The sequence below is a fragment of the Acidimicrobiales bacterium genome, assembly GCA_025455885.1.
GTDB lineage: Bacteria > Actinomycetota > Acidimicrobiia > Acidimicrobiales > Acidimicrobilacustridaceae > Rhabdothermincola_A.
Map to the genome: position 1 here is coordinate 1 of JALOLR010000005.1, position 113,393 is coordinate 113,393.

Below are 113,393 nucleotides of genomic sequence, written 5' to 3' on the forward strand. Positions count from 1 at the left end.
GTCCCAAGGGTTGGGCTGTTCGCCCATTAAAGCGGTACGCGAGCTGGGTTTAGAACGTCGTGAGACAGTTCGGTCCCTATCCTCTGCAGCCGTAGGAAATCTGAGGAAGGCTATCCCTAGTACGAGAGGACCGGGATGGACGTAGCTCTCGTGTGCCAGTTGTCCTGCCAAGGGCATGGCTGGTTAGCGACCTACGGAAGAGATAAGCGCTGAAGGCATCTAAGTGCGAAGCTTGTTCCAAGATGAGATTTCCCACAGGGTCAACCTGGTAAGGCCCGTGGTAGACCACCACGTTGATAGGCCGGAGGTGTACGCGTGGCAACACGTTCAGCCGACCGGTACTAATCGGCCGAGGGCTTGGATCGACAACGATGTTCGTGCTCGCTATGGAGTTCTCGAGAGGGCTCAGGCCGCCACCCGTCGGGGTGGCGCCGCCCCCTTGACAAAGGTTTCGGTGGCCACAGCGGTGGGGTCACACCCGTTCCCATTCCGAACACGGAAGTTAAGCCCACCAGCGCCGATGGTACTTGGGAGTCATCTCCCTGGGAGAGTAGGACGCCGCCGGATTTCTCAGTGCGAGAGGGCCCCTTCGGGGGCCCTCTCGTCGTTTTCGACCAGCTCAGGCTCCACCGTGCTGCTCCGGCCCTCGGCCGGTCCCGATAGGTTGACCCGATGCCTTCTTCGTCGCCGCGCCCGCCGGCCTCCCGGGACCCGCGAGGCCGCAGCGGAGGCTCGAGCCGGCCGACGCGGAAGGGCGCGCCGCCCGCGAAGGGGTCGGGCGCCTCCAGCGGCCGGGCCGGCGGTGCCGCGTCCCGGGGTACGGGTCCCAAGGCGTCGACTCCGAAGGGATCGGGATCGAAGGCGTCGGGATCGAAGGGCGGTGGGCCGAGGGGATCGGCGGCCAAGGGTGCCGGGTCGAGGAACGGTGGCGCCCGGGGCGAGGGGACGACGAGCGCCACCCGCTCGGGGGGTAGCCGGTCGACCGCCGCAGGGCCGCGTCGACCCGGGCGGCCGGGTCCGGCGGCGAGCGGCTCCGGCGGCGCGAGCCCCGGCCGATCCGGCGGGTCGAAGCCCGGGCGTGGCGGCGCCTCGCGCGCCGACGGGAGCGCCGCGGCCCGGGCGCCCGGCGGCGAGCGTTCGCGTTCCCGCGGCGGCGCCGCGTCGGATCAGAGGGGTACCGGGCCTCGGCGGGCGAGTGCCGGCGGGAAGGCCCGGGTCCGTGACGACGAGCGCGCGTCGCGTCGAAGCGCCGCCCGACCGGACGACGCAGCGATCGAGGCACCGTCGTCGTGGGGGAGCGTGGCCCGCCGCGGCCTGGGGGCGGCCACCGGCAAGCGGGTCTCGAACGCCAGTCGGGTGTGGCGTGACGCCGTCGAGGGCGCCGAACGCAGCCGTCCCGGCGGGACCGGGCGACCTGGCGAGGAGGCCCGATCGGCACCGGCCGTACCGGTCGACGACGAACGCCGACGCGACGACGAGGCCCGCGCCGCCCGCGCCGCCCGTGCCGAGGAGCAGTGGGTGCGCGTCGAGGAGGTCCGTGACGAAGCCGAAGCAGCGGTCGTCCGAGGTTCGTCCGGGCGTCCCGGTCGGGGTGGCTCCACCGCGACCACCGACCTGGCCGAGGAGGTTCGCGCCGAGCTGGCCAGGGCGGTCGGCACGGCGCGCAGCGAGCGTGTCGAGCGGCGTCTGCGCGAGGCGGCCGACGACTTCGAGAACGAGCGGTTCGGCGACGCGGCGCGGGTGCTGAGGAAGCTCTCCGACGAGGCCCCGACCGTCGGCGCGGTCCGCGAGCTCTACGGGCTCACCCTCTACCGGCAGGGCAAGTGGCGGGCGGCGGCCAAGGAGCTCGAGGCCTATCGTCTGCTGACCGACAGCGTCGACCAGCACCCCGTGCTCGCCGACTGCTACCGGGCGCTGCGTCAGTGGGGCGTCGTCGAGGAGCTGTGGGCCGAGCTGGGGAGCGCGTCGCCGAGTGCCGAGATCGTGACGGAGGGGCGGATCGTCGCCGCCGGGGCGCTGGCGGATCGCGCCGAGCTGGTGCCCGCCATCCGACTCCTCGAGTCGGGGTGGCGCTTCCCGAAGGCCCCGAAGACCTTCCACCTCAGGAGGGCCTACGCCCTCGCCGACCTCTACGAGCGCGCCGGGGAGGTGCCCCGGGCCCGAGACCTCTTCGGTCAGATCCGGGCCGCCGACCCCTCGTTCGCCGACGTCGAGAGCCGCCTCCGCGCGCTGCGCTGAGCGCCGACGTCCCGTTCCCGGTCGGCGCGCCGAGGCCGCGGGCTGTCCCACCCCCCGGGTAGCGTGAGGTCCCTCATCCCCCTCGCGTCCCGGCCGCACCTGCGGCCGTCATCCGTGCGAGGTGCGAGATGTCCGTTCCCGATCCGATCGTCAACGTCGCAGTGCTCTGCGGCACCGTCGTCCGCGAGCCCGAGGTGCGGGTCCTGGCCTCGGGGGCGGTGCTGCTCGGCTACGAGGTCCGCGTCGGGGGGCGTCCGCCCGACGCGACCACCGTGCCCGTCGTCTGGCCCGACCCTCCGGCCCGCCGGCCGACGATCGCCGCCGGCGACGTCGTGGTGGTGGTGGGCCACGTGCGCCGACGGTTCTTCCGGGTCGGTGGCGCCACGCAGAGCCGCACCGAGGTCGTCGCGGAGCGGATCCGGGTTCCCCGGTCGGGCCGCCACGCCCGCGACCTCGTCGAGCAGGCGCTCGTCGGGGCCGGCGAGCAGGCCACCGCCGGCGGCTGAGTCACCGGTGCCCCGGGTTCGCACCGGTTGATCCGGCGCGGCGCAGCACCGGGCGCGGGCGGCCGCGTCGAACGACGCCGGTGGTCGGGATCGGCGGTGTCGCCGCGCTAGCGTCGACCCCGAGGGCGCCGCCCCGACCCCGGTCGGGCGGTCGCCGGGGGCTCGGTTGTTCGGTCGGTCCGCCGGTGGGGTGCTCGCGATGACCATCCGGACGAGACAACCGGATCAGAACGAGAGCGGCCGCCCGAGTCGACGCGGCGACCGCACCAGGAACCACGCATCAGGAAGCACGCATCAGGAACCACAGGGGGTTCGCATGTCCACGACGGCCGATCCGACCGAGGTCGCGGAGCACCTCGACCGGGTCATCATCCGCTTCGCCGGCGACTCCGGGGACGGGATGCAGCTCACCGGCGACCGGTTCACGAGCGCCAGCGCCATGCTCGGCAACGACCTCGTCACCCTCCCCGAGTACCCGGCCGAGATCCGGGCCCCGGCCGGCACCGTCGCCGGCGTCTCCGCCTTCCAGGTCCACATCTCCGACCACGACATCACCACCCACGGCGACACGCCCGACGTGCTGGTGGCCATGAACCCGGCGGCGCTGCTCTCCGAGGTGGGCAAGCTCGAGCCGGGTGCCACCGTGATCGTCAACATCGACGCCTTCGACGAGCGGGCCCTCACCAAGGCGGGCTACGACCACGACCCGCTCACCACCGGCGACCTCAAGGCCTTCACCGTGCTCGAGGTCCCCATGACCTCGCTCACCCGTCAGGCCTGCGAGCCCCTCGGCGTGAAGCCGCGTGACGCCGAACGGAGCAAGAACTTCTTCGCCCTCGGGCTCATCTCGTGGATGTACACCCGACCCGAGCAACCCACCCTCGACTGGATCGCGGCCAAGTTCGCCAGCAAGCCCATGGTGCGCGACGCCAACGTCGCCGCCTTCAACGCCGGCCACGCCTTCGGCGAGACCGCCGAACTCATCGGGCAGCGCTACACCGTCAACCCGGCCGTGCAGCCTCCCGGCGTCTACACCTCCGTCAACGGCAACACCGCCACCGCCTGGGGCCTCGTGGCCGCGTCCCAGCTCACGAAGCTGCCGCTGTTCCTCGGCTCCTACCCGATCACCCCCGCCTCCGACATCCTCCACGAGCTCGCCAAGCACAAGAACTTCGGCGTGCGCACCCTCCAGGCCGAGGACGAGATCGCCGGCGTCGGCGCCGCCCTCGGTGCGGCCTACGGCGGCCAGCTCGGCGTCACCACCACCAGCGGGCCGGGGGTGGCGTTGAAGAGCGAGACCATCGGCCTGGCCGTGAGCCTCGAGCTGCCCCTCCTCATCATCGACGTCCAGCGCGGCGGGCCCTCGACCGGCCTGCCCACCAAGACCGAGCAGTCCGACCTCCTCCTGGCCATGTACGGCCGCCACGGCGAGTCGCCGGTGCCCATCGTGGCCGCCTACAGCCCCGCCCAGTGCTTCCACGCCGTCATCGAGGCCGTCCGCATCGCGGTGAAGTACCGCACGCCGGTCTTCCTGCTCACCGACGGCTACCTGGCCAACGGGGCCGAGCCCTGGCTGCTCCCCGACGTGTCGACCCTGCCGGACATCTCGGTGCCCTTCCTGACCGAACCGAACAGCACCGACCTCGACGGTCGACCCGTCCTGCGTCCCTACCAGCGCGACGACGTCACCCTCGCCCGCCCGTGGATCGTTCCCGGAACGCCGGGCCTCGAGCACCGCATCGGCGGCATCGAGAAGGAGGACGGCACCGGCAACATCTCCTACACGCCCGAGAACCACGATCGCATGACCGCGCTGCGGGCGGCCAAGGTCGCCGGCATCGCCGACGACATCCCCCCGGTCGAGGTCACCGGTGACGTGGACGACGCCGAGCTCCTCGTCGTGGGTTGGGGCTCCACCTGGGGCGCGATCAGCGGCGGCGTCGACCGCCTCCGGGCCAAGGGCCGCCGGGTGGCCCAGGCCCACCTCACCCACCTCAACCCCTTCCCCGCCGACCTCGGCGAGGTCGTTCGCCGCTACCCGAAGGTGGTCGTCCCGGAGATGAACCTCGGTCAGCTCAGCCACCTGCTGCGCGCCGAGTACCTGGTCGACGCCCGATCCGTCAGCAAGGTCAAAGGCCTCCCGTTCACCGCCGGTGAGCTCGAGGCCGCGTTCACGGAGGTCCTCGATGACTGACACCGCCGTCCCCGTCACCACTCGCAAGGACTGGTCGAGCGACCAGGAGCCCCGCTGGTGCCCCGGTTGCGGGGACTACACCATCCTGGCGGCCGTCCAGTCGCTCATGCCCGAGCTCGGTGTGCGGCGTGAGGAGACCGTCTTCGTGTCCGGTATCGGGTGCGCGGCCCGCTTCCCGTACTACATGGACACCTACGGCATCCACACCATCCATGGCCGGGCACCGGCCATCGCCACCGGCCTGGCCATCTCGCGGCCCGACCTCGACGTCTGGGTGGTGGGCGGCGACGGCGACATGCTGTCGATCGGCGGCAACCACCTGATCCACGCCCTGCGCCGCAACGTCGACCTGACCATCCTCATGTTCAACAACCAGATCTACGGCCTCACCAAGGGCCAGTACTCCCCGACGAGCGAGGTCGGCAAGGTCACCAAGTCGACGCCCTTCGGGTCGCTCGACCACCCCTTCAACCCGGTGAGCGTGGCGATCGGGGCCGAGGCCACCTTCGTGGCCCGCACCCACGACATGGACCGGGCCCACATGCAGGAGATGCTGCGCCGGGCCCACGACCACCGCGGCGCGGCCTTCGTCGAGATCTACCAGAACTGCAACGTCTTCAACGACGGGGCCTTCGGGGCGATCACGGCCAAGCAGAACCGGGCGGCCATGCTCATCCCCCTGGTGCACGGCCAGCCGATCCGCTTCGGCGAGGACGACGAGCGCGGAGTGGTCATGGGCGCCGACGGCTCCCCCCAGATCGTCGAGGTCGCCGACGTCGGTGCCGACGCGCTGTTGGTGCACGACGAGACCGACGCCGGTCTGGCGTTCCAGCTCTCGAGGCTGGCCGAGGGCCCGACGCAGCCGACGCCCATCGGCGTCTTCCGGGCCGTCGAGCGACCCGACTACGGCCGTGGCGTCACCGAGCAGCTGGCCGCCGCCGGGGAGCAGAAGGGTCCGGGCGATCTCACCGCGCTCCTCCACTCGGGGGCCACCTGGACCGTCGACTGACTCCCGTCGACCACCGTCGGGCGGGCGCACGCCGGGCGGGCCCCGGTGCTCCGGTCACGTCCGTCCAGGCCCGCTCCGGCCCGTTCAGGTCAGGTCGCGGAAGACGAGCCCGGTGCGCGGCTTGGGCGCGAAGAACGTCGTCTTCGGCGGCATGCGGTCGGCGCCGTGGGCGATCTCGACGATCTGGCCCACCGTCGCCGGGCGCAGCAGCACCCCCGCCTGGGCGGTCCCGTCGGCGACGGCACCGCGGACCCTGTCGACCCCGTGCTGGAAGGTGACCGTCACCGAGGGAAGGGCCGCCAGCGCGACGTCGAGCCGGCTGGAGTCGAGGTCCCGGACGCCGGAGAGGCGCTCGGCGCGGGGCCGTGCAAGCCAGCAGCCTTCGGGCCGCACGACCGCCAGGGCACCCTGGTGGCGCAGGAACGCGACGGCGCCCGTCTCGGGGAGGCTGACCGGTTCCAGGGCGAAGAACGGTTGGAGCGCCGAGAGGAGGTCGACGTCGGGCGGGAGGTCGGTGAGGAGCCGGTGGATCGGGTCGACGGTCAGCTCCGCCTCGACGAGCTCCACGACGAAGCACAGCACGGCGGCCGCCCCGCCGACGGCTGGTTCGGCCCGGCGACGCTCGTCGAGGTAGGCCAGTGACGTCTCGTAGCGGTGGTGGCCGTCGGCGATGACCACGGGATGGGCGCTCACCGCGGCGCTGATGGCGGCCCGGCGCTCCGGGTCGGACACCACCCAGAGGTCGTGGGACACGCCGTCGGCCGCGGTGAAGTGCACGTCGGGGGCGCCGCCCACGTCGAGCAGGCCGGACAGGCCAGGGGCCGGAGAGAGGCCCCACACCGGGGACAGGTTGGCGGAGGTGGCGCGGAGGAGGTCGAGGCGATCGCTCTTCGCCTTCGGGGTCGTGAACTCGTGGGGGAGGATCCCGCCCTCCCCGGGTGGGGACAGCTCGAGCGCCCCGATCACCCCGGTGGTGCGCCGGCGCTCCCCGTCGACCTCGACCTCCATGCGGTAGACGCTGAAGGTCGGCTCGGGGTCGGTGACGAGGGTCCCGTCACGGCGCCACGCCCGCCAGGTGGCACCGGCGGCGGCATAGGGGTCCTCGCCGGAGCCGTCGGGCACGGGGAGGTCGATCCGCACCACGTTGTGGGGGTCGGCGTCGACCAGGGACCGGCGCTCGGCCGGGCTGATCACGTCGTACGGCGGCGCGGTGAGCGTCGCGGCCCCGGCGGGCGCGGCGGCGTAGCGGATGCCGGGGAAGGGCTCGAAGCGAGGCACTGCCCCTTCCTACCAGACCCGTCAGACCCGACTTCCGGGTGAGCTCCCGGGCCGGGCCTCCCGTCCGGAGCTCGCACCGGATCTCCCGACCGGACCTCGCGGGACCCGGCGGACCGTCGGGCCGGGCCGGTCGGCGGTCACGCCAGCGGCGATACTTCCGTCGTGGCCTGGGTGTTCGATCTCGACGGGGTGATCTGGGTGGGGGACGACGCCGTCCCCGGGGCGGCCGAGGCCGTGGCCGCGGTCCGGGCCGCCGGCGAGACGGTCGCCTTCGTCACGAACAACTCCTTCGGACGGCGCGCCGACGTCGCCGAGCGGCTCCGGCGCCACGGGGTCGACCCGGGCGACGACGTGGTCACCTCGGCCATGGCCGTCGCCGGGCTGGTGACGGCCGAGGAGCGGGTGCTCGTCTGCGGGGGCCCGGGACTGAGCGAGGAGCTCGAGGCTCGCGGCGCCGAGGTGGTGGCGTGTCGCGACGTCGTGGCCGCCGCCCCGACGGCCACCCCGGCCGGCGTGCTCCACGCCCTGGCCGACGTCGGGCCCTTCGACGCGGTGGTGGTCGGCTACCACCGTGACTTCGACTACCTGCGCATGACCGTCGCGACACGGGCGGTCGCCGAGGGCGCCCGCCTGCTGGCCAGCAACGACGACGCCACCTATCCCACGGGCGCCGGGCCGATCCCCGGGGGCGGCTCGATCGTGGCGGCGGTGGCCACCGCCTCGGGTCGCATGCCGACCGTGGCCGGCAAGCCCCACGAGCCGATCGCCGCCCTCGTGCGTCGCCGGCTCGGCCCGGAGGGCATCGTGGTCGGCGACCGGCCCGACACGGACGGCCGCTTCGCCGAGACCCTGGGCTATCGCTTCGGGCTCGTCCTCTCCGGGGTGACGTCGGCCGCCGACCTGCCTGTGCACCCGACGCCGGCGGTGGTCGCCGCCGACCTCGCCGCCCTCGTCCAGGAGGCCCTGGCGACGCCGGAGGGATAGCCTGACCGGGCGCGTCACCCGGACCAGACCGGCGGCAGCGGGCCGCGGCGCTGCAGCAGGAGGAGCCACCATGGCGAAGAAGGATCCCATCGGTCAGGCCATCAAGGCCGGCAAGGACGTCACCCAGAGCGGTCAGAAGCGCGTCGAGACGATGCTGCGCGACGTCTCCAAGGCCACCGACCGCCAGTCCAAGCAGCTCTCGAAGGCCCTCGACGAGTTCCTCGAGCGCAGCCGCCAGGAGACCGAGCGCATCGCCGAGGTCGTCGACTCCCGCATCAGGCACCAGTTCGACACCTTCGGGGTGGCCACCAAGGGCGACCTGGCCCGTCTCGAGGCCAAGGTCGACGCCCTGGCGGCCACCGGGAAGGCCGCCCGCAAGGCCCCCGCCAAGCGGGCGCCGGCCAAGCGGGCCCCGGCCAAGCGGGCGCCGGCGAAGAAGGCCGCGACCACGGCCGCGGCGTCCACCCCGCCGGCGCCGAACGGCGAGTCGACCAGCTGACGGCTCGATCGTGAGCCCCCGGCGGCGCCTCGACGCCGAGATGGTCCGCCGGGGCCTCGTCGCGAGCCGTGAGCGCGCCCGCGACGACATCGAGCGGGGCCGCGTCACGGTCGGCGGCGCGCCCGCCCACAAGGCGGCCCGGCTCGTCGACCCCGCCGAGGCGATCGTCCTGCACGGTCCCCGAGCGCGGTTCGTGAGCCGGGCCGGTGAGAAGCTCGCCGCCGCGGTGGACCGGTTCTCGCTGGCGTCGCACCTCGACGGCGCCCGTGTGCTCGACGTCGGTGCCTCGACGGGTGGGTTCACCGAGTGCGCGCTGGCCCACGGGGCAGCCGAGGTGGTGGCGCTCGACGTGGGCCGCAACCAACTGCACGAACGGCTCCGGGCCGATCCCCGGGTGCGCAACCTCGAGCGGACGAACCTCCGCACGCTCGACCCGGCGCTCGTGGCGCCTCCCGCCGACGTCGTCGTGGGCGACCTCTCCTTCATCTCCCTGCGCCTGGTGCTCGATCCGCTCTTCGCCGCCGTGCGCCCCGGGGCGCTCTACGTGCTCCTGGTCAAGCCCCAGTTCGAGGCGGGGCGGGCCGAAGCGGACCGGGCTCGGGGTGTGATCGTCGACCCGTCGGTCTGGCGGCGCGTCCTGGGGGAGGTCGGTGCCGCGCTCGACGAGCGGGGTGCCACCATCATGGGCGCCATGGTCTCCCCGCTCACCGGCGCCGACGGCAACGTCGAGTTCCTCGTCACCGGTCGGGGACCCGGCGAGGGCCGCCACGAGGCGGTCGGCGGACGCCCGCCGCTCACCCCCGCCGCGACGGTCGCGGCGTTCGACGAGGTCGTGCGGGCGGCCGGTGGAGACGAGGCCTGACCGTGGCCGTCGTCGTCCTCGTCGTCCACCACGACCGTCCCGAGGCGGCCGCCGTCGCCGCCGACACGGTGGGCTGGCTGCTCGGGCTCGGGCACGAGTGCCGCCTCCCCGTCGAGGACGCCGCCCGGGCGGGCCGCCCCGACCTCGGCGGTCCCGACGACACGCTCGCCATCGGGGCCGACGTCGCGGTGAGCCTCGGCGGTGACGGCACGATGCTGCGCACCGTGGCGTTGGTGGCCGACGCCGACGTCCCGGTCGTCGGCGTGAACTTCGGCCAGCTCGGCTACCTGACCGACGTGGAGCCCGAGGCCGTCCGCTCCGCGCTCGAACGGTTCCTCGCCGGTGACTTCTCCCTCGAGCACCGGATGCTCCTCGACGTGGAGGTCACCTCGGCGCTCGGGGGCGCCCGACGGGTGGTCGCCCTCAACGAGGCGGTGCTCGAGAAGACCGCCAGCGGCCACACCGTCCGGCTCGAGGTGGAGCTCGACGGCTCCCGGTTCACGCCCTACGCCGCCGACGGCCTCATCGTCGCCACCCCCACCGGGTCGACCGCCTACGCCTTCTCCGCCCGCGGCCCGATCGTGGAGCCCACCCACCGGGCGCTCCTGCTCACACCCGTGTCGCCGCACATGCTCTTCGACCGCACCCTGGTCCTCGGTGAGGACGCGGTCGTGGGGCTCACCGTCACGGGGCACCGGCCGGCGGCCCTGGTGGTCGACGGCCGCAACCTCGGCGAGCTCGATGACGGCGACCGGGTCGTGTGCCGGGCGGCGACGCACTCCGCGCACCTCGTCGTGTTCGGGGCCCGCGACTTCCACGCCATCCTGCGGGCCAAGTTCGGCCTCTCGGACCGGTGATGCTGGCCGAGCTGCGGGTCACCGACCTCGGGGTCATCGACGAGCTCACGTTGGTCCTCGACGGGGGCCTCACCGCCCTGACCGGGGAGACGGGGGCCGGCAAGACGCTCGTGGTGACGGCCGTCGAGCTGTTGGTGGGGGCCCGTGCCGAGGGGACGATGGTGCGCCCGGGCGCCACCGAGGCGGTGGTGGAAGGGCGCTTCGTCCACGGTGACGACGAGGTCGTCCTCCGTCGAGTGGTGCCCGCCAAGGGTCGGGGCCGGGCGTACGTCGACGGTCACCTGGCCACGCTCGCCGAGCTCGCCGAACGGGGGTCGGGGCTGGTCGACCTCCACGGCCAGCACGCTCACCAGTCCCTGCTCACGCCGGCCGTGCAACGGGCCGCGCTCGACCGGTTCGGGGGCATCGATCTGGCCCCGTTGCGCGCCGCCCGCGAGGCCCTCCGGGCGATCGAGACCCGACTGGCCGGGCTGGGCGGCGACGAGCGGGAGCGGGCCCGAGAGCTCGACCTCGTCCGCTTCCAGGTCGCCGAGCTCGACGCCGCCCAGGTCTCCGATCCCGACGAGGACACGGCGCTGGCCGAAGAGGAGGACCTCCTCGGCGACGCCGTCGCCCACCGCGAGGCCGCGATCGCCGCAGTGGCCGCGCTCACCGACGACGGGGGCGCGGGTGACGCCCTGGGTGTCGCCGTGGCCGCCCTCGACGGTCGTGCTCCCTTCGCAGCCGCGGCGCGACGGCTCCGGGCGGTGGCCGCCGAGGTCACCGACGTGGCCGCCGAGGTGCGCACCGTCGGCGACGGCATCGAGGACGACCCGGATCGCCAGGACCAGGTGCGGGCCCGTCGGCAGCTCCTGCACGAACTGGCTCGCAAGTACGGCCCGACCCCGGCCGACGTGATCGCCTTCCATGCCGAGGCGAAGGCCCGCCTGGTCGAGCTGGAGGACCACGACCGTCTCGCTGCCGCGCTCGACGCCGAGCTCGCCGTGGCGCGCGAGGCCGTCGCCCGCGAGGAGGCGCTCGTCGCCCGCGCCCGGCAGGACGCCGCACCGGCCCTCGCCGCCGCCGTCGAGGCGAAGCTGCCGGCGCTGGCCCTGGCCAAGGCCCGCCTCGAGGTCGACGTGTCCGGCCCGGCCGGCCACGACGTGGTGTTCCGCTTCGCCGCCAACCCGGGGATGCCGCTGCACCCGTTGTCGAAGGTGGCTTCGGGCGGCGAGCTCGCCCGCGCCATGCTGGCGCTGCGGCTCGTGCTCACCGAGGGGCCCCCGGTGCTCGTCTTCGACGAGGTCGACGCCGGCGTCGGCGGGGCGGCGGCGCTGGCGGTGGGTCGGGCGTTGGCGGAGGTGGGCGGTGACCACCAGGTGCTCGTCGTCACCCACCTGCCGCAGGTGGCGGCGTGCGCCGACGCCCAGGTGCTCGTCGACAAGCTGGTCGTCGACGGCGTCACCCGCACGACGGTGCACCCGGTGGCCGGCGAGGACCGCGTCACCGAGCTGGCCCGCATGCTGTCGGGCAGCCCCGATCGGACGACCGCTCGCGACCACGCCCGTGAGCTGCTCGCCGACGCCTCGGGCTGACCGGCGCTCCGTGTCGACGGTCCGCGTCGGTCGATGCCGCGCGGGGCTAGCCTGCGATCCCGTCGTGCACACGCCGCCGGGAGGCCCTCGATGACCAAGCACATCTTCGTCACCGGAGGTGTGGCCTCCTCCCTCGGGAAGGGGCTCACGGCCTCGTCGCTGGGCCGGCTCCTCAAGAGCCGCGGGCTCCGGGTGACGATGCAGAAGCTCGACCCCTACCTCAACGTCGATCCGGGGACCATGAACCCGTTCGAGCACGGCGAGGTGTTCGTCACCGACGACGGGGGAGAGACCGACCTCGACCTCGGGCACTACGAACGCTTCATCGACGAACCGCTCAGCCGCGACTCCAACGCCACCACGGGCTCGATCTACTCGGCGGTCATCGCCGCGGAGCGCAGGGGCGACTACCTGGGCAAGACCGTCCAGGTCATCCCCCACATCACCGACGAGATCAAGCGGCGGATCACCAGGCTGGCCTCCGACGACGTCGACGTGGTGATCACCGAGATCGGCGGGACGGTGGGCGACATCGAGATCCTGCCGTTCCTCGAGGCGATCCGGCAGTTCCGCCTCGACGTCGGGCGCGAGAACGTGTGCTACGTCCACGTCACCCTGGTCCCGTTCATCGGACCGGCAGGGGAGCAGAAGACCAAGCCCACCCAGCATTCCGTCACCGAGCTGCGCAGCCGTGGCATCCAGCCCGACGTGATCGTCTGTCGCAGCGAGCAGCCGGTGTCGGCGGACCTCAAGCGCAAGATCTCCAACCTCTGCGACGTCCCCGTCGACGCGGTGGTCAACGCGGCAGACGCCCGCAACCTCTACGAGATCCCGTTGGTGATGCACGACGAGGGCCTCGACGCGGTGGTGTGCAAGCTGTTCGGCTATGCCGACCTCGACGTCGACCTCTCCGAGTGGGAGATCCTCGTCGACCGGGTCGAGACCTCGGTCACGCCGGTGCGCATCGGTATCATCGGCAAGTACGTGAGCCTGCCCGACGCGTACCTGTCGGTCGTCGAGTCCCTGAAGCACGGAGGGTTCTTCCACGCCGCCAAGGTGGAGATCGAGTGGGTCCAGGCCGAGGAGGTCGAGGGCCTGCTCGCCGACGGACGCCTGCGCGACCTCGACGGGATCGTCATCCCCGGGGGCTTCGGCGAGCGGGGCATCGAGGGCAAGGTGGCCGCCGCCGGCTACGCCCGTGAGCACGAGATCCCCTGTCTGGGCCTGTGCCTCGGCATGCAGGTCATGACCATCGAGTACGCCCGCAACGTGCTGGGTCTCGCCCGGGCCAACTCGAGCGAGTTCGACCCTTCCACGCCGCACCCGGTGATCGACCTCATGGACGCCCAGCGCGACGTGACCGACAAGGGCGGGACCATGCGCCTCGGCGCCTACGTCGCCGAGCTCCTCCCCGGCTCCCAGGTCGGGCGGGCCTACGGCCGCGACGTCGTCTCCGAGCGCCACCGGCACCGCTACGAGTTCAACCCCAAGTACCGCAGCCGGTTCGACGGGACCGGCTTCGTGTGCTCGGGCACCTCACCCGACGGCCGCCTCGTCGAGTTCATCGAGCTCGAGGGGCACCCGTACTGGATCGGCACGCAGGCCCACCCCGAGTTCAAGAGCCGCCCCGAACGACCGGCCCCCCTGTTCCGGGACTTCGTCGCCGCGGCGCTGGCCCGCTCCGACGGCCGCAACCCGCATCTCCCCGACATCGTCGAACCGACCGCACCGTCACCGACGCCGTCGCCGGCGCCGTGAGGTGAGCGCCGGCGCGGGCCCGACCGGCGAGCCGGCGGGGTTCGTCCATCTCGGCGACGAGGTGCTCCACGCCGGTGCCGTGATCTCCCTGGTCAGGGCGTCGTTCGCCGCCCCCGACGGGTCGCACTTCACCCGGGAGGTCGTGCGCCACCCCGGGGCGGTGTCGGTCGTGCCCCTCCACGCCGACGGGACCGTCACCCTCGTGCGCCAGTACCGCGCCGCCCTCGACCGGGAGCTGCTCGAGATCCCGGCCGGCAAGCGCGACGTGCCCGGCGAGCCCCCGGAGATCACCGCGGAGCGCGAGCTGGCCGAGGAGGTCGGGCTCCGGGCCGGACGGCTCGAGCCGCTGGCCCAGTTCGTCAACTCCGCCGGGTTCAGCGACGAGTACTCCCACGTCTTCCTGGCCACGGAGCTCACGGAGGTGGACGACGCCCGCCAGGGGCTCGAGGAGCAGCACATGTCCGTCGAGCGGGTCGCGCTGGGTGACGTCCCGGCGCTCGTCGCCCGCCACGAGATCGTCGACGCCAAGACGGTGATCGGCCTCACCCTCGCCCTGGTGCGCCTCGGCGGGGCGCCGGAGGGCCGCGGTGGGTGATCCCGGGGTCCCGGGTGTCGACGAGGTCCCCGCCCCGCTCCCGCTCGAGGTCGAGGACTGGTTGACCTGGCTGGCCGCCGAGAAGGGTCGCTCGTCGAACACCCTGCGCGCCTACCGGCGGGACCTCGGCCGGTACTGGGCGTGGACCTCCGGACGAGGCGCGACCCTCGACGACGCCCGGCCCGCCGACCTGGACGCCTACGTGGGCCATCTCCGCTCCCTCGGCCTCGCCCCGGCGTCGGTCGCCAGGGCCATGGTCGCCGTCCGCTCCTACCATCGCTTCCGGGCCGACGAGGGTCTGACCGAGGGCGATCCCTCGGCGTCGGTCGACACCCCCCGGGTCCCGTCCGGGCTGCCGAAGGCGCTGACCGAGGACGAGATCACCGCGCTGCTCGACGTCGTCGCGGGCGACGACGCCGTCGCCCGGCGCGACCGGGCCCTGCTCGAGCTGCTCTACGGCACCGGGGCCCGCATCTCCGAGGCGTGTGGGCTCCGCCTCGGCGACCTCGACCTCGACGGCGGGCTCGTGCGCCTCTTCGGGAAGGGCGCGAAGGAGCGGGTCGTCCCCCTGGGGCGACTGGCCCGCGCCGCGCTCGGGGAGTGGCTCGCCCCCGAGGGGCGGGGAGCGCTCGCGCCCGAGCAGTGGGCGCGGCGCGGCGACGCCGAGGCAGTCTTCCTGAACCAGCGCGGCGGGCGCCTCTCCCGTCAGGGCGCCTGGGCCGTCGTGCGCCGCCACGGCGACGCCGCCGGCCTCGGCGGCCGGCTCACCCCCCACGTGCTGCGCCACTCGTGCGCCACCCACATGCTCGACCACGGCGCCGACATCCGGGCCGTGCAGGAGCTGCTCGGGCACGCGTCGATCAGCACCACCCAGGTGTACACGCTGGTGTCGACCGAACGTCTCTTCTCGGCCTACGACGCGGCCCACCCCCGGGCCCGGACCCGCCCCGCCCGGTCGGGCCCGGTGCCGTGATGTCCGTCCTCGCGGCACCGGGCCGCTACCGCGATGCCCGTCCCCGCGGCACGGGGCCGGTACCTTGTGGTCATGTCTGAACACGGCGTGAACACCGGACGTCCTGACCGACCGGCCGGGGACTTGGCCGCCACCCGTGCCCTGCTCGACCAGACCCGTGAGCAGCTCGAGGCGCAGGTCCACGAGCTCGGCCTCGAAGGCGACGCGGCCGTCGTCGACGAGAACTTCGCCGACTCCGCGGCGGTCAGCGCCGAGCAGGGCGAGCTGCAGGCCCTCGCCGCCGGTCTGCGCGAGCAGCTCGACGACGTCGAAGTGGCGCTGACCCGCCTCGACGACGGCACGTACGGCACGTGCGTGGTGTGCGGCACCGACATCGGCGCGGCCCGGCTGGAGGCGATGCCGGCCACCCGCTACTGCATCGACCACGCAGGGTGAGCTCGCCGACGCCCCGCGTCGGACGCGGCGCCCGGCCGGGCTGAGGCGCCCCGTGGCGTCCGTCGTGCACCTCACCCGCCGCTTCGCCGGCAGCCTCCGCCCCGGCGGACCGTCGTCGGGGGAGCGAACCTGGGCCGAGGAGCAGCTCACCGACGCCGAAGCCCGGCTCTGGCGCTCCATGTCGGGCCCCGACCGACGCCATTCCGTCGTCGTCGCCCGGAGGGTCGAGCGGGCGCTCGGTGCCGAGGCCACCCGCCCCGTCCTCGCCGCCGCGCTCCTCCACGACGTCGGCAAGGTCGACGCCCACCTCCGCGTCTACGGACGGGTGGCGGCCACCCTGTCCGGCGCGATGGTCGGTCACGACCCCGACGTGATCCGGGCGTGGTGCCGGGCGGGGGGCTTCACGCGGCGTGTCGGGCTGTACCTGCGTCACCCCGACCTCGGGGGCGACCTGCTGGCCCTCGCCGGGAGCGACCCGCTGACCGTCACCTGGGCCCGCGAGCACCACCTCCCCGCCGAGGACTGGACGTTGCCGGCCCCGATCGCCACGGCCCTCTCCGCCGCCGACGACGACTGAGACGCCGCCGCCCGGTCAGGCGAGGTCGAGCAGCCCGAGGTTCCGCCGGGCCCGCTGGAGGGTGGGTCCGGCCGTGTCGCGGGCCTTCTCGGCGCCCTTGGCCAACAGGGCGGCGGTGCCGGCGGGGTCGGCGGCCAGCTCGGCGAACCGCTCCTGGATCGGGCCCAAGGTGGCCACCACGGCCTCGGCGCAGGCGGTCTTCAGGTCGCCGTAGCGGGTGAAGCCCTCGGCGACGGCGCGGGGGTCCTCGCCGGTGCAGGCCCCGAGGATCGAGAGGAGGTTGGACACGCCCGGCTTGGTGTCGGGATCGAAGCGCACCTCGGTCTCGGTGTCGGTGACCGCCCGCGTGATCTTCCTGGCGACGGCGTCGAGCGGTTCGAGGACGAGGATCGTGCCCTGTGGCGAGTCCTCGGACTTCGACATCTTCCTGGTGGGGTGCTGCAGGTCCATGACCCGCGCCCCGACGGGCGCGATGGTGGCTTCGGGCACGACGAAGGTGTCGCCGTAGCGGTGGTTGAAGCGGACGGCGAGGTCACGGGCCAACTCCAGGTGCTGGCGCTGGTCGTCGCCGACGGGCACCTGGTCGGTGTCGTACAGGAGGATGTCGGCCGCCATCAGGGCCGGGTAGGTGAACAGCCCGGCCGACACGAACTCGGCGTCGTCGCTCTTGTCCTTGAACTGGGTCATCCTGCGCAGCTCGCCGAAGGCGGCGGTGCACTCGAGGAGCCACGACAGCCCGGTGTGCTCGGGGACGTGGCTCTGCACGAACAGCGTCGAGCGGTCGGGATCGATGCCGAGCGCCACCAGCAGCTGGGCCAGTTCGAGGGTCCGTTCCCGCAGTTCGGTCGGGTCCTGGGGGACCGTGAGGGCGTGGAGGTCGACCACGCAGAAGATCGACTCGGCCCGATCCTGGTGGGTGACCCAGTGCTGCAGCGCGCCGAGCAGGTTGCCGAGGTGGACGGGACCGGTGGGCTTGATGCCCGAGAAGACGCGTGTCATCGGCGACGATGCTACCGATGGCCCGGCCCGTGCCCGGGAGGGGTCGCCGGCGCGGTCACGCGGGCGGGGTCAGCGGGCGCTCACGTCCGGATCAGGGGGTCGACACGCCGGAGGAGTCCCCGGCGACGGTGCCCTCCGGGCCGGGGGCGGGGTCCAGCGTGACGCCGCAGGTCGTGAGGATGCCGGAGGTGATCTCCCCGAGGTCGACGTCGAGCTGGCTCAGGTCGGCGTCGCCCGAGAGCACCAGGCCGACGAGCAGCGTCGTCCGGTCCTCGGCGGGGAGCTCGACGACCGTGGCCCTCACGCACGCCTCCTGTTCGGGGGTCGTGCCGCCCACGGCCCCGGCGACGGCGGCCGTCACGAGCGTCCCGAGCTCCTCGGGCGGGAGGCACGCACCGAGCACCTCGCCGAGCGCCGTCTGCTCCTCGGGCGACGCTCCGCCGCCGGTCCCCAGGGCCGAACGGGCGTCGGAGGACGCCGCGAAGCCGTCGGTGAGGCACTCCTCGACCCGGTCGTCGGCCCCGAGACCCTGGCGGACCACGGCGGCCGCTTCGGCGGCATCGGGTGACGACGGGCCCGAGGAGCACCCCCCGGCCACCATCGACACGAGCACCGCCACGGACACCACCAGGGCGGAACGCGGGGACATGCCCGGATCGTAGGGTCCCGGCACGGTGGCAGCCGGGCACCGTGCCGCACGGGGACGAGATGCACGGGGGCGAGGTGCACGGGGGCCGCCACGGCGGGCTCTATCGTGGGCCCGATGCCCTACGAGGTCCAGACCCCCGTGTTCGACGGGCCCTTCGACCTCCTGCTCCACCTCATCGTGAGGGAGCAGGTCGATCTGTACGAGATCTCGCTCACGACGATCGTCGACGCCTACCTCGCCGAGATCGAGCGGATGGAGCAGCTCGACCTCGACCTCACCACCGAGTTCCTGTTGATCGCCGCGACGCTCGTGGAGCTCAAGTGCAAGCGCCTCCTCCCCGAGGACGCCGAGGTCGACCTCGACGACGAGTTCGCGCTCTGGGAGGAGCGCGACCTGTTGATCGCCCGGCTCCTCGACTGCAAGACCTTCAAGGACGCCGCCGCGGTGCTGGCCCGCCTGGCCGACGACGCTTCGCGGTCCCGGCCGCGTCGGGCGGGCCCGGACGAGCGCTTCGTGGAGCTGACCCCCGACCTGCTCCTCGGCATCGACGCAGAGGACCTCCGCGTCGCCTACCTCCGGGCCATGGTCCCCAAGCCGCAGCCGGTGGTGAACACCGACCACATCCACTCGGTGCGAACGAGCGTCACCGATGCCGTCGCCGAGCTCGTCGACGAGTTGCCCCGGATGGGTCGGGTCACGTTCCGCCGGCTCACCGAGTCCTTCGTCGAGCGACTCGAGGTGGTCGTGCGCTTCCTCGCCGTCCTCGAGCTGTTCAAGCAGGGCCTCGTGGACCTCGACCAGCCGGCGGCCTTCGGTGACATCGAGATCGTCTGGACGGGCTCGCCGGCGATGGCCGTGGCCGATCTGGCCGGCATCGACAGCTACGAGGGCTGACGTGACCGACGACGCCACCAGGGCCCTCGAGGCCGTGATCATGGTCGCCGACAGCCCCGTCGAGCTCCGCCTGCTCGCCGACCTCGTCGGGCTGTCGGAGTCCGACACCGAGCGACGCCTCGACGCCCTCGCCGCCGAGCTGCGCGAGCAGGGCCGGGGGTTCGAGCTCGTCCGCGTCGCCGGGGGATGGCGCTTCCAGAGCCATCCCGACCAGTCCACCTACGTGGAGCGCTTCATCCTGGAGGGCCAGTCGGCGAGGTTGTCGGCCGCGGCCCTGGAGACGCTGGCCATCGTCGCCTACAAGCAGCCCATCAGCCGGGCCCAGGTGGCCGCCATCCGCGGGGTGAACGTCGAAGGGGTGGTCCGGACCCTCGAGCAGCGCGGCTACATCACCGAGGTGGCCCGTGACGCGGGACCCGGTCAGGCGGTCCTCTTCGGCACCACCCCGCTGTTCCTCGACAAGCTGGGCCTCGACTCCCTCGCCGATCTCCCCTCCGTGGTCGACTTCGTCCCCGGCGCCGACGTCGTCGAGGCCCTCGAGCACGGCCTGCGGATCGAGACCGGCCCCGTCGCCGAGCCGAACGGTGCGGGTGACGCCGGGCGACCCGATCGCGACGAGCTGCTCGACGGAGAGCGGTGACCCCGTCCGAGCCCGCGTCGTCGCTGCCCGACGGCGAGCGACTCCAGAAGGTCCTGGCCAGCGCGGGTCTCGGGAGCCGGCGCACCTGCGAGGACCTGATCGCTGCGGGGCGGGTGACCGTCAACGGGGAGATCGCCGTGCTCGGGCGCCGCATCGACCCCGAGCGAGACCTCGTGGAGGTGGACGGCGTGGCCGTGGGAGTGCGTCCCGGGTTGGTGCACTACCTGCTCAACAAGCCCGCCGGGGTCGTGACCACGGCCGACGACCCGCTGGGCCGCCCGACCGTGGTCGAGCTCGTGCCCGCCGAACCGCGGGTCTTCCCGGTGGGTCGCCTCGACCTCGACACCGAGGGCCTGCTGTTGCTCACCAACGACGGTGAGCTCACCCACCGCCTCACCCACCCCTCGTTCGGCGTCGACAAGGAGTACGTCGCCCACGTGGAGGGCCGGCCCTCGCGCGGCCAGGTGCGCCGGCTGCGCGAGGGGATCGAGCTCGACGACGGGCCCACCGCGCCGGCACAGGCCTCGCTCGTCTCGCCGTCGGTGCTGCGCCTCGTCATCCACGAGGGCCGGAACCGGCAGGTGCGCCGGATGTGCGAGGCCATCGGCCATCCCGTCCAGCGCCTGGTGCGCACCCGGATCGGCCCGCTCTCCGACCGGCGCCTGGCCCCCGGGGCGTGGCGTCCACTGACCAGCGACGAGGTCCGCGCGCTGGAAAGGGCCGCCGGTCCCGGCCCGGGCGACCGGTAGGGTCCATCGCCGTGACCGTTGCCGTCCGGGCCCTCCGGGGCGCCACCACCGTCGAGAGCGACACCGAGGAGCAGATCCGGCAGCGCACCGTCACGCTGCTGCGCGAGCTCATGGACCGCAACGACGTCCACCACGACGACATCATCAGCGTGCTCTTCACCGCCACCGACGACATCCACGCCCTCTTCCCGGCGGCGGCGGCCCGCGACGTCGGCTTCGGCGACATCCCCCTGATCTGCGCCCGCGAGCTCGACATCGTCGAGGCCACGCCGTTGTGCATACGGGTCCTGATGCACCTCACCACCACACGTGACCGCGCCGCGCTGCGCCACGTCTACCTCGAGGGCGCCGCCGGCCTCCGCGACGACCTGCCCGAGTGACGTGACCGACGGCGACGGCCCCGCGCCCCCCGTGGGCGGCGACCCCACCGGGCGCCCGCGAGCCCTCGTGGTCGGCACCGGGTTGGTGGGTGGATCCATCGGGCTGGCCCTGCGCCACCACGGGTGGTTCGTGCTCGGACGCGACGCCGACGGCCGCCACCTCGAGCGGGCGATCGAACGCGGTGCGATCGACGCGGTGGCGCCGCCGGGGCCGGTCGACGTGGACATCACCTTCGTCGCCACACCGGTCGGTGCGGTCACCGGTGCGGTGGCGCTCGCGCTGGAGGAGACCACGGGACTGGTCACCGACGCGGGGAGCGTCAAGACGCCGATGCTCGACCTCATGGCCGACCCCCGCTACGTGGGCGGCCACCCCATGGCGGGCAGCGAGCTCGAAGGGGTGGAGGGGGCCCGAGCCGACCTGTTCGAGGGCCGCACCTGGGTGCTCACCCCCGTCGAGGGCACCGACAACGACGCCTACACGCGGATCCGGGCGGTCATCTCCACGTTCGGAGCCGAGGTCGTGGCCATCCCCCCGGAGCGCCACGACACGATGGTGGCGGTCGTCTCCCACGTGCCGCACCTCACCGCCGCCTCCCTGATGGGGCTGGCCGACGAGCGGGCCGAGGAGCATCGGGGACTGCTGCGCCTGGCGGCCGGCGGGTTCCGCGACATGACGCGCATCGCCGCCGGTCACCCGGGCATCTGGCCCGACATCTGCGCCGAGAACCGGGCCGCCATCGTCGCCGAGCTCGGCGACCTGGTGGAGGCGCTGACCGAGGTCCGCCGCCTCGTCGAGGAGGGCGACCGCCCGGCGCTCGTCCAGGTCCTCGAGCGGGCCAGGGCGGCCCGCCTGGCCCTGCCGGCCCGTTTCAGCCGACCCGACGAGCTCGTCGAGATCCGGGTCCCGATCGTCGACCGCAAGGGAGCGCTCGCCGAGATCATGGTCCTCGCCACCGAGCTCGACGTGAGCATCGCCGACATCGAGATCGCGCACTCCGTCGAGGGCGACGAGGGGATCCTGATCATGCTCGTCGAGGACGGCGTCGCCGAGCGGTTCCACCGCGGGCTCGTCGAGCACGGGCACCGGGCCTCGCTCCAGGCGCTCACGTGAGCGACGCCGCTCACCCCGAGCGACCGCGCCGGATCGAGCCGTTCGAGGGTCCCGTGCACGCGGTCGTCCGACCGCCCGGATCGAAGAGCATCACCAACCGGGCGCTCCTGGCCGCCGCCCTGGCCGACGGCGAGAGCCGCCTCGACGGCATCCTGCTGGCCGACGACACCGAGGCCATGGCGGGGTGCGTCGCCGCGCTCGGAGCCGATCTCGACGTCGATCGGGTCGCCCGGCGGGCGATCGTCCGGGGACTGGGCGGGCGCCCCCGTCCCGGTCCGGCCGACCTCGACGCCGGGCTGTCGGGGACGACGTCGCGCTTCGTGCTGCCCGTGCTGGCGCTCGGGGTCGGCCCCTACCGACTGGACGGGGGCCCGCCCCTGCGCCGCCGACCGATGGGGCCGGTGCTCGACGCGGTCCGCGCGCTGGGCGCCGAGGTCGCCGAAGAGGACGTGCCGGGCCACCTCCCGGTCACCGTCCGCCGCTCCACACCCCCGTCGGCGGGACCGGTGCCCCACCTGCGCATCGGGGGTGACGTCTCGAGCCAGTTCACCTCCGGGCTCCTCCTCGCCGGTCCGTGCCTCCCGGGCGGCCTGGTGGTGGAGCTCGTGCCGCCCGTCGTGTCCCAGCCCTACCTCGACATGACCGTGTCGGTGATGGGCGACTTCGGGGCGGTCGTGCACCGACCCGAGGAGCACCGCTACGAGGTCGGCGCCAGCGGCTACCAGGCCGGTGACCACGCGATCGAGCCCGATGCGTCGGCGGCGTCGTACTTCTTCGCGGCAGCGGTCGTCACCGGCGGCACCGTCAGGGTGGAGGGCCTCTCCGCCACGAGTCGCCAGGGCGACGTGCGCTTCGTCGACGTGCTCGAGCGGATGGGCGCCCACGTCGTGCGAGAACCCGACGCCGTGACCGTGCGCGCCCCGAGCGGTCCCCTGCGGGGGGTGGAGGCCGACTTCTCGGGGATCTCCGACACGGCCCAGACCCTGGCCTGCGTCGCGGTGTTCGCAGAGGGCCCCACGAGGGTCACCGGCATCGGGTTCATCCGGGCCAAGGAGACCGACCGGATCGCGGCGGTCGTCACCGAGCTCCGCCGCTGCGGCATCGAGGCCCACGAGGAGCCCGACGGGTTCGTCGTCGTCCCCGGCGTGCCCCGCCCCGCCGAGGTGCAGACCTACGACGACCACCGGATGGCGATGAGCTTCGCGCTGTTGGCCCTGCGGGCCCCGGGAGTGACCATCGCCGACCCGGGATGCGTCGCGAAGACCTTCCCCGACTACTTCGACGTGCTGGAATCACTGCGACCGCCGGCAGGTCCGCCGGTCGACGGAGCGAGGAGCCGACCATGACCGAGACCGACCGACCCCGGGTGATCGCCATCGACGGTCCGGCCGGTTCGGGCAAGTCCACTGTGGCGCGGGCGGTGGCCGAACAAGTCGACCTCCCGTACCTCGACACCGGCGCCATGTACCGATCGGTGGCGTTCGCGGCGCTGCGGGAGTCCGTCGACCCCGACGACGAGGAGCTGGTCGCCAACCTGGCCGAGGGGCTCGACCTGCAGATCGGGGCCGACGGCACGGTGACGGTCGACGGGGTGGACGCCACGATCGAGATCCGGGGGCCGGAGGTGACCAGGGCGGTCAGCATCGTGGCCGCCAACGCCCGGGTGCGGACCGAGATGCGGCGGCGTCAGCGCGAGTGGGCCCGCCGGCACGGGGGAGGGGTGATGGAGGGTCGTGACATCGGCACCGTGGTCTTCCCGGACGCCGTGTTGAAGGTGTACCTCGACGCCGCTCCCGAAGTGCGCGCCGAGCGTCGCTCCCAGGAGGTGACCGGGCTCTCCTACGAGACCGTCGCCGCCGACCTGGCTCGTCGCGACGCGCTCGACCAGGGACGCGACCACGACCCGCTGCGCGAGGCGAGCGATGCCTTCGTGGTCGACACCAGCGACCTCAGCGTCGCCGAGATCGTCGACGTGATCCTCGCCCGGCTGCCGTGAGCGAGGCCCTCCACCGCCCCAAGGGCCACGAGTTCGGGGAGGACCTGAGCGCCACCCAACGCTTCTTCTATGCGGTGGTGCGGGGGGCGATCCACGCGGCCTGTCGCGTCTACTTCCGCCTCGAGATCCACGGCGCGGAGCACATTCCGAGCACCGGTCCGTTCATCCTCTCGCCGATCCACCGCTCGAACGCCGACACCCCGCTCGTCAGCGCCCTCACCCGTCGGCGGTTGCGCTACATGGGCAAGGAGTCGTTGTGGCGCTCGCGATTCGGCGCCTGGTTCCTCACCGCCCTCGGCGGCTTCCCCGTCGAGCGCGGCACCGCCGACCGCGAGGCCCTGCGGGCAGCGACGACCGTCCTCGGGCGGGGTGAACCGCTGGTGATGTTCCCGGAGGGGACCCGTCAGAGCGGTCCCGAGCTGGCCGAGATGCACGACGGCCCCGCCTACGTGGCCAGCCGCACCGGTGCCCCCATCGTGCCGGTCGGGCTGGGCGGCACCGAGCGGGCCATGCCGAAAGGGGCCCGGATCCCGCGTCCGGTGAAGGTGGTGATGGTGGTCGGGGCGCCGATCCCCGCCCCGGCGACGGAGGGGGGCAGGGTGCCGCGCCGAGTGGTGAGGGAGCTCTCCACGCAGCTCGGCGACGCCATCCAACCGCTCTTCGACGAGGCCCAGGCCCTGGCCGGGTGCCCGAACCGCCACGAGTGACGACGTCGGTCGATCCGGCCGGTCGCGGGGTCCGCCGTGCGACCTCGGTGTCGCCGGTGCCATGCGCTACAACATCACCCATGACGATGACGCTCGAGAACGACGGAACGGCCCTCGTGGCGGCGATGCAGGAGGTGGTGCTCGCCGAGGCGGGGGCCGCCGAGGACGCCCGGACCATGACCGCACCGATCGTCGACGCGCTCTGGGACAGCGGTCTCATGCGCTACATGAACCCTGCGCCCGCCGGCGGGTCCGAACCGACCTTCGCCGACATGCTGTCCACCTGGCAGCGCATGGCGTTCCTCGACGGGTCGTTCGGGTGGATCGGCATCGCCAACCTGCCGTCGGCGGCCGCGGTGGCCGCCTACCTCCCCGAGGAGGGCTTCGACGAGGTCTTCGGCGACCTCTCGACCCGGGTGACCCTCGGCGGCCAGTTCGCCCCCAACGGCCAGGGGCTGGTCGTCGAGGGCGGCTACCGGGTGACCGGCTCGTGGAACTTCGGCTCCGGCACGGGCCACTCGGAGTGGGTGTGCGCCGGTTTCCTCCCCATCGACGACGGCAACTTCGTCTTCGACCCCGACGGGGAGATCCAGCTGCTCGCCGGCGTCTTCCACCGTGACGAGATCACCTTCACCGACGGTTGGCACGTCCAGGGCCTCAAGGCGACCGGCTCCTACGACTACAACCTGACCGACACGTTCGTGCCCTCCCACCGGGTGTTCAACCTCTTCGCCCGGTCCCCGTACCGGGGCACGTCGCCGGCGTTCCGGATGGGGCTGATGGCGATCACCGCCGGTGGGCACGCGGCGTGGGCCCTCGGGGTCGCCGAGAGCATGCTCCACGACGTCGCCGAGGTGGCTCTCGCCAAGACCCGGATGGGCGACATGGAGACCCTGGCCCACAAGGCGTCGTTCCAACGGGGCTTCGCCCACCACACCGGCATGTGGCGCGCCGCCCGGCTGCTGGTGCACGACACGTTCGGGTCGGCGGAGGCCGCCGTGGCCGCCGGGGAGGAGCTCACCCCCACGATGCGCGCCGACATGCGCATCGCCGCCACCTACGCCACCGAGGCGTCACGGGAGGTGGCCCAGTGGGCCCACCTCGCCGCAGGGACGACCTCGATCCGTGAGGGGAGCCGTCTCGAGCGGGCCTTCCGGGACCTCTACACCGGCACCCAACACGCCTTCATCTCCGAGAAGACCTACCTCGACTCCGCGCAGGTGCTGCTCGGACTCGTCGAGGACCAGCGCGGGCTCTGAGCCCGCCGCCCCACGTCGTCGGCCCCGGACCGGGACCGACGACGCGGCGAGCGGCCCGTCAGATCATCCTGGTGAACCGGGCCACCAACCCGGAGCCGGTGACCCAGAGCCCGCCGGAGGCGTGCAGCCGATCCATCCACCCGGCGTCGCCGTTGAGCGTCTGGTTGCTCGACTCGAGCGCCGCGAGCGACTCGAAGACGGAGATGAAGGTCATCTCCGTCATGTTGCCGAAGGCGTTCGTCCAGACCGACACCGGGGTGCCGGCCACCTTCTCGGCGTACTGGGCGATGTCGACCGACCATGCGAGCACATCCCCCGTGCGCTCCAGCAGGGACACGCCGGTGGTCACCATGGCCACCGACCCGACCGAGTTCTCGGACGGTGATCCGTGCACCATGGATCGCAGCGCGTCCTCGCCGGGGGCCACGACCATGTCGGCCGCCTCCTCCAGGACGCCGTGGTAGGCGTCGTCGGCGACCAGCCCGGCGACGCCCTCCGCCAGCGCCTGTTGGGACTCGACCACGGCGTTCCAGACGAAGGTGCCGATCGGGTGGCCGAAGTCGGCGTTCCAGGCGGTGACGTCCAGGGAACTGTTGGCGTTCACGTGGGCGGTCACCTTCTGGACCCACGGGGCCACCTGACGGGGGCTACCCCGCAGGGTCACGGCACGGCTGAAGAGGTACATCGACGACTCCCTTCGCTGGGGCGTTCCTCGACGTAGGACCTCTCATCCGGGGCACGCCCGTGTCATGTGACGATCGTCACGGGCGGCACACTAGCCACCCGCGCCGCGGCGTGCGTCGGATCAGGTCTCGCCGTAGCGGTCACCCGCGGATCGGGTGGCCGGGACCATGTGGGCCTGGGCGGTGATGCGGCGGACCAGCGGCTCGAAGTGCGCGAGCGGCAGCGTGTCGTACGCCGGGTCGAAGGCCACCTGGTCCCACTCGTCGGCGAAGCGCTCCGAGAGCTCCCACTCCTCGTCGGTCAGCTCGTCGCGGTGGGTCTCCCGTGCGTCGGGGTCACCGCCGAAGTGGGCGTAGTAGTGGCGGCCCTGGAAGTCCTGGTGCACCCGGATCATCTCGTAGACGGCCGGGCGCACGTAGGGCCGGATCATCTCGGCGGCGATGGCCGGGTGGTTGGGGACGCTGATCGCCTTGCCGACGTCGTGCAGCAGCGCCGCGAACACCACCTCGTCGTCGGCTCCGGCCCGCTCGGCGAGCGTGGCCGTCTGCAGGCAGTGGGTGAGCTGGTCGGTGCCGAAGCCGTCGGTGATGGTCGAGAGCGACTCGAGCAGGTCGAGCATCCGGTCGGCCACCCGCCCCTGGTTGGCCGACGTCTGGGCGCCGATCTCCATCCAGTCCTCGAGGGTCGACTCGTCCATGCGGGTGAAGGTGGCAGACATGGACCCATTCTGCCATCGGTCGCCCCGGCGTGGGAGGCCGACGGCGGCGCGGGTCAGCCCAGGCTGCGCAGCACGGTGCTGGCCGCGATGACCCGGTCGTTGACCGCCGGACGGTCGTCGACGGGCCCGCCGAGCATGAACGTGGCGGCGGCGTCGATCGCCCCCAGGAGGTCACGCAGGTTGCGCGGCGGCGGGAAGTACTCGTCCTCGGTGGTGATGGTGATCTCCTCGACGCCGCCGGTGGGGGCCAGGCGCTCGATGACGGCCTCGACGAGGTCCTCGGGCGCCGACGCACCGGCGGTGACCCCCACGGTGCCCCCGAGGTCGTCGGGGACCTCGTCGGGGCTGTTGACGCGGTAGACCCGCGGGCAACCGGCGTCGCGGGCCAGTGCCTCCAGCGCCCGGGTGTTGGAGGAGTTCGCCGAACCGATCACGACCACGGCGTCGCAACGCGGGGCGATGGCCATCAGCGCCGACTGGCGGTTCGTGGTGGCGAAGCACAGGTCGGACCGGCCGGGCATCCAGAGGTCGGGGTAGCGCTCCCTCGTGGCATCGAGCACGTCGTCCCAGTCGCGGTGGCTGAGGGTCGTCTGGGCGAGGAGGGCGATGGGCTGGTCGAAGGCGGGCAGCGCGGCCACCTCGGCGGGGGACTCGACCCGGTGGATCGCGTCGGGGGCGACGGCCATCGTCCCCTCGGCCTCCTCGTGGCCCTCGTGGCCGACGTAGACGATCTGGAAGCCCTTGCCGGCGCGGACCTTCACCTCGTGGTGGACCTTGGTGACCAGCGGGCACACCGCGTCGACGACGTAGCCGCCGTTGGCCCGGGCGGCGGCCACCACCTCGGGGGCCGAGCCGTGGGCCGAGAGCATGATCGGCCGACCCGGGGGCACGGCGGCGATGTCGTCCACGAACACCACGCCGAGGTCCTCGAAGCGACGCACCACCTTCTGGTTGTGGACGATCTCGTGGTAGCAGTACACGGGCGGTTCGAAGGCCCGGACCATCCACGCCAAGGCCTTGATGGCCATCTCGACGCCGGCGCAGAAGCCCCGCGGTGCGGCCAGCAGCACGAGGTCGACCCGGGGCTCACCGGTGCCGGCATCGGCCGGTCCGTCGCTTCGGAGGTGGGCGTCGCTCATCTTGGTCGAGGCTACCGCCGGGGCCCGTCGGCTCCCGCGGCCCGCGGCGGTGGTGAGGGGACCCGACGGTCGGGGCCGGTAGCGTGGTGGGCCATGTCCGCGCCCCGAGTCGTCGCCGTCGCGCCCGGCTCACCGGCGGCCCGCGTGGGCCTGCAACCCGGCGACGAGATCCTCGCGCTCAACGGCGAGGTGCCCCGGGACGTGATCGCGTACCAGTTGCTCGCCGACGAGGCCGACCTCGTCCTCGACGTGGCCCGGGGCGGGCTCGGACTCCAGCTCGAGGTGGTGAAGGGCGACGGCGAGCCCCTGGGCGCCGAGGTGCACAGCGCCCTGTTCGACCAGGTCCGGACGTGCGACAACCACTGCGAGTTCTGCTTCATCTACCAGCTGCCGCCGGGGCTGCGCGAGAGCCTCTACCTGAAGGACGACGACTACCGGCTGTCGTTCCTCTACGGCAACTTCACCACCCTCACCCGCTTCACCGAGGCCGATCTCGAGCGGGTCGTGACCGAACGCCTCGGACCCCTGCACGTGTCGATCCACGCCACCGACCCCGAGGTGCGCACCGCCATGCTGCGCAACCGCCGGGGCGCCACGAGCCTGCGCTGGTTGCGGGCCCTGCTCGACCACGGCATCGAGGTGCACGGTCAGATCGTCGTCTGCCCCGACCGCAACGACGGGGAGGTCCTGGACGACACCCTCGCCGGCATCCTCGACCGCTTCCCCGAGCTCGCCACGGTGTGCGTGGTGCCGCTCGGGGTGAGCCGCCACAACCCGGAGGCGACGATGCGCGCCCACACCGTCGACGAGGCGCGAGCCGTGCTCGCCGCGGTGCACGACTGGCAGGACGTCTTCCGCCACACGCTCGGCCGGCGCCTGGTCTTCGCCGCCGACGAGTACTACCTGCTCGCCGGCGAGCCCTTCCCGCCGGCGGACGCCTACGAGGGCTTCCCGATGCACGAGGACGGCGTGGGCATGGCCCGCACCTTCGAGTTGGAGTTCCGGGGTCTCGTCGACGAGCCGACGGGGGTGGCCACCGGGTTCTTCAGCTGGGTCGACGGGGCGCCGCCCGAGGGCTATCGGGCCCCCCGCTCCGGGGGGTCCGCCCCGGCGGCCGCGGCAACGGTCGGCGGCGCCAGCGTGGTGCTCCGGCCGCCGCGGCGGGCGCCCGTCGGGGTGCTCACCGGCACCTACGGCGCCCAGGTGCTCGGTCCGCTGCTCGCCGACCTGGGCCGCGACGACGTCCGGGTGGTGACCGTCGAGAACCACTTCTTCGGGGGCAACACCGGTGTGGCGGGCCTCATGGTGGGCGCCGACCTGGCCCGCGTGCTCGCCCAGGAGCCTGTCGGGCACCGGTACCTCCTGCCCGACGTGTGCCTCTCCCAGGGCCGGTTCCTCGACGGGCTCACGCCGGACGACCTGCCCCGGGCGGTCGAGATCGTGGCCACCGACGGGATCGCCCTGCGGGTCGCGTTGGAGCCCCGATGACCGACATGCCCCTCGACGAGCAGTCCGCCCCCGAGCCGGCCGACGAGGTCGACACCTTCGCCGACCCCTACGACGACGTCGACGACGTCGTCGGGGAGGACGCCGAGGCGCCCGCTCCGGTGCCGGTCGTCGCCGAGCTCCCCTCGGTCGCGGTCGTCGGCCGCCCCAACGTCGGGAAGTCCACCCTGTTCAACCGCATCGTCGGCCGCCGCGAGGCGATCGTCGAGGAGAAGCCCGGCGTCACCCGTGACCGCAAGGAGGTCGTGGCCGAGTGGCAGGGCCGGGAGTTCCGCCTGATCGACACCGGCGGGTGGCTGCCCGGCGGCGACGACCTCGACGAGAAGGTCTCCCGCCAGTCCGAGCGGGCGATCGCCGACGCCGACGCCGTGCTCTTCGTCGTCGACGCCACGGTGGGCATCACCGAGGAGGACAGCCGGGTGGCCGCGTTGCTGCGCCGCGGTGGACGCCCCGTCCTGCTCGTCGCCAACAAGGTCGACGACACGAACCGGGAGGCGGCCATCTGGGAGCTGTTGCGCCTCGGGGTGGGCGACCCCCACGCGGTGAGCGCCCTGCACGGCCGGGGGACCGGTGACCTCCTCGACGCCCTGGTCGACACCTTCGGACCCGAACCGGAGGCGCCGGCCGACGTCGTGGACGAGGTCGGGCCCGAGGAGAAGATCTTCTCGGTCTCCATCGTCGGTCGTCCGAACGTCGGCAAGTCCACCCTCTTCAACCGCCTGATCGGCGACGACCGGTCGGTCGTGCACGACATGCCCGGTACGACACGAGACGCCGTCGACACCGTCGTGGAGACCCCGGACGGACCGGTCCGGTTCATCGACACCGCCGGCATGCGCCGCCGGAGCAAGATCGACGAGGGCACCGAGTACTACTCGCTGGTGCGGGCTCTCCAGGCCATCGACCGGGCCGACGTGGCCCTGCTCGTCATCGACGCCACGGTGGGCGTCACCGCCCAGGACCAGCGTCTCGCCGAGCGGATCGACGCCGCCGGATGCCCCGTCGTGGTCCTGTTGAACAAGTGGGAGCTCCTCGACGCCGACCAGCGCGAGAACGTGAGCTACCAGATCAGCCAGCGCCTCCACTTCATCGGCGAGTCGCCGGTGCTGCGCATCAGCGCCCTGAGCGGCAAGGGGGTGCACCGGCTGCTCCCCGCCCTCGCCGGCACGATCGACGACTACCACCGGCGGGTGCCCACCCGGAAGGTGAACCAGGTGATCCGGGCCGCCCAGGCCGCCCAGCCGGCCCCGCACGGGGCGCGGGTGCTGTACGCCACCCAGGGCGCCACCGATCCTCCCACCTTCACGCTCTTCTCGAACAAGGAGATGCCCCCGTCATACCTGCGGTACCTCGAACGCTCGCTCCGGGAGGCCTTCGACATGGGAGCCACCCCGATCAAGCTCCGGGTCCGAAAGCGCGACTGAGCCACCGATGGGGAACGCGTGCGCAGGGCGGGTCGCCCTCGTCACCGGGGCGAGCCGGGGCATCGGCAAGGCCATCGCCCTCCGCCTGGCCGCAGAGGGGGCTGCGGTGGCCATCTGCTCGCGGCCCCGCGCCGGCATGGCCGACCTGGGCACGCTCGACGGCGCCGCCGACGACCTCCGGTCGGTCGGCGCAGCGGTGCTGGCCGTTCCCTTCGACCTCGCTGACCCCGCGGTCGACAGGGGCACGCTCGTCGACCGGGTCGAGGCGGAGCTGGGACCGGTCGACATCCTGGTGAACAACGCCGCCGGCGGCGGGTTCAGGTCGCTCATGGACTGGAGCGACGCGGCGGTCGAGCACGTGCTCCAGCTCAACTTCTGGGCACCGTGGCACCTCGTACGCAGAGTGGTGCCGGGCATGCGCGAACGGGGGAGCGGGTGGGTGCTCAACCTGTCGTCGGCCACCGCCATCCCCCCGCAGGGGCCCCCGTTCCCCGACACCGCACCGGCCACGATGGGCACCATCTACGGCGGCACCAAGGCCTTCCTCGACCGGTGGACGGCCAGCCTCGCCGCGGAGGTCGCCCCCGACGGTGTCGTCGCCAACACCCTCGCCCCACAGGCCGCGGCGGCCACCGAGCTGCTGGTGGCCCACTCGGACCTCCCCGCGCACCTCTACGAGCCCCTGGAGACCATGGCGGAGGCCGCGCTGGCACTGTGCACCGCCGACCCCACCGTGCTCACCGGTCGCATCGCCTCCTCCCTCGAGCTGCTCGTCGAGCTCGATCGCGCCACCCTCGATCTGCGGGGCCGAGAGGAGCTCCCCGAGTGGGCCCCCGCCCTGCTCGGCGGGCGGATCGAGCGGATGGCCGCCCACGCCGCCGGACGGGCCGACGGTGCCGTCCCCAGCAACGTCGCCGCGCTGTTGGACCGCCGGCCCCGCTGAGTCCCGCTCGGGACGCCTCCCTCGCTCCGGCGGTCGTGCCCACGCACCGTGGTCGTCCCCGGAGGGGTGGGTCCCCGGCGGTACCATCGAGGCCCTATGGCGCAGCCTCTCCTGTCGGTCGTCGCCCTCGCCTGCGTGGTCGCGGCCGTGGTGTGGGCCCGTTCGGCGCGCTACCGCCTCCGCCAGCTGCGTCGCCTCGAGAACGCCCAGGGCGACCCGGAGCTGGTCACCCTGGTGCGCTCGGACTACCGCAAGGACGCGCTCTCGGCCGGCACCTACCTGGTGCTCGCCGCGGTGACCGGCCTGTTCGCCTGGCAGGCGACGCGCAACGAGGCCCTCGCCCTCTCGGTGGTCGCCGCCCCGGCGATCGTGTCGATCGTCCTCGGGCGGAACTTCGTGGCGGAGGCGCGCGTCGCCCAGGCCCGCGCCGAGCTCGACCGCCGGGCCCAGGAGGTGCTCTCCCAGGAGGAGCTGGCCCCCCGGCGCTGGGCCGAGCGCCTCGCCCCCGAGGAGCTGCCCGGCTTCGAGGGGTTCGAGGTCGGCCGGGTCTACCAACCCGGCTCGGGTCTGATGGCCGGCGACTTCTACGACCTGGTCCGACTCGGGCCCACCCGTGTCGCCGCGGTGATCGGCGACGTGTCGGGCCACGGCATCGAGCCGGCCATCACGGCCTTCCAGGCGAAGTACCTCCTGCGGGTCTTCCTGCGCCAGTACCGCGATCCGGCCCAGGCCCTCGAGGAGCTCAACGCGCAGATCACCGCCGTCGGCGGCCACGAGGAGTTCATCTCGCTGTGCGTCGTGGTGTTCGACACCTCGGCAGGCACCCTGCGCTACGCCTCGGCCGGGCATCCGGCGGTATGGCTCTGGCACGACCGCGACGTGCGTCCGCTGCGGGCCACCGGCCCGGTGGTGATGCTCGACCCCCACGCGGCCTACGCCAGCCGGGAGGTCCGCCTCGACGTCGACGACCTCTGCCTCCTCTACACCGACGGGCTGTCGGAGGTACGCGACGGTGGCCAGCTCTTCGGTGAGGACCGCATCGCCCAGATCATCCGGCGTGACCCCGGGATCCCGGCGGACGTACTGTGCAAGTCGCTCCTCGAGGCGGCCAGCGACTTCTCGAGCGGCCCGCTGCAAGATGACGTCGCCATCCTCGCCGTTCGTCGCACCTGACGGCTCCGATCTGTCGTACCGAGGCGCTCGTGCCGTTCTGTGAGGACTGCGACAAGTTCTGGAGCCCGAACTCCATGCCGCCCGACGGGACCTGTCCGAGTTGCGGACGGCCCATCGCCGAGCCCCCGTCGTCGTCGCGGGCCCCGTGGCACTTCTGGATCCTGGTGGTCGCCCTCGTGGTGTACCTGGGCTGGCGGGCGGTGGAGGGCGTCGAGTGGTTCCTGAACCGCTGACCCGGCCGGGGCGCACCCGGATCGTGGTCATCGGTGCCGGCTTCGCGGGCATCGGCGCCGCCATCGTGGCCCGCCGCGCCGGGTTCGACGACGTCACGATCCTCGAGCGGGCCGACGACGTGGGCGGGACCTGGCGTGACAACACCTATCCGGGCTGCGCATGCGACATCCCCAGCCACCTCTACTCGTTCTCGTTCGACCTCGAGCCGGGGTGGTCGCGGGCCTATCCCGGACAGCCCGAGATCGAGGAGTACCTCCGCGGGGTCGTCGAACGTCACGGTCTGAGCCCCTCGATCCGCTTCGGGGTCACGGTGCGTGAGCTGCGCTGGGACGACGCCTCGGCCACCTGGTCGGTCACCGCCGCGAACGGCACGGTCACGACCGCCGACGTGGTCGTCAACGCCACGGGGCCGCTCTCCACACCCCGGGTCCCGGACATCCCCGGGCTCGGCGAGTTCGAGGGTGCGGTCTTCCACTCGGCGCGGTGGGACCACACCCACGACCTGCGGGGGGAGCGGGTGGCCGTGATCGGCACCGGGGCCAGCGCCGTGCAGTTCGTCCCCGAGATCGCGTCGATCGCCGGGCACGTCGACGTGTTCCAGCGCAGCGCGCCATGGGTCCTGCCTCGGGACGACCGCCCGGTGCCGTCGTGGAAGCGACGGCTGTACACCCGGTTCCCGGTGCTGGCCCGGTTGCACCGGTGGCGCATCTACGCCCGCCAGGAGCTGTCCGCGCTGGCGTTCCTCGGTAACGACCGGGTGACGGCGCGGGTCGTGGAGATGGGTCGTGACCACATCGAGGCGTCGATCGCCGACCCCGGCCTGCGGGCCGCGGTGACGCCGACCTACACGCCGGGGTGCAAGCGACTGCTGCTGTCGAACGACTGGTATCCGACGCTGGCCCGCCCCGACGTCGACCTCGTGACCGTCGGCATCGAGCGGGTGGTGCCGGGCGGCGTGCGCACGGTCGACGGGGTCGTGCACCCGGCCGACACCATCGTGTTGGGGACGGGGTTCGCGGCGACGGACTTCCTGGCGCCGATGCAGGTCCGCGGCCGGGGCGGGTGCGAGCTCGGCGAGGCGTGGCGGGGCGGGGCGGCCACCCATCTCGGCATCTCGGTGGCGGGGTTCCCGAACCTGTTCCTCCTCGCCGGACCCAACACCGGGCTCGGGCACAACTCGATCGTGTTCATGATCGAGGCGCAGCTCCACTGGGTGCTCGGTGCTCTGCGTCATCGGCTTCGCGAAGGGGTCGCCGCGCTCGACCTCCGTCCGGAGGTGCAGGCCACCTCCTACGCCGCCGTGCAGCGCCGGATGCAGGACACGGTGTGGTTGTCCGGTTGTGAGAGCTGGTACCGCTCCGCCGACGGTCGGGTGGACACGCTGTGGCCCGGGTTCTCCCTGTCGTACTGGTGGCGCACACGTCGTTTCGACCCCTTCGCGTACCGCGTCGTGTCGCCGTCGCGAGCCCCCGACGGCGATTCGGAGATGGTCGCGGCGGGGGAGTAGGGTGCGCCCTTCACGGGCTGTGGCGCAGCTTGGTTAGCGCGTCGGTCTGGGGGACCGAAGGTCGTGGGTTCGAATCCCGCCAGCCCGACCAATTCTGCCCGGACGGGGCCGTCGCCGAGGTGGCCGGTCCCGGCCAGGGGCACAGCCACGACTGCGAGTCGAGCCAGGACCGCGAGCCGGCCCTGCGGAGGGGCTCAGCGGCGGAGGTCGACCTCGTGGGGTCGGTCGACGAGACGCTGGAGCTCCATCGCCTCGACGAAGGCCTCCCGTGCCGCTTCGGCATGGCGACGGCTGATGGCGAACAGCTCGTCGATCCGCCGCTCGATGGCGACGGCGTCACCTGCGGTGTGGTGGTCGGGGGCGAGGGAGCGGTCTGGGGAGCTCGTGGTGTCGGTCATGGATCGATGGTCGCCCCCGCCGGCCGTCGCGGTCCGTGCCCACCGACACGCACCGGACGTGTCCGGCGGCATGGTCGACCCGCTCGTCCCTTCGGCGATTCGGGTGTCGTGGACGACGAGGCCGGGCCCCTGCCGGAGCACCGCTACGCTCGCCACGGCGCCGGCGGCGCCACCCCGCGCCCCTACGCCGAGCTGGTGTCCATGACCGATCCCGACCCCGACGAGTTCCCACCCGAGCCGAGTGACGCCGAGGTCGAAGCGGAGCGGGCGTCGATCCGGGCCCAGCGCTACGCCAAGCTCGATCAGCTCCGCGCCGACGGCGTCGACCCCTACCCGCACCGCTTCGACCGTGATCGCACGCTCGGCGAGCTGCGCAGCGAGTTCGGGGGCCTCGAGGCCGGGGAGGAGACCGAGGTCGCCGTCGCCGTGGCCGGGCGGCTGATGCTCAAGCGCGACCAGGGGCGACTCACCTTCGGCCAGCTCCGCGACCGCAGCGGCGAGGTGCAGCTCTTCGTCTCCGCGGGGGTCGTCGGCAAGGAGGCCATGGTCGCCTTCAACGAGCTCGATCGGGGCGACTGGATCGGCGTCGAGGGCACGGTGATGGTCACGCGGAAGGGCGAGCTCTCCGTGAAGGTCACCTCGTTCACCCTCCTGGCCAAGGCGCTGCGCCCGCTGCCCGACAAGTGGAAGGGCCTCTCCGACGTCGACCTGCGCTTCCGGCAGCGCTACGTCGACCTGACCGTCAACGACGACGCCCGTCGGGTGTTCGAGGTCCGTGTGGCCGCCGTCGACGCCCTGCGCCAGGTGCTTCGGGCCCGCGGCTACCTCGAGGTCGAGACACCGATGCTGCACCTCCGCCAGGGCGGGGCCACCGCCCGCCCCTTCGTCACCCACTACAACGCCCTCGACCTCGACACCTACCTGCGGATCGCCCTCGAGCTGCCCCTCAAGCGGCTCCTCGTCGGCGGCCTCGAGCGGGTCTACGAGATCGGGCGGGTGTTCCGCAACGAGGGCATCGACACCCGCCACAACCCCGAGTTCACGATGCTCGAGGCCTACGAGGCCTTCGGCGACTACCAGGAGATGATCGACCTCACCGAGGCACTCGTCGCCTCGGCGGCGCTCGCCGCCAACGGCACCACCACCGTGGAGTGCCGAGGCCGTACGCTCGACCTCGCGGGGCCGTGGCGCCGCGTCACGATGGTCGACCTCATCGCCGAGGTGGTCGGCGTGCACATCCACCCCGCCATGCCGGTCGGCGAAGCCAGGGCGGTCCTCGACGGCCTCGGACTGGCGTGGCAGGACGGTTGGGGGGCCGGTCGCTGCACCCACGAGGTCTACGACGAGCTCGTGGAACCCAAGGTGGTCGAGCCGACGGTCGTGCTCGACCACCCCCGTGAGACCTCACCGCTGGCCAAGCCGCACCGCCACGACCCCACCCTCGTCGAGCGCTTCGAGGTCATCGTCGACGGCCGCGAGCTGGCCAACGCCTACAGCGAGCTGAACGACCCGGTCGAGCAGCTGGCCCGCTTCCGTGAGGGGGCGGCCGCCAAGGCGGCCGGCGACCCCGAGGCGGCCGACGTCGACCTCGACTACATCCGGGCCCTCGAGTACGGCATGCCCCCGGCCGGCGGGATGGGACTCGGCGTCGACCGGCTGGTCATGCTGCTCGCCGGGGTGGAGAGCATCCGGGAGGTCATCCTCTTCCCGACGCTGCGCCCGGAGGTCGGCCTCGACGAGACCGACGTCGACCGACCCTGAGACGCCCGCCGCTACCGTCTCGACCATGTGCGGTCGCTTCGTCTCCGCCACCCCGCCGGCCGACGTGGCCGCCTACTTCGACGCCGCGGCCCCGGAAGCGGCGCTCGAGCCCCGGTACAACGTCGCCCCCACCAACGACGTGTACGTCGTGCTCTCCGACGGCCGCACCCGGCGGGTGACCCCCATGCACTGGGGGCTCGTGCCCCGGTGGGCCAAGAGCCCGTCGGTCGGGAACCGGATGATCAACGCCCGGGCCGAGCGCCTCGCCACCAGCAGCGCGTACAAGGCGGCCTTCGCCCGCCGACGGTGCCTCGTCCCGGCCGACGGCTTCTACGAGTGGAAGGTGGTTCCCGGCCAGAAGCGCAAGCAGCCGATGTACATCCACGCGGCCTCGGGCGAGCCCCTGGCCTTCGCCGGCCTGTGGGAGACGTGGAAAGACCCGAACGCCACCGAGGCCGAGCGGGACGGGGGAGCGGACGTGCTCCGGTCGTGCACGATCATCACCGGCGAGCCCAACGAGAAGGTGCAGCCCGTCCACGACCGGATGCCGGTGATCCTTCCCCGTCGGGCCTGGGCGACGTGGCTCGATCCGCAGGTCGACGACCTCGAGGTGCTGGGGCGGTTGTTGGTGCCCGCACCGTCGTCGTTGCTCGAGCTCCGCCCCGTCAGCACCGAGGTCAACAACGTGCGCAACCAGGGAGCCCACCTGCTCGACCCCGTGGACGAGGCCGGCCCGCCGCCGGCACAGGCCACGCTGGTCTAGGGGTCGCGACGGCGGGTCAGGGCGTGATCGCCGCGGCGAGGCTCGCCGCCACGGCGTCGAGCTCGTCGGGAGGGGTGTCCGTGCGGGCCTTGGAGAAGTCGATGTCGCGCTCGGAGTGGATGGGCAGGACGTGCAGGTGGGTGTGGGGCACCTCGAGGCCGGCGATGATCAGCGCGACGCGGGTCGGCTCGAGCACCTCCTGTTGGGCCACGGCCACCTTCTTGGCCACGACCATCAGATGGCCGGCGATGTCGTCGTCGAGGTCGACCCAGTGGTCCACCTCGGCGACCGGCACGACCAGGGTGTGGCCCGGGGTGATCGGCGCGATGGTGAGGAAGGCCGCGCTGACGTCGTCGCGGTACACGAAGCGGCCGGGCAGCTCGCCGTTCAGGATGCGGGTGAAGATCGTGGTCATGGAAACCGGATCGTAGAGTGCCCGCCATGGCGCCGCCGCCGGAGCCCGAACCCCCGACACCGGGCGGTGGCGAGGACCGGGTGCTCACCGTCCCCAACCTCATCACCGCCCTCCGCCTGGCCTGCCTCCCGCTGTTCGTGTGGCTACTGCTGGTGCAGGAGGCCCTCCCCGCCGCCGGGATCCTGCTGGCGGTGCTCGGCGCCACCGACTGGGTGGACGGCTACCTCGCGCGTCGCTGGCACCAGGTGTCGACGGTCGGCAAGGTCCTCGACCCGGTCGCCGACCGTCTGCTGTTCTTCGTCGCCATCGTGAGCATCGTCGTCGCCGACGCCGCACCGCTGTGGTTCTGCATCGCCGTGCTCGTACGTGAGGCGGTGGTCGCCGGGGCGACGCTGGCCCTGGCCGCCCTGGGCGCGAGGCGCATCGACGTCACCTGGTACGGCAAGGCCGGCACGTTCGGGCTGATGTTCGCGTTCCCGCTGTTCATCGGCGGGGCCAGCGACCTCGCGAGCGCCGATCTGTTCCAGGCGGCGGCCTGGCTCACCGGGCTCCCCGGCCTCGCCCTCAGCTACTACGCGGCAGTCCGGTACGTCCCCATCGCCGTCATCGCCCTGCGGGACGGCCGCGCCGCGAGGGCGCAGTAGGTTCGGGGGTAGGAAGCCGTTCGCGCCGACGGGCGGCCCCACCCCCCGAGGAGGACCCCATGAAGGCCGTGATCATGGCCGGCGGCGAGGGCACCCGGCTCCGCCCGCTCACCTCCAACGCCCCGAAGCCGCTGTTGCCGCTGGTGAACCGGCCGATGATGGAACACGTCGTCGATCTGTTGAAGCGCCACGGCATCGACGACATCGTGGTCACCGTCGCCTTCATGGCGAACTCCATCCGCGAGTACTTCGGCGACGGGTCCGACTTCGGGGTCACGATGACCTACGCCACCGAGGAGACGCCGCTCGGCACGGCCGGGTCCGTGCGCAACGCCAAGGACCATCTCACCGAGCGCTTCGTCGTCATCTCCGGCGACGTGCTGACCGACGTCGACATCAGCGCCATCGTCGCCACCCACGACGAGAAGAGCGCGATGGCCACCATCGGCCTGGCCCACGTCGACAACCCGCTCGAGTTCGGGATCGTCATCACCCGCGACGACGGCTCGATCGAGCGCTTCCTCGAGAAGCCCACGTGGGGCCAGGTGTTCAGCGACACCATCAACACCGGCATCTTCGTGCTCGAGCCGGAGATCTTCGACTACATCGAGGAGGGGCGCCCCGTCGACTTCTCCGGCGAGGTGTTCCCGGCGCTGCTCGCCGACGGCCGGCCGCTCTACGGGGCCGTCACCGAGGGCTACTGGGAGGACGTCGGCACCATCGACTCCTACGTGCGGGCCCACAAGGACATCCTCGACGGCAGGGTCCGCGTCGAGATCCCGGGGTTCGAGGTGCGGCCCGGGGTCTGGCTGGGCGAGAACGCCGACGTCCACACCGAGGCGACGATCGTCGGCCCGGCGGTCATCGGGGAGAACTGCCGCGTGGAGGCCGACGCCGTGATCGGCGAGTACACCGTGCTCGGGGCCAACGTGCGCATCCGCCAGGACGCGTTCCTCGAGCGGACGGTCGTCAACGACCACGCCTACCTCGGTGAGGCCGTGCGCCTCCGGGGGACCGTGGTCGGCCGCTCCTGCGATCTGCGCAAGGGGGTGCGGACCGAGGAGGGCGTGGTGCTCGGCGACGAGTGCTTCGTCGGCGACGAGGCGTCGATCGGTGCCGAGGTCAAGATCTACCCCTTCAAGACCATCGAAGCCGGCGCGGTGGTCAACGAGTCGATCGTCTGGGAGTCCCGCGGGGCGCGCAGCCTCTTCGGGCGCAACGGGGTCAACGGGCTGGCCAACGTCGACATCACCCCCGAGTTCGCCGTCCGGGTGGCCATGGCCTACGGCGGCCTGCTCAAGCAGGGGAGCACGGTCATCACCTCGCGCGACTCGAGCCGATCGGCCCGGATGCTCAAGCGGGCGATGATGGCCGGGCTCAACGCCGTCGGCGTCAACGTCGAGGACCTCGAGGTCGCCTCGGTTCCCGTCACCCGCTTCGTCATGCGTCGCCCCACCGCCCGCGGCGGGCTCACCGTACGCCTCGACAGGAACGACCCGCAGTCGCTGCTCATCCGGTTCTTCGACGACGAGGGCCTCGACATCACCGAGGAGGTGCAGCGCAAGGTCGAGCGCCTCTACGACCGCCAGGACTTCCGTCGCGTCTTCCCGGGCGAGATCGGCGACATCGGCTACGCGCCCCGGGCCCTCGAGCACTACTCCACGGCCCTCGAGGCCACCGTCGACGTCGACCGGATACGGGCCGCCCGGTTCAAGGTGGTGATCGACTACGCGTACGGGTCGGCCTCGTTCGCGATGCCGAACGTGCTGGCCAAGCTCGGTCTCGAGGTCCTGGCGGTGAACCCGTTCATCTCCACGGCCGGCGTCCTCAGCGACCACCTCGACGACCACGCGCTGCGCGTCGGCGACCTGGTGCGCACGTCGGGTAGCCAGCTCGGCGGGGTCATCGACCCCGACGGCGAGCAGCTCCGCCTGATCGACGACGAGGGCCACGTCCTCACCCCGACCGAGACGTTGCTCGCCCTGCTCACGCTGCTCCCCGGTGCGTTGCACGGCGACCGGGTGGCCCTCCCCGTGAACACCACGTCGACGGCGAAGCGCATCCTCGACCAGCACGGCATCGGCGTCGTGTGGACCAAGATGTCGAGCGCCGCGCTCATGGACGCCGCCACCGAGCCCGGGGTGGGCTTCGCCGGCAACCAGTCCGGGAACTTCATCCTCCCCGGCTTCATGCCCGGCTTCGACGCCGCCGCCACGCTCGTCAAGGTCCTCGACCTCCTCTCGTTCCACGACCTCAAGCTGTCGGAGGTGGTCGAGAAGCTGCCCCGCGTCCACCTCGTGCACGAGAGCGTCGTCACCCCGTGGGACCAGAAGGGCCTCGTGATGCGCAGCCTCATGGAGCAGAGCAAGGACCGTGAGACGGTGCTCGTCGACGGGGTGAAGGTGGTGCACGACGGCGGTTGGGCCCTCGCCCTGCCCGATCCCGAGGAGCCGGTCACCCACGTGTGGGCCGAGGGCAGCTCACCGGACGCCGCCCGCCGCCTGGCCGAGGAGTACGCCCGCCGGATCCGCCAGATGGTGCGCTGAGGCGGACGTCCCCATCGCGGAGGGCCCCCACCCTCACGCTCGTGTCGAGGGTCAGGCGGATCCGCTAGCGTGCCGCGCGTGCTCCTCCCCGACGACCTGCGCTACTCGACCGACCACGAATGGGTGCGGCTCGAGGGCAACCGGGTCACGGTGGGGATCACCGACTACGCCCAGGACGCCCTCGGCGACGTCGTGTACGTGGAGGTGCCCGACACCGGAGCGGCCGTCGAGGCGGCCGCCAAGGTGAGCGAGGTCGAGTCCACCAAGTCGGTCTCCGACATCTACGCACCCGTCACCGGCACCGTGGTCGAGGTCAACGCCGAGCTCGCCGACGCCCCCGAGGTCCTCAACGACGATCCCTACGGCGCCGGCTGGATCTGCGTGATCGAGATCGACGACCCGGGCCAGCTGGATGGGCTGCTCGACGTGGAGGGCTACCGGCGGTTGATCGAGGGATGACGACGTGAGCGACGTCTTCTGCAACAACTGCGGGCATCGCAACCCGCTCGGCTCCAACTTCTGCTCCTCCTGCGGCGCGGTCCTCGAGACGGTCGCCGAGGAGAGCACCACGATCGTCTTCCACCCCACCCTCCCCGCCGACCCCGTCGAGGAGGAGATGCGCGTCGAGGTCGACGACATGCCCGCCGACACGGGGATGCTGGTCGTCAAGCGGGGACCGAAGGCGGGGAGCCGCTACGCGCTCGACGCCGAGGTGATCTCGGCGGGGCGCCACCCCGACAGCGACATCTTCCTCGACGACATCACCGTCTCGCGCCGCCACGCCGAGTTCCGGCGCACCGACGACGGCGGCTACTCGGTGTGCGACGCCGGGTCGCTCAACGGCACGTACCTCAATCGCGAACGCATCGAGGTCGCCCCGCTGGCCAACGGTGACGAAGTGCAGATCGGCAAGTTCAAGCTGGTGTTCTTCCACGGCGTCGGCGAGGACTGATGGCGTCGGACCGCACCCACCTCTCCATCGGGGAGGTCCTCACCCTGTTGCAGCCGGAGTTCCCCGACATCACGATCTCGAAGATCCGCTTCCTCGAGAGCCAGGGCCTGCTCGATCCCGAGCGCACCCCGTCGGGGTACCGCAAGTTCCACGACGACGACGTCGAGCGGCTGCGTTGGATCCTCACCCAACAGCGCGACCACTTCCTGCCGCTGAAGGTCATCAAGGAGCGCCTGGCCAGCGGGGACCTCGACGGCGCGGCGGCCGACGGTGTGCTCCCGCTGGCCGCCGAGGGCGCCGCGTCGGCGGCACTCGTCGGCTCGTCGGACGCCGGCGCCGCCGTCGAAGGTGAGGAGCCTCCGGTCGCCCGGGCGCCCCTGACGTTGCTGAAGCGGGCGGGGGTGGTGAGCGACGAGGACGCCCACCCGGCGGGCCCGGTGAGCCGCGCCGTCGCGTCGCCCGGCGAGGACCGCGAACGCGCCCGGGTCGTCGCCCAGCTCGTGGAGGGCCCTCCGCCCACCGAGCCCGAACCGGACCCCGAACCCGACCCTGGACCCTCCGGTCGTGGGCGGCACCCCACGGGGCACCCCGCCGGCGAGCCCGGGGCGCCGCCGGCGCCCGCGGCGAAGGACCCGGTGACCCTCTCGCTCGACGATCTCAGCGCGGCCACCGGCCTCACCGCCCGTGAGCTCGGCGAGCTCGAGCGCTACGGCCTCCTCTCGGCCCGGTCCATGGGGAGCGTCGACTACTACGACGAGGACGCCTTGATCGTGGCTCGACTCGCCGTCGGCTTCCGGCGCTACGGCATCGAACCGAGGCACCTGCGCATGTACAAGGTGGCCGCCGACCGGGAGGCCGGCCTCTTCGAGCAGCTCATCACGCCGTTGCTCAAGCAGCGCCGGCCCGACGCTCGCCAGGAGGCGGTCGAGATGCTCGAGGACCTCGCCGAGCTGGCCGACGACCTGCGGGCGGCCATGGTCCGCTCGGCGCTGCGCGGGTACCTCGGCCAGGTCTGATCTCGACGGCGGAGCGTTCCCCCGCCCGGCGTCGCAGCGCTCCCGGTAGGGTCCAGTCATGGTCGAGATGGAGCCGGTCGCCGTACGCGTCGAGCTGCCGGGCAACGTCCCGGTCGTCGTGCTGCGTGAGCTGGATGGGGAGCACCGCCTCCTCCCGATCTTCATCGGTCAGCCGGAGGCGACCGCCATCGCCTTCGCGCTCGACGGCGTCGTGACCCAGCGCCCGATGACGCACGACCTCATGCGGGACCTCGTGGAGCGCCTGGGCGGGACCGTCGAGCGGGTGCTCATCACCCACCTGGAGGAAGGCACCTTCTACGCGGAGCTCCACGTGACCTCCGGCGACACGTCGCTTCAGATCTCCAGCCGCCCGTCCGACGCCATGGCGCTGGCCCTGCGGATCGACTGTCCCATCTACGCCACCGAGGAGCTCCTCGACGAGGCCGGCATCGTCGAACCCGAGGTCGACGACGAGGAACCGCCGGGCGACGACGTGGTCGAACAGTTCCGCGAGTTCATCGACTCGGTGAACCCGGACGACTTCGCCTCGTGACCGACCGGGTCAGGGGTCCGGAGCGGCTGCACCCGACGGTGTCGATGCGCCGACGCCCGCGCCGCCGGTGTGCCGTCGCCCTGGCGACGCTGGCCGCCGCCGCCCTCCTCGCATCGGCCTGCAGCGACGACACCGCCGCACCCGGCGACACCACGACCGCAACCACCAACCCCGCCTTCAGCGAGCCCTCCGACGCCTTCTACATCCCACCGGAGCCGCTGCCCGAGGGCCGGCCCGGTGACGTGATCCGCAGCGAGGCGCTGCCCGGCGCCCCGGCCGGATCGCAGGCCTGGCGCATCCTGTACCTCTCCGAGGGGATCACCGGCGAACGGATCGCCGTCTCGGGCATCGTCGTCGCCCCTCTTCCTGACGACGCCACCTCCGACGCGACCGGTGGACAGACCGCCACCACGACGATTCCCGCCGACCGGCCGATCGTGAGCTGGGCCCACCCGACCACCGGCGTCGTCGACGACTGCGCCCCATCCACCATGTCGACGGTGTTCGAGCTGATCCCGGGCCTCGACGCCTTCCTCGCCGCCGGCTACGTCGTGGCCGCCACCGACTACGAGGGTCTGGGCACACCCGGTGTCCACCCCTATCTCGTCGGCGAGAGCGAGGGCCGCAGCGTCCTCGACGCCGCCCGCGCCGCCCGCGTCCTTCCCGACACCGGCGCAGGGGACCGACTGTTGCTCTGGGGTCACAGCCAGGGTGGGCAGGGATCGCTCTTCGCCGGCCAGCTGGCCAGGTCGTACGCGCCCGAGCTCGACCTCGTGGCCACCGCCGCGGCGGCGCCCGCCGGCGAGCTCGCCGACCTGCTCGATCTCGACGCCGACACCGCCGAGGGGATCGTGCTCGGTGCCTACGCCGTGAACGCCTACGCCGAGGTGTACGCCGACACCACCCCGACACCCCGGGCGGATCAGGTCGTCACCGCCGACGGGCTTCCCGCCATCGCCCCGCTGGTCCAGCTGTGCGACCTCACCCAGTCCGACCAGATGGCAGCCATCGCCGCGCCCCTCGCCGGGAGCTTCTTCGTCGGCGATCCCGGTTCGGTGGAGCCCTGGTCGACCCTCCTGGCGAAGAACTCCGCCGGCGGTGCACGCATCGAATCGCCCGTCTTCGTCACCCAGGGCGACGCCGACACCATCGTCGAGCCGTCGGCCACCACGAAGCTCGTGTCCTCGTACTGCGCCAACGGGACGGCCACCACCGAGCAGACCTACCCGGGGGTGAGCCACGACCTCATCGGGTACGCCTCGGCTGGCGATGTCGTCACGTGGTTCGCGTCCGTGCTGCGCGGGTCCGCCCCGGCACCGGGCTGCAACTGAGCCGGCACCGCCCGACGGGGGCGCCGGCTCAGCGCGGGCTGATGCCCATCTTCTCGCGGAGGCTCACGCGCAGGGAGTGGTCCTCGAGTGTGGCGTCGGAGATCCGCGAGAGGTCGAACGGCGCCTTCACCAACAGCTCGGTGTTGCGGTCGGTCGGGGTGCCGAGCAGCGCGGCGGCATCCCAGAACCACGGGTTGGCGGCGAGCTGACGGCTGGTCGACGCCAGGTTCGTCTGGGAGAGGTCCCCCGGGCGCACGTCGGGCGGTGCGGCGTGATCGACGGTCAACGTGAAGATCGACAGGGTGCCGTCGCGGTTGTCGACCAGCTCCACCATCCGGGACTGCTGGCCCCAGTCGATGCAACTCGGCGTGTTGATCTCCCAGAAGCCCCCGCCGAGGGTGGTGGACGTGGTCGGGTGGGGGACGATCGTGTTGGCGTGGGTGTGCCCGTTGCACCAGGCCACGACGTTCGGGAACCGCAGCAGCAGGGCGACGAGGTCGGCGCCGGTGTAGAGCTGGGTGGTGTCACCCGGCTCGGCGGCGACGTTCTCCATGGTCCAGCTCGTGTGGTGGCTGAGCACCACGACGATCTGATCGGTGGCGCTGTTGGTGACGACCTCCCCGTTCGCGTCGAGGTAGGTCGACGATGCGTTCTGCAGCTCCGCCTCCAGCCATTCCCACTGCGGCTGACGGATGCTGCCGTCGGCGCCGAACCACTGGTTGTTGGTGTCGAGAGCGATGAACTTCACCGCCGGACCGATCGAGCGTGACCACCAGGCGTCGCCGGTGGTGCGCGACGCCTCGGTGAAGCCGTGGCCCCTCGGCCCGACCGGATCGTCGATGGCGAAGTGGGCATCGATGATCTCCTGGCGGGTGAAGCCCCGGCGGTCGGCGGCGGGCGTGACCTGGCGGACGCCGGCCTGGGTGCCCAGGGTGGTGACGAGTTGGGCGAAGTCGGTCTGGTCGGCGGCGTTGGCGGGGTTCGAGACGTCGCTGTAGAGCTGGGCGGTGTCGGGCGGGGGGTTGGCGATCTTGGAGGTCCCCGTGGCGAGCTGGTCGAACGGCGCCGTGTAGGGGCCGAGGGTGCCCATCCACACGGTGTCGTGGTTCCCGAGGACGCTCAACCACGGGGTGCGCAGGCCCTCCGAGCGGACCTCGTTGCTGACCGCCGCCGAGAGCAGACCCGGGATGGCCGGGTAGCCGTTCTCGCCCCACAGGTCCTTGCTCGGGTCCTCGGGGTGGTAGGCCCAGGCGCTCTCGTCCCAGACCTGCACGCCCTCGTAGGTCCCCTTCGCCCCGGAGTTCGGGATGACGTTGCGTCCGGCCAGGGTGTCGAGGTACCAGTTCATCTCCACGGTGGCGTGGGAGTCGGCGAGGTCGCCGGTGATCACCGTCACCGCGGCGGGCGCCCCGGTGACGACGCTGCGCTGCAGGGCGTTGACAGCCGCCACCATCTCGGCGAGCACGTGGACGGTGAGCGTCTCCTGGGCCCGGAAGGCGTTCTGGTCCTGGTTCAGCGCGAAGGTCCAGTCGGCCCTCGACGGCGTCTGGGTGTCGACCACATGGGTGTCGCTCAGCTGGCCGAAGTAGAGGATCGAACGCCGCGCGGCCACCCGGTCCGGGCCCGGGGCCACCCCCAGGTCGTCGCGGGGGAGGAACGGCTCGCCCGGACCCCACTGGAGCGCCCGGTAGCCGGAGCCGGCCACCAGGGCGATGGTGGCGTCGAGCGTCGTGGCGCGCTCGCCGCGCACCACGCTGGTGCCGTCGGGTGAGGTGGTGTCGGGCCCCCCGGCGTCGTCGCCGGTGCACGCCGCCGCGAGCGCCCAGACCGGAAGGGTGGCGCCGGCGGCGGCGCTCACCCTCAGGATGAACTGACGACGAGAGAGTGACATGGCCGGCACCGTACCGTCCGAGGTGGGGCACCCCGGCGACAGGGCCCGGATCGTTGACCCGGTGATCCGGGGCACCTACGCTCGGCACCTCACACGGGCGTAGTTTCACCGTTGTCGTCCAGACCTCAGGTGGAGCCCGAGACCACGTCATCCTCCAGTCGAGGGTGACCTCGCCCTCAGGGGCGAGAGAGGGAGCCATCATGAGCGCCGTCCACGCCGAGGGCTACAGCGGGGCCAAGGCCGCCGAGATCGCCGGCATCAGCTACCGCCAGCTCGACTACTGGGCCCGAACCGACCTGGTCCGGCCGTCCCTCGTCGACGCCGCGGGGAGCGGGACGCGGCGCCGCTACAGCTACACGGACCTGCTGGAGCTCAAGGTCGTCAAGAGCCTCCTCGACGCGGGCATCAAGTTGGAGAGCGTCCGTGACGTGTTCGCCTACCTCCGCGACCACCTCGGTGGCGACGTCACGACCGCCAACCTCGTCATCCAGGGCAACGCCTCGGTGGTGATCCAGGACGACGGCGAGTTGATCGATCTCGTGAAGAAGGGCCAGGGGGTGCTGAACATCCTCCCGCTCGGCAACGTGCGTGACGAGGTCGACGCCCGCATCCTCGAGCTGCGGCCCGCGGCCGACCCCGGCGACGCCGCCGTCACCCGTCTCGCCGCCGGCTCGTGATCTCCTGACCGCCTGACCGCCGTCCGGCGGGGGCGCCGCCGCCGAGACGGATCCGCGGGCGGACCAGCTCGAGCGCGGGGGAGCGAGGTCGCTGGGGGACCGTGCCCGATCGAGGTCCGCGCCCGGACCGTGAACGTGGTTCATACTGTGAACATGGTTCATCTCAAGGTCGTCCCGGACGATCGGCGGGAGCGCACCCGCGAGGCCAAGCGCCAACGGATCCTCGCCGCCACCGGGGCCGTGATCGACCGTGACGGCCTCGCCGGCGTCACCATGCAGGCCGTCGCCGACGAGCTCGACTGCGCGGTGGGCACGCTCTACACGGCCTTCGACTCCAAGGCGGCACTGCTCTCCGCACTGGAGGCCGAGGCGGTGGACACCCTCGAACGCTCCTACCGGACGGCGCGGTCGGGATGGGACGACCACCTGGCCGAGGAGGACCTCGAGGACGACCTCGTCGTGCTGATCGGGCTGTTGGCCTACGGCGGCCACCTGGCTGCCGCCGCGGTCGTGTTCCCCGACGAGGTCGCCCTGGTCCGGGGGCTCCTCGGCGAGGCGCCCCCGAACGCCGCGCCGGTGGAACGTCGGGAGGGGAGCGACCTCCTCCCCGTGCTGCACCGGCTCCTCGATCCCGCCTCGGCCCGGCTGGATGCTGCGGCGGCCGCCGGGGTCCTCGAGGACGACGACACGACGGCTCGGGCCCTGCGGTGGGTGGCGGGCCTCCTCGGGGTGCTGCGCCTCGAACGCCTCGCCCCGATCGACCGTCACCTCGTGCGCGCCGGCGCCCTGGCGAGGGCCCTCAGCGAGGACCTCCTCGTCGGCTGGGGTGCGCCCCGCGAGAACGTGGAGGTGGCCTCCACATGGGTCGAGCGCCTCGCCGCCCGGGGCCCGTTGGCCCCGCCGCCGGCGTGAGCGCCGGGCACTAGGGTCGCCGCGTGAGCGACCGCACCTCGGCACTCGACGCCGTCCACCGTGAGCTCGGGGCGAAGATGGTGCCCTTCGGTGGATGGGAGATGCCGCTGTCCTACCCGGCGGGCACCCTGGCCGAGCACCGCTCGTGCCGTCACGCCGCCGTGGTCTTCGACGTCTCGCACCTCGGCACGGTCCGCGTCGAAGGGAGCGGTGCGGTCGACCTGCTCCAGCGGGCGCTGACCAACGACCTGCACCGCATCGGGCCAGGCCGGGCCCAGTACACCCACCTGCTCGATCCCGACGACGCCTCGGTGACCGACGACATCATCGTCTGGTGGACCGACGACCGGGCTTTCGACGTGATGCCGAACGCCTCGAACACCTCCGGAGTGATGCGGGCCCTCACCGAGGAGGCCCTCGTCGGCGGCATCGACGACGTGACGGCCCGCGACGTCACCGCCGGCCGTTCGGTGCTGGCCGTCCAGGGGCCCAAGAGCCGTGAGCGCCTCGCCGGCGTCGTGCCGGCGGCGGCCACCGTGCCCCGCTTCGCAGTGCGCCGAGTCCCATGGGAGGGCCTGGAGCTCGTGGTCGCCGGCACGGGCTACACCGGTGAGGACGGCGTCGAGATCGCCGTACCCGCCGACGGCGCCGAGCGGTTGTTCCGGGCGCTGCTCGCGACCGGTGTCCAGGCGGCGGGCCTCGGCGCCCGCGACACCCTGCGCCTCGAGGCCGGCCTGCCGCTGCACGGCCACGAGCTCGGGCCCGGCATCACCCCCCTTCAGGCCAACCTGGGCTGGGTGGTCGCCTGGGACAAGGGCGAGTTCCGGGGGCGGTCGCCCCTCGTGGCCGAGCGGGCGCAGGGGGTCACCCGGCGTCTCCGGGGGCTCGTCACGCCCGGACGCCGTCCGCCCCGCGAGGGCCAGGTGGTGCGACGCGGCACCGAGGTCGTCGGTGAGGTCACCAGCGGCAACTTCTCTCCGGAGCTGGGCCACGGCATCGCGCTGGCCTTCCTCCCGCCGGGAGCCGTCGAGGGCGACGAGCTGGTGGTCGACGCTCGCGGCGCCGAGCTCGGGGCGACCGTCGTCTCGCTGCCTTTCGTCTCCCGTGGCCGCTGACGGGACGAGGCGCGCGCGTCAGAGATCGTCGGCGGGGTCGAGGCGAACGGGCCCCACGGGCGTCTCGACGTCGTTCAGATGGTCGGGGCGTCGCGCCACCCCATCGGGGATGGCGAGGTCGAACGGGTGCGGCACCGCCCGTTCGGCGCCCCGGGTGTCGAGGACGCGGGCCGCGATCACGAGCAGTGCCATCAGGGCACCAGCGCCGCAGAACAACCAGGCCGGGCCCAGGGCCTCGTAGACGGGGGCGGCGACGGCCGCCGCGAAGCCGGCTCCGATCATGCTGACGGCGCCCGAGAGGCCCTGACCGGCGGTGAGGCGCTCCCGGGGACACGAGCGGGCCATCGCCGTCTGCGCTCCGGGGACGGCGATGGCGTTCCCGACCGCTTCCACGAGGGCCATCGCCGTGATGAGCAGCGGGACGGCCAGAAGGCCGTACGCGGCGGTGGCGGGGACCACGATCACCATGCCGATCGTGGCCGACCGGACCGGGCCCACCCGGTCGGCGAGACGGCCACCGGCGGGCGCGGCGATGACGAAGGGGAGCGCGTAGAGGCTGAGGCCCAGCCCGATCAGCAACGTCGACGCCCCCCGGTCGGTGAGGTAACGCGCCCAGAGCGACTCGTAGATCCCGACCGGGAGGTAGACGGAGAGCTGGAGCAGCACCGCCACCACCACGCCACGGTGGCGCAGCAACAGGAAGGGCGCGAGCACGTTGCGTTCGCCGTGCCCGGCACCGGGGGCGGGGCGGGCCACGCGGGTGCCGGGCAGCTTCGCCTGGGTGAGCACCACGAGGACGACGGCCAGGGTCGCGGCGACGATGAGGAAGGGGGCCCGCAGGCCGAGGAACTGGAAGAGGACGGTCCCGATCACCGGGCCGAACATGAAGCCGAAGGTCTCGGTGCCGGCGAATCGGCCGAGGAGGTGGCCGGTGCGGGCCGGGTCGGCGCGGACGAGGCTCGCCCGCGCCGCGGGCAGGAACATCCCCGTGGCGAGCCCCGCCATGCCCCGGGCGAGGCTGAACTGCCAGAGCTCGGTGCCGAAGGCGAACCAGAGCAACGACCCGATGTTGACGGCCACCCCGGTGACCAGCAGGAGCCGGGCGTGGCCCCGGTCGCCGAGCGGGGCGAAGCCCAGTTGGCCCACCACCGAACCGAGGAAGAACAGCCCGGCGATCAGGCCGAGCCCCCAGGTGGGCAGGTCGTGGGCGTCCTGCAGCTCGGCGAGCAGCGGGAAGACGAGCCCGCCTCCGGTGGCGAGGAAGAAGGTGCAGAGGAACAGCGGCCACAGCCCGCGCACCGGGGGAGGGAGGGTGGCGCCGCCGCTGCTCACCGGGGGCGCAGCGGGGGTGGACACCCGGGCGACCCTAGCTCCTCGGGTACCGTGATCGGCTCAATTTCGAAGGATCAACGAAATTCGATCAGGCGTCGGCGAAGGCCTCGACCGGGGGACACGAGCACATCACGTTGCGGTCGCCGTAGGCCCCGTCGATGCGGCTCACCGGCGGCCAGTACTTCCCGAGCCGATCGGCGCCCCCGCCCGGCCAACCGGCCACACGGCGTGGATAGGGGTGGGTCCACTCGTCGTCGCCCACGTCGGCGGCGGGGTGCGGGGCGTTGCACAGTGGGTTGTCGTCGACCGGCCAGGTGCCCGCGGCGACGGTGTCGATCTCGGCACGGATGGACAGCATCGCCTCGCAGAAGCGGTCCAGCTCGGTGAGGCTCTCGCTCTCGGTGGTCTCGACCATCAACGTGCCGGCCACCGGGAACGACATCGTCGGGGCGTGGAACCCGTGGTCGATGAGACGCTTGGCGACGTCGTCGACGGTGATCCCGGTGGCCCGGGTGAGGGGGCGGATGTCGAGGATGCACTCGTGGGCGACGAGCCCGTCACGTCCCGTGTAGAGGATCGGGAAGGCGTCCCGGAGCCGGCGGGCCACGTAGTTGGCGCTCAGGATGGCGACGGCAGTGGCCCGGCGCAGGCCGTCGGGGCCCATGAGGGCGATGTAGGCCCAGGGGATGGGCAGGATGCCGGCCGACCCCCACGGCGCGGACGAGACCGGCCCCACGACGGGGTTCGCGCCGACCGGTCCCGCCACGGGGACCACCGGGTGCGACGGCAGGAACGGGGCCAGGTGGCTGCGCACCGCCACCGGGCCCACCCCCGGTCCGCCGCCGCCGTGGGGGATGCAGAACGTCTTGTGCAGGTTCAGGTGGCTCACGTCGGCACCGAAGCGGCCCGGCCGGGCCACGCCCACGAGGGCGTTCAGGTTCGCACCGTCGAGGTAGACCTGCCCGCCGGCGTCGTGGACCGCCGCGCAGATCTCGCCGATGGCCTCCTCGAACACCCCGTGGGTGGAGGGGTAGGTCACCATCAACGCGGCGACGTTCGGCCCGAGCTCCTCGAGCTTGGCGTCGAGGTCGTCGAGGTCGACGTTGCCGTCGGCGTCGCAGGCCACCACGACCACCCGCATCCCCGCCATCGCCGCGCTGGCGGCGTTGGTCCCGTGCGCGGACGCGGGGATCAGGCACACGTCCCGGTTCCGGTCGCCCCTCGAGCGGTGCCACGCGCGGATGGCGAGGAGCCCGGCGAACTCGCCCTGGCTGCCCGCGTTGGGCTGCAGGGACACCGCGTCGTAGCCGGTGATCTCGCAGAGCCAGCGCTCGAGGTCGCCGATCAGGGTCCGGTAGCCGGCGGTGTCGGCCGCGGGGGCGAAGGGATGGATGTCGGCGAACCCCGGCCAGGACACCGGCTCCATCTCGGTGGTGGCGTTCAGCTTCATGGTGCAGGAGCCGAGCGGGATCATCGTGCGGTCGAGGGCCAGGTCGGCGTCGGCCAGACGCCGCAGGTAGCGCAGCATCTCGGTCTCGCTGTGGTGGCGGTGGAAGACGGGGTGCGTGCAGAAGGGGCTCGTGCGCCGCAGCGCACCGGGGAGCGCGTCACCGACGGTCGCGGGGGCGACGTCACCCGTCGCCGGGGCGAGGGTGGCGCCGAACGCGGCCAGCACCCGCTCGACGGTGGCTTCCGTCGACGTCTCGTCGAGGCTGAGGCCGAGGTGGTCGTCGTCGACCGGGCGGAGGTCGAGGCCCCGTTCGGCGGCCGCGGTGAGGACCTCGGCGGCCCGGCCGGGCACCCGCACCGTGAGCGTGTCGAAGAAGTGCTCGTGGACGACCGTCACCCCGGTCCGGGCGAGCTCGGCGGCGAGCTGCGCCGTGAGCCCGTGGACCCGGGTGGCGATGCGCGTCAGCCCCTCGGGCCCGTGCCAGACCCCGTACATCCCCGCCATGACCGCCAGCAGGACCTGGGCGGTGCAGATGTTGGAGGTGGCCTTCTCGCGACGGATGTGCTGCTCGCGGGTCTGCAGCGCGAGCCGGTACGCGGGACGCCCGGCGGCGTCGATCGAGACACCCACCAGCCTGCCCGGCAGCGTCCGCTTGTACGCCTCCCGGGTGGAGAGGAAGCCGGCGCTCGGTCCACCGAACCCCATCGGCACCCCGAAGCGCTGAGTGGAGCCGACCACGACGTCGGCGCCCAGCTCCCCGGGCGGGGTCATCAGGCAACACGCCAGCAGGTCCGTGGTCGCCACCACGAGGGCGCCGCCGTCGTGGGCCCGGTCGATGATCGGGGCGATGTCGCGGACGGCGCCGCTCGACCCCGGATGTGACACGAGCAGACCGAAGCAGCCGTCGGGCAGTGGCTCGGCGGGGTCGGCCACCACGAGCTCGAGCCCCAACGGCTCGGCGCGGGTGGCGAGCACGGCGAGGGTCTGGGGATGGGTGTCCGCGTCGGCCACGAAGACGGTGCCCGCCTTCGGGTTGACGCGGTGCACCAGGGCCATCGCCTCGGCCGCGGCGGTCGCCTCGTCGAGCATCGATGCGTTGGCGAGCTCCGTGCCGGTCAGCTCGGCCACCATGGTCTGGAAGTTCAGGACGGCCTCGAGGCGGCCCTGGGAGATCTCGGGCTGGTACGGGGTGTAGGCGGTGTACCAGGCCGGGTTCTCGAGCACGTTGCGTCGGATCACCGGCGGGGTGACCGTGGCGTACCAGCCGGTGCCGATGAGCGACGTGCGCACGGTGTTGTCTGCGGCCAGCGCCCGCAGCGCCGCCGTCACCTCGACCTCGCTGCGGGCCTCGGGGAGGTCGAGGCGCTGGTCGGAACGGATCGCCGGGGGGACGACGGCATCGAGGAGGGCGTCGAGCGAGTCGACGCCGACCGTGGCCAGCATCGTGGCCAGTTCGGCGTCGTCGGGCCCGATGTGGCGGGCCGCGAACGACTCGGGTCCCGTGAGCGGGGGAGCGGGAGCGGTCTCGGGAGCGATCGTCACGGCGTGGTCCTCTGGGTCGGTCCGGCGCGCGCCGGATCGGGTGGGGACCCCGCTCTGTCGTGGGACCTGAGAGTTTTCGTCCGGCGCCGAACGTGGCACCGGGACCTTCACCGTCGGTGAGCCACCGGAGGTGGCTGCTCTCCAGAGTTGCCTGCGCCTGCGGTACGGGGGCCTGAGAGTTTCCCGGGGTGGTTGCTCCTTCGGCGCCCCCGCCCGGCACCCGAGGGCGTCGGTCGGGGAGCTCTCCCGCAGGCGGTGATCGGCCTCGGTTGTCCGCCCGACCCTACCGGTTGGCGGGGGGATCGGGGGCGACGGCGGAGACCTCAGTCGAGGAAGTCGGGCTCCTCGCGGACGATCCAGTCGTAGAGCGCCTGGAACGACAGCCAGCCCGCGAAGTGGCCGCCGACCTGCGACGCGGTGAGGGCGGCGTGCTCGGGATCGATCAGCACCCGCTCGCCGGCGGCCATGGCGAGGAGCTGCGCCTGGCAGGTGCGCTCCATGGTGATGAACCACCAGGCGGCCTCGTCGACGCTGTGCCCGACCGTGAGCAGACCGTGGTTGCGCAGGATGGCGGCCTTCATGTCGCCGAGCGCAGCTGCGATGCGCTTCCCCTCGAGCGGGTCGAGGACGACGCCGGTGAAGTCGTCGAAGAGCGCATGGTCGCCGTAGAAGGCGCAGCTGTCCTGGGTGATCGGCTCGAGCAGCAAGCCGAGCGACGAGAATGCTTTGCCGTGCAACGAGTGGGTGTGAGCCGCGGCGATGACGTCGGGACGGGCGGCGTGCACCTCGGAGTGGATGGCGAAGGCGGCCTGGTTGATGGCGTAGTCGCCGTGGACGATGGTGCCGTCGTGGTCGACGCACACGAGGTCCGACACGCGGATGAGCCGGAAGTCGACGCCGAAGGGGTTGAGCCAGAAGCGCTGGGGGAACTCGGGGTCACGGACGGTGATGTGCCCGGCGACGCCCTCGCCGAAGCCGAAGCGGCCGAAGAGCCGGTACGCCGCCGCCAGGCGCTCCTGGCGGTGCCGGCGCTCGGCGGCGACGTCGTCGAAGGTCGGCGGCGTGTACCGCAGCGGCTTGCCCGCCGCGGCCACGTTGCGATCGGGGGCGGTGGTGTCCTCGGCCATGCGATCCTCCTGAGCGACCCGGTCCGGCGAGTGTAGGACCCGAGCCCGATCGGCGACGGGTGCGTCGATTGACGGCGTGGCCGGGGGGTGGTCAACTGCCCGCAGCGCAGTACGAGCCCGGTGAGGGGAAGTCGGTGCGACTCCGACGCTGTCCCGCAACCGTGTGCCGGTGGGCGACCACCGGCGAGTCGGATCACCGACCCGGGTTCGAGGCTCACCATGCACCGTCGCGGAATGCGGTGCCGAGCCCGAGTCACGTCGTGCCCGGTTCGATGATCGGCGTACGTCGGGGAGCGGGGGAGGCGGCACTCCCGGCCCGACCCGACGAGGTTCCATGACCACTGCCCCCTCCATCCGCAGGCGAGCCCTCGCAGTCGCGGCCGCCGCGCTCCTCGTGGCGCTGGTGACGGTGCACCCTTCCGCGGCCGGCGCGGCGTCGCCCGCGGCGGGCCCTGCCGCCGCCTGGCTGGCCGAGCTGGTGGGCCCCGGCGGATCGGTGGAGAACCCCTACGCCCCCGGTGCCCCGTCGGCGACGTGGACGGTCAACGTGGCCCTGTCCCTCGCCGCCACCGGCACCGAGCCGGCCGCCCTCGAGGCGACGCTCGGCTGGATCGCCGGCAACGTCGACGCCTACATCGTGCGGGGCGGGACCGACAACCCCGGCGCCCTCGGCTACCTGATCCTGCTCGTCACGGCCAGCGGCGGGGATCCGACCGCCTTCGGGACGCCCGTCTCCGACCTCGTGGCCCGACTGACGGCGACGCTCTCGACGAGCGAGCCCGGCCTGTTCGGCGAGCCGGACGCGTTCGCGGCGGCCACCAACCAGTCGCTGGCGCTGCTGGCCCTGGCCGCGGCGGGGGCCCCCGTCCCGGCGGTCGCGGTGCAGTGGCTCGTCGACCAGCAGTGCGACGCACCCGCCGCGGCCGCCGGGGGCTGGCAGGGCTACCGGGCCCCTGCCGGGGCGACGCTGGAGGCCTGCCTGGTGCCGGATCCGTCGGCGTTCTCCGGACCCGACACCAACACGACCGCCTTCGCGGTGCAGGCCCTCGTGGCGGTGGGCTCACCGGGCCCGGTGCCCGACGCGCTCGCCTTCCTGCGCACCGGACAGGCGACGACCGGTGCTCGCACCGGCGGCTTCGGTACGTACCCGCCGGGCGGGGCCGACCCCAACTCGACCGCCGTCGTGCTCCAGGCGCTCGTCGCCGCAGGGGAGCAGCTCGCCGACTGGGCTCCCGGTGGCGTCACCCCGCTGACCTCCCTGGAGAGCTGGGTGATCGGCGATGGTCCCGACGTCGGGGCACTCTCGTCCCCGTTCAGCGAGGGCTTCAGCGATCCCTTCGCCACCTACCAGGGTGTGTGGGGCCTCGCCCTCCGGCCGTTCCCGTTCGCCACCCCGGCGGCGCCCCCGGTCCCGGTCGTGCCGGTCGCCCCGGAGCCCGATGCCGCAGGGCCCTCGGCCGCCGTGACCGCGACACCGGTGACCGCGGCGCCGCGGTTCACCGGCTGACGCGGTCCACCGACGGCGGCCTCGACCCGGGTAGATTCATCACGTGACGAAATCAGTCGTCGACGAGGGGACCCGGCCGCGGGAGGCGGGGGCGCGATGTGGGTGGTGCGGTCGACCGCTCGCCGCCCGGACCGGCCCCGGTCGACCCCGCCGGTTCTGCCGGGCAGGGTGTCGTCAGCAGGCCTACATGGCTCGCCGGCTGGCCGCCGCCCACGAACTCGGTGACGACGACGTGATCGTCGACCGCATCGTGCTCGAGGAGCTCCAGGACCGTCTGTACTGCCTGCAGGCGGCCCTGGAGGACGTGACCCGCGACCTGGAGGTCTCGCGGGACCCCGCCGACGTCGAGGAGGCGTTGGCCTGGCTGCGCAGCAACGCCGAGCCAGTGGCCGAGCTCTGGCTCGTGCCTCGGACCACGGCCGGCTGAGGGCGCAACTTTACATAACGAGGATTATCGGCGGAGGCCGGCGGATCGGCGGTCCGCTCAGACCATCCCCGCCCGGTCGGATCACCTCCGGTCACGTGGGCGCCTCGGCCGAGCCGGAGAGCTCGCCGGCGAGGTGGCCGGTGTCGTTGAACCGGCGGAGCACCCAGCGGTCACCGAGGAGCACGACGTGGCTGATCGAGGCGTTGTCCGCCCCGGCGAAGGCGAGGCCCCGGGCACCGGTGGCCTCGGCCAGGGCGGCCCCGATGGCTCCGCCGTGGCTCACCACGACGACCCGTTCCCCCGGATGGCGTGCGTGCAGGCGCTCGAGAGCGGCCCGTACCCGGGCCCGCAGCGCCCCGGACGACTCGGCACCGGGGATGGCCCCCCACTCCTGGGTCCGGTCCATCTCGACGAAGACGGGGTGGCGCTCTGCGGCCATCTGGCGGAAGAGGCCGCCTTCCCACTCCCCCAGGTGCACCTCGCGCAGGTCCGGCTCGACCCGTGGGGTGAGCCGGGTCCGTCCCGCGAGGGGCGCCGCAGTCTCCACTGTCCGTCGCAGCGTGGTCACGTAGAGCGCGTGGAGCGTCTCGCCGGCGAGGCGGTCGGCCACCCGTTCGGCCTGCCACGCCCCCAGCTCCGAGAGCGGCGGGTCACCCTGCCCGTCGACCAGCGGGAAGGGCCGGCCCGGGCGGTAGGGCGCCGACTGGCCGTGGCGGACGAGGAACAGCTCGGTGGCGCCGGGTGGGGCGGTGAAGGGTCGCTGGCCGAACTCCTCGGTCGATTCCGACATGGGAGGCAGCGTAGGGTCCCCGACCCCGCCCGGAGGACGGGCCGCCGGTAGCGTTCGCCACCGTGCGACGACTGCTCCTGACCCTCCTCGCCGTCGTGGCGCTCGCTGCGGGGTGTGGGTCGACGGGGGGCGAGTCCGCCGGGACCGGCTCGGGGATCCCCGACGTGGAGGTCACCGACCTGGCCACCGGCGACCCGGTGGCGCTGGCGTCGGTCGCCGAGCCCGGCCTGCCCACGCTCGTCTGGTTCTGGGCTCCCCACTGACCGAGTTGTCGCCAGGCTGCGCCTGGCGTCGAGCAGTTCGCTCGACAGCACGCCGATGAGGTCACCGCGGTCGGGCTCGGCGCCCGCGACTCGCTCTCGATGGCCGAGGACTTCGTGACCACCTACGGCACCACGTTCCCCATGCTCTGGGACGAGTCCGGCATGAGCTGGCGACGCTTCGAGGTCCCGAGCCAACCGGCGGCCGTGCTGGTCGGCGCCGACGGCGAGTGGATCGGGCGCTGGGCCGGCGAGTTCCCCGAGGACGAGGTGCTGCGACTGGTGCGAGAGGCTTCGGAGGCTTCGGCGCCGTCGGCGGGCTGAACCCCCGACCGTGGTGCGACCCGCCCCGCTGAGGCCCCGTCGGGACTGCGGTAGCGTGATCGGGCCATGTCACGAAGGATCGAAGTCGAGCTCACCAGCACCAGGGACGACGGCACGTGGACCTGGCGGGCCGCCGGGGCCAAGAAGCCGAAGGGGGAGCTCGACGGCACCCTCCTGTACGAGGGCGCCAAGATCGGCGACGTCATCCGCGCCGATGCCGACTTCCTCATCGACGGGATCGTGATCACCTCGGTGCTGGCCCCGAAGGGCGCCCGCAAGGAGCCCGAGCGCATCGAGGTGCTCGGCACCCCCCGCAAGGACGATCAGCTCGTCACCACGACCTTGGCCCCGAAGGGCCGGAGCGACCGGGGTGAGCGCCGTGACCGTGGTGATCGTCCGCGCCGCGACCGGACCGATCGTGACGATCGACGGCCGCGTGGCGACGGCGGGCCGGCGGCCCGGGACGACCGCCGTCCGCGCCGTGACGGGGACGGACGGCGCCCGCGTCGCGAGGACGGCGAGCAACGGAACCGCTCCGACGACCGCCGGCCGCGGCCACCGCGTCCCGCTCCGGAAGCCAAGCCCAAGCCGAAACGGCTCCGCGCCGGGCGGGTCCACCGGGCCGAGGTGCTCGCCGGGCTGCCCGAGGAGCAGCGCCCGGTCGCCGAGCAGGTCCTGCGGGGCGGCATCCCCGCCGTCCGTCAGGCCGTGGAGAAGCAGAACGAGGCCAATCGGGCCGAGGGCCGCCCCGAGATCAGCCCGGCGCCCCTCCTCGCCCTCGCCGAGCAGCTCGTCCCCGCTCTGCGCACCGCCGAGTGGCACGACCGCGCCGACGCCGCCCTGGCCGACGTGGCCGAGCTGGACCTCCGTGACCTCCGGTCGGTGGTCGTCGCCGCCGACGCCGGGGCCCGCGACGAGACGACCCGGGAGCTCGCCGAGCAGCTCCGCACCGCCCTCGCCGAGCGGGTCGAGTCGGAGCAGACCGCGTGGCTGGCCGAGGTCGACCAGATGCTCGCCGAGGGTCGGGCCGTGCGGGCGCTGCGCCTCAGCTCCCGTCCCCCGAAGGCAGGCGCCCCCTTCCCCGCCGACCTGGCGGTCCGCCTGGCCGCAGCCGCGTCGGCCTCCCTCACCGCGGAGACCGGGACGGAGCGCTTCGCCACCGTCCTCGACGCCCTGGCCCACTCGCCGGTGCGGGCCCAGGTCACGGCGCAGGGCGTCCCCGAGCCCCCGGGCGACGACCTCGTGGCCGCGGTCCGCAAGCTGGCGTCACGGCTGCCCCAGATCGCCGCCCAGTTCGGCATCGAGGCCCCGCCGGCCCCGACCAGAGGTGCGAAGGGGCGACCCAAGGGCAAGGGGGGACGACCCGTGCCCCCGCCACCGCCCGTGCCCGACGCCGCCCCGGCGGCCGTCGATGCCGGTGAGCCGGCCCCGGTCGCCCTCGATGCCGGTGAGCCCGCCCCGGTCGCCCTCGACCCCGGTGAGCCCGCCCCGGTCGCCCTCGACCCCGGAGAACCCGCCCCGGTCGCCCTCGATGCCGGGGAACCCGCCCCGGTCGCCCTCGACCCCGGAGAACCCGCCCCGGTCGCCCTCGACCCCGGAGAACCGGCACCGGTCGCCCTCGAGGCCACCGAGCAGCCCTCCACCGAGACCCCGCCGAGCGCCCCGGCCGAGGACGCACCCCCGGCCGACGACCAGGACTGACCCTCAGCGACCGATCAGCTCCAGGAGGTCGAGGGGGTGGTCGAGCACCACGTCACCGGGAGCGGCCCGGGCGCGGGGGTTCCACCCGGCCAGCGCGAACGTCACGCCCGCCCGGAGAGCCGCCGACCGATCGTGGTCGCTGTCGCCGACGAAGACGGCGTGCTCCGGCCCCTCTCCCATCCCGGCGAGCACCGGGGTCGGGCTCTTGGGCCCGCCCCCGAAGCTGTCGGTGAACATCACCACCTCCGGATGCCAGCCCAGACGGGCCAGCTCGGCGTGACCGGAGACGGGGTGCTTGTTGGAGCACACCCCCCACCGATCGACGCGGTCGAGCAGGTCGACGACGCCCGGGAAAGGGGCCACCACCTCGGTGTCGTAGAGCCGCACGTACTCGTCGAGGTCGACGCCCAGGCGGGCGCACTCCTCCCCCACCACGCTCCCCATCCTCACCGCGGCGACGTCGACGCCGAGGGCCTCGAAGGGGGCCAGCAACGCCCGGTCGGAGTCGAGCAACGTGCCGTCGAGGTCGAAGACCACGACTCGGATGCGGGGATCCACCAGGTCAGGCCCGGGCGCGCCCGGCCCGGCCCCGGTAGGCCCCGGAGACCGGTTCCTGGTCCCATCGGGCACCGCACGACTCACACCGGCACGAGTCGAGGTGGAGCGAGCCGAGGTACAACCGGTCCACCTGGTAGGCGCCGCAGAAGGGGCACCGCAACGGACCCGAATCGGGATCGGTGGAGGTGCCCGGCCGCGTCATGGCGGAGGTCACCGTAGCCCTGTGCGGCCCACGGACCGTGGAACCCGTCGTCGGGCCGGCGTCGACGGGGTCGATAAGGTCCCCGTCATGGTCGATTACGAAGTCCGGGGCCACGTCGCCCTCCTCACCCTGAACCGTCCGGAAGCCCGCAACGCCGTCAACGGCGAGGTGGCCCAGGCCATGGAGGCGCACCTCGATCGCCTCGAGGACGATCCGGACGTGTGGGTGGCCGTCCTCGCCGCCAACGGCCCGGTCTTCTGCGCGGGTGCCGACCTCAAGGCCATCAACAGCGGCAAGGCCGGCGAGCTGGCCACCGCCAAGGGCGGCTTCGGCGGCATCACGACGCGGGAGCGGCGCAAGCCCGTCATCGCCGCGGTCGACGGTCTGGCCACCGCCGGCGGGTTCGAGATCGCCCTGGCCTGCGACATGATCGTGGCCTCCACCGACGCCGCCTTCGGCCTGGCCGAGGTGAAGCGGAACCTGGTCGCCGCAGGAGGGGGCCTCTACCGGCTGCCGAAGGTCGTCGGGAAGAGCATCGCCCTGGAGGTGGCGCTGACCGGCCAGCCGCTGAGCGTGGAGCGGGCGTACCAGCTGGGGCTGGTGAACCGGGTCACCGAGCCCGGCGGGGCCCTCGCCGGTGCCCTCGAGCTGGCCGAGACGATCGCCGCCAACGCTCCGCTGTCGGTGTGGGAGAGCCGGGAGCTCGTCCTCATGGCCGACTGGGAGGACGAGGCGACCATCAAGCGGGCCACCGGCGAGGCGTTCGGCCGGGTCCTCGCCTCGGAGGACACCAAGGAGGGGCTCGGGGCCTTCATCGAGAAGCGTGCTCCGGAGTGGAAGGGCCGCTGAAGGGCCCGCTCGCACCGCCGGTCAGGTGATGGCGTCGAGCACGCCCCACTCGTGGAGGAGCTCGGCCAACCCGTCGACGAGGGCCATCGAGGCCACCTCGTCGAGGGTCACCCACCGAGCCTCGGCGGCGTCGTCCCCGGCGACCGGCGTCCGGGCGTCGAGCACCGTCGTCGCGAAGTCGAGCACCACGAAGTGGGTCTCGTCCGGCTGATCGGGGAGGATCTCCGCCCAGCCGAGCAGCTCCCCGCAGACACCCTCCAGACCGGTCTCCTCGCCGAGCTCGCGGACCACCGCCTCGGCCAGCGTCTCGCCCCGCTCCACCCGGCCGCCGGGGACCGACCACGCCCCGGCGGCGGGGCCCCGCCCGCGTCGGACCAGCAGCAGCGCGTCGGCGTGCACCACCACCGCCCCGACGGCGAGACGGGGCGGAGTGCTCACGACAGCGGCCGGTGGACGACGATCGCCCGGGCCACGAGTCCGAAGCTCTCGAAGAAGTTCTTGGTGTCGCGCATGCCGGGAAGGGCGAGCGCGTCGACGCCGCAGGCGCCCCGCTCGGTCGCCCAGGCCACGATCCGATCCATCATCGCCTCCCCCACGCCGACGTGGCGGGCCTCGGGGGTGGTGTACAGGTCTTCGATCACCGCCAGCACCGAGCCGTCGGCCAGCTCGTCGAGGCGGGTCACCCCGTAGCCCACGACGGCGTCGTCGATCGTGCCGCACAGCACGAGGACGTCGGCGGCGGCGATGGCGGCGGCCAGGGAGGGGCCGTGGGGCGGTCGGCGCCCGAGGGTCCGCCACCACAGGTCGCCGCCGCGGGCCGGGCGTAGCTCGTCGATCGCCTCCCCGGCGAGCCGGTCGAGCTCGGCGAGGTCCTCGGGCTGTGCGGCACGTGCCCCGTGCACGACCTCAGCCCTCGGGGTTCTCGAGCTGCGCGACCTTGTTCAGGATGGTCTTGCGACCCCGGTGCCCACGCTCGTAGTCGCCGACGGCCCGCAGCTCGGACGGCGTGAGCCCGTCGAGACGAGGCACCACCTGCGACGCCGAGAGGTTGTCGTAGTCGGGGATGGCCAGCGTGGCGACGTCCACCTCCGGCCCGACCGGCTCGGCGGGCCGGGGGTCGGTGTCGGGCGCGGCCGCGGGCGTCGCCGGTGCCGTCCGTGGCTCGGGGCCACGGTCGCGCTCCTCGGCGGGAGCCAGACCCGTCCGACGCAGCACGCCCATCGCCTGCTCCTGGGCGTCGACGACCGACGACTCGAGCTTGACGCTCCCCCACTTCACGGCGAACTCGCCGACCATCCGGGCGACACCGACCTGGGCCCGCCCGCGGTCGATGAGCCCCGGCATCAGGGTCCGGGCCTCGAGGGCGAGACCCAGGGGCGCGAACACGCAGTAGTCGACGAGGTGGTCGACGGGGGAACGACGACGCTCGGCGTCGGATGGTGCCGTGGGGTCGGACGGGTCGGAGGGCGTCTCGGCCACCGGGTCATCCCCCCGCTTCGCGGGTCAGGCGCTCGATGGCCGGGCACACGGCCTCGCCGACCGGGCACGTCATCTGCCCGACCGGGCCGAACTGCCCGGCGTTGACGAGCAGGAAGCACCCGGTGCACATGAACTCGTGGGCCTTCCGGGGCACGACGCCCTCGGCGACCTCTCCGGTGGCCCGGGGCTCGGGGGCCACCTCCTCGTCCTCCTCGTCCTCGTCGTCGGCGGCGGCGATCCGGTCCTTCAAGATGGCGTCGAGATCGGCCTCGACGTCATCGGGATCGATGTCCTCGTCCTCGTCGTCGTCGTCCTCGCGCTTCGCCTTCGCCGGCGCGACCGTCTCGTCCTCGTCCTCTTCGTCGTCCTCGACGGCCACGGCGTCGACGTCGGGCTCCTCGAGGTCGTCGTCGAGGACGACGTCGACGTCGACGTCGAGATCGTCCTCGTCGAGCGCGTCCGCGTCGACGTCGGGCTCCTCGAGCTCCTCGTCGTCGATCAGGTCTTCGTCAGCCATTCGGTCCTCGGACAGTCGGCGCCGGTTGGTCCCGCGACCGGCAGATGAGAGCGGATCATACGCACGTGGGGGTGGACCCTCACCAACCCCGACCGCTCGTCGGCCAGAACAGGCGCCCCCCGACCGGCATTCCGATCGTGCGGGTGGCGCATGTCACCGTGCAGACGTCAACCGGGCGTCGCCGTCCGACCGTCGCCCTCTGCGGTCACCCGGCGCGCCTCGGCCCGGCGCTCGCTCTGGAGGCGCTCGAGCTCGGGCTCGGCGGAGTGGTCCACGAAGCGCAGCATCTCGGCGATCGCACGGTGTCCGGCCTGCTCGGCGATCAGCCGGTGCATCTCCTGGCCCACGATGCGGTAGGCGGGGTGGCCTTGCGGCGTCGTACGCAGCTCGATGAGGTGCATCGCCTCGCGGGCGTTCATCTGCATCACGAAGCGGACCTTGTAGGCGAGGGCGACGGCATAGGGGGCCTGCGGACGGAAGCCGTCGAGCAGCGCGTCGTGGAGCGCCGCCGAGCGGGCCATCGAGTCGTCGAAGCGATCGGCGACGCCGGCGGTCTCGACCGCCTGCGGGCGGGTGTACCCGTGGTGCGGGCTGAGCGCCTGCCATTCGATGGTGAGCATCCGATGGCGCTGCAGGTCACGGAAGGCGCCGTAGTCGGCGAGGACGTCGAAGCGGTAGGAGGGCCGCTCGAGCGCCCGACCCGGTTTGTGGCGCCTGTTGGCCCGATCGCCCTCGTAGGCCCGCAGCACGGCCAGTCGCTCGTCGGTGCTCATGGCCCGCACCCGGTCCTCGACCTGCGTCTCGGGCCAGCTCACGTACGGGTAGAGGGCGCTCGCGACCAGCTTGACCTCGGCGTCGGGGTCGTGGTCGACGAGGGTGACGACGGGGGCCGGCTCGGCGGCCTCGGGGCCACCGGGGAAGAGCCGCTCGGCGATGCGCTCCATCTCCTCGCGACCCGTCTCGAGGTAGCGGCTCCAGGCCACGCCCCGGTCGTCGAGGTCGACGCGCTTGAGGAACGACGGGATGACCTTGCGGAGCTCGCTCAGCATGAGGTCGGCGTAGGTGCGGGCCTCCGGCAGCGGGTGGGCCCGCATCCGCAGCAGGAGCTGCTCGTAGCCCTGCCCGGTGCCGTAGATCCCGACGTTCGAGAGCGCCGCGGCGGGGAGCAGCCCGCGCAGGGCGTCGAACGCCTTGGCCCGGATGGCCTGGCGGTAGACGAAGTCGCTGTCGGCGGCCTCCTTCGGCACCGTGTCGCGCAAGTGGTCCACGACGATCGGCAACAGCTCGGCGTAGGTGTCGAACATGCGGTCCATGTCACCCACGTAGCGGGTGCCGAGCGCCGACTGGAGCACCTCGGGGGGCCGGTGGAACCGGTAGCGCCCGCCGATCCGCGCGTCGTAGGCGATGTACCGGGTGGACTGCTCCAGGTAGGCCATCAGCCGGCCCCACTCGAGCACCTTCGTCAACAGGTTGGACGCCTGCTCGCAGGCCAGGTGGACGCCGCCGAGCTGGGCGACCGAGTCGTCGCCGTACTCGAAGAAGACGCGGTCGTAGAGGTCCTCGGCGCGGCGCAGGCCCACGGTGGCGTCGATCGAGGCGTCACCGGTGATGTCGAGCTCGCCGACGAACTCGTCGAGGAACAGGCGCCGCAGGCTCTTCGGCGAGCGCGAGTAGCGCGCGAACAGCGCTCCCTTGACGACCTCGGGCAGGTTCACCAGGGCGAAGACCGGGCCGTAGAGGTTGGTGAAGTACCGCCGGAGGATGTCGGCCTCTTCCGGGGTGTACTCCTCGGCGACGTAGACGCTCACGGCCCGGGAGCGTACGGCGTGGTCGACGACACCCCGCGGACCCTATCGACGGGGGGCGGCGGGCTCCGCAGCGTCCGCCGGGGTGCCTCCGGCCAGCAGATCGGGGGCGGCCCACAAGTCCGCGATGGTCATCGCCATCGCCTTGGCCCCGTCGATCACCGCCGTGTCGCCCGCCGGTGAACCGGCGGCCAGCGCGAACTCGGGCGTGTGGATGGACACGCCCTCGGGGGCGACCGCGATCATCGGGTGGATGCTCGGCACGAGGTACGAGACGTTGCCCATGTCCGTGCTGCCGCAGACCTGCACGTCGTCGGACGGGTCGAGGAGCGGTCGGCCGAGGGCGGCGGCGTTGGCGGCGTACAGGTCCTCCAGCACCGCGTCGGACCGCAGGTCGGCGTAGGCCGGCTCGAGCCAGGTGTGGCGCAGCTCGCAGCCCGTCGCCAGCGCGCCGGATCGCAGGGCGTCGAGCACCCGCGCCTTGAGCGGTTCGAGGCGTTCGAGGGTGCCGGCCCGGACGTACCACTGCATGGCGGCGTGGGCAGGGACGATGTTGGGCCGGTCGCCGCCGTCGGTGAACACCCCGTGGACCCGCTCGTCGGGCCGGATGTGCTGGCGCAGCGCCGCCACCGCCGAGTAGCCGAGCACCGCGGCGTCGAGGGCGTTGCGGCCCTTCCAGGGGAACGCCGCGGCGTGGGCGCTCTCCCCCGTGTACTCGACCTCGAGGCGTTGGACGGCGATCGTGGTCATCCGCCGCAGGTCGTGGTCAGCGGGGTGGACCATCAGCGCGGCGTCCACGCCGTCGAAGGCACCCTGGTCGGCCATCAGGACCTTCCCGCCGCCGCCCTCCTCGGCGGGTGTGCCGAGGACCAGCACCCTTCCGCCGAGCTCCTCGGCGAGCGCCGCGGCGGCCAGCCCCGCCCCGAGGCCGGCGGCGGCGATGACGTTGTGCCCGCAGGCGTGGCCGAGCCCCGGCAACGCGTCGTACTCCAACAGCACGGCCACGGTTGGCCCTCGGCTGCCCGCCCGGGCCGCGAAGCCCGTCGGCTGGCCGTAGGCCCCGCGCACCGGGGCGAGGCCTTCCTCCTCGAGCACGGCGGTGAGCGTGTCGTGGGCGTGGAACTCCGCGAAGTTCTCCTCGGGGTGGGCGTGGATGTCACGCGACACCCCCACCAGTCGGTCGGCGCGACGGTCGACCTCCTCGCACAACCGGCGCTTGGTCTCGGTGAGGTCCACGGCGCCGACGTTACCGGCCCCGGGAACCGGTGACCGGAGCGGGACGTCAGACGACGACGGTCAGAGCGTCGGGCTCGACCCGCACGTCGACGTGGTGGGCCCGCCCGACCAGGACCCCGTCGAGGCGGATGTCGAGCGCGGGCGAGAAGTCGAGGGACAGCGCCGCCGTGCGGGCGGTGCGCAGCCCGGGGTGGGGCAGGTGGCTGCCCGTCCGGGCCCGGCGCCGCGCCGTCCAGCGGTCGGTGGCCGAGAGCCGGCCATCGGTCACGTCGACCAGGCCGTCGTCGGGGTGCGACCGCGGCCCGAGGTCCCACTCCCCCAGCCACTGCGCGTTCATCACCACGACCGCTCGCCCGCGCCACCAGCGCCGGCGGGCCACGAGATGGGCGACCACGACGTCGGGCCGCCCGTCGACCTCGACGTGGACGAGATCGACCGGGAAGGTCATGGCCGCCTCGGAACGCAGGCGACCCAGGTCCCCCAGGCCTCCCAGCGTCCGGCACAGGTCGCCCCCCAGCAACCCCAGTGGCGGCACGGTGCGGCCCTCCCCGTGCGCGGCACGCACCACGGCCCTCGCCTCGGCGTCGCTGCGGACGACCACACCGTCGTCGGGCAGGGCCCCGTGGTGCCCCCACGGCTCCCCCTTGCGGATGGTCACCGGGGTCCGGCCTCGTCCACGCCGCCGGCGCCGCGGTCGGGAGCCCCGGCGGTCTCGTCGTCCCCCACTCCCGCGGAGGCGTCGGGATCGGAACCGGAGGCGATCGCCGAGGAGGCCGCCACCACCCCGCGGTGGACGGCGTTCGTCGCCGCCCGCGCCGACGCCACGAGGTCAGGATCGGCCGATGCGTCGGCGAGCTGGCGCAGGAGGTCGAGCAGCTGACGGGTGGTCCTCACGAAGTCCCCGCCGGGCAGGTCCTCGCCGAGGAGGTGGTCGAGCTCGTCGCCGGCCGCCCACCCGTGAGCCAGGCCGCTGAACCCCCAGTCCGGGACGCGGGTCTCGGGGAGCCCGAGGGAGCGCTCGTCCGAGGCGACGGCGGCGGCGAGCTCGGCGAGACGGCGGGCGGCGTCCGAGGCGGCCGCCGAGGGGAACCACGGCTCGAGGTCGGGCCCGGAGTTGCGGGGCTCGTAGACGAAGCCGGACACGACACCGGCCAGGGCCGCCGGCTCGAGCCCGGCGAGAAGGCCTTCGCCCAGTGCCTCGGCGATCAACAGATCGGACTCGTGGTAGATCCGGACCAGCTGCTCGCCCCGCTCGGTCAACGCCCACCCGTCGAGGTGGCCCCACGCCTCGAGCATCTGCAGCACCCGGTCGAAGACGGCGGCCAGTGACTGCGTGCGCTGCCCTACCTCCCGTTCGAGCTGGCCGAGCTCCCGGTCGAGGCGCCGGAGGCGGGCCGAGGCGCGGAGATGGGCGTCACGGTCCGGGCAGCCCGCGACCGGGTGGTCGTCGGCCTCGTCGGACCTGCGTCCGTCGGCGGCCGGCGCGCCCCGCTCGGAGGCACCGAGCGCGGCGAGGGCGTCCGCCACCTGGCGCTGGTAGGCGGGCTTCGACGGCGTGAACGGTTCCGGGAGCGTGAGGCGGCCCACCACGGTGGGGGTCTCGGCGAGGTCGTCGGCCCCGATGCGCAGCAGCCGACGCGCTGCGGTGAGGGCCTTGACCCGCACGGTGCCCGCGCGGCGCTGCGCGACGGAGAGGACGACCATCGGTGTCGGGTGGAGGTCGACGAGGACGACGTCACCGGGGCGGAGCCCGGCCAGGCCGTCCTCGATCGATCCGGTCCGCCGGCCGGGGCGACCGGAAGTGCGGGCCGCCAGCCGGGCCTCGTACTCGGCCACGTCGCCGAGGCTGCACGTCGCCGCGTCCACCAGTTCGGCGCGGCCCTCCCGGCGTCGGCGGAGCCGGTGCTCGAGGCGCACCACGTCGCGGTCGGTCTGGTACTGGGCGAAGCTGAGCCCCAGGAGCCGGTGGGCCTCCTCGGCGGAGTAGCGGCGCACCAGGTTGGCGGCCATGTTGTAGGTCGGCCGGAACGAGCTGGTGAGCCGGAAGCTGCGACTCGACGCCAGCGCCGCCACCTCGTCGAAGCCGACGAAGGGCGACCACAGCACCAGGGCGTGGCCGTTGGGGTCGATGCCCCGCCGACCCGCCCGCCCGGTGAGCTGCGTGTACTGCCCGGGCGTCAGTGACTCGTGGCGCTCTCCGGTGAACTTGGTGAGCTTCTCGATCACCACCGAGCGCGCCGGCATGTTGATGCCGAGGGCGAGCGTCTCGGTGGCGAACACGACCTTCACGAGTCCCTCGACGAAGCACGCCTCGACGGCCTCCTTGAAGGGCGGGACCATCCCGGCGTGGTGGGCGGCGATGCCCGCCTCCAGGGCGGCGAGCCACCGGTCGTAGCCGAGAGCGGCGAGGTCGCCGTCCGACAGGCGGTCCACGTGGTGCTCGACGATCCGTCGGATCCGCTCCCGCTCGTCGGGGTCGGTGAGGCGCATCCCGGCGTTCGTGCACGACGTGACGGCGTCGTCGCAGGCGGCCCTGCTGAAGATGAAGTAGATGGCGGGGAGCATGTCCCGGTCGGCGAGCAGGTCGACGACATCCACCCGTCGGGGGGTGGCGAAGCGCCGCCGGGGCCGATCCCCGCCGCGTCGTCGCCATCCGTCGGTCGGTTCGCCGTCGTAGCGGGTGCCGTCGGGGTTGGCCCGGCCGCCCACGAGTGTCGGCAGCATCACCAGCCCGTCGCCGTGGCGATCGTCCACCAGGTACCAGTTGTCGAGGGTGACCGGGCGGGTCTCCTCCACGACGACGGCGGTGGGCCCTCGGACCGTCTCGATCCACCCGGCCACCTCGTCGGCGTTGGAGACGGTGGCCGACAGGCACACCAGCCGCACGGCAGGGGGGAGGTGGACGATGACCTCCTCCCACACCGGGCCCCGGTAGGCGTCCTGCAGGTAGTGCACCTCGTCGAGCACCACCCACCGCAGGCCGTCGAGCGCCCGCGACCGGCTGTAGATCATGTTGCGCAGCACCTCGGTGGTCATCACCACGATCGGTGCGTCACCGTTCACCGACGTGTCGCCGGTGAGGAGACCGACCTCGGCGTCGCCGTGGCGTTCGACGAGGTCGTGGTACTTCTGGTTCGAGAGGGCCTTGATGGGGGTGGTGTAGAAGGCCCGTCCCCCGCCGGCGCGGGCCACCCCGATGGCGTGCTCGGCCACCACCGTCTTGCCGGCGCCGGTCGGGGCGCTCACCAGGACCGACCGGCCGGCGTCGATCGCCTCGACGGCCTCGACCTGGAAGCGGTCGAGGCGGAAGCCCCGTTCGGGCGGGGCCGTCACGGGGTGGCGGCGGCCCGCTTCGCCTTGCGCCGCCGCAGCTTGAGGGCGAGGGCACCGATCCCGATGCTGATGAAGTAGAGGAAGAACATCGGCACGGCCAGGGCCAGCATCGAGATCGGATCGCCGCTCGGGGTGATGACCGCCGCGGCGAGCACGATGATCACCGTCGCCATCCGCCACCAGCCGAGGAGCTGGCGGGGGGTCAGGACGTTGATGAGCTGCAGGGCGACCAGGACGACGGGGAACTCGAAGCCGACGCCGAACGCGACCATCATCCACACGATCAGCATGAGGTAGCTGTCCGGTGTGTAGAACGGCTCGATGTCCTGGCCGCCGATCTCGATGAGGAAGTTCAGCGCCGGGTTGAGCGTGTAGTAGGCGATCGTGGCGCCGGCCAGGAAGAGCACGAGCGCGCTGACGGTGAACGGGATGGCGTACTTCTTCTCGTGCGGGTAGAGCCCGGGTGTGATGAACCGCCAGAGCTGCCAGAGGATGACCGGCATGGCGAAGACGATCCCCAGGTACCCCGCGACACGGAGCCGTGTGGCGAAGGGCTGCAGCGGGCTGGTGGCCACGAGGGTGCCGTCGGGCACCAGTTCGAGGAAGGGCTGGAGCAGGAAGTCGAGCACGTACGGGAACAGCACCCAGCCGACGATCGCCCCGGCGACCACGGCCACGATCACCTTGATCAGCCGGGAGCGCAGCTCGGCGATGTGCTCCCAGATCGTCATGTGGCCGCCGCCGCTGCGCGGCTCGGCCTCGGGGACGGCGCTCACGGGCGGCTCCCCGGCTCAGGCGGCACTGGTGTCGCCGTGCCCGGCCTCGTCACGTCGGCCGTCGTCGGTCCCGGTCGCCTCGACGCCGTGCGCCTCGCTCGGGGCGGCGGGGGGTGGGGCCGTCGGCTCGGGGAGGTCGGGCGGTGGGCCGATGAGCTGCGGGCCGGGCTCGGCCCGGCGGACGGCGTCGTCGGTCCCCTTCAGGTCCATGGCGGTGCGGACCTCCTCCTGGAAACCGGAGGTCATGCGCCGGACCTCGCCCATCATGCGTCCGACCTTCTTGGCCGCGTCGGGGAGGCGGTCGGGGCCGAGAAACACGAGCGCCAGGAGGAGAACGACCAGGAGCTCTCCTCCGCCGACGTTGAACACCCCGAAATCCTAGCGTGAGGGGCTCGCGGGACCGCTTCGTGCGGCGGTCCCCGCCACCGGTCAGCCCCGGTCGTGCGGGGGTGACTCGGCGGCCTCGAACGCCGCCCAGACCTGGGCGTCGTCGCTGAGCAGCTCCGAGAAGCCGGCGACCTCCCGGCTGCTGATCGGCCCGACGGCGTCGGCGGGGCCCGCGGACACCTCGGGCACGGACAGCTCGTAGGCCACCCCCGAGGCGAGCAGCAGGTCGATGGTGCGGGGCTCGGCGGGCTTCACGACGAGGTCGACGCAGCCCGGGCAGGTGAACGAGTAGGTGCCCCGGTGGTCGATGGCGTTGACCCAGACGGACACGTCCGCCGTGGTCAGCTCCACATCGCCGCAGGTCGGGCACGTCGCTCGGATGGTCGCCATGGTCCGGGTAGCTCCTCAGGCCTTCGGTCACTGCTGCTCCCCATCATTCTCGGCCCCTCCGCCGCCGGTCTTGAGACATCCCGACACCGCGAAATGGCCTGCGGGAAGCGAGCCGGGCAAGCTCTGGCGATGCCCCGCCAGCGATCGGTCCTCGTGCCGCCGATCGGCTTCGCGCACCGGGGGGCCAGCGCCCACGCCCCGGAGAACACGATCGACGCGTTCCTCCTGGCCACACGCCTGGGAGCGACCGGTCTCGAGAGCGATGTCTGGCTGACCGCCGACGGTCAGGCGGTGCTCGACCACGACGGCGTGATCGGGGGGCGGTTGCGCAGGCGACCCATCGGGACGGCACGCCGCGACGAGCTCCCGCCCCACATCCCGACCCTCGCCGACCTGTACGAGGCGTGCGGCCCCGACCTCGAGCTCTCCCTCGACGTCAAGGACGAGCGGGCGGCCGCGGAGATCGTGGCCTGCGCCCGCGACGTGGGTGCCGAGGCCCGGCTGTGGCTGTGCCACCCGGATCGGGAGCTGGTGGCGTCGTGGCGCGAGCTGTCCCCCTCGGTGCGCCTCGTGCACTCCACACGGGCGTCGCGCCTCGAGGGGGGCCCGGAGCGCCATCTGGCCCGACTCTCGGCGACGGGGGTCGACGCCCTCAACCTGCACCACTCCGACTGGTCGGCGGGACTGGTGGCGATGGTCCACCGCTTCGAGCTCCTCGCCCTCGGCTGGGACGTGCAGTTCGACCGCACCATCGACAACCTGCTCGACACCGGGATCGACGGGGTCTTCAGCGACCACGTCGACCGGATGATGGCCCGCATCGACCGCCGCCACCCGACCTGACGCGCCCCGGTCGCGAGGACCGCTCGGGTCAGAGCAGCGAGAGCCGGTTGAGCGGCCAGACGAGCACGAAGGCCCGCCCGACGATGGAGGACTCCTCGATCGGTCCGAAGAAGCGGCTGTCCTTCGAGTCGGTCCGGTTGTCGCCCATCACCCAGACCCGGTCCTCGGGGACGGTGCAGGGCTCGGCACGAGAGCACTTCAGCGGGGCGGTGGCCGTGGTGGTCACCGTGCCGGCGGGGAGGTAGGACTCGTCGAGGGGCTGGCCGTCGACGAACACCGTGTCGTTCTCGATGACGATCGACTCGCCGGGGAGGCCCACGACCCGCTTGATGAGGTCGGGGATGTTGCTCGCCGACTCCGAGGGAGGCCGTTCGAACACGACGATGTCGCCGCGGGAGACGTCGCCGACGCGGTAGGCGAGCTTGTTCACCATGACCCGGTCCCCCACCTCGAGGGTCGGCGCCATCGACAGCGACGGGATGAAGAACGCCTGGAGGACGAAGGCCTTGATGAGCAGGGCCAGGGCGACGGCCCCGGCCACCACCACGATCCACTCGACGATGTTCGCCCCGACGGGCCCCAGGTAGCGGGCGAGGCCGCGGGGCCGGGGCTCGTCGCCCTCGGGGGCGGCGGCGTCGGGAGCGGGGGCGGGGATGGTCACGACGAGAGCGACGCAGGGGCGGGCGACGGGAGCACGAGTGGTCGATGCTACCCGTCGTAGCGCTGGAGGATCCGGCGGGCGGCGTCGCGGCGCACCCCGACGAGGGTGTCCGGGGCGTCCACCACCGTGGCGGCCGGACCGAGGCGCAGGAGCAGCCGTTCCAGCCAGGGGCGTGCCGTGACGGCCAGGGTGACCCGGATCGCGCCGCCGTCCAGTTCCTCCAGCTCCTCCACCGGGTACTGCTCGGCGACCCACCGCGCCTCGGCGGCGAGGTCGAGGCGCACGCGGGGATCGTCGGCTGCAGGCGTGAAGATCGAGCGCCCGACCGGTTCGTCGGGCGGCTCGAAGTGCTCTTCGAGCACCTCGAGGTCGGCGACGCGGTCGAGGCGGAAGACCCGCACGTCGCCGGTGGAGTGGCACCAGGCCTCGAGGTACCAGGCCCCTTGCTCGGCGTGGAGCCGCCATGGGTCGATCCGCCGGTGGGTGAGCTCGTCGCGCCCGTAGCTGTAGTAGTCGAGGGCGACGCGCCGGCGATCGGCCACCGCCCCCTGGATGACGGGCACGAGGGCGCCGGCGGCCTGACCGAGCTCGACGTCGACGGCCCGATCGGTGCCCACCGTCGCCGACAGCTTGCGCAGGCCCCTCACCAAGGGTCCGTCCACGTCGTCGCCCTCGAGGTTCGCCAGCGACCGCCCGGCCACGAGCAACGCCAGGGTCTCCTCGGCGGTGAGGCGTAGCGGCCGGGTGAAGAAGTCGGGCAGCCGGATCTGCACACGGTCCTCCTCGATCAGCACGTCGATGAGGGCGTCCGGGGTGTACGGGTGGAGACCGACCATGAAGGCCGTGTCGAGGCTCTCGAGGAGCTGGGCGCGGTCGAGGTCGAAGCGAGCGCAGATCTCGTCGATCGTGGCCCCGTCGGGCTGCGCCGCCACCCACGGGACGATGGCCAGCATGCGCCGCAACCGCTCGGTGGCGGTCAGCCGGGGCGTCTTCGCGCTCACTCGGCCGCCGCCAGCGCCGACACCCACGCGACGAGGTCCTCCCGCAGCTCCGGGGGGCCGACGAGCTCGGCCTTGTCGAGGAAGCTCACGACGAACCCCCGGAAGGCCGGCCACGACGTGACCGGCACGGTGAAGGTGGCCGAACCGTCGGGGTGGTCGACGGTCTCCACCTCGCCGAGCTGCAGGCGGGCGAGGTGCACCTGGTCCGCGTCGACGAGCAGCTCGGCCATCACCGGCTCCCCCTCGTCGAACTGCCAGGGCCGGCCGAAGCCGGGTCCGGGCACGAACGGCCGCTCGAAGTCCGCCGGCTCACCGAGCTCCACCTCGGTCGTCAGGCGGTCGAGGCGGAAGTTGCGCTCCTCGCCGCGGTCGTGGTCGTGCCCGGTGAGGTACCACCGCCCCCGCTGGTTGTCGAGGCGCCAGGGATCGACGGTGCGGCGCTGCTCGCCCCGGCCGGCGTCGTAGCCGAACGAGACGGTGCGGCGTTCCATCACCGCGGTGAAGAGGGGCACGAGCGCCGGATCGAGCGGGACCGAGGCGAGGGTCGTGGTGGCGGGACCCGCCGGGCCCACCGCGGCGGCGGCGTCGGGGTGGACCACGCCCCCGAGCTTCCAGAGCGCCTCCGTGCCGTCCGGGGCGTCGGGGCCGTCGCCGAGGCGCACCGCCCGCAGCGCCAGGTTCAACGCCGCGAGCTCGTCGGGTTCGAGGCCGGGATCCGGGAGCTCGTAGGCCCCCCGGTCGATGCGGTAGCCGTCCTCGGGCGGGTAGGTGTCGCCGAGGGGCTCCATGGAGATGGGGACGCCCAGCTCGCGCAGCTCGGCCTTGTCCCGCTCGAACGCCTTGCGGAACGCCACCTTGTCCGCGGGGTAGCCCGCCACCCGGACGGCGATCTGTGCCGCGGTGAGCGGCCGTTCGGCGCTCAACAGCGCCGCCGCCAGGTTCATCATCCGCTCGAGCTTGTCGCTGGTGGCCATCGAACGTCGTCAGAGCGAGGCGATGAGCTTCTCGACGCGCTCGTCGTGGCTCTTGAACGGGTCCTTGCACAGCACGGTGCGCTGCGCCTGGTCGTTCAGCTTCAGGTGGACCCAGTCGACCGTGTAGTCGCGCTTGCGCTCCTTGGCGGTGCGGATGAACTCGCCGCGCAGGCGGGCGCGGGTGGTCTGCGGCGGCGTCTCCACGGCCACGTCGATCTCCTCGTCGGTGCACACCCGCTCGACCAGACCCCGGTTCTGCAGCTTGTAGAACAGGCCGCGATCGCGGCTGATGTCGTGGTACTGCAGGTCGAGGAGCGCCACCCGGGGGTGGTTGAGGGGCAGGTCGTGCTTGGCCCGGTAGGCCTCGACCAGCTTGTACTTGATGACCCAGTCGGACTCGCGGTCGAGGCCGAGGGGGTCCTTCTCGATCTGGGTGAGCGCCTGCTCCCACATGCCGAGGGCCCGGGTCTCGAGCGGGGAGAGGTCGCGACGCTCCGAGTACTTGAGGGCCCGCTCGAGGTACTCGGACTGGATCTCGAGGGCGCTCGCCTCCCGACCGTTGGCGAGGCGGACCTTGCGGGTGCAGGTGATGTCGTTGCTGATCTCGCGGATGGCCCGGATCGGGTTCTCGAGGGTCATGTCGCGCAGCACCACGTTGGGCTCCTCGAGCATCCGCAACAGGATGCTCGTGGCGCCGACCTTCAAGAAGGTGGCGTGCTCGCTCATGTTCGAGTCACCGACGATCACGTGGAGGCGGCGGTAGCGCTCGGCGTCGGCATGGGGCTCGTCGCGGGTGTTGATGATCGGCCGGCTGCGGGTGGTGGCCGAGGAGACGCCCTCCCAGATGTGCTCGGCGCGCTGGGAGATGCAGAACGTGGCCCCCCGGGCGGTCTGGAGGACCTTGCCCGCGCCCGCGTAGATCTGTCGGGACACCAGGAACGGGATGAGGACGTCGGCGTAGTGGGTGAAGTCGTCACGCCGGCTCGTCAGGTAGTTCTCGTGGCACCCGTAGGAGTTGCCGGCCGAGTCGGTGTTGTTCTTGAAGAGGTAGATGACGCCCTTGATCCCCTCCTCGGCGAGGCGCTGCTCGGCGCTGGTGAGGAGCTGCTCGAGGATGCGCTCACCGGCCTTGTCGTGCACCACCAGGTCGTGCACGGAGTCGCACTCCGGGGTGGCGTACTCGGGGTGGGAGCCCACGTCGAGGTAGAGGCGGGCGCCGTTGCCGAGGAAGACGTTCGAGCTGCGACCCCACGACACGACGCGACGGAAGAGGTAGCGGGCCACCTCGTCGGGGCTCAGGCGGCGCTGCCCCCGGAGCGTGCACGTGACGCCGTACTCGTTCTCGAGTCCGAAGATCCGCCGCTCCATGACGGCACGCTATCGCCGGGCTCCTCGGGCCCGGCGCCAGGGCGCTGTGCCGGTCAGTCGGCGTCGGCGGGCTCGTCGTCGGCCGGCTCGTCGTCGACGGGACCGGACCCCAGGAGACCGGCGAGCTCGTCGCCCTCGAGGCGGCGGAAGGCCCGTCGGCGGTCGGTGCGCTCGAGCACGGCCGCCTCCAGCTCGGCGGGGTCGAGGACGCGGTCGGGCCCGGCGAGGGCAGCCACCGCGATGCGCAGCGCCGTGCCGAGGTCGGCGCCCGCGGTCCAGGTCTCGGCGAGGCGGGCGGCGATGGCCTCGGCCTCGCCCCCGAGGACGGTGAACTGCGATTCGTCCATCACGGTGCCGTCGTAGAGGATGTGGAAGAGCTGGTCCAGCCCGGGGGTGGCCCCCACCTCGGCGACGAGGATCTCCACCTCCATCGGCTTCATCTCGTGGGTGAAGACCTGACCGAGGATCGATGCGTAGTTGTTGGCCAGGCTGCGGGCGTCCACGTCCTCCCGGCTGTAGGAGTACCCCTTGAGGTCGGCGGCGCGGACGCCGGCGATGCGGAGCTGGTCGAACTCGTTGTACTTGCCGACCCCGGCGAAGGCGATGCGGTCGTAGATCTCGCTGACCTTGCGCAGCGTGGACGACGGGTTCTCGGCGGCGACCACGATGCCGTCGTCGGACACCACCGCCACCAGCGACCGACCACGGGCGATGCCCTTGCGGGCGTAGTCGGCACGGTCCTTCATCACCTGCTCGGGGGCGACGTAGAACGGCATGCTCATCGCTGCACCCCCGGGGTGTCGGTCGCGGTCTCGGGGAGCCGACCGGGTATGGCGGGCTCCCGGGCCGCCAGCACCTCGATCAGCTCGCCGAAGCGGTCGGCGATCTCGGGCTCGGGCACCTTCTCGAACCCCGACGCGGTGATCGTGGCGACGCTCGGGTAGATGCCGCGGACGAGGTCGGGCCCGCCGGTTGCGGAATCGTCGTCCGCGGCCTGGAACAGCGCCGTCACCGCCAGGTCGAGCGCCTGGCCCCGGTCGAGGCCCTCGCGGAACCCGATCTTCACGACCGTCCCGGCGTGCAGGCTCCCTGAGCCCGTGGCGGCGAAGTTCGACTCCTCGTAACGCCCGCCGGTGACGTCGTACTGGAAGAGCCGCCCCATCCCCCGACGCACGTCGTAGCCGGCGAAGAGCGGCACGACCGCCAGGCCCTGCATCGCCGCACCGAGGTTGCCCCGCACCATCTGGCCGAGCTGGTTGGCCTTGCCCTCGAGGCTGAGAGCGCTGCCCTCGACCTTCTCGTAGTGCTCGAGCTGGAGCTGGAAGAGCTTCACCATCTCCATCGCCGGTCCGGCGGCACCGGCGATCGCCACCCCGCTGTGGCGGTCGGCGGGGAAGACCTTCTCGATGGCCCGGTGCGAGATCAGGTTGCCGGAGGTGGCCCGGCGGTCACCGGCCATGACCACCCCGTCGCTGAAGCGGATGGCGACCACCGTGGTGGCGTGGGTCACGGCGTGACGCGAGGCGACGTCGACGGCCGGCGGTTCCGGCGTCAACCCGGCACGACGCAGCAGCGCCCCGAAGTCCGGACCCGGGTCGTCGGAGGGGGGGAAGAGGGACATGCTCACGGGGCGGACGATACCCCTGGGCCGGCTCGACCCGGTCCGGTCGCGTCGGGCGCGGGGCGCGCCACGGCGGACGGCGCCCGAGTGCCCATCGGCCTACTGGCCGCCCTTCTGGACGAAGTTGCGGACGAAGTCCTCGGCGTTGGTCTCGAGGACCTCGTCGATCTCGTCGAGGAGGTCGTCCAGCTCCGCCTTGAGCTGGTCGCCCTTCTCGGAGCCGACCGGGACCTCGTCGACCTCGTCGTCGGAGCGCTCGGTGCTCGGCTTGCGGATCTGCTCACGCTCGGCCATGGACCTGTGGTTCCTCCACTGCTCGTCGGGCACTGCTCGTCGGGTCAGGAGCCCAGCCGCTCGAGGAGCTCGGCGGACGTCTCGCTCTCCTGGATCAACCTACCCACGTGGGCCTCGGTTCCGCGGGAGGGTTCCATCATCGGGACACGGCGCAGGGGCTCGATGCCGGTGTCGAAGACCAGCGAGTCCCAGTTGGCGGCGACGATGTCGTCCGGGAACTTCTGGAGGCACCGCCCGCGGAAGTACGCCCGTGTGTCGTCGGGCGGGGTCGACATGGCCCGTTCCACCTCGTCATCGGCCGTGAGGCGCTCGAGCCCGACCCGCGACGCCAAGGACCGGGACGGGCGCAGGTCGTGGTACTGGAGGTCGAGCGCAGCCAGGCGGGCGTCGCCCCACGCCAGGTCGTGACGTTGCCGGTAGCCGTCGATCAGCCGGTACTTGGCAACCCAGTCGAGCTGGTCGGCGAGCGCCATCGGATCACGCTCCAGGCCGGTCAGCACCGCCTCCCAGCGGCGCAGGACCTCGGTCCCCACGGCCTCCCCGACCGGCTCGAGCCCGACCTCGTCGGCGTACTTGCGGGCCCGGGTGAGCAGCTCCCACTGGACGTCGAGGGCGGTCACGGTGGACCCGTCGGCCAGCGCCAGCGGCGCCCGTAGCGACAGGTCGTAGCTGACGGCACGCAGCGTGGGGACGGGTGCGGCGAAGGCGAACTGCCGCGGCAGGAAGTCGTCCTCGATCATGGCGAGCACCAGCGCGGTGGTCCCCACCTTCAGGAAGGTCGCCACCTCCGAGAGGTTGGCGTCGCCGATGATCACGTGCAGCCGGCGGTACTTGGTGGCGTCGGCGTGGGGCTCGTCGCGGGTGTTGATGATCGGGCGCTTCAGGGTGGTCTCCAGGCCGACCTCCTCCTCGAAGAAGTCGGCGCGTTGGCTGACCTGGAAGGGCACCTCCTCGGGAGCGACGTCGGCCTCGCACCCCACCTTCCCGGCCCCGGTGAAGATCTGACGGGTGATGAAGTGCGGGGTGGCGTGGGCGACGATGCGACCGAACGGCACGTCCCGGTCCATCAGGTAGTTCTCGTGGCAGCCGTAGGAGTTGCCCTTGCCGTCGGAGTTGTTCTTGTAGATCACGATCTCCTGGCCCGCCGGCAGCACCCGGTTGGCGGCCTCCATCGAGACCTGCAGGATCCTCTCGGCGGCCCGGTCGAACACCACGACCGAGCGGGCGTCGGCGCACTCGGGTGTGGAGCACTCCGGGTGGGCGTGGTCCACGTAGTAGCGGGCGCCGTTGGTCAGGACGGCGTTCACCAGATGGGTCTCGACCTCGGGGGCCGCGGCCCCGAGCGGGGACCACCCGCGCGCGTCGGTGCCGGGCTGTTCGTCCTCGAAGTCCCACCCCACCTTCGGCGCGGCTCCGGGACGACCGGCGGCGGCAGCGGTCTCCTGGAGGTAGGCGGTGATGAGCACCGAGGAGGCGGCGATGGGGTTCGGGTCCTCCACACCGCGCAGGACGATGCCGTACTCCGTTTCGATGCCGCAGATCTTGGCGATGGCCACGGTCGCCTCAGAGGTACTGGCCGGTGGCGATCCGCTCGATGCTCCGACCTCCGCGGGGGTCGGCGTCGGGCTGCTTGACGAGGGTGCGGATGTAGACGATCCGCTCCCCCTTCTTGCCCGAGATCTTCGCCCAGTCGTCGGGGTTCGTGGTGTTCGGGAGGTCCTCGTGCTCCTTGTACTCCTGGTGGATCGACTCGATCACGTCGTCGACCCGGATCCCGCGGGAGCCCTCGGCCAGGAATCGCTTGATGGCGAGCTTCTTGGCCCTCCGGACGATGTTCTCGATCATGGCTCCGGACGAGAAGTCCTTGAAGTACATGATCTCCTTGTCACCGTTCTGGTAGGTGACCTCCAGGAACTGGTTGGCCTCGTCCTCGCGGTACATCTCGACCACCGTCGTCTCGATCATCGCCCTGACGGCCTTCTCGGGGTCGCCGCCGCCGAGGCTCTCCACCTCGAGGGCGTCGAGGGGGAGATCGCTGGTCAGGTACCGGGCGAAGATCTGCGCCGCGGCCGTCTCGTCGGGTCGTTCGATCTTGATCTTCACGTCGAGGCGACCCGGTCGCAGGATGGCCGGGTCGATCAGGTCCTCACGGTTGGACGCCCCGATCACGATCACGTTCTTGAGCGTCTCGACGCCGTCGATCTCGGCGAGGAGCTGCGGGACGATCGTCGACTCCATGTCGGAGCTGATGCCGGTCCCCCGGGTGCGGAAGAGCGAGTCCATCTCGTCGAAGAAGACGATGACCGGCCAGCCCTCCTCGCTCTTCTCGCGCGCCCGCTCGAACACCAGGCGGATCTGGCGCTCGGTCTCGCCGACGTACTTGTTGAGCAGCTCCGGCCCCTTGATGTTGAGGAAGTAGCTCCTCGCGTCCTGGGTGCCGGCGAGCTCGGCCACCTTCTTGGCGAGGGAGTTGGCGACCGCCTTGGCGATGAGGGTCTTGCCGCAGCCCGGGGGGCCGTAGAGCAGGATGCCCTTCGGGGCGGGGAGCTTGTGCTCGGCGAAGAGGTCCTGGTGCAGGAAGGGGAGCTCGACGGCATCCATGATCTGGTCGATCTGGCCGTCGAGACCGCCGACGTCGGCGTAGGAGACGTCGGGCACCTCCTCGAGGACGAGCTCCTCGACCTCGGGGCGGGGCAGCTTCTCCAGGAGGAGCGCGGCCCGCGGATCGAGCAGCACCGAGTCGCCGGCCCGCAGCTTGACGTCGGCCAGGTCGGCGGAGAGCTCGACGACCTGCTCCTCGTCGGCACGGCCGAGGATCATCGCCCGTCGACCGTCGGCGAGGAGCTCCTTGAAGGTGACGACCTCCCCCGTGCGCTCCGGGGCCCGGGCGAGCACCACGTTCAGCGACTCGTTCAGCACGACCTCCGCGCCGCGGGCGAGCTCGTCGGCGTCGAGCACGGGGTGCAGCGCCACCCGCATCTTGCGGCCCCCCGAGAACACGTCGATCGTGCCGTCGTCGTTGCGGCCGAGGAAGGTGCCGTAGGCCGACGGCGGCTGCGTGAGCTTCTCGACCTCCTCGCGGAGGGCCGCGATGTGCTCGCGGGCCTCTCGAAGGGTGTAGGTGAGCTTCTCGTTCTGGCTCACCGCCTGGGACAGCTGGCCCTTGGTCTCGAGGAGGCGCTCCTCCAGCGTGCGGACCCGCTTGGGGGCGTCCTGGAGGCGGCGACGCAGCGACACCACCTCCTCCTCCAGCGCGGCGATCTGGTCGTGCACATCGGCCAGCTCGCGTGCGGCGCGGGTGTCGTCGTCAGGTGCGGGCACGGCCCACCTCCTCGGGTACGGCGTCGAGAAGCGACCCTATCCCGCGCCCTCGGCGGATCGGCGGAGCGGGGACGAAGGTTCACATGGCGGTGACATGGCCTGGCCGCGGGTCTCCTGCGGGCGATTCGTGGCCCTCCCGCGGGCGGGCGATGGGGTGGTCCGACGACCGGCGGGGCTCCCCCGTTCGGGAGTTTCTCCCGAATGTGCCGGGGAAACCCGGGGCGGGTGCGCTATGGTGGCGCCCAGGCGCCGGATCGACCACGATCAGCTCCCGTCCCACTCCCCGCACGAAGAGGTAACGGCGAATGAAGGTCTGGATCGACCAGGATCTCTGCACCGGAGACGGTCTCTGCGAAGAGATCGCCCCTGACGTGTTCACCCTGCTCGACGACGGGTTGGCCTACGTCCGCGAGGGCGACAAGGTCTTCTCCGACCCGGGTGGGGCCGCCGGCCTCGCCAACATCCCCGAGGGCCAGCTCGACGCCGTCATCGAATCCGCCGAGGAGTGCCCCGGCGAGTGCATCTTCATCGAGGTCGAGTGACCCACGGGGCCCCGGCCCCCGGGTCCCGACACCGTCACCCGTGAACGGGGGAGCCACCGGCTCCCCCGTTGCGCGTTCAGCCCAGGCACGCCCCGGCCGACACCTCGGTCCCGGCCGCCGCCGCCTCGAGCACCGCCGCCAGCTCCGTGGTGGCCAGCGCGTAGGCGACCTCCGACCGGTCGCGGGCGATCGCGAAGGCGACCCCCACCACCCGACCGCCCGGGTCGACCAGCGCCGACCCCGAGTCACCCGGTCGCAGCGCGGCCGCCAGCTCGAGCACGTCGCGCCGGGTGGTGACGTCGTCGTAGATGTCACGCCCGGTGGCCTGCAACGGGCGGGCGACCTCGAAGGGGGCGATCCGCAACGGCTCGCCCCCCGGGTGGCCGAACACCCCGCCGATGGTGCCCGCCGGTGCCACCTCGTTCGTCACCGGGAGCGCCGGCCGGTCGAGGTCATCGACGTCGAGCACGGCGAGATCGCGGTCGGGATCGAAGGCGACCAGCGTGGCGTCGAGGCGTCGCCCGTCGTCGCGGACGACCTCGGTCTCGGTCTCCCCGGCGACCACGTGGGCGTTCGTCACCACCCGACCCGGCGCGACCACCCAGCCGCTGCCGTCCTGGATCCGGTCACAGGCCGTCCCCTCGACCTTCACCACCGAACGCGCCACCTCGTCGCTCGTCGCCGCGGAGAGGCCCGATCCGGGCGGGGGCGGACCGAGATCGGGTGTGGCCCGCAGGGCGTCGAAGACGTCCGGGAACGGATCGTCGCCGACGAGGTCCCGCAGCGCCTCCATCGCATCGGGGGCCGGCGGGAGGTGCTCGTCGATCGTCCGGGCGGCCAGGGACGTGGTGACGGGGCGTGCGATCCACGTCGGGCCGACGGCCAGCACCGGGAGGAGGAGCCAGACGACGGCCACCAACCCGGCGAGGCCGGCCAGGGCACCGAACCCCCCGTCGACCCGGCCGCCGACGCCGTCGGTGCGCCGGGGCCGGAGGCGACCGCCGATCAGGAAGCCGAGCGCCTGTCCGAGGGAGGCCCCGACGACCAGCAGGCACACGACCACCGCCAGCGTGACCGCCGGCCGCGTGCCCGCCATGCGGTCGAGGAGAGGAGGAGCCAACCGCACGGCGATGACCAGCCCGAGGCCGAGACCGATCCACGAGAGGACGCGGGTCACGAACCCGAGGCGGTAGCCACCGACGGCGGCCGCCACCGCCAGGACCACGAGGATGACGTCGAGCCAGCTCAACGCGGGCCCGGGGCGCGGTGGTGCCTCACACCTGGAGCAGCCGGGCGTGGGTCAGGAACCCGGTGTGGGCCACCATGCGATGGTCGGGCCGGACGGCCTGCCCCTCGACGTGCCAGGTGCGGTTGAGCACCTCGACGGTCTCGGCGAGGTCGAAGGCGCTGTGCTCCAGGGCGTCCCGGAGCTGCATCACCTGCACGATGCTCGGGGTGTACGCGAGGAGGATCCCTCCGGGGTGCAGCGCCTTCTCGGCGTGGGGCACCACCTGCCAGGGCTCCGGGAGGTCGAGCACGACCCGGTCGAGGTCCGTCTCGTCGATCCCCTCGTAGCAGTCGCGCAGCTCGACCCGGTAGCGGCTCATGGCCTCGTCGCCGAGGAATGACGAGACGTTCGCCCGGGCCCGTTCGGCGAAGTCCTCACGGAGCTCGTAGCCGACGATGTCGGCGCCGGCGCGCAGCATCGCCATCGACAACGCACCCGAGCCGAGCCCCGACTCGAGCACCCTGGCCCCCGGGAAGAGGTCGGCGAGCATCAGGATCGGCCCCAGGTCCTTGGGGTAGATCACCTGGGCGCCACGGGGCATCTTCAACACGAAGTCCGACAGGGTGGGTCGGATCGCGAGGTACGACTGCGTGCGGGTGGAGCGCACCGTGGTGCCCTCGGGCTGCCCGATCAGCGAGTCGTGGCCGACGATGCCGGCGTGGGAGTGGAACTCCCCGGCCGGCTTGAGCACGATCAGGTAGCGCCGCTTCTTCTGGTCGATCAACAGGACGCGGTCGCCGACCTCGAAGGGCCGGGTCACCGGTCGGACCCCGAGGGCGCCCGGCCGAGCCGGACGGGCACCGGCCTGCCGGGTGCCGCGTCGGGGAGGTGCCCACCGGCCTTCTCGACGAGACGGCAGAACGCGCAGGTCTCGGTCGTGGTGGGCGCCCCGCACGACATGCAGGCCGCCAGGTCGAGGCGATCCTCCTCGGCCTCGGGGACGAAGCGCTCGGAGGCCCGGGCCAGGAAGCCGAAGTAGAAGGCGTGCTTGGCACCGGGTGACGCCCGCTCGATGTCGTTCAGGGCCTCCTTGTACACGAGGTGACGGTTGCCGACCGACATCGGGCACTCGTCGACGAGGTAGTCGATGCCCCGCACGATGCAGTAGGCCGCCGACTCGCGCTCGGTGAGCCGGACCAGCGGCTTGACCTTCTTCGGGAACCCGTCTCGGGCGGGCAGCACGGGGTGCTGGCGACCGAGGTACTCGGTCTGCCAGTGCAACGTGTTGCCGAACAGCACCGCCGCCTCGTCGTCGAGGTTGTGGCCCGTCACCAGCACGTCGTAGCCCCCGTCGAGGGCGGCTGCGTCGAAGACGTGGCGTTTGGAGAGACCGCAGGCGGAGCACGGAGCACGCCGCGCCGCACGGGAGCCCTCGGGGATGTCGTAGCCGTAGGTGTCGCGGAGGTCGACCTCGATGAGGCGGAGCCCCCGCTCGCAGGCGAAGCGGCGAGCGTGCTCACCGGACACGTCGCTGTACTCGCCGATCCCGAGGCCCACGTAGAGGCCGTCCGCCGAGTGGCCGAGCTCGTGGAGGAGGTCCCACACGGCGAGGGAGTCCTTGCCACCGGAGACGGCGACCAGCACACGGTCGCCGGGCTCGATCATCCCGAACTCCTCGATGGCCTTGGTGACCTGGCGCCGACACTGCTCGAGGAAGTGCTCGGCGCAGAAGTTGGCGTTGTGCCGACGGATGTCGATGATCGCCGGTTCCCGGCAGGTCACGCACTTCACGCCTGGCCCCCCGAGATGACCGGCCGGATCTCGACGGAGGCATCGTCGGCCAGGGTGGCGTCGCCGGCCACCAGCTCACCGTCCATCACGACCAGCACCGACTCGCGGTTCAGATCGAAGCGGGCGAGGAGGTTGACGACGGTGATCGGGCCGTCGACGTCGACCTCTCGTCGGGGGTTGCGCAGCAGCACCTTCACCCCGACATGATCGCAGGCCGGGGGCGGTCCGTGGACTCGACCTCCGGGTGGAGGGTGCGCCGACGACCGGGGCGGTCAGCCGACCGACCGGTCGAGGCGCCGTTGCGCCTTCGCGGCGCGGCGCCGCTCCCGCCGGCCGGGAAGAGAGCCTCCGTGCTCGATCACGATGGTCTGACCCGGCTCGAGGACCTCGCGCACGACGACCTGGGGCGGCGGCTTCAACGCCCACTGCACGGCCCGGATGCCCCAGGCGATGCCCCCGATGACCAACCAGGGTCTGCTGTCGCCGAAGACCCCTCGCGAGAGCCCGATGCGGCGAGCGCTGTCGAGCACGCCCATCAGATCCGCCTGATCTCGACGACGGTGCGCCGCTTGCGACCACGGCGGCTGCCGAGGGCGAACGCGACCACGACGATGGTGACCGCGACGGCGGCGAGCGCGATCCCCACGTAGTCGCGGACGTCGTCCTCGATCGAGTCGACCTCGCTCTGGATGTCGCGGAACTTGGCCTCGATGTCGTCGCGGGTGATGGGGGTCGAGGTGGTGGTCACGGGGTCTCCCGGGGGGCGTTGTCGACGGGGGTGCCGAGGCCCCCCTTGGCGATCCGGGAGACGACGAGGGCGCCGACCGCCACGAGCCCGAGCAGCACGACGAGGTACGGGACGAAGGACCAGAAGCCGTCGAACACGTCGCCGGTCAACGTCTGCAGCGCCCGCAGCACCGAGAGGGACAGGAACAGCGTCCCGAGGCCGAAGAGCACCGCGGCGCCGATCCCGTAGCCGAGGAACCGACCCAGGTTGCGCAGCGGATCGACCGTCTCCTGCTTGGCGTAGGCGACGAGCAGGTCCTTCAGGTCCTGGACGGTCTCGGGCACCGGTGTCATGTGCGCAGCTCTCCGGTCGGTCGACGAGGCGAACCCGGCCACCCTACCCACCGGGCCCCCGTCGCTCGACGACGACGCAGCCCCGCCACGCTCAGCCGTCGCCGGCGCCGCCGTCCTCGGGGTCGAACGTCTCGGCGGACATGGCCAGACGACGGGCGAGGAACTCGGCCTCCTCGTCGAGCATCGCCGCCAACCTCGCCAGTCGGGAGTCGGGGCCCGGCTCCACGAGGAGGGCGTGCACGTCCACGGGGCCGAAGGGCGCGACCGCCGTGGCCTGGTAGCTGGCCAGGACCGGGTCGTCGGAGAGCTCGACGGTCGCCGGGGCAACCGGCTCGCCCAGCTCGGCGGCCGCGGCGAGCACCTGCCGCAGGCTCGCCGTCACGGCCGCCAACCGCTCCCCCACGTCCGCCTCGGCGGCCTCGTCCTCCCAGTCGACCACCTCGGCGCGCGGATAGGGGTCGTCGGGCAGCCAGTGCTCCACCCTGATCCGGCGCACGCCCACGCACCCGAGCCCCCAGCGTCCGTCGTCGAAGTGCACCGCCTCGAGGATGCGGGCCACCGTCCCGACGTCACGGCGCAGCTCGCCGCCGCCGACCTCGCTGCCCCGCTCGATCAACACCACGCCGAACTCGGCGTCACCGGCGAGGCAGTCGGTGACGAGGGCGCGGTACCGAGCCTCGAAGACGTGGAGCGGCAGCACCATGCCCGGGACGAGCACGGACCCGAGGGGGACCATCGGCAGCAACGCCATCGGGCCACCGTAGGTGCGGACCGCCGGGCCGACCGGGTCGGAGCGACCGGTCGTCGCCTCAGCGGGGCCCCAGGACGTCGAGCGGAGGGCCCTGCGGGTAGGTGACGAGCGCCTCGGCGAAGGCATCGGCGGCGGCGGTGCCCCGGGAGTCGGTGCCGTTGCCGATGCCCACGAAGCCGATCGTCGCCCCGGGGATGGTGTCGGCCCATCCGGCGAGAGCGTTGACGGAGTTCAGGGTGCCGGTCTTGGCGACCACCCGGCCGGTGGCCGACGAGCCGCCCATCCGCTTGCGCAGCGTGCCGGTCTCGCCGCCGACGGCCAGCCCTGCGGCGAGGTCCCCCGCGCGTCCGGCCCGCGCCAGGGCGTCGCGGATCATCGAGCACGTGACCCTGGTCTCGGGGTCGAGGCCCGAACCGTCGCGGAGGGCCGCCCCTTCGGCCACCAGCCCGAGCCGCCCCAGGATCTCGCCGACGGCGGCCAGCCCGGCAGCCGTGGTCCCCTGCCCGGACGTCGAGAGCCCGAGCTCCTTGACGAGCATCTCGGCGGTGTTGTTGTCGGAGGCGAGCACCATCTCCCCGACCATCTCGCGCATCGGCGCGCTGTCGAGGCCGGCGACCTCGGTCGCCCCGGCCGGTGCGCTGCCCGCCGACCCGCTGCCTCCCACGGCGATGCCCCGCGCCTCCATCAGGGTGACGAGGGTCTGGGCCGCCAGCGCAGGGGGATCACCGGCCCGTCGCGACGCGTTCGAGCGGTCGGGCGTCGACGTGTAGCCCGTGAAGCCGTCGTTGACCGCCAGGGCGCTGATCGGTCCGATCGACGGTTCGCTCTGGTAGCGGGTGGGCCAGGTGGCGACCCAGCGCTCGGCGTCGTAGCGGGAGTCGTCGCCGACGACGTCGCCGCGCACCTCGGTGACGCCCGCGGCGACGAGGGCGTCGACGAGAGCGTTGGCGTCGGTGTACGGCTGGTTCGGGTCGTCGAAGCTCTGCGCGTAGCCCGGGGTGGTGAGCAGCGGGTCACCGCCGCCGACGAGGTGGAGGTCGCCGTCGACGACGCCGTCCACCGGTGGTCCGGCGGCGACCATCGTGGTCCGCAGGCGGTGGTCGGGACCGAAGTGCTCGAGCAGGGCGGTGCCGGTGAGCAGCTTGGTGAGCGACGCCGGGGCCAGCGCCGTGTCGGGATTGACGGAGAGCACGGGCCGACCGGCGTCCTCGACCAGGAGGCACCAGGTGTCGGGGTTGCGGTCGATCGTGCCGCGCACCGCCGCAGCGAGGGCCGGGTCGGCGATGCTGCCCTGCAACAGCCCGGGGGCACGGCGGGCGGAGAGGACCGGGGTGACGGGGCCGCCCGGCGGCGCAGCCTCGGACGGAGGGTCCCCCTCGTCGCTCTGGGCCGCGACCGGGCGGTCGACGAGCACCAGGACGGGGCCCACGGCGAGCGCCAGGAGCAGCGCGAGGACGAGGGTGGTGACGAGACGGGAGCGGGGGGCGGACACCGGCACGTCGGACGAGGCTAGGGCGGGCGAGCCCTTCAACGGCGGCGCGGCCCCGCAGCGGCGGGGCTCAGATCTCCAGGGCGGCCCGGAAGAAGGAGCGCAGGTGCTCGAGGCGGGCCTCGAGCGCATCGGCGGCCAGCGGGTCACGGCCGAGGAGCCCCTCGATGAACGGCAGGTCGGAGAAGTAGCTGAGGAGCGCGCCGTAGCCGGTGAGCAGCAGCTGCTCGGCGTCGAACGGACGGAAGCGACCGGCGGCCATCTCGGTCTCGAAATAGGCCACCGCCTGCTCGAACAGGGGTCGCAACGAGACCCCGAGGTCGATCCCGTGACGGTTGGCGCCGTCGAGCGCCTCGCGACGCACGATGCGGACGAACTCGGCGTTCTCCATGAAGAACTGGAAGCCGGCGGTGAGCACCTCGTCGACCTTCGGCCATCCCTCGACCGGGCTGGCCGTCGCCGTCGACACGCGGACGAGCCACTCGCCGAGCGCCTTCTCGAAGACCTCCCGGTAGATGGCGTCCTTCGACGCGAAGTGGTGCAGGACGCTCGACCGGCGGATGCCGACCGCCTCGGCGATGTCGTTCAGCGACGTGCCGTCGTAGCCGGCGGTGGCGAAGCAGCGCTGCGCCTCCTCGAGGATGGCGTCGCGGGTGGAGAGGGTTCCCTCGCTGACGGCCATCCGGGCACACTACCGGTCCGTTCGGCGCCGACCCGGGGACGATCGCCGTGCCGGGCGCGGGGACGTCGCCCCCCGCCGACCGGGCGACCCCGCGCCGCGCCCCTAGTGTCGGCGTCATGAACATCCTCGCCGCCCTGTTCATCGAGGGCATCGACCTGCGCCAGGTCGCCGGGCCCTCGACCCGCATCGACCTCACCGGCGTCCAGTTCTCCGCCGCGGCGCCGTCGGCCGTGCCCGTCACCGTGGAGCCCCACCTCTGCGTGATCGTGCACAACCCCGAGGACGGAAAGCCGAGCGCCGCCCTCGAGGTCACGTACCGGCGCGACGGCGAACAGGTGGCCCGCAACGTGCAGCCGCTGCAGGTCGAGCCCGGGAAGTTCAACTACCGCCTGGTCCGTGCCGAGCTGGCCTTCGCCGACTACGGCACCGTCGAGGCCCACTGCCGGGTCGACCTCGGTCCCGTGACGGTCGTGCCGTACACGTTGCTGGCCCCCGTCCCCGACTGAGCGCCGACGTGCCCTACGCCGCGGCGCTCTCGGAGCACCCTCTGGCCACCCACGCCACCGGCGAGGTCGTGGGCGAGGTCCTCGACCGGCTCGGGGGGAGGCCACCCGATCTCGCGGTGCTGTTCGTGACCCGTCCGCACCTGGGTGCCCTCGAGGACATCGCCGCCGCCGTGCGTGCCACCCTGGCGCCCGACGTGCTCCTCGCCGCGACCGCCGTGTCCGTGCTCGCCGGACGGGAGGAGGCCGAGGACGTCGCCGCCGTGTCGCTGTGGGCGGGCCACACGGGACCGGTGACGCCCGTCGCCCTCGACGCGAGGGCCGTCGACGGAGAGGTGCGGATCGACGGGGTGGCGGACGACGAACTCGCCGCCGCCGGCACCCTGCTGCTCCTGGCCGATCCGGCGTCGTTCCCCGTCGACGTCCTCCTGTCGCGGTTGGCGACCGACCACCCGGGGCTGGACGTCGTCGGGGGCATGGCCTCGGCGGGGGCGGGCCCGGGGGGGAATCGCCTCGTCCTCGACGGCCGGATCCGGGACCGGGGAGCGGTCGGAGTGCTGCTCCCGGCCCACCGGCCGGTGCGGACCGTGGTCAGCCAGGGCTGCGCGCCGGTCGGCGACCCGTACACCGTCACGCGTGCCGAAGGGTCGATGATCCACGAGATCGCCGGTCGCCCGGCGCTCGAGCGCATCAGGGAGGTCATCGACGGCCTCGACGACGACCAGCGCAGGATGGCGTCCGCCGGACTCCACCTGGGTCGGGTGGTCGACGAGCACAAGGTCGACCTCGACCGGGGCGACTTCCTCGTCCGCAACGTGCTCGGGGCGGACCCCTCGACCGGCGCCGTGGCCGTCGGCGACGAGGTGGCGGCCGGCGACACCGTGCAGCTCCAGGTTCGCGACGCCGCGTCGGCCGACGTGGACCTGCGGGTCCTACTCGACCCGCACGAGGCCGCCGGGGCGCTCGTGTTCACCTGCAACGGTCGCGGCGAGCGGTTCTTCGGGCGGGCCCACCACGACGCCGAGGTGGTCTCGGAGGCCCTCGGGACGACGGCCGTGGCCGGGATGTTCTGCGCCGGCGAGATCGGCCCGGTCGGGGCGCGGAGCCACCTCCACGGGTTCACGGCCTGCATCGCCCTCTTCGACTGAGCTGACCCGGTCGAACCCCGGCGAACCCGCGCCGGAGGGCTCGGCCACCCAGACCGGGCGGGCGGAGCCGACCACTAGTGTGCGGCCGTCCGCGAGGAGGATCCGTGACCGACCACGAGCTGCAGTCCCGCACCATCGACGTGATCCGTGGCCTGGCCATGGACGCCCCCCAGAAGGCGAACTCGGGACATCCGGGCACCGCCATGGCCCTCGCTCCCCTGGCGTACGCGCTGTGGACGCGGATCATGCGCTACGACGCCACCGCTCCCCACTGGCCCAACCGCGACCGCTTCGTCCTGTCGAACGGCCACGCGTCGATCCTGCAGTACTCGATGCTCTACCTGACCGGGTTCGGTCTCACCCTCTCCGACATCGAGGACTTCCGGCAGTGGCAGTCACCGACGCCCGGACACCCCGAGGTCCACCACACCACGGGCATCGAGGTGACCACCGGGCCCCTCGGCCAGGGTGTCGCCAACGCCGTCGGCATGGCACTCGCCGAGCACTGGCTGCGCGCCCGCTTCGGCCCTCAGCTCTTCGACCACCACACCTTCGCGTTCTGCGGGGACGGGGACCTCGAGGAGGGCATCAGCCACGAGGCGTGCTCCCTGGCCGGCCACCTCGGCCTCGGCAAGCTCGTGATGGTCTACGACGACAACCACATCTCCATCGACGGCCCGACGGAGCTGGCCCTCAGCGACGACGCCCCGGCCCGCTTCTCGGCCTACGGGTGGCACGTGGAGAACGTCGGGGAGATCGGCGAGGACGTCGACGCCCTCGAGGCGGCCGTCCGTCGCGCCATGGACGTCGACGACCGCCCGTCGCTCGTCGTGCTGCGGAGCCACATCGGCTACCCGTCGCCGAAGTTCACCGACACCGCCGCCGCGCACGGGAGCCCCCTCGGCACCGAGGAGATCCGCGCCACCAAGGCCCTCATGGGCGTGCCCGACGAGGACTTCTGGGTCCCCGAGGACGTGCTCGACCACATGCGCGCCGCGGGCACGCGGGGGCGCGAGGCCCGTGAGGCGTGGGAGCAGCTGCACCGCGAATGGACCCGCGACCGGGCCGAGCTCGACGCCGCCCTCGCCGCCACCGGGCTGCCCGGATGGGAGTCCGCCCTCCCCACCTGGGAGGTCGGCGAGAAGGTCGCCACCCGCAACGCCGGGAAGAAGGCCATGAACGCGCTCCTGCCGGTCGTTCCCGGCCTCCTCGGCGGAGGGGCGGACCTCACCGGCAACACCGGCGTGGAGATCGACGGCGCCGAGGCGTTCTCCGTGTCCGACCGCCGCGGCCGGCAGATCCACTTCGGGATCCGCGAGCACGCCATGGGAGGGATCATGAACGGGATGGCCGCCCACGGCGGCGTGATCCCGTTCGGCGGCACCTTCTTCGTCTTCTCCGACTACATGCGCCCGTCGGTCCGTCTCGCCGCGTTGAGCGAGCTGAAGGTCGTCTACTCGTGGACGCACGACTCGGTCGGCCTGGGCGAGGACGGCCCCACCCACCAGCCCGTCGAGCACCTCGCCTCGTTGCGGGCGATGCCCAACCTGCGGGTCATCCGCCCCGCCGACGCCAACGAGACCGCGGCCGCCTGGCGGGTGGCCATCGAGCGCGACGGGCCGACCGCCCTCGTGCTGAGCCGTCAGAACCTCCCCGTCCTCGAGGGCACCGGCGACCACGACGCCGTGGCGCGGGGCGCCTACGTCCTCGGCGCCGGCGCCGACCCCGACGTCGTCCTCATCGGGACGGGCTCGGAGGTCCAGCTCTGCGTCGCAGCCGCCGAGCAGCTCGCCGGCGACGGCGTCACCGCCCGGGTCGTGTCGATGCCCAGCTGGGAGCTCTTCGCCGAGCAGACCGACGAGTACCAGGTGTCGGTCATGGGCGTCGACGTCCCCCGGGTCTCCGTCGAAGCCGGGTCCACCTTCGGCTGGTCGGCATGGGCCGACGCATCGGTGGGCTTCGACCACTTCGGGGCCAGCGCGCCGGGCGCCGAGGTACTCGAGCGCTTCGGGATCACCGTCGACAACGTGGTGGCCCACGCCCGGATGGTGCTCGACTGATCGCCCACCGGGGTGCGGGTCGACCCGCCCGCCGACCCCGATCGCCGTACGCTCACCCCCTGACCCAGACCCCCCGCCCTCCCCGCCCGACCGCCCGGTCGAGCGCCCCAAGGAGTCCCGATGAGCCGGTTGTCCGATCTGTTCGCCCAGCACGGCCAGAGCCCCTGGCTCGACAACATGCGCCGGGACTGGATCCAGGACGGCGAGATGGAACGGTGGGTCGACGAGGGGGTACGCGGCATGACGTCGAACCCCACGATCTTCCAGAAGGCCATCGAGGGCGGTGAGGTCTACGACGAGCAGTTCTCCCGCCTCGTGGCAACCGGCACGAGCGTGCTCGACGCCTACTGGGAGATGGTCGTGGACGACATCCGCCACGCCCTCGCCATCCTGCGCCCCGTGCACGACCGCAGCGACGGACTGGACGGGTACGTGTCGGTCGAGGTGTCGCCCCTGTTGGCCCGTGACACCGACGGGACGCTCGCCGCGGCCCGTCACCTCAACACCCTGATCGACGAGCCCAACCTCTACGTCAAGATCCCGGGCACCGTCGAGGGACTCCCCGCGATCCGCCAGATGATCGCCGAGGGGCGCAGCGTCAACGTCACGCTGCTCTTCTCCGTCGCCCGGTACCGCGACGTCATGGAGGCCTACATCTCCGGGCTCGAGGGCAAGGAGGGGGACCTCTCCGGGGTGTCCTCGGTGGCCTCGTTCTTCGTCAGCCGCGTCGACGCCGAGACCGACGCCCGGCTCGAGGCCATCGGGACCGACCAGGCCCTCGGCCTGCGTGGCAAGACCGCGGTGGCGAACGCGCAGGTCGCCTACGAAGCCTTCGTCGAGACCTTCACCGGCCCTCGCTGGGAGGCCCTCGCGGCCCGGGGCGCCCGGGTGCAGCGCCCCCTCTGGGCCTCGACGTCCACGAAGAACCCCGACTACCCCGGCACCGTCTACGTCGACACCCTGATCGGCCCGGACACCGTGAACACGATGCCCGAGGGCACCCTCGCCGAGTTCGAGGACCACGGCACGCTGGCCCGCACCATCGACGCCGACCTCCCCGCCGCCCACGCGGTGCTCGACGAGCTGGCCACGGTCGGTGTGTCCCTCGACGACGTCACCACCACCCTCGAGGACAAGGGCGTGGCGTCGTTCTCCGCGTCGTTCGACGACCTGCTGGCCTCGCTCTCGACGAAGGCGGACACGCTGAGATGATCGGCGAGCTCGCGGTCGTCGACGACGTCCCGGGGGCGTTCACCCGCCGGGTCGTCGACTCGTTCGCCCGTCGGCCCGCGCCGGGGTTCTCGCTGGCGCTGTCGGGGGGTGCCACCGCACGAGCCTGCTACGAGCGACTGGCGATCGACGCGGCCGACGCCATCGACTGGTGGCAGGTCGACGTGTACTGGGGAGACGAGCGGTGCGTCGCGCTCGACGACCCCGACTCCAACTACCACCTCGCCCGAGAAGCCCTGCTCGACCGGGTGGGGGCCGCCAACGCCACCTGGCCCATGCGCTGCGACGAGGGCGCCGAGCCGTACCAGCTGCGGGTCGGTCAACTCGGCCGGTTCGACGTCGTCCACCTCGGCCTCGGCCCCGACGGGCACACCGCCTCGCTCTTCCCGGGATCAGCAGCCCTCGACGCCGATGCCGGGCGGCTGGTGACCCTGAACGACGACCCGCTGGGCCACAACCCGCATCCCCGCATGACGCTCACCTTCGAGGGGATCAGCCGGTCACGCCTGGTGCTGGTCACCGTCGCCGGGGCCGAGAAGGCCGAAGCGATGGCGCGGGTCGCGGCGGACGACCCCACTGCGCCGGCGACGCGGATCTCCGGCGACGAGGTGGTGTGGCTGGTCGACCCGGCCGCCGCCGCCCGACTCTGAGCCTCGGCCGCGTCCCCCACGGCGCCACTAGGCTGCCCGCCGTGCGTGCCCACCGGCTCCTCCTCCCCCTCGTCGTCCTCCTCGCCGTCGTGTCCATGGGCGCGGCGTGCTCGAGCGACGTGCAGAGCTTCGACGGGTCCGCCCCGTCGTCCACCCGGGAGGAGCCCGACGCCCCCTCGGAGGAGCTCGGCGCACCGGGCGAGGCGCTCGACGCCTCCCAGATCCGGTGCCTGGACGACGAGCTCGTGGAGGTCCCCTGCGACGACCTCCACGTCTACGAGGAGTTCGAGCTGCCGGGGACCGACCTCAACGACTGCGTCACCACGATCGAAGCCTCGAGCGACCTCACCATCGTTCCCGACCCGGACGAGCCCGGCGACCTCGAGATCGACGATCCCCGGGTGAACGGTCACGCCTACACGAGCATCGGGGAGGGCGTGTCGTGCCAGATCACGCTGGCCGAGCCCCGCACCGGTACGTTCCTCGCCTGATCCGGACCCGGTGACCGTTCCCCCGCGCCCGGAGCACCACGCCACCGAGTGGACGGCCGACGTCGGGGTGATCGGCGGGTCGGGCTTCACCCACCTGCTCGACGACACCGAGGAGATCCGGCTCAGGACCCACTGGGGCGACCCGTCCTCGCCCGTGACCGTCGGCACCCACGAGGGGCAGCGGGTGGCGTTCCTGTCACGCCATGGCGACGACCACCAGTGGCCGCCGCACCGCGTCAACTACCGGGCGAACATCGACGCCATGCGCCAGCTGGGCGTCCGGGCCCTGTTCGGCCCCTTCGCCTGCGGCTCGCTCCGACCCGACCTGGGGCCGGGCGACCTGGTGGTCGTCGACCAGTTCGTCGACCGTACCAACGGCCGTGCCGACACGTTCCACGACCACTTCCACGACGGGCCCCGTCACGTGTCGCTCGCCGATCCCTACGATCCGCGACTACGCGGCGCCCTCGTCGATGCCGCCCGGGACCGGGGGGTCCCCGTCCGCGACGGCGGGACCGTGGTGGTCGTCAACGGACCCCGCTTCTCGACACGGGCCGAGTCGGCGTGGATGGCCGCCCAGGGCTGGCACCTCGTGAACATGACCCAGCACCCCGAGGCCACGCTGGCCGTCGAGGCGGGCATCCCCTACGCCGGCCTGGGGCTGGTCACCGACCGCGACGTCGGCGTCCCCGACGATCCCGACCACCCCCCGGTCACCCAGGAGGCGGCGTTCGCGGCGTTCGCCGAGAACATCGACCGGGTGCGCGCCCTGCTCCTCGACGCGGCGACGCGCGTCTCCTGAGCTTCAACGCCAGGCGGTGGCGGTGATGGCGACCCCGTCGTCGGCGCCCATCGCGAGGCGCCCGTCGACCAGTCGAACCACGCCCGTGCGACAGGGGCGCGCCAGCTCCACGGACGCGACCGCGCCACCGTCGATGCGCACCTCCTCCACCTGCCTGTCGAGGTAACCGCAGACGGCGAAGCGGCCGTCGCGGACGACGAGCCCGGACGCCGCCCGCTCCCCCTCCCCGGGCCCGTCGAGGGCGGTGGCCTCCGTCGCAGGCCGATCGGCCCGCCCGAGGCGCTCCGGTCCGTCGCCCCCGGTGTTGTCCGCCACCCAGACGACCCCGTCGTCGGCGACGGCGATGGCGAACGGGTTGTTCCAGCCGGCGGAGAGGACGCGGGGACGCTGGTCGGGCGTCCCATCCGGGTCGAGGGCGAGGATCTTGCGGTTGGGGACCTCGGGGTCGTCCCCCAGGCCCCGGTCGGCGAGGAGGTCGCCGATGCCGACGACGAGCTCACCGCCGACGGCGAGGAGACGGCCGCCGTTGGCGGCGTCGGCGGAGACCGGGCCCTCCCACACGAGTCGCCGCTCCGGTTCCCCGTCGAGCTCCCCGACGACCAGACGACGGTCACCGGGCCTCGTCCAGGAGGCGAAGAGACGCCCATCGGCCAGGCGGGCGACGCCGAGCAGGCCACGTTGGTCGTCGGCGGACGCGACGACGTCGACCTGCGTGACCGGGGTGATCGCCCCGTCGGGGTCGATCCGATCGATCCGTCCGGTGAGCCGGTCACCCACGAGCAGCGAGCCGTCGGACTCGGCCCACAGCGCGGCTGCTCCCCCGGCGGAGCCGGGGACGATCCGGCTGTCGGCCGTCGGCGGAGCCGCGGAGGTCGCGGACGGCGACGAGGCGTCGGACGAGCAGCCCACGGCGAGCAGGCCGACGACGACAGCGAGCACGGCGCACACGACCTGTCCAGGTGGGCGGATGAGAGCCATCTCGGACCCGACGCTACCCACTGCGACTGCGACCGACCGTCGACCGGGGGCCCACGACAGGGGGCAGTAGGGTGCGGCCATGTCTGTGGCCTTCGACGCGCCGCGGGAACAGCTGATGACCGAGGCGCGAGCGGTGCGCGACGCCGCCCACGGCAACCGCATCACGTACTCGCCCAAAGTCTTCATCCCGCTCACCATGTTGTGCCGGGACAAGTGCGGGTACTGCACCTTCGCCCAGCCCCCCGCCCGCCTCGACGCCCCCTACCTCGACGCCGACGAGGTGCTGGCCATCGCCCGCGCCGGCGCCCGGGTCGGGTGCCACGAGGCCCTGTTCACCCTCGGCGAGCGCCCGGAGCTGCGCTACCCGGTCGCCGCGCGCTGGCTGGCGGAGCGCGGCTTCGAGTCGACCGTCGACTACCTGGCGGCGATGGCCCGCCTGGTGCTCGAGGAGACCGGGCTCCTCCCCCACGCCAACGCCGGTGCGTTGAGCCGCGACGAGCTGGCCCTCCTGCGGCCCGTCTCGCCCTCGCAGGGGATGATGATCGAGACGCTGCGCGACGACCTCGACTGCCACCGCGGCGCCCCCGACAAGGCCCCGCAGCGCCGGCTGGACACCCTCGAGTGGGCGGGCGAGCTCTCGATCCCGTTCACCACCGGGATCCTGGTCGGCATCGGCGAGGACCGGGACGACCGGATCGCCGCGCTGGAGGCCATCGCCGCGTCGCACCGCCGACACGGCCACGTGCAGGAGGTGATCGTCCAGAACTTCCTGCCCAAGGCGGGCACCACGATGCACGCCGCGCGACCGTGCCCACCCGACGTGTACCTGGACGCCATCGCCCTCGCCCGGCTCATCCTGCCCCCCGACGTCCACCTCCAGGCCCCGCCGAACCTCTCCGACGACTTCGGGGTGCTGCTCGACGCCGGGATCGACGACTGGGGTGGGGTGTCCCCGGTCACGGCCGACCACGTCAACCCCGAGCGGCCCTGGCCGGCCCTCGACCGGCTGCGCCGGGTCACCGAGGACCGCGGGTTCACCGTGGCCCCCCGCCTCACCGCCCACCCGTCGTACGTCCACGACCCCGGGCGCTGGTTCGACCCGAGCCTGGCCTTCGCGGTCATGGACCGCAGCGATGCCGAGGGCCTCGGACGTGACGACCCCGGGGCGGTGCTGGTCCAGCGCCTGGCCCCGGCCGCACCCGAACAGGTCGACGACGGGGTCGAGGTCCTCCACATCGGTGCCCGGTCCACGGCCTGGTACGCCGGCACCTCGAACCGCCCGCCGGTCCTCGTCCCGGGGGCCCCCTCCTCACGGCCGGGCGGCGCGGTGGCCGAGGTCCTCGACGGCGTCCTCGACGGCCAACAGGTGGAGATCGACGAGATCGTCACCCTCTTCTCGGCCCGCGGACCCGAGGTCGTCGCCGTCGCCGAGGTCGCCGACGAGCTGCGCCGCCGACGGGTCGGCGACGTGGTCACGTTCGTCCACAACCGCAACATCAACTACACGAACGTGTGCACCTTCAAGTGCCGGTTCTGCGGCTTCAGCAAGGGCCCGCTCTCGCTGAACCTGCGGGGCACCCCCTACCTGTTGACGCTCGACGACATCGCCGGTCGGGCCCGCGAGGCGGCCGACCTCGGCGCCACCGAGGTCTGCCTCCAGGGCGGCATCCATCCCGACTTCGACGGCGACTACTACGTCGACGTCGCCCGTGCCGTGCACGAGGTGGCCCCTGGGCTGCACATCCACGGGTTCACCGCCCTCGAGGTCACGGAGGGCGCCCGGCGCCTCGGGGAGCCGCTCGCCGACTATCTCCGCCGGTTGATGGACGTGGGCCTGAAGACCCTGCCCGGCACCGCGGCCGAGATCCTCGACGACGACGTCAGGGCGATCCTGTGCCCCGACAAGGTGACCACCGACGAGTGGCTCGAGGCCCACCGCACCGCCCATCGCGTGGGGCTGCGCTCCAACATCACGATCATGTTCGGGGCCGTCGAGCGACCGGTGCACTGGGCCCGCCACATCGTGCGCACCCGCGACCTGCAGGTCGAGACGGGCGGGTTCACGGAGTTCGTGCCCCTCCCCTTCGTCCACATGGCCACACCGCTCTACCTCCAGCACCGGGCCCGTCGCGGCCCGACGTTCCGCGAGACCCTGCTCATGCACGCCGTCCCCCGGATCGCCTACGACGGCCTGATCGACAACATCCAGACCTCCTGGGTGAAGCTGGGCCGCATCGGCGTGGAGCAGACCCTCCGCGCCGGCGCCAACGACGTCGGCGGCACGCTGATGGACGAGAACATCAGCCGCGCGGCCGGTGCCGACCACGGCCAGGGGATGGTCGAGAGCGACTTCCGCGAGTGGGTGGAGCCGCTCGGCCGCACCCTCGAGCAACGCACCACCCTCTACGACCGGGTCGCCGCCGGCGTCGCCTGAGCAGACCCGTGGCCTCCCGCCGTGCGCCGCGCTACCGGACCGGCGACCCCGACCTCGACGCCCGGATCCTCGACCTGCTCGAGGCGGCCGGGACGCTCGACCAGGCCGACCTCGTCTTCGAGATCCTGGTGTCGGGCGTGAGGCTCGGACGCGAAGGGGTCGACCGGGGCGACCTCAAGCTCGTCAACTCGGCGCTGAAGGAGCTGCGCTACGCGTTCGGGGTCTTCGCCCCGTACCGCGAGACCCGGAAGGTGTCGATCTTCGGCTCCGCGCGCACCGAGGTGGACGATCCCGCCTACGTGGCGGCACGCGACTTCGGTCGGGCGATGGCCGCCGAGGACTGGATGGTCATCACCGGGGCGGGGCCGGGGATCATGGAGGCGGGCATCGAGGGCGCCGGCGCCGACGCCGCGTTCGGCGTGAACATCGTCCTGCCCTTCGAACAAGAGCCCGCCGGGTTGCTCGCCGACGATCCGAAGCTCGTGAACTACCGCTACTTCTTCACGCGCAAGATCGCCTTCATGAAGGAGTCGTCGGCGTTCGCCCTCCTGCCGGGCGGGTTCGGCACCCTCGACGAGACGTTCGAACTGCTCACCCTGATGCAGACGGGCCGTTCGGCGTTGTGCCCCGTGGTGCTCATCGAGCCCGAAGGGTCGACCTACTGGCGCAGCTGGATGCGCTTCACCGAGACCGAGCTGGCCGGACGCTCCCTCATCTCACCCGACGACATGGCCTTCGTGCGGGTGTGCGCCACCACCGACGAGGCGGTCCGGGAGATCTGCCACTTCTACCGCCGCTACCACTCGATGCGCGTGGTCGGCCGCCGCCTGGTGATCCGACTGCAGCGGGCCCCCGACACCCACGAGCTCGCCGAGCTGAACGCCGAGTTCGCCGCCATCGTCGCCGGCGAGCCCATCGAGGTGGTGGCGGCGTCGGCCGGGGAGGTGGAGGACGGGGACGTGGTCGACCTGCCCCGCATCGCCTTCACCTTCGACCGCCGGAGCTTCGCAGGGCTGCGCCGCCTGATCGACCGTCTCAACGAGAACGACCGGGATCAGGTGCCGTAGCCGTCGTCGGGTTCCCGCAGGATGTTCGCCGCCTTCTCGACGGCCCGCCGGGCCCGGGTGAGGCGCTTCTCGTCGACGGGCAGCTCATCGCCGCCGGCGTCGATCGAGGCCCGCAGGCGCTCGATCGCGAGGTCGGCCAGCTCCTCGGCGATGGCGTCGAGACGCTCCCTGATCTCGTCGAACTCGCCGGCCACGGCCCTATCGTGCCCGATCGGGCCGGTAACCTGCCCACCCCAGCCGCGAACGTCAGGTCCCGCCTTGGCCCGTACCCCCGTGTCGATACCCGTCGTGGCCGACCGCGCCACCGACGTGCACGAGTGGCTCTCCTTCGACCACGACGGCGCCACCTACACCTTCGACGCCACCTTCCTGTCGAGCAACTGGACCTGCATCTACGGGGCGGGCTGCCCGGGGATCGGCGAGGCGTCGGCCCCCGAGCTCGAGCTCGGGTGCTGCAGCTGGGGTGCGCACTTCATCGACAAGAAGGACCGCAAGGCCACGCTGCGGCGAGCCGAGCAGCTCACTCCGGACGAGTGGCAGCTCCGCGACGAGGCGGCGGCGCTGGGCGGCCCGGCGTTCAAGTCCGAGGACGGGGTGTGGCAGACCCGGGTGGTCGACGGCGCCTGCATCTTCCTGAACCGGCCGGACTTCCCCACCGGGGCCGGGTGCGCGCTGCACCAGGCGGCGCTGCGGCGCGGCGAGAGCGTCCTCGCCTGGAAGCCGGAGGTGTGCTGGCAGGTCCCGATCCGCCTCGACTACCACCGGGACGACAACGACCACCTCACCTACATCCTGCGGGAGTGGAAGCGGCGCGACTGGGGACCCGGCGGCGACGACTTCCACTGGTGGTGCACCGAGGACCCGCTGGCCTTCGTCGGCCACGAACCCGTCCACGTCGCCTGCCGCGCCGAGATCGAGGCCCTCGTCGGGCCCGCGGCGTACGCCGCCCTGGCCGACCTGCTCGCCGAGCGGGCAGCCCGGCCCGGACTGCCCCACCCCGCGCTCAACCAGAGCCACGACGCGGCCGAAGGGTAAGGCGATGATCGCGTTCACTGCCAACGAGCTCCAGCGTGCCGCCGACGACGAGGGGATGCTGTTCCCCGACTACGTGCTCGACCAGCTCGTCGCGGCGATCGACTCGGGCAAGCACGTCATCCTCACCGGCCCGCCCGGGACCGGGAAGACGACGCTCGCGTACATGGCCGCCGAGGTGGCCCGCAAAGCCATGTTCTGCACCGGCTACCTGCCCACCACGGCCACCAGCGAGTGGACCACGTTCGAGACCATCGGCGGCCTCCAGCCGACCCCCGACGGGCTGATCTACCGCCCGGGGTTGTTCATCGACGCCATCCAGGCCGGCCGGTGGCTCGTCATCGACGAGCTCAACCGGTCGAACTTCGATCGGGCCTTCGGTCAGCTCTTCACGGTCCTGTCGGGGTCGGCGGTCGTGCTCCCCTTCAAGCGCAAGGGCAGCTCGGACCCGATCTCGCTCGTGCCCGCCGGGGTCGAGGCGCCCGAGAAGACCGACATGATCCGGGTGCCCGCCAACTGGCGGATCATCGCCACCATGAACGTGTTCGACAAGAACCTGCTCTTCGACATGAGCTACGCGCTCATGCGGCGCTTCGCCTTCATCGAGGTGGGGACCCCTTCCGACGAGGCCTACGTGAAGCTCCTCCAGGGTCCCGGAGCGATCGTGACCAAGCTCCTCGGGCTGCGGGAGTTCACCGATCTCGGCCCGGCTGTCTACCTCGACGCCGCCAAGTACGCCGCCCGGCGGGCCAAGGACGCCCCCAGCGAGTCCCGCCTGCTCTACGAGGTGTTCTACGCCTACTTCCTCCCCCAGTTCGAGGGCATGGAGGACCGCCGGGCCACCACGCTGTACCGGACGGTGGCCGCCGACCTCGACGAGCCGGAACGGCTCGAGGCCCAGCGCACCATCCGCGACGTCCTCGGCGTCGATCTGGCCATCTGACATGGCCGCCGAGGAGGCGACCGGGGTGACCGGGGGCGACGCCGAGGACGCCGACGAGGAGTTCGCCGAGCTCTACGAGCGCCTCGCCCGGCCCTTCGACGTGATCAGCACCGTCGCCGCGCTCCTCGGGCTCACCCCGATCGCCACCTCGCAGTTCGTGGGCAGCGCCACCGCCCGCAGCCCGGAGGCGGCACGCCTGATCGCGACGATGCCCGCCACCGTCCGGGCCCTGGCCACGTCGGTCCAGTCCCGCAACGAGCGTTGCGTGGGCGAGCTGCGCGGCCCCGTGCTCTGGAGCGCCACCATGTCGGCGCGGGCGTCGAGCTTCGGCGACGAGGGCCTCTTCGTGTGCGCCACCCCGAGCCGGGCCTACGACGTGGAGGAGAACCAGGTGCTCGTCGCCGCCCTCCACAGCATCGCCCGCGGCGCACGCGACGCCAGCAACCACATGAAGGCCCCGGTCGCCGACCTGTTGCTCGACCTCACCCGCCAGGCGGGATCCGAGGCATCGCGGTGGCTCGATCACCCGACGATCGCCGACATCCCCCGCCAGCGCGCCGGGGCCCGGGCCATCCGCCGCACCCGGTCCGGGAAGCACCGTCGCACCTACGAGCCCGCGCTGGCGATGCTGGCGAGGGCCGCCGACCCCGTCACCGCCGCCGAGGTCGCGCCGTGGCGGGACCAGCGGACGCGCGCCCAGCACCACGTGCTGATCGGCGTCGTGCGGCGCCTCGAGCGCGAAGGCCGTCAGCTCCCGCCGTTCCGGGTGGAGCGCGGTTCGCTCTTCGCGGGCCCGGTCCAGTACCACCACGCGCGCTGGCTGGGGGACCGCGACACCGTGTCGGGCATCACCATCGGTCGTCTCCTCGTCGACGTGCCGACCCGTCTGCACGATCCCGACCGGGTCAGGGCGGAGGCCGAGCTGGCCGCCCGGGGTGGCGGGCGCCCCACCCGCGCCATCCTCCAGGAGTCCGACATCGACGCCGCGATCGACCAGGCCATCGAGCTGGCCCGCATCCGGACGAAGGTCACTTCCTGAGGCGTCGCCGATCGGACTCCTTCAGCACCCGTTTGCGGATCCTGAGGCTGGCGGGGGTCACCTCGACGAGCTCGTCGTCGGCGATGAACTCGATGGCCGACTCGAGGGTGACCTCGCGGGGGGGCGTGAGCTTGATGGCGTCGTCGGCGGCGTGGGTCCGGATGTTCGTCTTCTGCTTCTCGCGCACGACGTTCACCTGCATGTCGTCGGGCCGGGCGTTCTCGCCCACGACCATGCCCTCGTAGACGGCCTCACCGGGCCCGACGAACAGCTCCCCCCGCTGTTGCAGGTTGTCGAGCGCGTATCCGGTCGTCTGGCCCACCCGGTCGGCGATCATCGCGCCGCCCTTCCGGCCGGGGAGATCGCCCACCCACGGGATCCAGCCCGAGTGGTGCTGGTGCATCAGCGCGGTGCCCCTCGTGGCGGTGAGGAGCTGGGAACGGAAGCCGATGAGACCTCGCGACGGGGCCTCGACGGTGACGATCGTGCGCCCGATGTCGCCGGGGCGAAGGTCGCTGACCTTGCCCTTGCGGGGGGCCAACGCCTGGGTGACCGTGCCCACGTGCTCGTCCGGCACATCGATCACCGCCCGCTCCAGCGGCTCGTGACGGGACCCGTCGATCTCGCGGACGATCACCTCCGGGCGGCTCACCTGCAGCTCGTAGCCCTCCCGGCGCATCGTCTCGATGAGCACGGCGAGCTGGAGCTCACCGCGCCCGGCGACCTCGATCACGTCCGGCGAGCTGGTCTGGTCGACCCGGATGGAGACGTTGCCGAGCACCTCGCGGTCGAGGCGCTCGCGAAGGTGACGGGATGTGAGATAGGTGCCCTCCTTGCCGGCGAGCGGGGAGGTGTTCACCCCGAACGTCATGCGCAGCACGGGCTCGTCGACGCTGAGCCGGGGCAGGGCCTCGGGCCGCACCGGATCGGCCAGGGTGTCGCCGATCTCCACCTCGGGGAACCCGGCCACCACGAAGAGGTCGCCGGCGACGACCACGTCGGCCTCCTCGCGACCGATGCCCGAGAAGCGCATGAGCTGGCTCAGCTTGCGCTTCAGCGGGGCCTGACCTTCGTCCTCCTCGCACAGGGCGACCGTCTCGCCGCGCCGCAGGGAGCCGCGCACGACCCGCCCGATGGCCAGACGCCCGAGGTAGTCGCTGGCATCGAGGTTGGTGACGATCGCCTGCAGCGGGGCGTCGGGGTCGCCGGCCGGGGCGGGGACGGTGTCGAGGAGCGCCTGGAACAACGGCGTGAGGTCGTCGTCGGGACCGGGCATCCCCACCCCGGCCACCGCCCTGCCCTCCCGGGCGATGGCGGAGATCACCGGGAACTCGATGGCCGACTCGTCGGCGTCGAGGTCGAGGAAGAGCTGGTAGATCTCGTCGAGCACCTCGTCGGGGCGGGCGTCGCCACGGTCGACCTTGTTGAGCACCACCACGGCCGGGAGATCGGCGGCGAGCGCCTTGGACAGCACGTAGCGGGTCTGGGGCAGGGGTCCCTCGGCCGCGTCGACGAGCAGGACGACGCCGTCGACCATGGTGAGCGCCCGCTCGACCTCACCCCCGAAGTCCGAGTGCCCGGGCGTGTCGACCAGGTTGATGCGGGTCGCCTGCCAGGTGACCGACGCCGCCTTGGCGAGGATGGTGATGCCCCGCTCGCGCTCCTGGTCGTTCGAGTCCATCACCCGGTCGACCAGGGCCTGGTGCTCGCCGAACACCCCACTGGCGCGCAACAGCGCGTCGACGAGGGTGGTCTTGCCGTGGTCGACGTGGGCCACGAGGGCCACGTTGCGCAGGGCGGTGGGGGCGGGATCGGCGGGGGGCACGAAGGATCGAGCCTACCGGGGCTCGGGCCCGGCGGTGACCGGGTCGAGGGTCGGCGCAGGGCCGGCCCCGCTCAGCTCCCCCAGGTGGCGTCGTCGCTCTCGCGCTCGTACATGCACCACGAGGAGTGGTCGTGACCGGGGTCGGCCCCGCACTCCGGGCAGGGCTCGGCGTCACGCGCATCGAGGATGGCGTCGAGGTCGTCGTTGTTGCGCTTGAGTGCTCGGGCCTCTTCGAAGCGCCGATGTCGCCCCTTCTTCACGGGCCAACTCCCGTCCGGTGAACGTAGGGTTCGAGTGTAACGGCTGCGACCCCGTCGACCGTGCCACGTCTCGACCCTAGGATCGCCGTGGTGAGCGCCGATCCGTGGTGGATGACGGGGGTGGTCTACCAGATCTATCCCCGATCGTTCGCCGACGAGGACGGCGACGGGATCGGCGACCTCGCCGGCATCCGGGCCCGGCTCGGATACCTCGCCTGGTTGGGCGTCGACGCCGTCTGGCTCTCGCCGTTCTACCCCTCGCCGATGGCCGACTTCGGCTACGACATCACCGACCACTGCGACGTGGACCCGGTCTTCGGCTCCCTCGCCGACGCCGACGCCCTGATCGCCGAGGCGCACGCCCTCGGGTTGCGGGTCCTGCTCGACTGGGTGCCCAACCACACCTCCGACCACCACCCCTGGTTCGTGGAGGCGCGATCGTCCCCCGACAGCCCTCGGAGGGACTGGTACGTGTGGCGATCGCCCGCTCCCGACGGCGGGCCGCCGAACAACTGGGTCGCGGCGTTCGCACCCGTGCCGGCCTGGACCCTCGACGAGGCGAGCGGCGAGTACTACCTGCACTGCTTCCTCCCGGAGCAGCCGGACCTCGACTGGGGCAACCCCGAGGTGGTCGAGGCGATGCACGACGTGGCCCGCTTCTGGCTCGACCGCGGGGTCGACGGGTTCCGCATCGACGTGGTCCACCTCATCGGCAAGGACCCCCTGCTGGCCGACGATCCCCCCGAGCTCCTGCCCATCCCGCACGTGGCGCTGAACGACCGTCCCGAGGTCCATCCCCTGCTGCGGGGGATCCGGACCCTGCTCGACGAGCGGCCGGGGAACCGGGTGGCCGTCGGGGAGGTGTACCTGCTCGACCTGGACCGGATCGTCACCTACTACGGCCACGGCGACGAGTTGCACCTGGCGTTCAACTTCCCGGCCCTGTACGCCCCGTGGGACGCGCGTGCCTGGCGGACGCAGATCGAGTCCGCAGCCGAGCGCCTCGATCCCGTCGACGCCTGGCCGACCTGGGTGCTGTCGAACCACGACAACCCCCGCCACCGCACCCGCCTCGGCGGTTCGGAGGCCCGGGCCCGGGCGGCCGCCGTGCTCCTGACGACGCTGCGGGGGACGCCGTTCCTCTTCGCCGGCGAGGAGCTCGGCCTGCTCGACGCCGACATCCCCCCCGGTGCCGAGGTCGATCCGGGCGGCCGCGACGGATGTCGGGCCCCCATCCCGTGGGAGAGCGGGCCGCGCCACGGCTGGCCGGCCGACCCGTGGCTCCCGTTCCCACCCGAGAGCGAGGCCCGCAACGTGGCCGCCGCGCGTGACGATCCCGACTCGGTGCTCAACCTCTACCGCGACCTGCTGCACGCCCGGCGCCACAGCCCGGCCCTCCACCGCGGGGCCCTGCACCTCCTCGATGCCCCGGAGGGGGTCCTGGCCTGGGCCCGCTCCGCCCCCGACGGGGATCGCCGGATCGTGGTCGTGAACTTCACCGACGTCCCCGTCGACCTCGCCGCCCACCCGATCGACGCGACCCTCGACGGCCTCGTCGTGGAGATCGCCTCTGACCGGGTCGGCGAGGGCGGGGCCCCGGCCCCCACCCTGGGTCCGGACCAGGCACTGCTGCTCCGGCCGAGCTGAGGGGACACCCACCCCCGGTCGATCAGTCCAGGGGCCGGTTGGAACGCTCCTCGATGACGAGATCCCCGCCGCCCGCGAACGCGACGGCCGCCGACCCCTCCACCAGCCGGCGGATGGGCTCACCGACGATGGCCCCCCGCCAGCCCTCGGCGAGGCGGGCGTCGTCGTCGCCGCGCAGGAGCGCCTCGAGGTCGCTGCGGGTGGCCAACAACGTCGTGTCGATCTCGAGGTCGCGGGCGAGCTGGGCCACCCACGCCGACACGAGGGCCACCGCCGGGCGCAGGTCGCGGTCGAGGGGCCCGTTCCCGCCTTCGGCCACCTCCGGCAGCGGTCGGTCCTGGCTGTCACGCACCGCGGCGAGGAGGCTCTCGACGGCGTCGGCGCGGAAGCCGCGGTCGAGGCCGCGGATCCGCTCGAGCTCCTTGCGGCTCGACGGCGGCCGTTGCGCGATGCCCACGACGGCCATGTCGGACAGCACGTAGCGGACCGGGATGTCGAGCTCGGCGGCCCGACGCTCGCGCCACGCGGCCACCGCCCGGGCCACGGCCCGGGACCGCCCCTTGAGTTGGCGGGCTTCCTTGATGCGCCGCCACGCCTCCTCGGGGTCACGCTGACCCCGCGAACGCATCAGCAGCCGCTCGCACTCGTCGAGAGCCCATTGGCGGCGACCACGACGGTCGAGGTCGTCCAGCAGGCGGTGCTCGACCTCGAGCAGGTAGGCGACGTCGTTGGCGGCATAGGCGAGCTGGGCGTCGGTGAGGGGCCGCTGCAGCCAGTCGGTGAGCCGATCCCCCTTGCCGACCCTGACGTCGACGATGCGCTCGTAGAGCGACGACAACGACGGGGTGCTCATCCCCACGAACCCGGCGGCCAGCTGGGTGTCGAACAGCCGCGACGGCGCTGCGCCGCAGGCGAGCTGGAGGACCTCGAGGTCCTGGTCGGCGGCGTGCAGGACGGCGGTGCCCGGCCCCTCCAGGACCTGGGCCAGTGCGGCCACGTCGACGGCCAGCGGATCGAGGAGGACGATCTCACCGGGCCAGGCGAGCTGCATGAGGGCCAGCTTCGGGAAGTACGTGCGCTCCCGGTGGAACTCGGTGTCGAGCGCGTACTCCGGTTGATCGACGAGGGCGGCCACGACCTCGGCCAGACCCCTCTCGGTGTCGACCATCCGGTAGCGGGGCGCGGCGGCCTCGGCGCTCAGTGCGGTTCGCCGCCCGTGACGACGGGCTGGCCCGCCTCGATCCAGGCCTTGGTGCCCCCGGCGACGTTGACGGCGTCGATCCCCTCGGCGCGGAGGTGGGCCACGGCCCGGGCGCTGCGACCGCCGACGGCGCAGACGACGAGGACCGGCGCGTCGGTCGGGAACTCCGCGATCCGCTCGGGGACGGTGGTCAGAGGGACGTGGACGGCGCCCGGTACGTGGCCGCCGTGGTACTCGTCGTCCTCGCGCACGTCGACCACGACGACGCCGTCGTCGAGGCGGCGGACCAGGGTCTCGATGTCGATCTCGGGCACGTCGTCGCTCACGTGTCGCTCCGCAAGGCGTGGGGGCAGGGCCGGCTCCCCCAGGGGGGAGGGGGGCCTCAGGGAGCGTACCGCTGCAGGTCCTCGGGTCGGTCGACGTCGGCGAGGGCGGACGGGACCAGCCCGCCCACCTCGACGACACCGAGGTCGGCGAGGACACGACGGGGTGCCCGCTCACCCGAGGCGAACGCCGCCTCCATCGCCGCCGCCGCGAGCCGGGGTCGCCACGCACCGGTCAGCGGCTGCGGCCGACCGTCGGCCAGCGCCAGGGCAGCGGCCGCCTCCGGCGCGACCCGCAACGCCGTCACCAGGGCGGTGATGGTCGCGGCGTCGACGGCGGGCATGTCGCACGCCGTGACGACGACGATCGGATCGGGGTCGATCGCCGCCGCGGCGGCGAACGCCGTCAACAGTGCGCCGAGCGGCCCTTCGCCAGGGGTGCGGTCCTCGACGTAGACGGCCCCCGGGACCGCCCGGGCGAGGCCGAGGCGGTCACCGCCGACGACGAGCACCGGGTCGGCGCCGGCGTCCGCCATGGCCTGCACGCCGACGGCCACGAGCGGACGCCCACCCACGTCGACGAGGGCCTTGTCGCGACCCATCCGCCGCGACGCGCCGCCGGTGAGCACTGCGCCGACGAGGCGCGCCGAGCGACCGCCCACGGCGGCGTCAGTAGGGCCAGGGCTTGTCGTCGGGGAACCCGAGCGCTCTGGCGGCCGGGCGCAGCCTGGCCAGGATGAGGACCTTGATGACCACGTTGCTCGCCCACCACGGCAGCTGGGCGAGCTGGGCGTTGCGGGAGCGGCGCCGTTGGCGGGGTGAGAGCTCTACCCGGCGGTACTCGGCCATCGAGCCGGAGCGTCCGACGTACTCCCAGTGCGCGGACGGGACCAGCTCGGCCAGGATCGCCAGGGTGACGCCGACGGAGCTGAACGAGTCGTGGATCAGCATCGTCCCGCCCGGCGCGACACGGCGCCCCCACGAGACGATGTCGTCTCGGGCGGGCCCGAACCGGTGGGCCCCGTCGATGTAGAGCAGGTCGATGTCGCCCTCGACGGCATGGTGGGCGTCGTGGGAGAACTCCCGCACGTAGCGCACCCGGTCACGCACCCCGGCTGCCTCGAGGTTGGCCAGGAAGACGTGGTGGTCCGTTTCCGCCTCGGCCTCCTTGCCGCGGATCTCCTGCGGGCCGCGGTCGTTGCCGCCGTGCGGATCGATGGCCACCACGACCGTGTCGGGAGGGAGCCCGAGCGCGGTGATCACCGTCGATCGGCCCCGGAAGCTCCCGATCTCGACCACGGTCGCCCCGGGCTGCAGCTCGCCGGCCCGGTCCCACAGGCGCTGCGCCTGGTCGTCGGTCAGCCAACCGTCGACGCCCTCGAGGGCGACGACGGCGTCGGTGAAGGTCGGGGTCGCACCCGTCATCGGGGGCTCATTCGGGTGCATCCGGATCGGAGGGCGGCCAGGTGGGATCGAGCTGGAGCAGGAACAACGAGCACCGTTCGGCCTCGTCGTCCTCGCCGATCTCGGCCGCCACCCTGGCCAGGCCGGCCAGCGAGCGCAGGAAGCCGCGGTTCGTGGGGTGCTCCCACCGCACGTAACCCGAACCCCTCCAGCCGTTGGCCCGCAGCGCGTCGAGGCCCCGGTGGTAGCCGACTCGGTACGCGGCGTACTGCTCGATCGGGTCGCGGCCGACGTCGCCGAGCCGACCCCAGGCCTCGCTCCACCGGGGATGGTCGGCGACGACTGCGGCGAGCAGCTCGCGGCGCGCCTCGGGAGGCGCCGCCAGAGCAGCGTCGAGCCGGGCACGGCTCTCGGCGGGCTCGGGGGGCAGCACCGTCTCGGGGGGACCGGACGACATGAGGTGCACGGGACGGGAGTCGCTCATCGTCCTGCACTCTACGGCGAGGACCGCCGGCGGCCGGGAACGGCGGCGACCGTCCGCCGGACCAGTGCGGCGAACTCGTCGGGGTGGGTGAGGTGCGCGCCGTGGTCGGCACCGGCGATCTCGGCCAGCTCGCCATGGGCGACGCCCGTCGCAACGACCTCGGCGGCCCGACGGTGGTGCGGCGCCGATGCGGCACCGCGCGCCGAGAGGACGGGGACCGCCACCCGTCGCAGGTCGAGCGGGGCCGGCGGGCGGCGGATGGCCGTCATCTCGGCCAACAGCGCCCTGCCCTCGGCGCGGCGGGCCGCTCGGGTCGACGCCGGCAGGCGCTCCCAGGACCGGTCGCCGACCATCGTGCGCATGAAGGCCTCCGCGGCGGCGGGCGGATCGTCGAGGTGGGCACCGACGGCCCGCCCCCCGGCGGAGTCGCGGGGCCACCACGGCTCCCACGGGAGGGGCGCCTCGTAGGCCATCACCGCGACGACCGTCCCGGGACGGGAGGCAGCCGCGGCGAGCGCCACCACCGCCCCGAGGCTGTGTCCGACGACGACCGTCGGGCGGCCGTCGAGGACCACGAGGAGGTCCTCGACGTGCTCGGCGATGCTCGTCGCCGTGCCGGCGGCGCTCGAGGCGCCGTAGCCCCGACGGTCGTACACCGTGAGGTCCAGGTCGACGAGGCGCCGCTCGACCTTGCGGAAGGACTGACCCCGGTCCATGGAGCCGTGCACCAACGCCACCCGGGGGGCGCCGGCCACCGGTGCGTGCCGCACGGCGAGGGCTGCACGGCCGGGATCGGGCACCGCCGGGTCCGCCCGTCGCGATCCGGCGGGGAGGTCTACGGGATCCGCACGATCCGGACGGTGTCGGTGACGCGGCCCTTGTAGATGCCCGACCCGGCGAGCACCACGACCACGTCACCCGGCGCCACCTCGCCCTCGGCCACGGCTCGTTCGATGGCCTGGGGCACGAGCTCCTCGGTGATGACCCCGCCCTCGATGAGATAGGGGGTGGTGCCCCAGCTGATCGACAGCTGACGCAGCGTGCGCTCGTCGGTGGTGAAGCCGAGGATCCGGGCCTGCGGGCGGAACCGGGCGATCGAGCGGACCGTGAAGCCGCTGCGCGAGAGGCAGATGATGGCCTTGGCCCCGATCTCGGTGGCGGCGCGGTGGGCGGCCGAGGTCATGGCGTTGGTGATGGCGTCCTCGACCACGTCGGTGGGGTCGAGGTGGAGCTCCGCGAGCCCTTGCGACCACCCCGGGTAGTCGAACTCCTCGTCGGCGCGCTCGGCGATGCGGGCCATCACCCCGACCACATGGGTCGGGTCGACGCCGATGGCCGTCTCCCCCGAGAGCATGACCGACGACGAGCCGTCGAAGACGGCGTTGGCGACGTCGGAGGCCTCGGCCCGGGTGGGGCTCGGGGCGTGCACCATCGACTCGAGCATCTGGGTGGCCGTGATGACCGGGCGCCCGACGGCGATGCAGCGCCGGATGATCTCCTTCTGGAGGTGCGGGAGCTCCTCGATGGGGAACTCCGAACCCAGGTCGCCGCGGGCCACCATCACCGCACCGGACGCGGCGATGATCGACTCGAGGTTCTCGACGGCGGCGCGCGTCTCGATCTTGGCGACCACCAGCGGCCCGCGTGGGTAGGGCTCCGTGCCGATGCGGCGCACGTCGTGGGCGGAGCGCACGAAGGACAGCGCCAGCATGTCGACCCCCGCCTCGACGAAGGCGTCGGCCAGGCGGAGGTCCTCCGGGGTGGGGGTGGGCATCCGCAGCCGGTCGGACTGGATGTGGATGCCGGGGCGCCCCTTGAGGAGCCCGCCGTGGATGACCTGCACGTCGAGCCGGTCGCCCTTTCGGCCGATGCAGCGGACCTGCACCGCCCCGTCGCCGAAGGTCAGGTAGTCACCGTCGTGCACGTCGACGAGCAGGTCGTCGTAGTCGACCTGGACCACGTCGCTCGTGCTGTCGCCCTGTCCGGGCACCAGCGAGATGACGTCGAGGTCGGCCAGGTGCATCCCGTCGCTCGGCATCCGTCCGGCACGCACCTTGGGGCCGGGGAGGTCGACGAGGATCCCGATGGGCTTCCCGGCCTCGGCGGCCGCGGCGCGGATCCGGTGGTAGCGCTCGAGCGCCAGCTCCAGGGTCTCGTGGGCCAGCCCCATGCGGGCGATGTCCATCCCGGCGTCGATCATCGAGCG

General features: G+C 72.7%; 116 protein-coding genes, 1 tRNA gene, 2 rRNA genes, 2 pseudogenes and 3 riboswitches (1 of these 124 running past the window's edge). Of the genes and pseudogenes, 66 read left to right on the forward strand and 55 right to left on the reverse strand.

Going from position 1 to position 113,393, the window contains the following annotated elements; translation table 11 throughout:
• The 6 genes from MUE36_05245 to MUE36_05270 form a co-directional block, all read left to right on the forward strand.
• Window positions 1–366: ribosomal RNA gene (locus MUE36_05245) — 23S ribosomal RNA — on the forward strand; the annotation flags it as partial.
• Window positions 367–450: 84 nt separating this feature from the next.
• Window positions 451–567, forward strand: a 5S ribosomal RNA gene (gene rrf, locus MUE36_05250).
• Window positions 568–1,299: 732 nt separating this feature from the next.
• Window positions 1,300–2,238: a hypothetical protein gene (locus MUE36_05255; GenBank protein MCU0310331.1), complete on the forward strand. Its 939-nt coding sequence runs from the start codon at window positions 1,300–1,302 to the stop codon at window positions 2,236–2,238.
• Window positions 2,239–2,366: 128 nt separating this feature from the next.
• The gene (locus MUE36_05260) at window positions 2,367–2,744 is read left to right on the forward strand and encodes a hypothetical protein (protein ID MCU0310332.1); all 378 of its coding nucleotides are present in this window, start codon (window positions 2,367–2,369) and stop codon (window positions 2,742–2,744) included.
• A 316-nt stretch (window positions 2,745–3,060) separates the two neighbouring features.
• Window positions 3,061–4,938: a 2-oxoacid:acceptor oxidoreductase subunit alpha gene (locus MUE36_05265; protein MCU0310333.1), complete on the forward strand. Its 1,878-nt coding sequence runs from the start codon at window positions 3,061–3,063 to the stop codon at window positions 4,936–4,938.
• The gene (locus MUE36_05270; protein MCU0310334.1) at window positions 4,931–5,947 is read left to right on the forward strand and encodes a 2-oxoacid:ferredoxin oxidoreductase subunit beta; all 1,017 of its coding nucleotides are present in this window, start codon (window positions 4,931–4,933) and stop codon (window positions 5,945–5,947) included. The genes MUE36_05265 and MUE36_05270 overlap by 8 nt, the downstream gene beginning before the upstream one ends.
• Window positions 5,948–6,031: 84 nt before the next feature.
• On the opposite strand, the gene MUE36_05275 is transcribed toward MUE36_05270, so the two are convergent.
• Window positions 6,032–7,225: a DUF1015 domain-containing protein gene (locus MUE36_05275; GenBank protein ID MCU0310335.1), complete on the reverse strand. Its 1,194-nt coding sequence runs from the start codon at window positions 7,223–7,225 to the stop codon at window positions 6,032–6,034.
• A 162-nt stretch (window positions 7,226–7,387) separates the two neighbouring features.
• Between MUE36_05275 and MUE36_05280 the strand changes: the two genes are divergently transcribed.
• The 10 genes from MUE36_05280 to MUE36_05325 all read left to right on the forward strand — a co-directional run bounded on the left by MUE36_05280 (window position 7,388) and on the right by MUE36_05325 (window position 16,339).
• Complete coding sequence (locus MUE36_05280) at window positions 7,388–8,209, forward strand: HAD-IIA family hydrolase (protein MCU0310336.1); 822 nt, start codon at window positions 7,388–7,390, stop codon at window positions 8,207–8,209.
• A gap of 70 nt (window positions 8,210–8,279) precedes the next feature.
• Window positions 8,280–8,708 (forward strand): phasin family protein, encoded by a 429-nt coding sequence (locus tag MUE36_05285; GenBank protein ID MCU0310337.1) that lies wholly within the window; start codon window positions 8,280–8,282, stop codon window positions 8,706–8,708.
• A gap of 10 nt (window positions 8,709–8,718) precedes the next feature.
• Window positions 8,719–9,570, forward strand: coding sequence for a TlyA family RNA methyltransferase (locus MUE36_05290; protein MCU0310338.1), 852 nt, complete (start codon window positions 8,719–8,721; stop codon window positions 9,568–9,570).
• 2 nt (window positions 9,571–9,572) lie between these two features.
• On the forward strand, window positions 9,573–10,427 hold the full coding sequence (locus tag MUE36_05295) for an NAD(+)/NADH kinase (GenBank protein ID MCU0310339.1): 855 nt from the start codon (window positions 9,573–9,575) through the stop codon (window positions 10,425–10,427).
• Window positions 10,427–12,001: a DNA repair protein RecN gene (gene recN / locus MUE36_05300; GenBank protein ID MCU0310340.1), complete on the forward strand. Its 1,575-nt coding sequence runs from the start codon at window positions 10,427–10,429 to the stop codon at window positions 11,999–12,001. The genes MUE36_05295 and recN overlap by 1 nt, the downstream gene beginning before the upstream one ends.
• Before the next feature lie 90 nt (window positions 12,002–12,091).
• A complete protein-coding gene (locus tag MUE36_05305; GenBank protein ID MCU0310341.1) occupies window positions 12,092–13,759 on the forward strand; it encodes a CTP synthase in 1,668 nt (555 codons plus the stop codon).
• A gap of 1 nt (window position 13,760) precedes the next feature.
• Window positions 13,761–14,354: an NUDIX hydrolase gene (locus tag MUE36_05310; GenBank protein ID MCU0310342.1), complete on the forward strand. Its 594-nt coding sequence runs from the start codon at window positions 13,761–13,763 to the stop codon at window positions 14,352–14,354.
• The gene (locus MUE36_05315; protein ID MCU0310343.1) at window positions 14,347–15,327 is read left to right on the forward strand and encodes a tyrosine recombinase XerD; all 981 of its coding nucleotides are present in this window, start codon (window positions 14,347–14,349) and stop codon (window positions 15,325–15,327) included. Before MUE36_05310 ends, MUE36_05315 begins: the two co-directional genes overlap by 8 nt.
• A gap of 72 nt (window positions 15,328–15,399) precedes the next feature.
• The gene (locus tag MUE36_05320; GenBank protein MCU0310344.1) at window positions 15,400–15,762 is read left to right on the forward strand and encodes a TraR/DksA C4-type zinc finger protein; all 363 of its coding nucleotides are present in this window, start codon (window positions 15,400–15,402) and stop codon (window positions 15,760–15,762) included.
• 52 nt (window positions 15,763–15,814) lie between these two features.
• Window positions 15,815–16,339: a hypothetical protein gene (locus MUE36_05325; GenBank protein MCU0310345.1), complete on the forward strand. Its 525-nt coding sequence runs from the start codon at window positions 15,815–15,817 to the stop codon at window positions 16,337–16,339.
• 15 nt (window positions 16,340–16,354) lie between these two features.
• Here MUE36_05325 and trpS read toward each other — a convergent pair whose 3' ends face one another.
• Together trpS and MUE36_05335 are read right to left on the reverse strand one after the other, a co-directional pair.
• Window positions 16,355–17,338 (reverse strand): tryptophan--tRNA ligase, encoded by a 984-nt coding sequence (gene trpS / locus MUE36_05330; GenBank protein ID MCU0310346.1) that lies wholly within the window; start codon window positions 17,336–17,338, stop codon window positions 16,355–16,357.
• A gap of 91 nt (window positions 17,339–17,429) precedes the next feature.
• A complete protein-coding gene (locus tag MUE36_05335) occupies window positions 17,430–17,987 on the reverse strand; it encodes a hypothetical protein (protein ID MCU0310347.1) in 558 nt (185 codons plus the stop codon).
• Window positions 17,988–18,101: 114 nt separating this feature from the next.
• Between MUE36_05335 and MUE36_05340 the strand changes: the two genes are divergently transcribed.
• From MUE36_05340 to MUE36_05380, 9 genes are all read left to right on the forward strand, one after another.
• A complete protein-coding gene (locus tag MUE36_05340; protein ID MCU0310348.1) occupies window positions 18,102–18,881 on the forward strand; it encodes a segregation/condensation protein A in 780 nt (259 codons plus the stop codon).
• 1 nt (window position 18,882) lies between these two features.
• Entirely contained in the window at window positions 18,883–19,521 is a 639-nt protein-coding gene (scpB, locus tag MUE36_05345; protein ID MCU0310349.1) for an SMC-Scp complex subunit ScpB, read from the forward strand.
• Window positions 19,518–20,270: an rRNA pseudouridine synthase gene (locus MUE36_05350; protein MCU0310350.1), complete on the forward strand. Its 753-nt coding sequence runs from the start codon at window positions 19,518–19,520 to the stop codon at window positions 20,268–20,270. Before scpB ends, MUE36_05350 begins: the two co-directional genes overlap by 4 nt.
• Before the next feature lie 11 nt (window positions 20,271–20,281).
• A complete protein-coding gene (gene aroH, locus MUE36_05355; GenBank protein ID MCU0310351.1) occupies window positions 20,282–20,650 on the forward strand; it encodes a chorismate mutase in 369 nt (122 codons plus the stop codon).
• A gap of 1 nt (window position 20,651) precedes the next feature.
• Window positions 20,652–21,764, forward strand: coding sequence for a prephenate dehydrogenase/arogenate dehydrogenase family protein (locus tag MUE36_05360; GenBank protein ID MCU0310352.1), 1,113 nt, complete (start codon window positions 20,652–20,654; stop codon window positions 21,762–21,764).
• Window positions 21,761–23,110, forward strand: coding sequence for a 3-phosphoshikimate 1-carboxyvinyltransferase (gene aroA, locus MUE36_05365; protein ID MCU0310353.1), 1,350 nt, complete (start codon window positions 21,761–21,763; stop codon window positions 23,108–23,110). Before MUE36_05360 ends, aroA begins: the two co-directional genes overlap by 4 nt.
• Window positions 23,107–23,760 carry a (d)CMP kinase gene (cmk, locus tag MUE36_05370; protein MCU0310354.1) on the forward strand — a complete coding sequence of 218 codons (654 nt, stop codon included), beginning with the start codon at window positions 23,107–23,109 and terminating at the stop codon, window positions 23,758–23,760. The genes aroA and cmk overlap by 4 nt, the downstream gene beginning before the upstream one ends.
• Window positions 23,757–24,467, forward strand: a complete 711-nt coding sequence (locus MUE36_05375; protein ID MCU0310355.1) for a 1-acyl-sn-glycerol-3-phosphate acyltransferase — start codon at window positions 23,757–23,759, stop codon at window positions 24,465–24,467. Before cmk ends, MUE36_05375 begins: the two co-directional genes overlap by 4 nt.
• Before the next feature lie 80 nt (window positions 24,468–24,547).
• Window positions 24,548–25,726: a hypothetical protein gene (locus MUE36_05380; protein ID MCU0310356.1), complete on the forward strand. Its 1,179-nt coding sequence runs from the start codon at window positions 24,548–24,550 to the stop codon at window positions 25,724–25,726.
• 58 nt (window positions 25,727–25,784) lie between these two features.
• Here the strand turns inward: MUE36_05380 and MUE36_05385 are convergent, their stop codons facing one another.
• The 3 genes from MUE36_05385 to ispH all read right to left on the reverse strand — a co-directional run bounded on the left by MUE36_05385 (window position 25,785) and on the right by ispH (window position 28,267).
• Complete coding sequence (locus MUE36_05385) at window positions 25,785–26,411, reverse strand: NIPSNAP family protein (protein MCU0310357.1); 627 nt, start codon at window positions 26,409–26,411, stop codon at window positions 25,785–25,787.
• A gap of 120 nt (window positions 26,412–26,531) precedes the next feature.
• Window positions 26,532–27,128 carry an HD domain-containing protein gene (locus tag MUE36_05390; GenBank protein ID MCU0310358.1) on the reverse strand — a complete coding sequence of 199 codons (597 nt, stop codon included), beginning with the start codon at window positions 27,126–27,128 and terminating at the stop codon, window positions 26,532–26,534.
• Window positions 27,129–27,181: 53 nt separating this feature from the next.
• Entirely contained in the window at window positions 27,182–28,267 is a 1,086-nt protein-coding gene (ispH, locus tag MUE36_05395) for a 4-hydroxy-3-methylbut-2-enyl diphosphate reductase (GenBank protein MCU0310359.1), read from the reverse strand.
• A 93-nt stretch (window positions 28,268–28,360) separates the two neighbouring features.
• Here ispH and MUE36_05400 point away from each other — a divergent pair, with 93 nt between their 5' ends.
• From MUE36_05400 to MUE36_05430, 7 genes are all read left to right on the forward strand, one after another.
• Entirely contained in the window at window positions 28,361–29,755 is a 1,395-nt protein-coding gene (locus MUE36_05400) for a DUF512 domain-containing protein (protein ID MCU0310360.1), read from the forward strand.
• On the forward strand, window positions 29,752–31,197 hold the full coding sequence (der, locus tag MUE36_05405) for a ribosome biogenesis GTPase Der (GenBank protein ID MCU0310361.1): 1,446 nt from the start codon (window positions 29,752–29,754) through the stop codon (window positions 31,195–31,197). Before MUE36_05400 ends, der begins: the two co-directional genes overlap by 4 nt.
• A 7-nt stretch (window positions 31,198–31,204) precedes the next feature.
• A complete protein-coding gene (locus tag MUE36_05410) occupies window positions 31,205–32,140 on the forward strand; it encodes an SDR family oxidoreductase (GenBank protein ID MCU0310362.1) in 936 nt (311 codons plus the stop codon).
• Window positions 32,141–32,236: 96 nt separating this feature from the next.
• Entirely contained in the window at window positions 32,237–33,313 is a 1,077-nt protein-coding gene (locus MUE36_05415) for a serine/threonine-protein phosphatase (GenBank protein MCU0310363.1), read from the forward strand.
• A gap of 29 nt (window positions 33,314–33,342) precedes the next feature.
• The gene (locus MUE36_05420; protein ID MCU0310364.1) at window positions 33,343–33,546 is read left to right on the forward strand and encodes an endonuclease Q family protein; all 204 of its coding nucleotides are present in this window, start codon (window positions 33,343–33,345) and stop codon (window positions 33,544–33,546) included.
• On the forward strand, window positions 33,528–35,054 hold the full coding sequence (locus MUE36_05425; protein MCU0310365.1) for an NAD(P)/FAD-dependent oxidoreductase: 1,527 nt from the start codon (window positions 33,528–33,530) through the stop codon (window positions 35,052–35,054). Before MUE36_05420 ends, MUE36_05425 begins: the two co-directional genes overlap by 19 nt.
• 13 nt (window positions 35,055–35,067) lie before the next feature.
• A tRNA-Pro gene (locus MUE36_05430) sits at window positions 35,068–35,145 on the forward strand.
• 103 nt (window positions 35,146–35,248) lie between these two features.
• Here MUE36_05430 and MUE36_05435 read toward each other — a convergent pair.
• Window positions 35,249–35,452 (reverse strand): hypothetical protein, encoded by a 204-nt coding sequence (locus MUE36_05435; GenBank protein MCU0310366.1) that lies wholly within the window; start codon window positions 35,450–35,452, stop codon window positions 35,249–35,251.
• A gap of 108 nt (window positions 35,453–35,560) precedes the next feature.
• Here MUE36_05435 and lysS point away from each other — a divergent pair, with 108 nt between their 5' ends.
• Complete coding sequence (gene lysS, locus MUE36_05440; protein ID MCU0310367.1) at window positions 35,561–37,213, forward strand: lysine--tRNA ligase; 1,653 nt, start codon at window positions 35,561–35,563, stop codon at window positions 37,211–37,213.
• Between the two features lie 25 nt (window positions 37,214–37,238).
• Window positions 37,239–37,976 carry an SOS response-associated peptidase gene (locus tag MUE36_05445; GenBank protein MCU0310368.1) on the forward strand — a complete coding sequence of 246 codons (738 nt, stop codon included), beginning with the start codon at window positions 37,239–37,241 and terminating at the stop codon, window positions 37,974–37,976.
• A gap of 16 nt (window positions 37,977–37,992) precedes the next feature.
• Here MUE36_05445 and MUE36_05450 read toward each other — a convergent pair whose 3' ends face one another.
• A complete protein-coding gene (locus tag MUE36_05450; protein MCU0310369.1) occupies window positions 37,993–38,391 on the reverse strand; it encodes an HIT family protein in 399 nt (132 codons plus the stop codon).
• 26 nt (window positions 38,392–38,417) lie between these two features.
• Here MUE36_05450 and MUE36_05455 point away from each other — a divergent pair, with 26 nt between their 5' ends.
• From MUE36_05455 to MUE36_05490, 8 genes and pseudogenes are all read left to right on the forward strand, one after another.
• Window positions 38,418–39,035: a CDP-alcohol phosphatidyltransferase family protein gene (locus tag MUE36_05455; protein ID MCU0310370.1), complete on the forward strand. Its 618-nt coding sequence runs from the start codon at window positions 38,418–38,420 to the stop codon at window positions 39,033–39,035.
• A 59-nt stretch (window positions 39,036–39,094) separates the two neighbouring features.
• Window positions 39,095–41,581 carry a sugar phosphate nucleotidyltransferase gene (locus MUE36_05460; protein ID MCU0310371.1) on the forward strand — a complete coding sequence of 829 codons (2,487 nt, stop codon included), beginning with the start codon at window positions 39,095–39,097 and terminating at the stop codon, window positions 41,579–41,581.
• Window positions 41,582–41,659: 78 nt separating this feature from the next.
• Window positions 41,660–42,040: a glycine cleavage system protein GcvH gene (gene gcvH / locus MUE36_05465; protein ID MCU0310372.1), complete on the forward strand. Its 381-nt coding sequence runs from the start codon at window positions 41,660–41,662 to the stop codon at window positions 42,038–42,040.
• A 4-nt stretch (window positions 42,041–42,044) separates the two neighbouring features.
• A pseudogene (locus MUE36_05470) lies at window positions 42,045–42,092 on the forward strand (hypothetical protein).
• A gap of 117 nt (window positions 42,093–42,209) precedes the next feature.
• A pseudogene (locus MUE36_05475) lies at window positions 42,210–42,533 on the forward strand (FHA domain-containing protein).
• Window positions 42,533–43,549, forward strand: coding sequence for a MerR family transcriptional regulator (locus MUE36_05480; protein MCU0310373.1), 1,017 nt, complete (start codon window positions 42,533–42,535; stop codon window positions 43,547–43,549). Before MUE36_05475 ends, MUE36_05480 begins: the two are co-directional and overlap by 1 nt.
• A gap of 58 nt (window positions 43,550–43,607) precedes the next feature.
• Window positions 43,608–44,102 carry a bifunctional nuclease family protein gene (locus MUE36_05485; protein ID MCU0310374.1) on the forward strand — a complete coding sequence of 165 codons (495 nt, stop codon included), beginning with the start codon at window positions 43,608–43,610 and terminating at the stop codon, window positions 44,100–44,102.
• Window positions 44,103–44,146: 44 nt separating this feature from the next.
• Window positions 44,147–45,433: a lipase family protein gene (locus MUE36_05490; protein MCU0310375.1), complete on the forward strand. Its 1,287-nt coding sequence runs from the start codon at window positions 44,147–44,149 to the stop codon at window positions 45,431–45,433.
• Window positions 45,434–45,461: 28 nt separating this feature from the next.
• On the opposite strand, the gene MUE36_05495 is transcribed toward MUE36_05490, so the two are convergent.
• Complete coding sequence (locus MUE36_05495) at window positions 45,462–47,324, reverse strand: TIGR03767 family metallophosphoesterase (protein ID MCU0310376.1); 1,863 nt, start codon at window positions 47,322–47,324, stop codon at window positions 45,462–45,464.
• A gap of 200 nt (window positions 47,325–47,524) precedes the next feature.
• Between MUE36_05495 and MUE36_05500 the strand changes: the two genes are divergently transcribed.
• The 3 genes from MUE36_05500 (at window position 47,525) to gcvT (ending at window position 50,028) form a co-directional block, all read left to right on the forward strand.
• Complete coding sequence (locus MUE36_05500) at window positions 47,525–48,001, forward strand: MerR family transcriptional regulator (protein MCU0310377.1); 477 nt, start codon at window positions 47,525–47,527, stop codon at window positions 47,999–48,001.
• Window positions 48,002–48,154: 153 nt separating this feature from the next.
• Window positions 48,155–48,913: a TetR family transcriptional regulator gene (locus tag MUE36_05505; protein ID MCU0310378.1), complete on the forward strand. Its 759-nt coding sequence runs from the start codon at window positions 48,155–48,157 to the stop codon at window positions 48,911–48,913.
• A gap of 23 nt (window positions 48,914–48,936) precedes the next feature.
• Window positions 48,937–50,028: a glycine cleavage system aminomethyltransferase GcvT gene (gene gcvT, locus MUE36_05510; GenBank protein MCU0310379.1), complete on the forward strand. Its 1,092-nt coding sequence runs from the start codon at window positions 48,937–48,939 to the stop codon at window positions 50,026–50,028.
• 18 nt (window positions 50,029–50,046) lie between these two features.
• Here gcvT and MUE36_05515 read toward each other — a convergent pair whose 3' ends face one another.
• The 3 genes from MUE36_05515 to MUE36_05525 form a co-directional block, all read right to left on the reverse strand.
• Window positions 50,047–51,384 carry an MFS transporter gene (locus tag MUE36_05515; GenBank protein MCU0310380.1) on the reverse strand — a complete coding sequence of 446 codons (1,338 nt, stop codon included), beginning with the start codon at window positions 51,382–51,384 and terminating at the stop codon, window positions 50,047–50,049.
• Window positions 51,385–51,448: 64 nt separating this feature from the next.
• Entirely contained in the window at window positions 51,449–54,352 is a 2,904-nt protein-coding gene (gene gcvP, locus MUE36_05520; GenBank protein ID MCU0310381.1) for an aminomethyl-transferring glycine dehydrogenase, read from the reverse strand.
• A 47-nt stretch (window positions 54,353–54,399) separates the two neighbouring features.
• Window positions 54,400–54,502: riboswitch (glycine riboswitch) on the reverse strand.
• Window positions 54,503–54,611: riboswitch (glycine riboswitch) on the reverse strand.
• Between the two features lie 64 nt (window positions 54,612–54,675).
• On the reverse strand, window positions 54,676–55,479 hold the full coding sequence (locus MUE36_05525; protein MCU0310382.1) for a class II aldolase/adducin family protein: 804 nt from the start codon (window positions 55,477–55,479) through the stop codon (window positions 54,676–54,678).
• Between the two features lie 125 nt (window positions 55,480–55,604).
• Window positions 55,605–55,677, forward strand: a riboswitch (cobalamin riboswitch).
• Between the two features lie 136 nt (window positions 55,678–55,813).
• Between MUE36_05525 and MUE36_05530 the strand changes: the two genes are divergently transcribed.
• Both MUE36_05530 and MUE36_05535 read left to right on the forward strand, forming a co-directional pair.
• Window positions 55,814–56,986 carry a hypothetical protein gene (locus MUE36_05530; GenBank protein MCU0310383.1) on the forward strand — a complete coding sequence of 391 codons (1,173 nt, stop codon included), beginning with the start codon at window positions 55,814–55,816 and terminating at the stop codon, window positions 56,984–56,986.
• 187 nt (window positions 56,987–57,173) lie between these two features.
• Window positions 57,174–57,413 (forward strand): hypothetical protein, encoded by a 240-nt coding sequence (locus MUE36_05535; GenBank protein MCU0310384.1) that lies wholly within the window; start codon window positions 57,174–57,176, stop codon window positions 57,411–57,413.
• 91 nt (window positions 57,414–57,504) lie between these two features.
• On the opposite strand, the gene MUE36_05540 is transcribed toward MUE36_05535, so the two are convergent.
• Window positions 57,505–58,203, reverse strand: coding sequence for a histidine phosphatase family protein (locus MUE36_05540; protein ID MCU0310385.1), 699 nt, complete (start codon window positions 58,201–58,203; stop codon window positions 57,505–57,507).
• Window positions 58,204–58,265: 62 nt separating this feature from the next.
• Here MUE36_05540 and MUE36_05545 point away from each other — a divergent pair, with 62 nt between their 5' ends.
• The 3 genes from MUE36_05545 to MUE36_05555 all read left to right on the forward strand — a co-directional run bounded on the left by MUE36_05545 (window position 58,266) and on the right by MUE36_05555 (window position 60,488).
• Window positions 58,266–58,466, forward strand: coding sequence for a hypothetical protein (locus MUE36_05545; protein ID MCU0310386.1), 201 nt, complete (start codon window positions 58,266–58,268; stop codon window positions 58,464–58,466).
• Between the two features lie 99 nt (window positions 58,467–58,565).
• Window positions 58,566–58,787 carry a hypothetical protein gene (locus MUE36_05550; protein MCU0310387.1) on the forward strand — a complete coding sequence of 74 codons (222 nt, stop codon included), beginning with the start codon at window positions 58,566–58,568 and terminating at the stop codon, window positions 58,785–58,787.
• Between the two features lie 66 nt (window positions 58,788–58,853).
• Complete coding sequence (locus MUE36_05555; GenBank protein ID MCU0310388.1) at window positions 58,854–60,488, forward strand: hypothetical protein; 1,635 nt, start codon at window positions 58,854–58,856, stop codon at window positions 60,486–60,488.
• Window positions 60,489–60,491: 3 nt separating this feature from the next.
• Here MUE36_05555 and MUE36_05560 read toward each other — a convergent pair whose 3' ends face one another.
• Window positions 60,492–61,046 (reverse strand): HAD-IA family hydrolase, encoded by a 555-nt coding sequence (locus tag MUE36_05560; protein ID MCU0310389.1) that lies wholly within the window; start codon window positions 61,044–61,046, stop codon window positions 60,492–60,494.
• Between the two features lie 289 nt (window positions 61,047–61,335).
• On the opposite strand from MUE36_05560, the gene MUE36_05565 reads away from it, so the two are divergent.
• Window positions 61,336–62,097, forward strand: a complete 762-nt coding sequence (locus tag MUE36_05565; GenBank protein ID MCU0310390.1) for a crotonase/enoyl-CoA hydratase family protein — start codon at window positions 61,336–61,338, stop codon at window positions 62,095–62,097.
• A 21-nt stretch (window positions 62,098–62,118) separates the two neighbouring features.
• Here the strand turns inward: MUE36_05565 and MUE36_05570 are convergent, their stop codons facing one another.
• The 11 genes from MUE36_05570 to MUE36_05620 all read right to left on the reverse strand — a co-directional run bounded on the left by MUE36_05570 (window position 62,119) and on the right by MUE36_05620 (window position 72,020).
• Complete coding sequence (locus MUE36_05570) at window positions 62,119–62,535, reverse strand: NUDIX domain-containing protein (GenBank protein ID MCU0310391.1); 417 nt, start codon at window positions 62,533–62,535, stop codon at window positions 62,119–62,121.
• Complete coding sequence (locus MUE36_05575) at window positions 62,532–62,999, reverse strand: GNAT family N-acetyltransferase (GenBank protein ID MCU0310392.1); 468 nt, start codon at window positions 62,997–62,999, stop codon at window positions 62,532–62,534. Before MUE36_05575 ends, MUE36_05570 begins: the two co-directional genes overlap by 4 nt.
• 4 nt (window positions 63,000–63,003) lie before the next feature.
• Window positions 63,004–63,576, reverse strand: coding sequence for a hypothetical protein (locus MUE36_05580; GenBank protein ID MCU0310393.1), 573 nt, complete (start codon window positions 63,574–63,576; stop codon window positions 63,004–63,006).
• Window positions 63,577–63,580: 4 nt separating this feature from the next.
• The gene (locus MUE36_05585) at window positions 63,581–64,093 is read right to left on the reverse strand and encodes a hypothetical protein (protein ID MCU0310394.1); all 513 of its coding nucleotides are present in this window, start codon (window positions 64,091–64,093) and stop codon (window positions 63,581–63,583) included.
• A gap of 167 nt (window positions 64,094–64,260) precedes the next feature.
• Window positions 64,261–65,901, reverse strand: a complete 1,641-nt coding sequence (locus tag MUE36_05590) for an FAD-dependent thymidylate synthase (GenBank protein MCU0310395.1) — start codon at window positions 65,899–65,901, stop codon at window positions 64,261–64,263.
• 42 nt (window positions 65,902–65,943) lie between these two features.
• Window positions 65,944–67,134 carry a M20 family metallopeptidase gene (locus MUE36_05595; GenBank protein ID MCU0310396.1) on the reverse strand — a complete coding sequence of 397 codons (1,191 nt, stop codon included), beginning with the start codon at window positions 67,132–67,134 and terminating at the stop codon, window positions 65,944–65,946.
• Between the two features lie 46 nt (window positions 67,135–67,180).
• On the reverse strand, window positions 67,181–67,792 hold the full coding sequence (locus tag MUE36_05600) for a hypothetical protein (GenBank protein MCU0310397.1): 612 nt from the start codon (window positions 67,790–67,792) through the stop codon (window positions 67,181–67,183).
• Entirely contained in the window at window positions 67,789–70,467 is a 2,679-nt protein-coding gene (locus tag MUE36_05605) for a DEAD/DEAH box helicase (protein ID MCU0310398.1), read from the reverse strand. Before MUE36_05605 ends, MUE36_05600 begins: the two co-directional genes overlap by 4 nt.
• Window positions 70,464–71,243 (reverse strand): twin-arginine translocase subunit TatC, encoded by a 780-nt coding sequence (gene tatC / locus MUE36_05610; protein MCU0310399.1) that lies wholly within the window; start codon window positions 71,241–71,243, stop codon window positions 70,464–70,466. Before tatC ends, MUE36_05605 begins: the two co-directional genes overlap by 4 nt.
• A 15-nt stretch (window positions 71,244–71,258) precedes the next feature.
• Window positions 71,259–71,612 carry a Sec-independent protein translocase protein TatB gene (tatB, locus tag MUE36_05615; GenBank protein ID MCU0310400.1) on the reverse strand — a complete coding sequence of 118 codons (354 nt, stop codon included), beginning with the start codon at window positions 71,610–71,612 and terminating at the stop codon, window positions 71,259–71,261.
• A 60-nt stretch (window positions 71,613–71,672) separates the two neighbouring features.
• Window positions 71,673–72,020 (reverse strand): hypothetical protein, encoded by a 348-nt coding sequence (locus tag MUE36_05620; GenBank protein ID MCU0310401.1) that lies wholly within the window; start codon window positions 72,018–72,020, stop codon window positions 71,673–71,675.
• Window positions 72,021–72,149: 129 nt separating this feature from the next.
• Between MUE36_05620 and MUE36_05625 the strand changes: the two genes are divergently transcribed.
• Window positions 72,150–72,863, forward strand: a complete 714-nt coding sequence (locus tag MUE36_05625) for a glycerophosphodiester phosphodiesterase (GenBank protein MCU0310402.1) — start codon at window positions 72,150–72,152, stop codon at window positions 72,861–72,863.
• 28 nt (window positions 72,864–72,891) lie between these two features.
• Here MUE36_05625 and lepB read toward each other — a convergent pair whose 3' ends face one another.
• The 9 genes from lepB to arc form a co-directional block, all read right to left on the reverse strand.
• A complete protein-coding gene (gene lepB / locus MUE36_05630) occupies window positions 72,892–73,524 on the reverse strand; it encodes a signal peptidase I (protein ID MCU0310403.1) in 633 nt (210 codons plus the stop codon).
• A 47-nt stretch (window positions 73,525–73,571) separates the two neighbouring features.
• Window positions 73,572–74,525 carry a WYL domain-containing protein gene (locus MUE36_05635; protein MCU0310404.1) on the reverse strand — a complete coding sequence of 318 codons (954 nt, stop codon included), beginning with the start codon at window positions 74,523–74,525 and terminating at the stop codon, window positions 73,572–73,574.
• The gene (locus MUE36_05640) at window positions 74,522–75,499 is read right to left on the reverse strand and encodes a WYL domain-containing protein (protein MCU0310405.1); all 978 of its coding nucleotides are present in this window, start codon (window positions 75,497–75,499) and stop codon (window positions 74,522–74,524) included. The genes MUE36_05635 and MUE36_05640 overlap by 4 nt, the downstream gene beginning before the upstream one ends.
• A gap of 9 nt (window positions 75,500–75,508) precedes the next feature.
• The gene (gene pafA / locus MUE36_05645; protein MCU0310406.1) at window positions 75,509–76,867 is read right to left on the reverse strand and encodes a Pup--protein ligase; all 1,359 of its coding nucleotides are present in this window, start codon (window positions 76,865–76,867) and stop codon (window positions 75,509–75,511) included.
• Between the two features lie 53 nt (window positions 76,868–76,920).
• Window positions 76,921–77,649: a proteasome subunit alpha gene (gene prcA / locus MUE36_05650; GenBank protein ID MCU0310407.1), complete on the reverse strand. Its 729-nt coding sequence runs from the start codon at window positions 77,647–77,649 to the stop codon at window positions 76,921–76,923.
• Window positions 77,646–78,488 (reverse strand): proteasome subunit beta, encoded by an 843-nt coding sequence (prcB, locus tag MUE36_05655; GenBank protein MCU0310408.1) that lies wholly within the window; start codon window positions 78,486–78,488, stop codon window positions 77,646–77,648. Before prcB ends, prcA begins: the two co-directional genes overlap by 4 nt.
• A gap of 99 nt (window positions 78,489–78,587) precedes the next feature.
• Complete coding sequence (locus MUE36_05660) at window positions 78,588–78,782, reverse strand: ubiquitin-like protein Pup (GenBank protein ID MCU0310409.1); 195 nt, start codon at window positions 78,780–78,782, stop codon at window positions 78,588–78,590.
• A 44-nt stretch (window positions 78,783–78,826) separates the two neighbouring features.
• A complete protein-coding gene (locus MUE36_05665) occupies window positions 78,827–80,338 on the reverse strand; it encodes a proteasome accessory factor PafA2 (protein ID MCU0310410.1) in 1,512 nt (503 codons plus the stop codon).
• Window positions 80,339–80,345: 7 nt separating this feature from the next.
• Window positions 80,346–82,103, reverse strand: coding sequence for a proteasome ATPase (gene arc, locus MUE36_05670; GenBank protein MCU0310411.1), 1,758 nt, complete (start codon window positions 82,101–82,103; stop codon window positions 80,346–80,348).
• Between the two features lie 305 nt (window positions 82,104–82,408).
• Here arc and MUE36_05675 point away from each other — a divergent pair, with 305 nt between their 5' ends.
• The gene (locus MUE36_05675; protein MCU0310412.1) at window positions 82,409–82,645 is read left to right on the forward strand and encodes a ferredoxin; all 237 of its coding nucleotides are present in this window, start codon (window positions 82,409–82,411) and stop codon (window positions 82,643–82,645) included.
• Between the two features lie 76 nt (window positions 82,646–82,721).
• Here MUE36_05675 and MUE36_05680 read toward each other — a convergent pair whose 3' ends face one another.
• From MUE36_05680 to MUE36_05725, 10 genes are all read right to left on the reverse strand, one after another.
• Window positions 82,722–83,894: a MarP family serine protease gene (locus tag MUE36_05680; protein MCU0310413.1), complete on the reverse strand. Its 1,173-nt coding sequence runs from the start codon at window positions 83,892–83,894 to the stop codon at window positions 82,722–82,724.
• 25 nt (window positions 83,895–83,919) lie between these two features.
• Entirely contained in the window at window positions 83,920–84,693 is a 774-nt protein-coding gene (locus MUE36_05685; GenBank protein MCU0310414.1) for a tRNA (adenine-N1)-methyltransferase, read from the reverse strand.
• Window positions 84,690–85,664 carry an adenine nucleotide alpha hydrolase family protein gene (locus MUE36_05690; GenBank protein ID MCU0310415.1) on the reverse strand — a complete coding sequence of 325 codons (975 nt, stop codon included), beginning with the start codon at window positions 85,662–85,664 and terminating at the stop codon, window positions 84,690–84,692. Before MUE36_05690 ends, MUE36_05685 begins: the two co-directional genes overlap by 4 nt.
• Window positions 85,661–85,861: a MoaD/ThiS family protein gene (locus MUE36_05695; GenBank protein MCU0310416.1), complete on the reverse strand. Its 201-nt coding sequence runs from the start codon at window positions 85,859–85,861 to the stop codon at window positions 85,661–85,663. Before MUE36_05695 ends, MUE36_05690 begins: the two co-directional genes overlap by 4 nt.
• Before the next feature lie 75 nt (window positions 85,862–85,936).
• Window positions 85,937–86,200, reverse strand: coding sequence for a hypothetical protein (locus tag MUE36_05700; GenBank protein MCU0310417.1), 264 nt, complete (start codon window positions 86,198–86,200; stop codon window positions 85,937–85,939).
• A complete protein-coding gene (locus MUE36_05705) occupies window positions 86,200–86,412 on the reverse strand; it encodes a hypothetical protein (protein MCU0310418.1) in 213 nt (70 codons plus the stop codon). The genes MUE36_05700 and MUE36_05705 overlap by 1 nt, the downstream gene beginning before the upstream one ends.
• Window positions 86,409–86,744 carry a phage holin family protein gene (locus tag MUE36_05710; GenBank protein MCU0310419.1) on the reverse strand — a complete coding sequence of 112 codons (336 nt, stop codon included), beginning with the start codon at window positions 86,742–86,744 and terminating at the stop codon, window positions 86,409–86,411. Before MUE36_05710 ends, MUE36_05705 begins: the two co-directional genes overlap by 4 nt.
• A 91-nt stretch (window positions 86,745–86,835) precedes the next feature.
• On the reverse strand, window positions 86,836–87,495 hold the full coding sequence (locus MUE36_05715; protein ID MCU0310420.1) for an LON peptidase substrate-binding domain-containing protein: 660 nt from the start codon (window positions 87,493–87,495) through the stop codon (window positions 86,836–86,838).
• 58 nt (window positions 87,496–87,553) lie between these two features.
• On the reverse strand, window positions 87,554–88,993 hold the full coding sequence (locus tag MUE36_05720; GenBank protein MCU0310421.1) for a D-alanyl-D-alanine carboxypeptidase: 1,440 nt from the start codon (window positions 88,991–88,993) through the stop codon (window positions 87,554–87,556).
• A gap of 61 nt (window positions 88,994–89,054) precedes the next feature.
• Entirely contained in the window at window positions 89,055–89,666 is a 612-nt protein-coding gene (locus MUE36_05725) for a TetR/AcrR family transcriptional regulator (protein MCU0310422.1), read from the reverse strand.
• A 116-nt stretch (window positions 89,667–89,782) separates the two neighbouring features.
• Between MUE36_05725 and MUE36_05730 the strand changes: the two genes are divergently transcribed.
• From MUE36_05730 to MUE36_05760, 7 genes are all read left to right on the forward strand, one after another.
• On the forward strand, window positions 89,783–90,172 hold the full coding sequence (locus MUE36_05730; GenBank protein ID MCU0310423.1) for a hypothetical protein: 390 nt from the start codon (window positions 89,783–89,785) through the stop codon (window positions 90,170–90,172).
• Window positions 90,173–90,180: 8 nt separating this feature from the next.
• Window positions 90,181–91,317, forward strand: a complete 1,137-nt coding sequence (locus MUE36_05735; protein ID MCU0310424.1) for an FIST C-terminal domain-containing protein — start codon at window positions 90,181–90,183, stop codon at window positions 91,315–91,317.
• A 104-nt stretch (window positions 91,318–91,421) separates the two neighbouring features.
• Window positions 91,422–93,377: a transketolase gene (gene tkt, locus MUE36_05740; GenBank protein MCU0310425.1), complete on the forward strand. Its 1,956-nt coding sequence runs from the start codon at window positions 91,422–91,424 to the stop codon at window positions 93,375–93,377.
• Between the two features lie 120 nt (window positions 93,378–93,497).
• On the forward strand, window positions 93,498–94,589 hold the full coding sequence (tal, locus tag MUE36_05745; protein ID MCU0310426.1) for a transaldolase: 1,092 nt from the start codon (window positions 93,498–93,500) through the stop codon (window positions 94,587–94,589).
• Window positions 94,586–95,257, forward strand: a complete 672-nt coding sequence (pgl, locus tag MUE36_05750; protein MCU0310427.1) for a 6-phosphogluconolactonase — start codon at window positions 94,586–94,588, stop codon at window positions 95,255–95,257. Before tal ends, pgl begins: the two co-directional genes overlap by 4 nt.
• 41 nt (window positions 95,258–95,298) lie before the next feature.
• On the forward strand, window positions 95,299–95,748 hold the full coding sequence (locus tag MUE36_05755; protein ID MCU0310428.1) for a hypothetical protein: 450 nt from the start codon (window positions 95,299–95,301) through the stop codon (window positions 95,746–95,748).
• Between the two features lie 10 nt (window positions 95,749–95,758).
• Complete coding sequence (locus tag MUE36_05760; protein ID MCU0310429.1) at window positions 95,759–96,550, forward strand: S-methyl-5'-thioadenosine phosphorylase; 792 nt, start codon at window positions 95,759–95,761, stop codon at window positions 96,548–96,550.
• A gap of 3 nt (window positions 96,551–96,553) precedes the next feature.
• On the opposite strand, the gene MUE36_05765 is transcribed toward MUE36_05760, so the two are convergent.
• Window positions 96,554–97,528, reverse strand: coding sequence for a PQQ-dependent sugar dehydrogenase (locus MUE36_05765; GenBank protein MCU0310430.1), 975 nt, complete (start codon window positions 97,526–97,528; stop codon window positions 96,554–96,556).
• 79 nt (window positions 97,529–97,607) lie between these two features.
• On the opposite strand from MUE36_05765, the gene cofH reads away from it, so the two are divergent.
• Complete coding sequence (gene cofH / locus MUE36_05770) at window positions 97,608–99,962, forward strand: 5-amino-6-(D-ribitylamino)uracil--L-tyrosine 4-hydroxyphenyl transferase CofH (GenBank protein ID MCU0310431.1); 2,355 nt, start codon at window positions 97,608–97,610, stop codon at window positions 99,960–99,962.
• Window positions 99,963–99,970: 8 nt separating this feature from the next.
• Complete coding sequence (locus MUE36_05775) at window positions 99,971–101,029, forward strand: LOG family protein (GenBank protein ID MCU0310432.1); 1,059 nt, start codon at window positions 99,971–99,973, stop codon at window positions 101,027–101,029.
• Here the strand turns inward: MUE36_05775 and MUE36_05780 are convergent.
• Window positions 101,017–101,223 carry a hypothetical protein gene (locus MUE36_05780; GenBank protein MCU0310433.1) on the reverse strand — a complete coding sequence of 69 codons (207 nt, stop codon included), beginning with the start codon at window positions 101,221–101,223 and terminating at the stop codon, window positions 101,017–101,019. The genes MUE36_05775 and MUE36_05780 overlap by 13 nt on opposite strands.
• Before the next feature lie 79 nt (window positions 101,224–101,302).
• Between MUE36_05780 and MUE36_05785 the strand changes: the two genes are divergently transcribed.
• The 3 genes from MUE36_05785 to MUE36_05795 are packed head-to-tail and all read left to right on the forward strand — an operon-like array spanning window position 101,303 to window position 104,043.
• Complete coding sequence (locus MUE36_05785; protein MCU0310434.1) at window positions 101,303–102,064, forward strand: hypothetical protein; 762 nt, start codon at window positions 101,303–101,305, stop codon at window positions 102,062–102,064.
• A 4-nt stretch (window positions 102,065–102,068) separates the two neighbouring features.
• A complete protein-coding gene (locus MUE36_05790) occupies window positions 102,069–103,004 on the forward strand; it encodes an AAA family ATPase (protein ID MCU0310435.1) in 936 nt (311 codons plus the stop codon).
• Window position 103,005: 1 nt separating this feature from the next.
• Window positions 103,006–104,043, forward strand: coding sequence for a hypothetical protein (locus tag MUE36_05795; GenBank protein ID MCU0310436.1), 1,038 nt, complete (start codon window positions 103,006–103,008; stop codon window positions 104,041–104,043).
• On the opposite strand, the gene typA is transcribed toward MUE36_05795, so the two are convergent.
• Window positions 104,033–105,868, reverse strand: a complete 1,836-nt coding sequence (gene typA, locus MUE36_05800; protein ID MCU0310437.1) for a translational GTPase TypA — start codon at window positions 105,866–105,868, stop codon at window positions 104,033–104,035. The two genes, MUE36_05795 and typA, sit on opposite strands and share 11 nt — an antisense overlap.
• Window positions 105,869–105,939: 71 nt before the next feature.
• On the reverse strand, window positions 105,940–106,128 hold the full coding sequence (locus tag MUE36_05805) for a hypothetical protein (GenBank protein ID MCU0310438.1): 189 nt from the start codon (window positions 106,126–106,128) through the stop codon (window positions 105,940–105,942).
• 90 nt (window positions 106,129–106,218) lie between these two features.
• Here MUE36_05805 and MUE36_05810 point away from each other — a divergent pair, with 90 nt between their 5' ends.
• Window positions 106,219–107,775, forward strand: a complete 1,557-nt coding sequence (locus tag MUE36_05810; GenBank protein ID MCU0310439.1) for an alpha-amylase family glycosyl hydrolase — start codon at window positions 106,219–106,221, stop codon at window positions 107,773–107,775.
• Between the two features lie 22 nt (window positions 107,776–107,797).
• On the opposite strand, the gene MUE36_05815 is transcribed toward MUE36_05810, so the two are convergent.
• The 7 genes in view from MUE36_05815 to pyk are tightly spaced (at most 56 nt apart) and all read right to left on the reverse strand, a layout consistent with a single transcriptional unit that may run on beyond the window.
• The gene (locus MUE36_05815; protein MCU0310440.1) at window positions 107,798–108,943 is read right to left on the reverse strand and encodes an HRDC domain-containing protein; all 1,146 of its coding nucleotides are present in this window, start codon (window positions 108,941–108,943) and stop codon (window positions 107,798–107,800) included.
• 29 nt (window positions 108,944–108,972) lie between these two features.
• Complete coding sequence (locus tag MUE36_05820) at window positions 108,973–109,302, reverse strand: rhodanese-like domain-containing protein (GenBank protein ID MCU0310441.1); 330 nt, start codon at window positions 109,300–109,302, stop codon at window positions 108,973–108,975.
• A 56-nt stretch (window positions 109,303–109,358) separates the two neighbouring features.
• A complete protein-coding gene (locus MUE36_05825; GenBank protein MCU0310442.1) occupies window positions 109,359–109,961 on the reverse strand; it encodes an NTP transferase domain-containing protein in 603 nt (200 codons plus the stop codon).
• A 7-nt stretch (window positions 109,962–109,968) separates the two neighbouring features.
• A complete protein-coding gene (locus tag MUE36_05830) occupies window positions 109,969–110,724 on the reverse strand; it encodes a class I SAM-dependent methyltransferase (GenBank protein ID MCU0310443.1) in 756 nt (251 codons plus the stop codon).
• Between the two features lie 7 nt (window positions 110,725–110,731).
• On the reverse strand, window positions 110,732–111,187 hold the full coding sequence (locus MUE36_05835; protein ID MCU0310444.1) for a DUF3151 domain-containing protein: 456 nt from the start codon (window positions 111,185–111,187) through the stop codon (window positions 110,732–110,734).
• An 11-nt stretch (window positions 111,188–111,198) separates the two neighbouring features.
• Window positions 111,199–111,987, reverse strand: a complete 789-nt coding sequence (locus tag MUE36_05840; GenBank protein MCU0310445.1) for an alpha/beta hydrolase — start codon at window positions 111,985–111,987, stop codon at window positions 111,199–111,201.
• A gap of 35 nt (window positions 111,988–112,022) precedes the next feature.
• On the reverse strand, window positions 112,023–113,393 hold the 3' portion of the coding sequence (pyk, locus tag MUE36_05845) for a pyruvate kinase (protein MCU0310446.1). The gene runs 63 nt beyond the window's last position; only the last 1,371 of its 1,434 coding nucleotides appear in the window; its start codon lies beyond the right edge, outside the window; the stop codon is at window positions 112,023–112,025.

Bases quoted from the DNA above. Each gene is read 5' to 3' on its own strand.
- MUE36_05260 (MCU0310332.1), top strand. From the start codon at position 2,367: ATGTCCGTTCCCGATCCGATCGTCAACGTCGCAGTGCTCTGCGGCACC.
- MUE36_05265 (MCU0310333.1), top strand. From the start codon at position 3,061: ATGTCCACGACGGCCGATCCGACCGAGGTCGCGGAGCACCTCGACCGG.
- MUE36_05270 (MCU0310334.1), top strand. From the start codon at position 4,931: ATGACTGACACCGCCGTCCCCGTCACCACTCGCAAGGACTGGTCGAGC.
- MUE36_05285 (MCU0310337.1), top strand. From the start codon at position 8,280: ATGGCGAAGAAGGATCCCATCGGTCAGGCCATCAAGGCCGGCAAGGAC.
- recN (MCU0310340.1), top strand. From the start codon at position 10,427: ATGCTGGCCGAGCTGCGGGTCACCGACCTCGGGGTCATCGACGAGCTC.
- MUE36_05305 (MCU0310341.1), top strand. From the start codon at position 12,092: ATGACCAAGCACATCTTCGTCACCGGAGGTGTGGCCTCCTCCCTCGGG.
- MUE36_05320 (MCU0310344.1), top strand. From the start codon at position 15,400: ATGTCTGAACACGGCGTGAACACCGGACGTCCTGACCGACCGGCCGGG.
- trpS (MCU0310346.1), bottom strand. From the start codon at position 17,338: ATGACACGCGTCTTCTCGGGCATCAAGCCCACCGGTCCCGTCCACCTC.
- MUE36_05335 (MCU0310347.1), bottom strand. From the start codon at position 17,987: ATGTCCCCGCGTTCCGCCCTGGTGGTGTCCGTGGCGGTGCTCGTGTCG.
- MUE36_05340 (MCU0310348.1), top strand. From the start codon at position 18,102: ATGCCCTACGAGGTCCAGACCCCCGTGTTCGACGGGCCCTTCGACCTC.
- cmk (MCU0310354.1), top strand. From the start codon at position 23,107: ATGACCGAGACCGACCGACCCCGGGTGATCGCCATCGACGGTCCGGCC.
- MUE36_05380 (MCU0310356.1), top strand. From the start codon at position 24,548: ATGACGATGACGCTCGAGAACGACGGAACGGCCCTCGTGGCGGCGATG.
- MUE36_05385 (MCU0310357.1), bottom strand. From the start codon at position 26,411: ATGTACCTCTTCAGCCGTGCCGTGACCCTGCGGGGTAGCCCCCGTCAG.
- MUE36_05390 (MCU0310358.1), bottom strand. From the start codon at position 27,128: ATGTCTGCCACCTTCACCCGCATGGACGAGTCGACCCTCGAGGACTGG.
- ispH (MCU0310359.1), bottom strand. From the start codon at position 28,267: ATGAGCGACGCCCACCTCCGAAGCGACGGACCGGCCGATGCCGGCACC.
- MUE36_05400 (MCU0310360.1), top strand. From the start codon at position 28,361: ATGTCCGCGCCCCGAGTCGTCGCCGTCGCGCCCGGCTCACCGGCGGCC.
- der (MCU0310361.1), top strand. From the start codon at position 29,752: ATGACCGACATGCCCCTCGACGAGCAGTCCGCCCCCGAGCCGGCCGAC.
- MUE36_05410 (MCU0310362.1), top strand. From the start codon at position 31,205: ATGGGGAACGCGTGCGCAGGGCGGGTCGCCCTCGTCACCGGGGCGAGC.
- MUE36_05415 (MCU0310363.1), top strand. From the start codon at position 32,237: ATGGCGCAGCCTCTCCTGTCGGTCGTCGCCCTCGCCTGCGTGGTCGCG.
- MUE36_05435 (MCU0310366.1), bottom strand. From the start codon at position 35,452: ATGACCGACACCACGAGCTCCCCAGACCGCTCCCTCGCCCCCGACCAC.
- MUE36_05445 (MCU0310368.1), top strand. From the start codon at position 37,239: ATGTGCGGTCGCTTCGTCTCCGCCACCCCGCCGGCCGACGTGGCCGCC.
- MUE36_05450 (MCU0310369.1), bottom strand. From the start codon at position 38,391: ATGACCACGATCTTCACCCGCATCCTGAACGGCGAGCTGCCCGGCCGC.
- MUE36_05455 (MCU0310370.1), top strand. From the start codon at position 38,418: ATGGCGCCGCCGCCGGAGCCCGAACCCCCGACACCGGGCGGTGGCGAG.
- MUE36_05460 (MCU0310371.1), top strand. From the start codon at position 39,095: ATGAAGGCCGTGATCATGGCCGGCGGCGAGGGCACCCGGCTCCGCCCG.
- MUE36_05480 (MCU0310373.1), top strand. From the start codon at position 42,533: ATGGCGTCGGACCGCACCCACCTCTCCATCGGGGAGGTCCTCACCCTG.
- MUE36_05485 (MCU0310374.1), top strand. From the start codon at position 43,608: ATGGTCGAGATGGAGCCGGTCGCCGTACGCGTCGAGCTGCCGGGCAAC.
- MUE36_05490 (MCU0310375.1), top strand. From the start codon at position 44,147: ATGCGCCGACGCCCGCGCCGCCGGTGTGCCGTCGCCCTGGCGACGCTG.
- MUE36_05495 (MCU0310376.1), bottom strand. From the start codon at position 47,324: ATGTCACTCTCTCGTCGTCAGTTCATCCTGAGGGTGAGCGCCGCCGCC.
- MUE36_05500 (MCU0310377.1), top strand. From the start codon at position 47,525: ATGAGCGCCGTCCACGCCGAGGGCTACAGCGGGGCCAAGGCCGCCGAG.
- MUE36_05505 (MCU0310378.1), top strand. From the start codon at position 48,155: ATGGTTCATCTCAAGGTCGTCCCGGACGATCGGCGGGAGCGCACCCGC.
- MUE36_05525 (MCU0310382.1), bottom strand. From the start codon at position 55,479: ATGGCCGAGGACACCACCGCCCCCGATCGCAACGTGGCCGCGGCGGGC.
- MUE36_05530 (MCU0310383.1), top strand. From the start codon at position 55,814: ATGACCACTGCCCCCTCCATCCGCAGGCGAGCCCTCGCAGTCGCGGCC.
- MUE36_05535 (MCU0310384.1), top strand. From the start codon at position 57,174: ATGGCTCGCCGGCTGGCCGCCGCCCACGAACTCGGTGACGACGACGTG.
- MUE36_05540 (MCU0310385.1), bottom strand. From the start codon at position 58,203: ATGTCGGAATCGACCGAGGAGTTCGGCCAGCGACCCTTCACCGCCCCA.
- MUE36_05550 (MCU0310387.1), top strand. From the start codon at position 58,566: ATGGCCGAGGACTTCGTGACCACCTACGGCACCACGTTCCCCATGCTC.
- MUE36_05555 (MCU0310388.1), top strand. From the start codon at position 58,854: ATGTCACGAAGGATCGAAGTCGAGCTCACCAGCACCAGGGACGACGGC.
- MUE36_05565 (MCU0310390.1), top strand. From the start codon at position 61,336: ATGGTCGATTACGAAGTCCGGGGCCACGTCGCCCTCCTCACCCTGAAC.
- MUE36_05585 (MCU0310394.1), bottom strand. From the start codon at position 64,093: ATGGCTGACGAAGACCTGATCGACGACGAGGAGCTCGAGGAGCCCGAC.
- MUE36_05620 (MCU0310401.1), bottom strand. From the start codon at position 72,020: ATGGCGACCATCCGAGCGACGTGCCCGACCTGCGGCGATGTGGAGCTG.
- MUE36_05625 (MCU0310402.1), top strand. From the start codon at position 72,150: ATGCCCCGCCAGCGATCGGTCCTCGTGCCGCCGATCGGCTTCGCGCAC.
- MUE36_05640 (MCU0310405.1), bottom strand. From the start codon at position 75,499: ATGGCCACCAGCGACAAGCTCGAGCGGATGATGAACCTGGCGGCGGCG.
- pafA (MCU0310406.1), bottom strand. From the start codon at position 76,867: ATGGAGCGGCGGATCTTCGGACTCGAGAACGAGTACGGCGTCACGTGC.
- prcA (MCU0310407.1), bottom strand. From the start codon at position 77,649: ATGAGCATGCCGTTCTACGTCGCCCCCGAGCAGGTGATGAAGGACCGT.
- prcB (MCU0310408.1), bottom strand. From the start codon at position 78,488: ATGTCCCTCTTCCCCCCCTCCGACGACCCGGGTCCGGACTTCGGGGCG.
- MUE36_05660 (MCU0310409.1), bottom strand. From the start codon at position 78,782: ATGGCCGAGCGTGAGCAGATCCGCAAGCCGAGCACCGAGCGCTCCGAC.
- MUE36_05675 (MCU0310412.1), top strand. From the start codon at position 82,409: ATGAAGGTCTGGATCGACCAGGATCTCTGCACCGGAGACGGTCTCTGC.
- MUE36_05700 (MCU0310417.1), bottom strand. From the start codon at position 86,200: ATGGGCGTGCTCGACAGCGCTCGCCGCATCGGGCTCTCGCGAGGGGTC.
- MUE36_05710 (MCU0310419.1), bottom strand. From the start codon at position 86,744: ATGACACCGGTGCCCGAGACCGTCCAGGACCTGAAGGACCTGCTCGTC.
- MUE36_05715 (MCU0310420.1), bottom strand. From the start codon at position 87,495: ATGGCGTTGCTGCCGATGGTCCCCCTCGGGTCCGTGCTCGTCCCGGGC.
- MUE36_05725 (MCU0310422.1), bottom strand. From the start codon at position 89,666: ATGGCCGTCAGCGAGGGAACCCTCTCCACCCGCGACGCCATCCTCGAG.
- MUE36_05730 (MCU0310423.1), top strand. From the start codon at position 89,783: ATGAACATCCTCGCCGCCCTGTTCATCGAGGGCATCGACCTGCGCCAG.
- tal (MCU0310426.1), top strand. From the start codon at position 93,498: ATGAGCCGGTTGTCCGATCTGTTCGCCCAGCACGGCCAGAGCCCCTGG.
- pgl (MCU0310427.1), top strand. From the start codon at position 94,586: ATGATCGGCGAGCTCGCGGTCGTCGACGACGTCCCGGGGGCGTTCACC.
- MUE36_05765 (MCU0310430.1), bottom strand. From the start codon at position 97,528: ATGGCTCTCATCCGCCCACCTGGACAGGTCGTGTGCGCCGTGCTCGCT.
- cofH (MCU0310431.1), top strand. From the start codon at position 97,608: ATGTCTGTGGCCTTCGACGCGCCGCGGGAACAGCTGATGACCGAGGCG.
- MUE36_05790 (MCU0310435.1), top strand. From the start codon at position 102,069: ATGATCGCGTTCACTGCCAACGAGCTCCAGCGTGCCGCCGACGACGAG.
- MUE36_05795 (MCU0310436.1), top strand. From the start codon at position 103,006: ATGGCCGCCGAGGAGGCGACCGGGGTGACCGGGGGCGACGCCGAGGAC.
- MUE36_05815 (MCU0310440.1), bottom strand. From the start codon at position 108,943: ATGGTCGACACCGAGAGGGGTCTGGCCGAGGTCGTGGCCGCCCTCGTC.
- MUE36_05830 (MCU0310443.1), bottom strand. From the start codon at position 110,724: ATGACGGGTGCGACCCCGACCTTCACCGACGCCGTCGTCGCCCTCGAG.
- MUE36_05835 (MCU0310444.1), bottom strand. From the start codon at position 111,187: ATGAGCGACTCCCGTCCCGTGCACCTCATGTCGTCCGGTCCCCCCGAG.